General features: G+C 41.9%; 106 protein-coding genes, 6 pseudogenes and 2 riboswitches (2 of these 114 running past the window's edge). Of the genes and pseudogenes, 17 read left to right on the top strand and 95 right to left on the bottom strand.

Annotated elements, in window-relative coordinates; all coding sequences use genetic code 11:
- The 6 genes from EIZ39_RS13400 to EIZ39_RS13380 all read right to left on the bottom strand — a co-directional run.
- Window positions 1-357, bottom strand: partial view of an RNA polymerase sigma factor gene (locus tag EIZ39_RS13400; RefSeq protein WP_164985085.1) — the 5' portion only. It extends 222 nt beyond the left edge of the window; 357 of the gene's 579 nt are visible here — the first part of the coding sequence; its start codon is at window positions 355-357; the stop codon falls past the left edge of the window.
- Window positions 358-475: 118 nt separating this feature from the next.
- Entirely contained in the window at window positions 476-982 is a 507-nt protein-coding gene (locus EIZ39_RS13395) for a hypothetical protein (RefSeq protein ID WP_129200487.1), read from the bottom strand.
- 59 nt (window positions 983-1,041) lie between these two features.
- Complete coding sequence (locus EIZ39_RS13390; RefSeq protein ID WP_129200486.1) at window positions 1,042-1,812, bottom strand: HpcH/HpaI aldolase family protein; 771 nt, start codon at window positions 1,810-1,812, stop codon at window positions 1,042-1,044.
- A 175-nt stretch (window positions 1,813-1,987) separates the two neighbouring features.
- Entirely contained in the window at window positions 1,988-2,164 is a 177-nt protein-coding gene (locus EIZ39_RS26635) for a hypothetical protein (RefSeq protein ID WP_164985084.1), read from the bottom strand.
- Window positions 2,165-2,294: 130 nt separating this feature from the next.
- Window positions 2,295-3,563, bottom strand: a complete 1,269-nt coding sequence (locus EIZ39_RS13385; RefSeq protein ID WP_129200485.1) for an ATP-binding protein — start codon at window positions 3,561-3,563, stop codon at window positions 2,295-2,297.
- Window positions 3,564-3,677: 114 nt separating this feature from the next.
- Complete coding sequence (locus EIZ39_RS13380; RefSeq protein ID WP_129200484.1) at window positions 3,678-3,941, bottom strand: zinc ribbon domain-containing protein; 264 nt, start codon at window positions 3,939-3,941, stop codon at window positions 3,678-3,680.
- A gap of 159 nt (window positions 3,942-4,100) precedes the next feature.
- Here EIZ39_RS13380 and EIZ39_RS13375 point away from each other — a divergent pair, with 159 nt between their 5' ends.
- On the top strand, window positions 4,101-5,276 hold the full coding sequence (locus EIZ39_RS13375; RefSeq protein WP_129200483.1) for a glycosyltransferase: 1,176 nt from the start codon (window positions 4,101-4,103) through the stop codon (window positions 5,274-5,276).
- On the opposite strand, the gene EIZ39_RS13370 is transcribed toward EIZ39_RS13375, so the two are convergent.
- The 5 genes from EIZ39_RS13370 to EIZ39_RS13350 all read right to left on the bottom strand — a co-directional run bounded on the left by EIZ39_RS13370 (window position 5,269) and on the right by EIZ39_RS13350 (window position 12,178).
- Window positions 5,269-6,273: a glycosyltransferase family 2 protein gene (locus EIZ39_RS13370; RefSeq protein ID WP_129200482.1), complete on the bottom strand. Its 1,005-nt coding sequence runs from the start codon at window positions 6,271-6,273 to the stop codon at window positions 5,269-5,271. The two genes, EIZ39_RS13375 and EIZ39_RS13370, sit on opposite strands and share 8 nt — an antisense overlap.
- Before the next feature lie 9 nt (window positions 6,274-6,282).
- Complete coding sequence (locus EIZ39_RS13365) at window positions 6,283-7,464, bottom strand: glycosyltransferase family 4 protein (protein WP_129200481.1); 1,182 nt, start codon at window positions 7,462-7,464, stop codon at window positions 6,283-6,285.
- Between the two features lie 247 nt (window positions 7,465-7,711).
- Window positions 7,712-8,050, bottom strand: a complete 339-nt coding sequence (locus EIZ39_RS13360; RefSeq protein ID WP_129200480.1) for a 5-oxoprolinase subunit C family protein — start codon at window positions 8,048-8,050, stop codon at window positions 7,712-7,714.
- 86 nt (window positions 8,051-8,136) lie between these two features.
- On the bottom strand, window positions 8,137-10,128 hold the full coding sequence (locus EIZ39_RS13355; RefSeq protein WP_129200479.1) for a hydantoinase B/oxoprolinase family protein: 1,992 nt from the start codon (window positions 10,126-10,128) through the stop codon (window positions 8,137-8,139).
- A gap of 1 nt (window position 10,129) precedes the next feature.
- On the bottom strand, window positions 10,130-12,178 hold the full coding sequence (locus tag EIZ39_RS13350; protein ID WP_129200478.1) for a hydantoinase/oxoprolinase family protein: 2,049 nt from the start codon (window positions 12,176-12,178) through the stop codon (window positions 10,130-10,132).
- A 599-nt stretch (window positions 12,179-12,777) separates the two neighbouring features.
- Between EIZ39_RS13350 and EIZ39_RS13345 the strand changes: the two genes are divergently transcribed.
- Window positions 12,778-14,187, top strand: coding sequence for a purine-cytosine permease family protein (locus tag EIZ39_RS13345; protein WP_483296036.1), 1,410 nt, complete (start codon window positions 12,778-12,780; stop codon window positions 14,185-14,187).
- A 110-nt stretch (window positions 14,188-14,297) separates the two neighbouring features.
- On the opposite strand, the gene EIZ39_RS13340 is transcribed toward EIZ39_RS13345, so the two are convergent.
- The 3 genes from EIZ39_RS13340 to EIZ39_RS13330 form a co-directional block, all read right to left on the bottom strand.
- Window positions 14,298-15,014: a permease prefix domain 1-containing protein gene (locus EIZ39_RS13340; protein ID WP_129200477.1), complete on the bottom strand. Its 717-nt coding sequence runs from the start codon at window positions 15,012-15,014 to the stop codon at window positions 14,298-14,300.
- The gene (locus EIZ39_RS13335) at window positions 15,014-15,349 is read right to left on the bottom strand and encodes a PadR family transcriptional regulator (protein WP_129200476.1); all 336 of its coding nucleotides are present in this window, start codon (window positions 15,347-15,349) and stop codon (window positions 15,014-15,016) included. The genes EIZ39_RS13340 and EIZ39_RS13335 overlap by 1 nt, the downstream gene beginning before the upstream one ends.
- A 162-nt stretch (window positions 15,350-15,511) precedes the next feature.
- A complete protein-coding gene (locus tag EIZ39_RS13330) occupies window positions 15,512-16,069 on the bottom strand; it encodes a GNAT family N-acetyltransferase (protein ID WP_240675801.1) in 558 nt (185 codons plus the stop codon).
- A 159-nt stretch (window positions 16,070-16,228) separates the two neighbouring features.
- Between EIZ39_RS13330 and EIZ39_RS13325 the strand changes: the two genes are divergently transcribed.
- Complete coding sequence (locus EIZ39_RS13325) at window positions 16,229-18,160, top strand: leucine-rich repeat domain-containing protein (RefSeq protein ID WP_164985083.1); 1,932 nt, start codon at window positions 16,229-16,231, stop codon at window positions 18,158-18,160.
- A gap of 72 nt (window positions 18,161-18,232) precedes the next feature.
- Here the strand turns inward: EIZ39_RS13325 and EIZ39_RS13320 are convergent, their stop codons facing one another.
- The 4 genes from EIZ39_RS13320 to EIZ39_RS13305 form a co-directional block, all read right to left on the bottom strand.
- Window positions 18,233-19,948: a sensor domain-containing protein gene (locus EIZ39_RS13320; RefSeq protein WP_129200473.1), complete on the bottom strand. Its 1,716-nt coding sequence runs from the start codon at window positions 19,946-19,948 to the stop codon at window positions 18,233-18,235.
- Window positions 19,945-21,684, bottom strand: a complete 1,740-nt coding sequence (locus EIZ39_RS13315; RefSeq protein WP_129200472.1) for a sensor domain-containing protein — start codon at window positions 21,682-21,684, stop codon at window positions 19,945-19,947. Before EIZ39_RS13315 ends, EIZ39_RS13320 begins: the two co-directional genes overlap by 4 nt.
- A gap of 158 nt (window positions 21,685-21,842) precedes the next feature.
- A riboswitch (cyclic di-GMP riboswitch) is annotated at window positions 21,843-21,925 on the bottom strand.
- Window positions 21,926-22,036: 111 nt separating this feature from the next.
- A complete protein-coding gene (locus EIZ39_RS13310) occupies window positions 22,037-23,032 on the bottom strand; it encodes an alpha/beta fold hydrolase (RefSeq protein WP_129200471.1) in 996 nt (331 codons plus the stop codon).
- Between the two features lie 146 nt (window positions 23,033-23,178).
- Window positions 23,179-24,840 (bottom strand): methyl-accepting chemotaxis protein, encoded by a 1,662-nt coding sequence (locus tag EIZ39_RS13305; RefSeq protein ID WP_129200470.1) that lies wholly within the window; start codon window positions 24,838-24,840, stop codon window positions 23,179-23,181.
- Between the two features lie 270 nt (window positions 24,841-25,110).
- Here EIZ39_RS13305 and EIZ39_RS13300 point away from each other — a divergent pair, with 270 nt between their 5' ends.
- The 3 genes from EIZ39_RS13300 to EIZ39_RS27540 all read left to right on the top strand — a co-directional run bounded on the left by EIZ39_RS13300 (window position 25,111) and on the right by EIZ39_RS27540 (window position 26,476).
- The gene (locus EIZ39_RS13300) at window positions 25,111-25,932 is read left to right on the top strand and encodes an MBL fold metallo-hydrolase (protein WP_129200469.1); all 822 of its coding nucleotides are present in this window, start codon (window positions 25,111-25,113) and stop codon (window positions 25,930-25,932) included.
- A 98-nt stretch (window positions 25,933-26,030) separates the two neighbouring features.
- Entirely contained in the window at window positions 26,031-26,312 is a 282-nt protein-coding gene (locus tag EIZ39_RS13295) for a hypothetical protein (protein ID WP_129200468.1), read from the top strand.
- A 29-nt stretch (window positions 26,313-26,341) separates the two neighbouring features.
- Window positions 26,342-26,476, top strand: coding sequence for a hypothetical protein (locus tag EIZ39_RS27540; RefSeq protein WP_255433949.1), 135 nt, complete (start codon window positions 26,342-26,344; stop codon window positions 26,474-26,476).
- Between the two features lie 74 nt (window positions 26,477-26,550).
- Here the strand turns inward: EIZ39_RS27540 and EIZ39_RS13290 are convergent, their stop codons facing one another.
- Complete coding sequence (locus tag EIZ39_RS13290; protein WP_129200467.1) at window positions 26,551-27,096, bottom strand: DUF421 domain-containing protein; 546 nt, start codon at window positions 27,094-27,096, stop codon at window positions 26,551-26,553.
- Window positions 27,097-27,269: 173 nt separating this feature from the next.
- Here EIZ39_RS13290 and EIZ39_RS13285 point away from each other — a divergent pair, with 173 nt between their 5' ends.
- Window positions 27,270-28,037: an NRDE family protein gene (locus tag EIZ39_RS13285; RefSeq protein WP_129200466.1), complete on the top strand. Its 768-nt coding sequence runs from the start codon at window positions 27,270-27,272 to the stop codon at window positions 28,035-28,037.
- Window positions 28,038-28,135: 98 nt separating this feature from the next.
- Here the strand turns inward: EIZ39_RS13285 and EIZ39_RS13280 are convergent, their stop codons facing one another.
- The 10 genes and pseudogenes from EIZ39_RS13280 to EIZ39_RS13235 all read right to left on the bottom strand — a co-directional run.
- Window positions 28,136-28,666 (bottom strand): voltage-gated chloride channel family protein, encoded by a 531-nt coding sequence (locus tag EIZ39_RS13280; protein WP_129200465.1) that lies wholly within the window; start codon window positions 28,664-28,666, stop codon window positions 28,136-28,138.
- A gap of 93 nt (window positions 28,667-28,759) precedes the next feature.
- Window positions 28,760-28,975, bottom strand: a complete 216-nt coding sequence (locus EIZ39_RS13275; protein WP_129200464.1) for a helix-turn-helix domain-containing protein — start codon at window positions 28,973-28,975, stop codon at window positions 28,760-28,762.
- 10 nt (window positions 28,976-28,985) lie between these two features.
- Window positions 28,986-29,468 (bottom strand): DUF2975 domain-containing protein, encoded by a 483-nt coding sequence (locus EIZ39_RS13270; RefSeq protein ID WP_129200463.1) that lies wholly within the window; start codon window positions 29,466-29,468, stop codon window positions 28,986-28,988.
- Window positions 29,469-29,732: 264 nt separating this feature from the next.
- Entirely contained in the window at window positions 29,733-30,737 is a 1,005-nt protein-coding gene (locus EIZ39_RS13265) for a DUF3231 family protein (RefSeq protein WP_129200462.1), read from the bottom strand.
- Between the two features lie 48 nt (window positions 30,738-30,785).
- Window positions 30,786-32,126, bottom strand: a complete 1,341-nt coding sequence (locus EIZ39_RS13260; protein WP_129200461.1) for a TrkH family potassium uptake protein — start codon at window positions 32,124-32,126, stop codon at window positions 30,786-30,788.
- A gap of 32 nt (window positions 32,127-32,158) precedes the next feature.
- Complete coding sequence (locus EIZ39_RS13255; protein ID WP_129200460.1) at window positions 32,159-32,818, bottom strand: potassium channel family protein; 660 nt, start codon at window positions 32,816-32,818, stop codon at window positions 32,159-32,161.
- Window positions 32,819-32,945: 127 nt separating this feature from the next.
- Window positions 32,946-33,127: riboswitch (cyclic di-AMP (ydaO/yuaA leader) on the bottom strand.
- Window positions 33,128-33,419: 292 nt separating this feature from the next.
- A pseudogene (locus EIZ39_RS13250) lies at window positions 33,420-35,478 on the bottom strand (catalase).
- A gap of 237 nt (window positions 35,479-35,715) precedes the next feature.
- The gene (locus tag EIZ39_RS27535) at window positions 35,716-35,850 is read right to left on the bottom strand and encodes a VOC family protein (protein ID WP_255433947.1); all 135 of its coding nucleotides are present in this window, start codon (window positions 35,848-35,850) and stop codon (window positions 35,716-35,718) included.
- Between the two features lie 87 nt (window positions 35,851-35,937).
- Window positions 35,938-36,183: a hypothetical protein gene (locus tag EIZ39_RS13240; protein WP_205668551.1), complete on the bottom strand. Its 246-nt coding sequence runs from the start codon at window positions 36,181-36,183 to the stop codon at window positions 35,938-35,940.
- A 29-nt stretch (window positions 36,184-36,212) separates the two neighbouring features.
- Window positions 36,213-36,665: pseudogene (locus EIZ39_RS13235) on the bottom strand (peroxidase family protein); the annotation flags it as partial.
- 231 nt (window positions 36,666-36,896) lie between these two features.
- On the opposite strand from EIZ39_RS13235, the gene EIZ39_RS13230 reads away from it, so the two are divergent.
- Window positions 36,897-37,532, top strand: coding sequence for a C39 family peptidase (locus EIZ39_RS13230; RefSeq protein ID WP_129200459.1), 636 nt, complete (start codon window positions 36,897-36,899; stop codon window positions 37,530-37,532).
- A 95-nt stretch (window positions 37,533-37,627) separates the two neighbouring features.
- Here the strand turns inward: EIZ39_RS13230 and EIZ39_RS13225 are convergent, their stop codons facing one another.
- The 9 genes from EIZ39_RS13225 to EIZ39_RS13185 form a co-directional block, all read right to left on the bottom strand.
- Window positions 37,628-38,290: an AroM family protein gene (locus EIZ39_RS13225; protein WP_129200458.1), complete on the bottom strand. Its 663-nt coding sequence runs from the start codon at window positions 38,288-38,290 to the stop codon at window positions 37,628-37,630.
- Between the two features lie 16 nt (window positions 38,291-38,306).
- Window positions 38,307-39,029 (bottom strand): amino acid ABC transporter ATP-binding protein, encoded by a 723-nt coding sequence (locus EIZ39_RS13220; protein WP_129200457.1) that lies wholly within the window; start codon window positions 39,027-39,029, stop codon window positions 38,307-38,309.
- Window positions 39,026-39,694, bottom strand: coding sequence for an amino acid ABC transporter permease (locus EIZ39_RS13215; protein ID WP_129200456.1), 669 nt, complete (start codon window positions 39,692-39,694; stop codon window positions 39,026-39,028). The genes EIZ39_RS13220 and EIZ39_RS13215 overlap by 4 nt, the downstream gene beginning before the upstream one ends.
- A gap of 63 nt (window positions 39,695-39,757) precedes the next feature.
- Window positions 39,758-40,564 carry an ABC transporter substrate-binding protein gene (locus tag EIZ39_RS13210; protein ID WP_129200455.1) on the bottom strand — a complete coding sequence of 269 codons (807 nt, stop codon included), beginning with the start codon at window positions 40,562-40,564 and terminating at the stop codon, window positions 39,758-39,760.
- A 45-nt stretch (window positions 40,565-40,609) separates the two neighbouring features.
- A complete protein-coding gene (locus tag EIZ39_RS13205; protein WP_129200454.1) occupies window positions 40,610-41,509 on the bottom strand; it encodes a dihydrodipicolinate synthase family protein in 900 nt (299 codons plus the stop codon).
- A gap of 15 nt (window positions 41,510-41,524) precedes the next feature.
- Window positions 41,525-42,919, bottom strand: a complete 1,395-nt coding sequence (gene allB / locus EIZ39_RS13200) for an allantoinase AllB (RefSeq protein ID WP_164985082.1) — start codon at window positions 42,917-42,919, stop codon at window positions 41,525-41,527.
- Between the two features lie 26 nt (window positions 42,920-42,945).
- A complete protein-coding gene (locus tag EIZ39_RS13195; protein WP_129200452.1) occupies window positions 42,946-44,118 on the bottom strand; it encodes a pyridoxal phosphate-dependent aminotransferase in 1,173 nt (390 codons plus the stop codon).
- Entirely contained in the window at window positions 44,115-45,269 is a 1,155-nt protein-coding gene (locus EIZ39_RS13190) for an aminotransferase class V-fold PLP-dependent enzyme (protein ID WP_129200451.1), read from the bottom strand. The genes EIZ39_RS13195 and EIZ39_RS13190 overlap by 4 nt, the downstream gene beginning before the upstream one ends.
- Window positions 45,269-45,952 carry a FadR/GntR family transcriptional regulator gene (locus EIZ39_RS13185; RefSeq protein ID WP_129200450.1) on the bottom strand — a complete coding sequence of 228 codons (684 nt, stop codon included), beginning with the start codon at window positions 45,950-45,952 and terminating at the stop codon, window positions 45,269-45,271. The genes EIZ39_RS13190 and EIZ39_RS13185 overlap by 1 nt, the downstream gene beginning before the upstream one ends.
- Window positions 45,953-46,414: 462 nt before the next feature.
- On the opposite strand from EIZ39_RS13185, the gene EIZ39_RS13180 reads away from it, so the two are divergent.
- Together EIZ39_RS13180 and EIZ39_RS13175 are read left to right on the top strand one after the other, a co-directional pair.
- Window positions 46,415-46,729: an alpha/beta-type small acid-soluble spore protein gene (locus tag EIZ39_RS13180; protein WP_129200449.1), complete on the top strand. Its 315-nt coding sequence runs from the start codon at window positions 46,415-46,417 to the stop codon at window positions 46,727-46,729.
- A 145-nt stretch (window positions 46,730-46,874) separates the two neighbouring features.
- On the top strand, window positions 46,875-47,669 hold the full coding sequence (locus tag EIZ39_RS13175; RefSeq protein ID WP_129200448.1) for an ABC transporter ATP-binding protein: 795 nt from the start codon (window positions 46,875-46,877) through the stop codon (window positions 47,667-47,669).
- A gap of 85 nt (window positions 47,670-47,754) precedes the next feature.
- Here EIZ39_RS13175 and EIZ39_RS13170 read toward each other — a convergent pair whose 3' ends face one another.
- The 16 genes from EIZ39_RS13170 to EIZ39_RS13095 all read right to left on the bottom strand — a co-directional run bounded on the left by EIZ39_RS13170 (window position 47,755) and on the right by EIZ39_RS13095 (window position 68,718).
- Complete coding sequence (locus EIZ39_RS13170; RefSeq protein WP_129200447.1) at window positions 47,755-49,869, bottom strand: bifunctional diguanylate cyclase/phosphodiesterase; 2,115 nt, start codon at window positions 49,867-49,869, stop codon at window positions 47,755-47,757.
- A gap of 48 nt (window positions 49,870-49,917) precedes the next feature.
- Window positions 49,918-51,654 (bottom strand): methyl-accepting chemotaxis protein, encoded by a 1,737-nt coding sequence (locus EIZ39_RS13165; RefSeq protein WP_240675800.1) that lies wholly within the window; start codon window positions 51,652-51,654, stop codon window positions 49,918-49,920.
- Between the two features lie 172 nt (window positions 51,655-51,826).
- Window positions 51,827-53,494 carry a cache domain-containing protein gene (locus tag EIZ39_RS13160; RefSeq protein ID WP_129200445.1) on the bottom strand — a complete coding sequence of 556 codons (1,668 nt, stop codon included), beginning with the start codon at window positions 53,492-53,494 and terminating at the stop codon, window positions 51,827-51,829.
- Window positions 53,495-53,620: 126 nt separating this feature from the next.
- A complete protein-coding gene (locus EIZ39_RS13155; RefSeq protein ID WP_129200444.1) occupies window positions 53,621-55,057 on the bottom strand; it encodes a histidine kinase in 1,437 nt (478 codons plus the stop codon).
- 3 nt (window positions 55,058-55,060) lie between these two features.
- Window positions 55,061-55,723, bottom strand: coding sequence for a response regulator (locus tag EIZ39_RS13150; protein WP_129200443.1), 663 nt, complete (start codon window positions 55,721-55,723; stop codon window positions 55,061-55,063).
- Window positions 55,724-56,108: 385 nt separating this feature from the next.
- Window positions 56,109-57,761: a M20/M25/M40 family metallo-hydrolase gene (locus EIZ39_RS13145; RefSeq protein WP_129200442.1), complete on the bottom strand. Its 1,653-nt coding sequence runs from the start codon at window positions 57,759-57,761 to the stop codon at window positions 56,109-56,111.
- A gap of 5 nt (window positions 57,762-57,766) precedes the next feature.
- The gene (locus EIZ39_RS13140) at window positions 57,767-58,930 is read right to left on the bottom strand and encodes an aminotransferase A (RefSeq protein WP_129200441.1); all 1,164 of its coding nucleotides are present in this window, start codon (window positions 58,928-58,930) and stop codon (window positions 57,767-57,769) included.
- A 24-nt stretch (window positions 58,931-58,954) separates the two neighbouring features.
- Window positions 58,955-60,238 carry a TRAP transporter large permease gene (locus EIZ39_RS13135; protein ID WP_129200440.1) on the bottom strand — a complete coding sequence of 428 codons (1,284 nt, stop codon included), beginning with the start codon at window positions 60,236-60,238 and terminating at the stop codon, window positions 58,955-58,957.
- Between the two features lie 23 nt (window positions 60,239-60,261).
- Entirely contained in the window at window positions 60,262-60,768 is a 507-nt protein-coding gene (locus EIZ39_RS13130) for a TRAP transporter small permease (protein ID WP_129200439.1), read from the bottom strand.
- Between the two features lie 62 nt (window positions 60,769-60,830).
- On the bottom strand, window positions 60,831-61,883 hold the full coding sequence (locus tag EIZ39_RS13125; RefSeq protein ID WP_129200438.1) for a TRAP transporter substrate-binding protein: 1,053 nt from the start codon (window positions 61,881-61,883) through the stop codon (window positions 60,831-60,833).
- 1 nt (window position 61,884) lies between these two features.
- The gene (locus EIZ39_RS13120; protein ID WP_129200437.1) at window positions 61,885-62,547 is read right to left on the bottom strand and encodes a GntR family transcriptional regulator; all 663 of its coding nucleotides are present in this window, start codon (window positions 62,545-62,547) and stop codon (window positions 61,885-61,887) included.
- 305 nt (window positions 62,548-62,852) lie between these two features.
- Window positions 62,853-63,728, bottom strand: coding sequence for a metal ABC transporter permease (locus EIZ39_RS13115; protein WP_129200436.1), 876 nt, complete (start codon window positions 63,726-63,728; stop codon window positions 62,853-62,855).
- Window positions 63,725-64,672 carry a metal ABC transporter permease gene (locus EIZ39_RS13110; RefSeq protein ID WP_129200435.1) on the bottom strand — a complete coding sequence of 316 codons (948 nt, stop codon included), beginning with the start codon at window positions 64,670-64,672 and terminating at the stop codon, window positions 63,725-63,727. Before EIZ39_RS13110 ends, EIZ39_RS13115 begins: the two co-directional genes overlap by 4 nt.
- A 12-nt stretch (window positions 64,673-64,684) precedes the next feature.
- Window positions 64,685-65,443, bottom strand: coding sequence for a metal ABC transporter ATP-binding protein (locus EIZ39_RS13105; protein WP_129200434.1), 759 nt, complete (start codon window positions 65,441-65,443; stop codon window positions 64,685-64,687).
- Between the two features lie 25 nt (window positions 65,444-65,468).
- Window positions 65,469-66,407 carry a metal ABC transporter solute-binding protein, Zn/Mn family gene (locus EIZ39_RS13100; protein ID WP_164985081.1) on the bottom strand — a complete coding sequence of 313 codons (939 nt, stop codon included), beginning with the start codon at window positions 66,405-66,407 and terminating at the stop codon, window positions 65,469-65,471.
- Between the two features lie 259 nt (window positions 66,408-66,666).
- On the bottom strand, window positions 66,667-68,718 hold the full coding sequence (locus tag EIZ39_RS13095) for a bifunctional diguanylate cyclase/phosphodiesterase (RefSeq protein ID WP_129200432.1): 2,052 nt from the start codon (window positions 68,716-68,718) through the stop codon (window positions 66,667-66,669).
- Between the two features lie 217 nt (window positions 68,719-68,935).
- Here EIZ39_RS13095 and EIZ39_RS13090 point away from each other — a divergent pair, with 217 nt between their 5' ends.
- Together EIZ39_RS13090 and EIZ39_RS13085 are read left to right on the top strand one after the other, a co-directional pair.
- Window positions 68,936-69,271, top strand: coding sequence for a PadR family transcriptional regulator (locus tag EIZ39_RS13090; RefSeq protein WP_129200431.1), 336 nt, complete (start codon window positions 68,936-68,938; stop codon window positions 69,269-69,271).
- Window positions 69,268-70,608 (top strand): FtsW/RodA/SpoVE family cell cycle protein, encoded by a 1,341-nt coding sequence (locus tag EIZ39_RS13085; protein WP_164985080.1) that lies wholly within the window; start codon window positions 69,268-69,270, stop codon window positions 70,606-70,608. The genes EIZ39_RS13090 and EIZ39_RS13085 overlap by 4 nt, the downstream gene beginning before the upstream one ends.
- Window positions 70,609-70,627: 19 nt before the next feature.
- Here EIZ39_RS13085 and EIZ39_RS13080 read toward each other — a convergent pair whose 3' ends face one another.
- From EIZ39_RS13080 to EIZ39_RS13050, 7 genes are all read right to left on the bottom strand, one after another.
- Window positions 70,628-71,566 carry a YndJ family transporter gene (locus EIZ39_RS13080; protein WP_129200429.1) on the bottom strand — a complete coding sequence of 313 codons (939 nt, stop codon included), beginning with the start codon at window positions 71,564-71,566 and terminating at the stop codon, window positions 70,628-70,630.
- 159 nt (window positions 71,567-71,725) lie between these two features.
- A complete protein-coding gene (locus tag EIZ39_RS13075; protein WP_129200428.1) occupies window positions 71,726-73,393 on the bottom strand; it encodes a peptide ABC transporter substrate-binding protein in 1,668 nt (555 codons plus the stop codon).
- On the bottom strand, window positions 73,390-75,084 hold the full coding sequence (locus EIZ39_RS13070) for a DUF885 domain-containing protein (RefSeq protein ID WP_129200427.1): 1,695 nt from the start codon (window positions 75,082-75,084) through the stop codon (window positions 73,390-73,392). Before EIZ39_RS13070 ends, EIZ39_RS13075 begins: the two co-directional genes overlap by 4 nt.
- Window positions 75,085-75,174: 90 nt before the next feature.
- The gene (locus tag EIZ39_RS13065; protein WP_255433944.1) at window positions 75,175-76,698 is read right to left on the bottom strand and encodes a carboxypeptidase M32; all 1,524 of its coding nucleotides are present in this window, start codon (window positions 76,696-76,698) and stop codon (window positions 75,175-75,177) included.
- Window positions 76,699-76,703: 5 nt separating this feature from the next.
- Window positions 76,704-77,873 (bottom strand): N-methyl-L-tryptophan oxidase, encoded by a 1,170-nt coding sequence (gene solA / locus EIZ39_RS13060; RefSeq protein ID WP_129200425.1) that lies wholly within the window; start codon window positions 77,871-77,873, stop codon window positions 76,704-76,706.
- 126 nt (window positions 77,874-77,999) lie between these two features.
- Window positions 78,000-78,623: a response regulator gene (locus EIZ39_RS13055; RefSeq protein WP_129200424.1), complete on the bottom strand. Its 624-nt coding sequence runs from the start codon at window positions 78,621-78,623 to the stop codon at window positions 78,000-78,002.
- Complete coding sequence (locus EIZ39_RS13050; protein ID WP_129200423.1) at window positions 78,616-79,806, bottom strand: GAF domain-containing sensor histidine kinase; 1,191 nt, start codon at window positions 79,804-79,806, stop codon at window positions 78,616-78,618. Before EIZ39_RS13050 ends, EIZ39_RS13055 begins: the two co-directional genes overlap by 8 nt.
- Before the next feature lie 382 nt (window positions 79,807-80,188).
- Between EIZ39_RS13050 and EIZ39_RS13045 the strand changes: the two genes are divergently transcribed.
- Window positions 80,189-81,466: an MFS transporter gene (locus EIZ39_RS13045; RefSeq protein WP_129200422.1), complete on the top strand. Its 1,278-nt coding sequence runs from the start codon at window positions 80,189-80,191 to the stop codon at window positions 81,464-81,466.
- 150 nt (window positions 81,467-81,616) lie between these two features.
- Here the strand turns inward: EIZ39_RS13045 and EIZ39_RS13040 are convergent, their stop codons facing one another.
- From EIZ39_RS13040 to mntA, 14 genes and pseudogenes are all read right to left on the bottom strand, one after another.
- On the bottom strand, window positions 81,617-82,306 hold the full coding sequence (locus EIZ39_RS13040; RefSeq protein WP_129200421.1) for a YjjG family noncanonical pyrimidine nucleotidase: 690 nt from the start codon (window positions 82,304-82,306) through the stop codon (window positions 81,617-81,619).
- Window positions 82,307-82,467: 161 nt separating this feature from the next.
- A complete protein-coding gene (locus EIZ39_RS13035) occupies window positions 82,468-82,935 on the bottom strand; it encodes a hypothetical protein (RefSeq protein ID WP_129200420.1) in 468 nt (155 codons plus the stop codon).
- Window positions 82,936-83,151: 216 nt separating this feature from the next.
- The gene (locus tag EIZ39_RS13030; RefSeq protein WP_129200419.1) at window positions 83,152-83,439 is read right to left on the bottom strand and encodes a hypothetical protein; all 288 of its coding nucleotides are present in this window, start codon (window positions 83,437-83,439) and stop codon (window positions 83,152-83,154) included.
- 284 nt (window positions 83,440-83,723) lie between these two features.
- Window positions 83,724-84,014 (bottom strand): hypothetical protein, encoded by a 291-nt coding sequence (locus tag EIZ39_RS13025; protein WP_129200418.1) that lies wholly within the window; start codon window positions 84,012-84,014, stop codon window positions 83,724-83,726.
- Between the two features lie 579 nt (window positions 84,015-84,593).
- Window positions 84,594-84,785 (bottom strand): hypothetical protein, encoded by a 192-nt coding sequence (locus EIZ39_RS13020; protein WP_129200417.1) that lies wholly within the window; start codon window positions 84,783-84,785, stop codon window positions 84,594-84,596.
- A gap of 775 nt (window positions 84,786-85,560) precedes the next feature.
- Window positions 85,561-86,868, bottom strand: a complete 1,308-nt coding sequence (locus EIZ39_RS13015) for an MFS transporter (protein WP_129200416.1) — start codon at window positions 86,866-86,868, stop codon at window positions 85,561-85,563.
- A gap of 124 nt (window positions 86,869-86,992) precedes the next feature.
- Window positions 86,993-87,709 carry a 3-ketoacyl-ACP reductase gene (locus EIZ39_RS13010; RefSeq protein WP_129200415.1) on the bottom strand — a complete coding sequence of 239 codons (717 nt, stop codon included), beginning with the start codon at window positions 87,707-87,709 and terminating at the stop codon, window positions 86,993-86,995.
- Window positions 87,710-87,952: 243 nt separating this feature from the next.
- A pseudogene (locus EIZ39_RS13005) lies at window positions 87,953-89,112 on the bottom strand (iron-containing alcohol dehydrogenase).
- Window positions 89,113-89,354: 242 nt separating this feature from the next.
- Window positions 89,355-90,725: pseudogene (locus EIZ39_RS13000) on the bottom strand (peroxidase family protein); the annotation flags it as partial.
- Window positions 90,726-90,914: 189 nt separating this feature from the next.
- Complete coding sequence (locus EIZ39_RS27870) at window positions 90,915-91,073, bottom strand: hypothetical protein (protein WP_483296035.1); 159 nt, start codon at window positions 91,071-91,073, stop codon at window positions 90,915-90,917.
- Between the two features lie 31 nt (window positions 91,074-91,104).
- Window positions 91,105-92,048 (bottom strand): annotated as a pseudogene (locus tag EIZ39_RS12995) (peroxidase family protein); the annotation flags it as partial.
- Window positions 92,049-92,334: 286 nt separating this feature from the next.
- Entirely contained in the window at window positions 92,335-92,946 is a 612-nt protein-coding gene (locus tag EIZ39_RS12990; RefSeq protein ID WP_129200414.1) for a Crp/Fnr family transcriptional regulator, read from the bottom strand.
- A gap of 147 nt (window positions 92,947-93,093) precedes the next feature.
- Window positions 93,094-93,513 carry a type VII toxin-antitoxin system HepT family RNase toxin gene (hepT, locus tag EIZ39_RS12985; protein ID WP_129200413.1) on the bottom strand — a complete coding sequence of 140 codons (420 nt, stop codon included), beginning with the start codon at window positions 93,511-93,513 and terminating at the stop codon, window positions 93,094-93,096.
- Window positions 93,503-93,898 carry a type VII toxin-antitoxin system MntA family adenylyltransferase antitoxin gene (gene mntA / locus EIZ39_RS12980; RefSeq protein WP_205668558.1) on the bottom strand — a complete coding sequence of 132 codons (396 nt, stop codon included), beginning with the start codon at window positions 93,896-93,898 and terminating at the stop codon, window positions 93,503-93,505. Before mntA ends, hepT begins: the two co-directional genes overlap by 11 nt.
- A gap of 761 nt (window positions 93,899-94,659) precedes the next feature.
- On the opposite strand from mntA, the gene EIZ39_RS12975 reads away from it, so the two are divergent.
- Window positions 94,660-95,112, top strand: a complete 453-nt coding sequence (locus EIZ39_RS12975; RefSeq protein WP_240675799.1) for a DUF2269 family protein — start codon at window positions 94,660-94,662, stop codon at window positions 95,110-95,112.
- A gap of 200 nt (window positions 95,113-95,312) precedes the next feature.
- Here EIZ39_RS12975 and EIZ39_RS12970 read toward each other — a convergent pair whose 3' ends face one another.
- From EIZ39_RS12970 to EIZ39_RS12955, 4 genes are all read right to left on the bottom strand, one after another.
- Entirely contained in the window at window positions 95,313-95,912 is a 600-nt protein-coding gene (locus EIZ39_RS12970) for a short chain dehydrogenase (protein ID WP_129200410.1), read from the bottom strand.
- 183 nt (window positions 95,913-96,095) lie between these two features.
- The gene (locus EIZ39_RS12965) at window positions 96,096-96,482 is read right to left on the bottom strand and encodes a DoxX family protein (protein ID WP_129200409.1); all 387 of its coding nucleotides are present in this window, start codon (window positions 96,480-96,482) and stop codon (window positions 96,096-96,098) included.
- A 66-nt stretch (window positions 96,483-96,548) separates the two neighbouring features.
- On the bottom strand, window positions 96,549-96,749 hold the full coding sequence (locus EIZ39_RS12960; RefSeq protein WP_129200408.1) for a copper ion binding protein: 201 nt from the start codon (window positions 96,747-96,749) through the stop codon (window positions 96,549-96,551).
- Window positions 96,750-96,837: 88 nt separating this feature from the next.
- Window positions 96,838-98,175 carry an MFS transporter gene (locus EIZ39_RS12955; protein ID WP_129200407.1) on the bottom strand — a complete coding sequence of 446 codons (1,338 nt, stop codon included), beginning with the start codon at window positions 98,173-98,175 and terminating at the stop codon, window positions 96,838-96,840.
- A gap of 242 nt (window positions 98,176-98,417) precedes the next feature.
- On the opposite strand from EIZ39_RS12955, the gene EIZ39_RS12950 reads away from it, so the two are divergent.
- On the top strand, window positions 98,418-100,121 hold the full coding sequence (locus EIZ39_RS12950; protein ID WP_129200406.1) for a methyl-accepting chemotaxis protein: 1,704 nt from the start codon (window positions 98,418-98,420) through the stop codon (window positions 100,119-100,121).
- A gap of 138 nt (window positions 100,122-100,259) precedes the next feature.
- Here the strand turns inward: EIZ39_RS12950 and EIZ39_RS12945 are convergent, their stop codons facing one another.
- From EIZ39_RS12945 to EIZ39_RS12915, 7 genes and pseudogenes are all read right to left on the bottom strand, one after another.
- Window positions 100,260-100,613: a GerD family protein gene (locus tag EIZ39_RS12945; RefSeq protein ID WP_129200405.1), complete on the bottom strand. Its 354-nt coding sequence runs from the start codon at window positions 100,611-100,613 to the stop codon at window positions 100,260-100,262.
- A 279-nt stretch (window positions 100,614-100,892) separates the two neighbouring features.
- Window positions 100,893-102,551: pseudogene (locus EIZ39_RS12940) on the bottom strand (L-lactate permease).
- A gap of 12 nt (window positions 102,552-102,563) precedes the next feature.
- Entirely contained in the window at window positions 102,564-103,529 is a 966-nt protein-coding gene (locus EIZ39_RS12935; RefSeq protein ID WP_129200404.1) for an L-lactate dehydrogenase, read from the bottom strand.
- Window positions 103,530-103,728: 199 nt separating this feature from the next.
- On the bottom strand, window positions 103,729-104,217 hold the full coding sequence (locus EIZ39_RS12930) for a GNAT family N-acetyltransferase (RefSeq protein WP_129200403.1): 489 nt from the start codon (window positions 104,215-104,217) through the stop codon (window positions 103,729-103,731).
- A 49-nt stretch (window positions 104,218-104,266) separates the two neighbouring features.
- Window positions 104,267-104,671, bottom strand: coding sequence for a VOC family protein (locus EIZ39_RS12925; RefSeq protein ID WP_129200402.1), 405 nt, complete (start codon window positions 104,669-104,671; stop codon window positions 104,267-104,269).
- A gap of 137 nt (window positions 104,672-104,808) precedes the next feature.
- Window positions 104,809-105,096: a DUF6199 family natural product biosynthesis protein gene (locus tag EIZ39_RS27080; RefSeq protein ID WP_205668550.1), complete on the bottom strand. Its 288-nt coding sequence runs from the start codon at window positions 105,094-105,096 to the stop codon at window positions 104,809-104,811.
- Window positions 105,097-105,186: 90 nt separating this feature from the next.
- Entirely contained in the window at window positions 105,187-105,387 is a 201-nt protein-coding gene (locus EIZ39_RS12915; protein ID WP_129200401.1) for a hypothetical protein, read from the bottom strand.
- A gap of 69 nt (window positions 105,388-105,456) precedes the next feature.
- Here EIZ39_RS12915 and EIZ39_RS12910 point away from each other — a divergent pair, with 69 nt between their 5' ends.
- Complete coding sequence (locus EIZ39_RS12910) at window positions 105,457-106,152, top strand: VCBS repeat-containing protein (protein WP_129200400.1); 696 nt, start codon at window positions 105,457-105,459, stop codon at window positions 106,150-106,152.
- Here EIZ39_RS12910 and EIZ39_RS12905 read toward each other — a convergent pair.
- The 4 genes from EIZ39_RS12905 to EIZ39_RS12890 all read right to left on the bottom strand — a co-directional run bounded on the left by EIZ39_RS12905 (window position 106,147) and on the right by EIZ39_RS12890 (window position 109,609).
- A complete protein-coding gene (locus EIZ39_RS12905) occupies window positions 106,147-107,565 on the bottom strand; it encodes a sensor histidine kinase (protein ID WP_240675797.1) in 1,419 nt (472 codons plus the stop codon). The genes EIZ39_RS12910 and EIZ39_RS12905 overlap by 6 nt on opposite strands.
- Complete coding sequence (locus EIZ39_RS12900; RefSeq protein ID WP_129200399.1) at window positions 107,543-108,235, bottom strand: response regulator transcription factor; 693 nt, start codon at window positions 108,233-108,235, stop codon at window positions 107,543-107,545. The genes EIZ39_RS12905 and EIZ39_RS12900 overlap by 23 nt, the downstream gene beginning before the upstream one ends.
- 511 nt (window positions 108,236-108,746) lie before the next feature.
- The gene (locus EIZ39_RS12895; protein ID WP_129200398.1) at window positions 108,747-108,947 is read right to left on the bottom strand and encodes a cold-shock protein; all 201 of its coding nucleotides are present in this window, start codon (window positions 108,945-108,947) and stop codon (window positions 108,747-108,749) included.
- Window positions 108,948-109,246: 299 nt separating this feature from the next.
- Window positions 109,247-109,609 (bottom strand): group I truncated hemoglobin, encoded by a 363-nt coding sequence (locus EIZ39_RS12890; RefSeq protein WP_129200397.1) that lies wholly within the window; start codon window positions 109,607-109,609, stop codon window positions 109,247-109,249.
- A 168-nt stretch (window positions 109,610-109,777) separates the two neighbouring features.
- Between EIZ39_RS12890 and EIZ39_RS12885 the strand changes: the two genes are divergently transcribed.
- Entirely contained in the window at window positions 109,778-110,215 is a 438-nt protein-coding gene (locus EIZ39_RS12885) for an RrF2 family transcriptional regulator (RefSeq protein WP_129200396.1), read from the top strand.
- Between the two features lie 63 nt (window positions 110,216-110,278).
- Here EIZ39_RS12885 and EIZ39_RS12880 read toward each other — a convergent pair whose 3' ends face one another.
- The 5 genes from EIZ39_RS12880 to EIZ39_RS12860 all read right to left on the bottom strand — a co-directional run.
- Complete coding sequence (locus EIZ39_RS12880; protein ID WP_129200395.1) at window positions 110,279-110,794, bottom strand: DUF6306 domain-containing protein; 516 nt, start codon at window positions 110,792-110,794, stop codon at window positions 110,279-110,281.
- Between the two features lie 30 nt (window positions 110,795-110,824).
- A complete protein-coding gene (locus EIZ39_RS12875; protein WP_129200394.1) occupies window positions 110,825-111,379 on the bottom strand; it encodes an HPP family protein in 555 nt (184 codons plus the stop codon).
- A 95-nt stretch (window positions 111,380-111,474) separates the two neighbouring features.
- Window positions 111,475-113,304, bottom strand: a complete 1,830-nt coding sequence (locus EIZ39_RS12870; RefSeq protein ID WP_129200643.1) for an ABC transporter ATP-binding protein — start codon at window positions 113,302-113,304, stop codon at window positions 111,475-111,477.
- 44 nt (window positions 113,305-113,348) lie between these two features.
- The gene (locus tag EIZ39_RS12865; RefSeq protein ID WP_129200393.1) at window positions 113,349-115,079 is read right to left on the bottom strand and encodes an ABC transporter ATP-binding protein; all 1,731 of its coding nucleotides are present in this window, start codon (window positions 115,077-115,079) and stop codon (window positions 113,349-113,351) included.
- A 229-nt stretch (window positions 115,080-115,308) separates the two neighbouring features.
- A protein-coding gene (locus tag EIZ39_RS12860) for a sulfite exporter TauE/SafE family protein (protein ID WP_164985079.1) crosses the window boundary here: on the bottom strand, window positions 115,309-115,343 show its 3' end. 712 nt of this gene lie beyond the right edge of the window; 35 of the gene's 747 nt are visible here — the last part of the coding sequence; the start codon falls outside the window, past its right edge; the stop codon is at window positions 115,309-115,311.

Genomic DNA, 115,343 nt, shown 5'->3' with positions numbered 1-115,343 from the left:
TTCGCTAAACAGCTGATTCTCCACATATTGCTCTACACTATCTGTCGTGGTGGTCCAGTTCATAATGGAACGAATGCGATCAAAGATCTTCTTCCGCTTTAGCTTATTCGAACATTGATTATAAGCAATCCTATATAGCCAGGCAGAGAATGAAACAGCCGGTCTATATTGCTCCAAATTTTGAAAAGCCCTGATAAAGACATCTTGTGTAAGATCTTCTGCATCTTGTTGATTCCCAAGCAGGCGGAAACAATAACGGTAAATAGGAGACTGAAACTTCACAATAATTTGCGTAAACTTTTCGCTGTCCCCCGTCTGCCTGATCTCTTCAATCAGACTCTCGACTTGTTCATCCAATCCCTTCACCTCCTGTTTGTTTTTTCACTATGTATAACAATTGTACAGCGAAGTAAGGGACACTTAATTAAAAAAACCTTTCTAGCCAGGAGAAAGGTTCATCACTTATAGTTATTCTTTATTTTTCTTGGACATCAATAACGATGCGCCCAAACCATTCTCCTTCAATATACGCATCTAGTTTCCAGATTCCTTTTGAAGGCAGCTTTAAATAGCCTACAGATTCAGCGTAAGAATAGGGCGTCTTGTATATAGCATCATTCGGGACACCCACCACACTTTCAAAAGCCGTGACCGTTTTTCTGCTTTCTTTGCTGGAACCTACAACCTTCACTTTCTTATGAAATAGTTGCTCTGTTTTTTCGGGTGTCCCTCCCCAGAAGTGGAATAATTGTTTATTATTTTCTCCCGCTATAACGATGCCATCAACAATGGCCATTCGCCCATCGTCACCTCTCAGGCCGTAGGGTACTTCTTTTCCCTCAGCTCCTGGCTTCAAGATCGTAAAAGAGGGACTGACTTCCCAGTTCTCACGATCCTCTTGGACTGTTTTTGAGGAACAACCCGCAGCAACCATGATCATGACTAGAAGTAAACAGAGCATGAATCGACTGATCTTCTTCATCCTATCCCTCCGAATGTGCGTCGAATATATGTACATAGACGGGATAGGGATGCTTTCTATTACAACTTGTATCGTATACTATCCATCAGACTTAAACCCGCACTCCTAAGAAAAGCAACATCCATTCCAATTGTAAAGTATTGTATTCCCTGTGTTGACCAATAGGCTGTCTGCTCTTGATTACTAACATGAATCCCAACAGCTACACCACAATTCCTTGCTTTCTTGGCAATGGATCGAATCACCTCTTGTACAGCCGGTGCCTCTACCTGCCCTGGATACCCCAGCGCTTGAGAAAGGTCTAGAGGCCCTATATAGATGATATCAATACCCGGTACTTGTAAAATTTCGTCCAAGTTTTCCAGTCCCTCTTTTGATTCGATTTGTACGAGTACGAGCGTGTTGGACTCTGCTTTTTTCATATGCTCATCAAGACCAATAGCTCCCCAATCATTCGCACGAACCGGTCCGCCAATCCCACGATCTCCACGAGGATTATAACGGATCCCCTTAAGAAGCGCTTGACATTGGACGGCTGTATCTATCCGGGGCAGGATCAGCATGGATACGCCCATATCCATCAGTCGGTAGAGATCTGCGGGATTTTGTGTAGCGGTTCTTACGGCAAGAGGAATCTGCTGCTTATACCCTGCAAGGACCATATGATCCAGAGTGGCCCATTCGATCGAGCTGTGTTCCAAGTCAAGATGAAGCACATCAAATCCCGTATTTCCGAGCACCTCTACGACAATGGGGGAAGGAATTCTAACCCAAGTTCCATAAACGACTTGACCATCCTGTAACTTCTTCTTTAAACTCTCCTCTTTCATTGTCTCTTCCCCATTCTTTACCTTTATAAAATTCAAAATTATCAACTATCACCATCATTATACCATGTTATCGGAACGGCTATAGCAGCCGTCAAAAAAAGTCCTTACTGCATGTTATACGCAACAAGGACTTTTTCATTGGGATCGAACTATGGTGAATACCATTCTCGTTCTTTTATAGACTAGGAGCTTTTAAAGCGGTATTCGATTCTTGCAGTTGAGCTGCAATTTGTTTTTTAAGCATTTCGTACTCCATTGCATTCAGTTTTCCTCGTTGAATCAACATGGTTCGTAAGGTTTCGATTTCAACTTTCTGCTCTAGCATCATTTGTCTAATCATCGCTTCATTCATATGATTCACCTCCCCTTTACAACTTTAAGTATATATGATTTCATTTCACTTTGTGTTACCATTCACAAAGTTGAAACAGGGTTGTCATGAATTAGATGAAAAAGGTTCAATAATTGTCTATTGATCCCTTTTACGAAACAGCTCGGGAAGGAATCCGAATGGAGAATTGCGTTCCTTTCCCTTTTTTACTCGTCACTTTGATCGTTCCATTCATCATCTGCACAATTCGAAAACTCGTCAGCAAGCCTAATCCTGTCCCCTCCCTTTTTGAAGAATAAAACGGGGTACCTAGTTGGTTTACCTCCTGTTGCGTCATTCCTACCCCCTGATCAATGATACTAATAATTACAGTGCCTGCCTCTCGTCTTCCTAACACCTTAAGCGTACCGCCATCCGGCATGGCTTCGATTCCATTTTTAATAATATTTAAGAGGACTTGGCTAAACGTAGCAGGATTTCCTTCGATCATTAAGGACGAGGCAATCTCCAAGGTTATCTTTACATTACGCAAAGAAGCATAGGCGGAGGCAACACTCACCACGTGGCCAACTTCGGCCCCCGCGTCAAAGCACTTTACCTCATCGTTTTGAGGCTTTGCCAAGGTAAGGAAATTATGAATAATGTGCTCCGCTCGATCTAACTCCTCAATCATTAAATGGAAATATTTCTGCTCAGATTCATCTACCTTCTTTTCATTTAATAGCTGCATAAACCCCCTGACAACGGTTAGAGGGTTTCTCACCTCATGCGCTATAGATGCAGCTAAATGACTTAATGCATGCAACTTTTCTGTTCTCTGAATTTCTACTCTCATCTGCTCGTTCTCGCTCAAGCTTTCTATTAAATACATAGCGATCCACATGGCCAAAGCATGAAGGGTGCAAAAACCAACATAAAATAAAATATTTTCCTTTGTAACAGGAATACCCTTCGATCCAAAGAATGAAATCAAGGTACAAATCAGGGCCCATAATAACGCTAGTCCACTTCCGACAAGGTATTTTGTTTTTCTCTTAAGTTGCCTAAATGAAGCTACTAAAATCAAGGCAAAAACAATTACAGGAGGGAAGGAATAGAGTGTTAGAATGTAACCAGGTCCTCCTAAGTAATACCGATAGCTCACCATAATGAAGCTAAGCAATAAGCCGCTTGCATACCCTCCATATAAGATGCCGATTAATAACGGGATCACACGCAAGTCATACTTAAACCCACCTAAAACATTAATAGGGAAGGCCATGCATAGGAGCATCGCTGCAGCGGGTAATGCAACAGCAAGCACTTTTCTGTATTTATACTGTGAACCTATTGAAAAATAAACTAATATAGCTAATACGATAATCAATATATTTAATAAAAGCTGCTCAGTACCGGTCAAGCTTCCCCACTCCATCTCCATACACAAATCTCTTTAATCTAACTATAAATTATAATACTGCTAAAATAAATGCTACATTCTGCTTATGTTGCAATGAAGATAAAGTAATCCAGGAGAGTTCAACTATCTTCTCGGTTACACCCTTTTTACACCTTTGTTGAACCAATGGACGTAACCACATTGATGGCAAGTTAAGATGTTGGCTGACCGGTTTGCAAAATCAAGGTTAAAGAAGCTCAATAAAGCTGTATTCAACTGCGCCTGCCCATGTTCAAACTTATCATATTGGCAATGAACACAAGTGATAGAAATTCCATTGGCTTGATAGGAACCCGCTCCCCCTGCTTCTTTCAGATTCTTGGCAAATAGCCTTAAAAACCTTTTCGCACTACCAGACATACCTAATTCCTCCCTTATCTTTCTTTTCTATGTAATACGATTCCATCTTTAGGAAGTTTCATGTTTGCTTGTCCCGGGGGCACGCAGTTCCCAATCCGTGGTATCCACCCCTGCCAGTTCGGAATATTCTATAGCATCAAGCTCTTTGAGGGAGGACAAATGTCAAAATATCAAGTCGTATGGAGAGGACCTGTTTTCGACGCCACTGGATACGGTAAAGCGAGCAGAGAGTATGTATTAGCATTACATGAGCATGGGGTGGATGTTAAAATTGAAACATGGTCTTGGGGCTATCCAATGTCTGAAAAGAACAAGCTCAAGGGAACAAAATGGCATGAAATGTTGGAAAAGCCTTATGCGAGTCATAAACAAAAGATGCTCATTTACCATTCTCCTCCTTGGAAAATTGATATCGCAGAGGAAAGAAAAAAGTTTGCTCATATCATTCTTAATACGGTATGGGAGACAACGAAGTTACCTGATGCATGGGTTCCCATGATCAATCATTTTGATGCCGTGTTTGTCCCCTCCCGGCATAATGTTGAAGCCATGACTCATAGCGGTGTCACAATCCCTATCGCCCTTGTCCCCCATGGAGCCGATACCCTAAGCTTTCAGCCGCAAAATAAGAAATTCAAATTAGAACAAATCCCAGAAGGAACGTTCAACTTTGTATCTGTATTCGAATTTCACCATCGGAAAAATCCTGAAGCCTTGCTAAAGGCCTATTGGGAGGAATTTACTCTCAAGGACAATGTTGCATTGGTTATCAAGACCTCTTGGGGAAAGAAGAACCGGAAAGCTCTGATTCAGAGAATAGATAAGTATAAGAGAAAACTAGAGTTTGGAAGAGAGACAGCCCCCATGTTCTTAATCTCAAGAGTTCTTCGGGATGAAGAGATAAGCGGTCTCTATAGGCTCGGAAATGTTTTTGTCCTCCCGACAAGAGGAGAAGGCGTAGGGCTTCCCTTTATGGAGGCTCTATCTAATGGTACACCCGTGATCGCTACTCGATGGGGCGGACAAATGGACTTTCTGACGGATCGAAACTCTTTTTTGGTGGATTATGACTTGTGCAGCCCAAAAGCCAGCTTGCATAAAAAAGACATCATATCTCCATACTGGCACGAGCTTTTTGACGGAGAGGGACAATTATGGGCAGAGGCCGATATCAAGGATCTTAGAAAGCAGATGAGAAAGGCATATAATAATCCGTCTCTCTGTAAACGCAAAGGCAAACAAGGAAGGAAGGATATGCTTGAATGGAGCTGGCATAAAGCGGGGATCACATTAAAACAGGCAGTGGAAAGGGTTATAAATGACCATCTTATCTAGCCCTTTTCAGATAAAAGAGGTTATCGTTGAGTGTCATTCCCATTTTGATTAATTTCTGAACCATAAGCTTGCTTTTTTTGCTGCTTCTTAAAACGATGATGCCGTTTACGATTTGGTGTTGAAATAAGCGGTACGACTTATGAGTTTCACTTTCATCAATTGGTTCAGAGCCTCTCTGCAAATCGATTCCGCCATCTAAAGAAATCTGATGCATGAATATAGCTCTGTCTCTTCGTGAACCCAAAACTAAAAATTTTGGTCTCAACCCTTTCCTTTGATACATCCTTTTGATGTGCATAACAGCTATTCTTAATATTCTTCTATGGCTCTCTTTTAAATTTCGATGGTAGGTGGAGTAAGGGTCTTTTCGATATTGGTATAGAATCTTAGGGACAATACCCATGGGTCCTAGCTCACTCATTCGCAAGAGAAGATCATAGTCTTCCCCAATCTGATACTTGGTATCATATCCTCCTGCTCGCAACACGACGCTTTTTTTCATAATGGCCGTTCCGCAGCAAAATGACCATCTAAAAAACCTTCTGTCATAAATTTGTGTTTGGTTTAGGACCAATGATTTCTTTCTTTTCTTTTTTAAGATTTTATTACCTACCTTATCGGGAGCAGCTCGAATATTTTCAATCAGGGTCCCCGCTGCAACTATCTCAGGTTGAGCTTGAATATAATTCATTTGTTCTTTAATTCTATTTGGATAACTTATATCATCATCGTCCTGGAGAACGATCCATTCTCCTTGTGCTCTAGCAATGGCAAAATTTCGCGCGTAAGAGACACCGTGGTTTTTTTCAAGATGATACACTTTTACCCTCGGATCTGTTAATTTATCTAATATCTCCTTTGTCCGATCCTTTGAGCCATCATTGACGATAATGAATTCAAAGTGATTGTAGGTTTGTCTTAATATACTATGAATGGATTCCTCTAGATAGGTTTCTCCGTTAAAGGTAGCCATCACCACAGAAACTTTTACTTTCATCTGTATTTTTTACCCCCTCTCGAATAGCCTATTCATTTCTTTTCTAATATTTTGAACAATAGAATCCCAAGAATAGTTTTGATTAATGTATTTTTGTCCACTTGCTGCCACTTTCTTTAACTGCTTGAAATCTCGAGTAAAATCATTGATTATGTCTGCGAAATCATCCTTTTCAGCTCTAATATAATGCTTCCGATTAACAAGATCCAATCCTCTCGCACCATACTGTGTAGAGAACAAAGGAAGTCCCGCTGATAAAAATTCAAGAGTTTTCAGGTTTACCCCTGCACCAGAAACAATAGGATTAATGGCGATATCTGCATTCCAAAAGTGCTTTATTTTTTCCATGTTATCGATGCGACCCAGTAATTTTAGATTCGATTTCCTAATACTTCGAAATGGTTCGCAACAGCCCCCCGCAATGATGAATTCAATATCAGGACACCGATCTAAAAGATGGCTGATGATGAAATCCACCGCTTCGATATTAGGTAGATAATTGGCTCCAATGAAAATGGCCTTTATCTTTTCAGAACCTTGCTTTTTATCCCTTTTCTTGATCCATTCTTCTGGATTGATGCCATTTGGTGCTAACTTTACTTTCTGAGGGTCCAAGTGATATAGATCTATTAAACTCTTCCTTTCCTTTTGACAGGTAGCAAATACTAAATGAGACTTTTCTGCCAGTTCTTTCTCTAATTTAAATAGATGCGGAAGATATCTTCGTGTCTTTTTACCCTTCCAAATCTGTTTAGCCAACAAATAGTCATGATTATGACTATTGTATATTCTTGGCTTTTCATCAGATCCCAAATAGGCATCAAATGCAAAAACGTAAGGGGATTCATAGATGATCAGATCGCTTTCTTTATACAATGTATCATAGTAGCTTTTAAAGGTAGTGTTGTATTGCCAAAGGCTGAGCTGTCTAATCAATGCGAATTCATAACCGTATTTTTCAAGGCCTATTCTTTTTACAATATGTCTTGGAATAGGATCTTTTCGAACCCTATATTCCCTGAATGTGGAGGAAAAATGGATTTTCTCTTCTCGTCTGCCTGATGATTGGGATAAAAGAGTGATGTCAAAATACTGACTAAGCTTGTTGTAGATATGGAAATATCTAAGTTGCCCGCCGGTTACAGGTGGATAAGATGTCGGAAATTGATTAAGCACCAAGATCTTACGCAAAACATCACGCCTCCTTAACCATTCGTTTTATGATCTGGACTTGGCCGTAAGCTTTGAAAGACTTCTAATGTTTTCCGCCTTCTATTGAATGATTTTTCCTACGCCGCCAAACTTATCCCTTGATAGATCCAATAAATTAATTCCATAATTATTTATATGTGAAGATTGCATTAAAGGAAGCTAGGAGTAACACTATTTTGCTGTTTTTAATAAACTTATAGAGTTAGAAGATACTTGTTTCCTGTCCTTATGCTTTAATCACTTCAGCTACTCTCTGAATCTGAGTCTTTTTATCTAGTCTTGCTTGAATAGCTTGATTGACGGTCACTGCCATAAAACGGATCGACCCGTTGGGTCTAAGGCGGGTAATCAGATCATGGTCAGGGCTGATGACCGTCCCGATGGTCATAAAGCCCCCTCCCGTGGTTGCGTAGTTTAAGAAGACAATCACTTCCTCATCGTTAGGCAATACAATCCCCCCTAGAGGATAGGCTGTATCTACCACATTGGAAAACCCGCTCCCTGTACCAAAAGGGGTTTTGTCATTACGAAACTTAATAGAAGGACCCTTGCATCTGTAGGACACTCGCGCTTATCCATCCAAACCATAGTGAAACCAAAGGTAAAAACTCTTGGCCCCCTAAGCAAGAGGTTCAAGAGTTTTTGTTAAATTTAATGAGCGGCATTCCAATATTTCAATGTTCTTTTGTATAAGGTTTCCCGATATTGCTTGGTGGAATTAGGCAATATTTCCCCCGTCTGATCATCCAAGATGACCCCATAGCGACGGATCAAATCCAATCGGTCAATCATTCCCTGATTATAGAGATCCTGGACTTCCTCAATGCTTGCCGTTAGCCAATCTTTTCTATTCAGTTTGATGTATTCTCTTTCAACTTGCGTGGCCTCGTGATCAATTTCATACAGGTCTATTTCCTTATCAATTTCACGAATCACGACACCATAATCTTTTTTGGCTCTATCGATGGACACGTATCCATCGATCACATCTTCGAGTACTTCATTTACCTCTCTCTTCAACGGATCTCCTAAACCGCCTCCGCCTGCAGAGGGACGAACAAAAGAATCACCCTGCTGGACTTGTACATTAGAGAAAATGGATCCTAAAAACCGCTCGTTCTCTTTACCGCGATTCAGCCAAGCCCCGTGTGGATAAGACGGAAGCCCCCCAAATATTCCCCAAGTAACAGATCGGGATCGATCACAACAATAAGACATGACCGTCCGATCAATTTTAGTGAGCAATCCTCCTTTTTCAACACCGCATCCTCCCCGATACTGACCGGGCCCACCGGAATCCGTAATTATCGAATGATGGGTCGTTATAACTGGTGATAGTCTTTCTTGTCCTTCGCAAGGCTGAATGCTTAATCCCACACCAAATACGGGGGATAAGGCATTGGCCCCATCTCTCTCATTGCGGCCTCCATGGCCGCCGGCCATCCAGTCATACCACATAAAGTAATTGTCATAACTGTCGCGCTTATCCCACCCTCCAATTAATAAGTATTCCAGGTTAAAAGAGCAGGCAAGGGCTCGTTCCGGCATGATTTGGGACCATAATTCGAAAATCGCGTTCATGATCTTCTCATAAGCCCCAGAGCAGAATCCGGTAACCGCTACCGGCCATGGGGCATTGACGACCGAGTTCTCTGGCAAATGGACATCAAGAACACGATAAAACCCTGAGTTTAAAGGGATTTCTGGGAAAAAGGTTTTGGTTCCTGCTACAACCGCTGAGAATGACGCTCCAAATCCCGCATTCAAAAAACAACCAATATACTGATGTGAGCCGCTTAAGTCATAGCGAATCTTATCATCGGTAATTTCCATTTTCACCCTAATTGGAATTAGAGCATCTCCCAATTGCGGGTCCATATCAATATAGTCTACAGTCTCCCATGTTCCATTAGGTAGCCCAGTTATTTTCGATGTCGCTAACCTCTCCACATAATCCTGCACCTCATCAAAAGCGGTAAGGACGGTTTCCTTGCCGTATTTTCGGATTAATTCCAAAAGCTGCTTTTCTCCGACTCTTGTTGCCTCCGCCTGAGCACGCAAATCTCCTAGTCTCTCTTCCGGAAGACGCATATTGGCGACCAATAGATTGGCTACGTCGGCCAAATAGACCCCTTTACTGATCAATCGGACTGGCGGGATTCGAGTTCCTTCCCCGTAATGCTCAAGGGCTTTTACATCAAAGGAACCCGGAACCGATCCGCCTACATCCGCCCAATGTCCGGTGGACTGCATGAAGGAGATCAGTTCACCTTCAAAAAATACAGGACGAATGATTCCTATATCACAGAAATGAGTGCCTCCACGGTAAGGGTCATTAATCAGGAACACATCACCAGGATGAATATCATCACCAAAATCCTCAATGATGGCCTTGGCTTTCAAATGCAACGTTCCGACATGTACGGATATATCTTGCGTACCTTGCATGACCGTATTCCCTTTGGCATCACAAAGGGCGGAGCTAAAATCACGGTTATAAATAACAAAAGAATAACAAGTCCTTAGAATCTGTTCAGAAATTTGATCTACTAAGTTTACAAATGCATTCTTCAACACTTCAAACGTAACCGGGTCAAGCTTACTTTGAAATCCTTTTGTCTTTCCATCTAGTAACCTGCTCATTCTACAACTCCTCCTTCTTTTCATATGTCATAATCATGTTCTTATATTCATCAACCTTTACGTGAAAACCAGGAGGGATGACTGTGGTAGAATCCATCTGCTCTGCAATAGCAGGACCGGTAAATTCCGACAGAGTTGGAATGCTATCTCTAGCATATATAGGAGTCTTCACCATTCCTCCGGCTTCCTCAAAATAAACATCGCGATATTCCACTAATGCCTCTTCTAATGTCCCTACAGGTTCGTATTTAGGTAAGGCCGGCTTGGGAACCGTACCAACAGCAGCGACCCGAAGACCATGAATTTCCACAACTTGACTACGGTCAGAATAAGCAAATTCTCTCTGATGTTCTTGGTGGAATCGATCTAGTGCTTCTTCCAAGGAATGAACAGGGCGACTTAAAGGCACTTCGAGGGAACGCCATTGTCCCATATAGCGCATGTCCAAGTAGCGAATCAGATTCATATCCTGATCCTCTATTCCTTCTGCTTGTAATAGTTTAATAGCTTCCTTTTCCAGAGCCATAAACTCCTTTTCAAGCTCATCACTCGTCACATCCGCCGCTCTGACATGATACGTCTTGGATAGATCATGCCGCACATCGACCAATAAACATCCCATAGCGGAAGTGATTCCCGGGAACGGAGGAACAATGACGGTCGGAATCTCCATTTCTTTGGCTAAGTGGGCTCCATGAAGGGCTCCTGCGCCTCCGAATACGACCAAGGCAAAATCCCTAGGATCATATCCTCGACGAACCGATATCAGGCGAAGAGCGTCACACATATTGGCATTCGCCACCTTCACAATCGAATTGGCAGCCTCATAGTCGGAAAGATTAAAGTAATTTCCTATCTTTTCTTGAATGACTTGAGCGGAAGCTTCCTTGTTCAAGGTCATTTTTCCGCTTAACAGCTTCGTATTGAGTCTACCTAGCAATACGTTGGCATCCGTATTCGTCGGTTCGACCCCACCTTTCATATAGCAAGCCGGGCCCGGATCCGCTCCCGCACTTTGCGGACCATTTCTTAATGAACCCCCATTGTCTATCCAGGCTAAGCTTCCTCCACCTGCGCCAATGGTCAAGATTTCGATGCTCGGAAAACCAATAGGATAGCCATATTCGATATACCATTCCTTAGTGATTCGTAAATCCCCATTGTACATCAGGGAAATATCTGTACTCGTTCCCCCCATGTCAAGCCCAATAGCATTGTTGAATCCACACAACTTGGCAATGTAAGATCCTGCAATAGCACCCGCGGCGATTCCGGAGCTCGCTATTCTCGCCCCGTATTTCGAAACCGTCTCAGATGTCATCACTCCCCCGCCGGAATGCAGAAGGAGAACATCTCCCTTATACCCTTTTTCTCTCATTTCCAGCGTGAGGTTTTGAATGTAATGGGTTAAAAGGGGACCAAGCACCGCGTTCACAATTGTTGTACTCATTCGTTCATGCTCAAAAATTTCCGGAAGCGTTTCACTTGAAGTACAAATATACACATCTGGAAGTTCTTCCTGCAGAATTTGCTTCATCCTCAGTTCGTTGATGCCATTGTTATAGGCATTGATAAAACATATAGCTACGGATTCAACTCCTCTTTTTTTCAATATACGTGCTAGGTCCCTTGCTTCTAATTCATTTAAAGGAGTGATCAATTCCCCTTGGTAATCAACCCTTTCTTCCACTTCAAATCGATTCCGTCTTTTTATGTAAGGTGGAGCTACATCCTCATATGCATCCCAGAGTTCCAATTTAGTTCCACGGCGAATTTCTGGCACATCTCGGAAACCTTTCGTTGTGATAAGAACGGTGTTGGGTAAATTACGAGTAATCAAGGCATTTAACCCAACCGTCGTCCCGTGTGAAAATAAATGAATATCTTCCGCCGACACATTAGATTGTGTAATCCCAGTCATGATTCCTTCCGCTGGATTGTGAGGGGTGGAAGATACCTTCGTTACCGATATTTCTTTCGTTTCTTCATTAAAGATAAAAACGTCCGTAAATGTTCCACCTACGTCTACCGCCAATTGATATTTACTCATGTTATTCCTCCTTAGAATGATGGGGTCCTAAATGCCTCCACAAAGCTAATTTTCTCTCTAATTTAAATAAAGCAAATTGTATGCCAATTCATGGGTAGGACAACACCGCGATGAATTTCTAAAAACCACCCCAAACTGTATCAAATCTGAAATCACAGGTTTCAAAATTGAAACCTGTGTGGTCAGCTGCAGGAAGCTAGACAACAACAGGCTTCAGGCAAGCTTCATCTCATTAAATATTCAGTATAGATCCAAATTTCAGATTATATTAGTTTCATTATTGAAATCATTCTAATGATCCTCTTTGCGTAGATGATCTACTCCATCATCTCCTTATCATTGCCTTAGTGCATCTTGAAATCTTTCAAAAATGAAAACCATTATTGCAGAATTGAAGGATGATCTGCAGAATACTGATTTATTCTCCCACCAACTGAAAGATAAACCCTTGTTCCTAGTGTTGAAGTCTGACTTTTTAGAATTGGCACTATACTTGCATTAGATATTTGTGATTGGCTATTTTTAAACAAAGGAGGGAAGTTCTTTTTTAGAAAAACCGAGGGTTAGGTTTACTAAAAAATGAAAAGGAGTTGATCCAATTGGCAGAAATTATGGTTCCCAAAGAATCACCTCATGATTCTCGAAATGAAGTAAAAGAAGATTATGCATTAGAAAAGGTCCCCTCCCATTACCGTACGATGGGCTGGTGGAGCATTACAAACGTAGCACTAGGTGTAGCTACAGCCATGGTGTTTATGCAAATGGGAAGTCTTATGGCGATCTCTTTTGGTGCCGTGAATGCTTTATTAGCTGAAATTTATGCTACCGTCATGGCTGGACTGCTAGGGTTGGTCATCGCCTTTTACTCAGCTAAAACTGGACTCAACACGAACCTGATGGCTCGCGGTGGAGGCTTCGGCTATATTGGTGCTTCGATCACTTCCTTTATCTACGCCATCAATTTTATTATGTATTGCGCAATAGAAGGCGCGATTATGGCTAGTGCCGTTCACGAATACTTGCAGGTCGTCCCGATGTGGGCTTTAATGGTGTTTTTTGGATTAGTCGTTATTCCTTTCAACTGGTTCGGCATGAAGCAATTGGATAAATTACAGAAATGGTCTCTTCCTATATTTATCATCCTGTTAGGAGCAGGGATTGTCGCTGCTGCCAATATGGAATCTGTTCACCAAGGCTCCATCTGGAGTTTCCTTCCGGAAGGGATGCAAGTGGGTGGAACCGCTTTATTAACCTGCTTTGGAATCATGAATGGGCTTATTGGAATCATGGCGCTGCTGATTTCTGATTATGCGCGGTTCATTCGCAAAGATGAATTTAAAATTGGTGTGTTCATGGTAGGATTTATCCCCCAATTGGTTTGTTTCTTTATCATGGGGTTGATTGGAATCTGGTTTGGCGTGAGAATGGGAGAGGAAAATCCAGGCGTGTACTTTGTTCACATCATTGGTATTGGCGGAGCCTTATTTACGATTTTGACCCAACTGCGCATTAACATTACAAATCTTTACAGTGGTTCTCTTTCCTTATCTAATTTTTTCGAGAATGTATTTAAGTTCAAGCCTGGAAGAACCTTCTGGGTGGCGTTTACAGCTATCGCGGCCATCGCTGCCATGTTAGCCGGAGCATTGGATCATCTAGGTCCACTATTAAGCTTCCAAGGCGTCTTCTTATTCGCTTGGGCTGCCATCCTTGTTGCAGATGCCCTTGTCGTTAAACGGACGATGAAGATCGGTCCTTTGTATTTCGAACATAGGGTAGAAAATCTGTACGCATGGAACCCTGTCGGCGTCATCTCCCTGCTCCTATCGAGTGTTATTGGGTCGCTCGCCGTGTTCGGTTACATGGGTGCAACCCTTCAGAATATTGCAGCTCTGTTTGCGGCGGTGATCGCCTTTATTCTCACAATCGTCCTAGCCGTTGCAACAAAAGGCAAGTATTATGTAAAGAAAATAGATGACACTATCCCTCCTGATGAACGAGTAGCCTAATACGGCTAAGGGCTTCCTGGTCAGGATAAACCAGGAAGCCCTATCTTTCTATAAACCACCCTACTTGCAAATAAATATACCTAACTTGCAAAAAAACAAGGATATCGTATTTAAGGAAATGCCCTTAACCGAATGCGATAATAGGTCTGAACGATGATCGACAAGGCAAACAATACGGCGGAAATAGCAAAAAACACATAATAAAAAGCCTGATATTTTAAGTAATCGTATACCTTGTATTCCCATTCCACGTACCATGTATCTTTTCCCACTATACCTTGTCGAATCAAACCACTTTCCCCGATGCCTTCTTGCCCATGAACAAATACTTTTTCGCTTAGTTTGCTGCCGTTTTGTTCACTATTTTTAATAACCGCAAAATAACTAATGTTATCGAACCACCGAGCGTTACGCTCCATCATTTCCTGCATGGCTAACGCGTCTTCCTTTGTAAATTTCCCTTTACTATCATAAGATTCTACAAGGTTCGTCATGAGAGCTAAGGTTTCCGAGTATTTGCTATCCTTCATATGAAGACTAATGAAAACCACTAGACCTAAGACTAAAAAAGCAATCGCGGATAACCATAACCCTTTAATAAATTTCTTTTGGGATTGGAACATGGCTAAAACCCCTCTTGTCATTTGTTTTTCATCTCCAAAACGCTCTATGGCAATTGAAATCGCCTCTTCTTCGGTTCTACCTTCTGCCTTCAGCTCAGCCACAGCTTCTAACAAGTGGCTTCTCATTTCTTCTTTTAACTCTTTCGCTTCCTCCCCGCTAATGGGGGCATAAATCGAATTTACGAATTTATCGATTTGCTTCATTAGATTTTTCCTCCTAAAAACGAATCCATGATTTTTTTTATAAACTCCCATTCTCTTCGCTTTTGTTCGAAGCTTTCCTCACCAATTGAAGTTAATTTGTAATATTTCCTTCTTCCTCCTGGTCCTTGATCGTCACCCCAATAAGATTCAATCCAGTTGTTTTTCTCTAATCGCTTAAGGGATAGATAAAGCGTTCCTTCTTTTAGCTCGAATTGATCTTCGCTTTTTTCTCGTACATACTTAGCTAATTCATACCCATACATGTCCCTGCGACGTAATAGAGAAAGGATTAACGTATCGATATGACCCTTTAAAACTTCTTTATTGATATCCAATATCTGATCACCACCTTATCAAGTACCTTATAATACAAGGTATTGTTGAGCTAACATCAGTTTAAAACAAAGTACCCTATAATGCAAGGTATTGTTTTTGTTCAAAAAAAGAGGCTAACCCTACCAGGCGGTTTTACCAACCTATAAGGATTGCCTCTCCGTTTAGCGTATCGGCTCATGCAGTGATCGGAACTCGTCCTCGAGAATAGCCATCGTAATCATATCATGATATTTCCCATCTAAGTACAAGGCATCTCGCTGTAACCCTTCTTTTGTAAAACCTATTTTCTCGTAAACATGGATTGCTCGTGGATTGAAAGTATACACGCCTAAATGGATACGATGCAACTTCAATGTGTTAAAACCGTAACGGAGCATTTCAATCATCGCTACCGTACCGTAGCCTTTACCGCGATGCTCAGCACCTTGAATTCCAATGCGAATATTTGCGCTCCGGTTGATTGAATCGATTTCGTTTAGCACGACCTCGCCCAATAGTTCGTTCGTTTCTTTCAATATAATCATAAAATCAGTTCGACCACAATGCACGATACTAATCTTACTTATCCAAGCGGCAATTTCATCGCGGGTGAATACTCTTTGCGAACCCGTTAAAATATTCATCTCAGGATCTTGTATAAAAGTAAAGTATTCATCCAGATCCGATTCCCTCGCATATCTCAAATATATATCACTACCCTCGATTTGAATCTCTGTCATGTGACCCTCCATACAATTAATAGTCCCTATTATATCATAATGAACCAAAGGAACTGTTAATTAAAAGACTAGGTTCTACCATGGATGGTCAAATAAGAATGAGAATTTATGTTAGAATAAAAATATATGAACAGAAAATTAGTTAAACAGGAGGATATTGTGAAAAAAATTTTATTTCTCATTCTTTGTTTTCTTCTAGTTCCTACTCTATCCTTTGCAGAAGGTGGTGAAGGCATTCAATTTGCAGATTCCAATCTCGAGCAAGCAGTTCGGGAAGCCATTCAGAAACCAAGTGGAATCATCACCCCTAATGATGTCGCAGGGTTGCAATCTCTTGACGCTAGTAATAAGAAAATTAAAAGTTTAGATGGAATACAATCACTAAGGCAATTGTTGAGCCTTAATTTAAATGGCAACGAAATTTCAGATGTCTCACCATTACTCGAACTTGACCGCTTGCAGGCATTATTTCTGGCTGACAATAAGGTGCGAGATTTATCTTTTATCAATACCATGTCTTTAAAGCGCGTTGATCTAACTGGAAATGGGATTGTCACGATTCCCGAGCTCAATAGCCCAACCCTTACAAGTCTTATTATACAGAACAACAAAATAACTAGTTTAGACTTTGTATCAGGTCTTCCAGAACTAACAGAATTAAATGTTTCAGATAATCAAATAAGGGACTTAACTCCCTTAAAAAAACTTACTAATCTGCGCCTATTTTTGGCAGGGTTTAATCAAATACAAGATTTGACACCCATTCAGGATTTACCAATCCGTTCTTTTTCACTACATCATAATCAAATTACCAGCATTGAACCCATACGTCATATGAAGCACCTGCATGAGTTTGAAGAAATTAAATTACATGATTTAAGTTTTAACCCGATTCGAGATATTAGCCCTTTAGAAACGCAGACGCAAATAGAAAAGATAAACTTATCCGGTCTACCGATTACAGATTTATCTCCTTTAAGTAAGTTAGTCAATCTGCGCAAACTCGAATTAGATCGTACAGGTACAATCACAGACATTTCTCCTTTAGTTCACTTGCAAAAATTGGAATACTTAAACCTAGGAAATAATCTCATTAAAAATATGAATCTATTAAACGAACTTCCTCAACTAAAGGAGTTAATCATTTGGGATGAACATTACGGTCGACCTTTTAATATCCATATGTTTGAGCAATTTAGAAATAAATTAGAAGAGATTCAGCGTGGAATTATTCGTGATGACATGTCAGAATTGGAAAAAGAATTTGCTATCTTTCAATACATAGTAAAAAACACTTCCTATTCCCTACACCATAGAACGGCGTATGATGCTTTAATGAACGGTGTTGCCAATTGTGATGGGTATGCTACGTCCGTTCAAATCCTTTTAGATCTACAGGGCATCGAAAACGAAATAGCTGCGGGGATAGCGGCAAACGGAATTGCTCATGGCTGGAATTTAGTGAAAATTGATGGCCAATATTACCACTTAGACGCAACTTATAGTGATCGAAATATTAACTTCGAGACCAGCTTTTCTTACTTCAATGTAACGGACAAACAAATTCAACAAGACCGAGAGTATTTTAAAACTCGTTATCATGAGGATGCGACAAGCGAGCGTTTCAAGGATCTGCACTCGATTACAGTCGGTGTCATGAAAGGAGAATGGATTTACATTGACCTGGGTGATGAGAAGATAAAATATGATGGGACACAGAAACAAAGTGTTCAAGGAGAGATGCCTATTGATATTCTTCTAAACGGCTATCCTCAACATTACGATCAAACACCGGTCATGATGAACAACCGAACCTTGGTACCTCTTCGAGGCTTATTCGAAGCTTTGGGTGCAGTAGTAGAATGGGATCCAACGACAAATACGGCGAAAGCAACTAAAGACTCAGATGTCATTTCCATAACCATTGGTAGTCGACAAGCTAGCCACAATGGCAAAGACGTCATATTGGATCAAGAAGCGAAAATGATAAATGGCCGAACTATGGTCCCATTAAGATTTGTAAGTGAGAGCTTACGTGCAACTGTAAACTGGAATGGTGAAAGTAAGACCATTAGCATAGACACGAAATAAAATATATAAAAAATGATAAGAAGGGTTTCTTCCAAAACAATGGGAAGAGACCCTTCTTGAGTTGCAAACATCTCATAAACCCATCAATACATCTTCCATCTCTTCTACCGTTAAAGGCTTATTAAAATAATAGCCTTGCGCTTCTGGGCATCTCTGCTTCACAAGGAATAATAGCTGTTCTTGCGTTTCAACCCCTTCGGCAATTACATTCAAATCCAGACTAAAGGCCATCGCCATAATGGCTTTTACGATGGCGGCGTCATCGCGGTCAGTGTGGATGTCTCTGACAAAGGATTGATCGATTTTCAGCGTATCAATGGGAAATTTCTTAAGATAATTCAAGGAGGAATAGCCTGTCCCGAAGTCATCTATTGAAATTTTTAGTCCGAGTGCTTTTAACTCTTGAAGCGTTTGGATGGTTAAATGCACATTGTTCATACTAATATTTTCTGTTATTTCTAGCTCTAAATATTGTGGCTCTAATCCCGTAACTTTCAAAATACCGCAAATCGTATCGACTAAGTCTGGTTCTTTGAATTGTCTTCCGGATAGATTCACGGATACTTTCAGAGGAGGGTAGCCCTTGTCTTGCCAAGCCTTGGTCTGAGCACAAGCGGTCTGTATGATCCATTTTCCAATTGAAACAATCAACCCGGTTTCCTCAGCTAGCGGAATGAATTTGGTGGGAGAAATTACGCCCAGCTGTGGATGCTGCCAACGGATCAAGGCCTCCACACCGATGATTTTTTGGGAATTGATATGAATCAACGGTTGATAGTGAAGCACAAATTCTTTTTTCTCCAATGCTTTTCTAAGCTCATTTTCTAATGTAAGTCGTTCTAAAACCTGTTGATCGAGTTTCGATGAATAAAATTGGTAGTTGTTTTTACCGAGATCTTTAGCATGATACATTGCTGTGTCCGCATTCTTCAAGAGATTTTCTACATTATCGCCATCTTCAGGGAACATGCCAATTCCAATGCTTGGGGTCACAAGAATCTCATGACCATTAAGAACCATGGGCTGAGAGATCATGTCAATGATTCTTCCAGCTACAGTCGCTGCACCAGTCGAACTTGTATTCGCGAGAAGAATGGTAAATTCATCTCCTCCTTGACGAGATACGGTATCCCCTTCTCGAATACAGGTGAGCAATCGTTTAGAGACCTCCTGTAGCAATTGATCTCCAGCGGTGTGTCCAAGGGAATCATTGATGATCTTGAAGCGATCTAGGTCAAGGAACAGAACGGCGATCGGTTTTTTCGTTCTTTTGGCTTGGTTTATGGCTTGCGTCAACCGATCATAGAACAGAGTCCGATTCGGCAAATCGGTTAAGGAATCAAAGTAGGCCATCTTCTTAATCATTAGTTCCGCTTGCTTACGCTTGGTAATATCGGCAAAAAGAGCAACTCCACCACGTATATCCCCTTGTTTATCATATAAGAGCGTAATGGACAGGCTTAAATCAATAGTCGATCCATCTTTCCTCGCTCTCCTGATTTCTACATCGGTCAAAGCATTTCCTTGCAGCAAAAGCCCCAATAGATTGCTAAATTCATCCGCATTCGTATCTTCAGAAAACAGCGGGTTCGGTTTATTTAGCACTTCTTCTTCCCGCCAACCCAGCAACTTCTCGGCAGCCGGATTCCACATGTTCACATGACCATCATGATCAAAAGACACAATTGCTAAAGGAGACGATTTAATAAGAGCTTGGAGAGTTTCGGTCGTTTCCCACAGTTCCTTCTCGCCGACTTCCAATATATAACTACCATTATCTTTTATCATCCTACAATCCCTTTTGGAGCCTCAATCTTCCTTTTTACCTTTAGAACTTCTTCAATCTCCCTCAAAGGTAAAGGCTTGGAAAAATAGTATCCTTGCATCACATCACAGTCATGTTTACGAAGAAAGGCAAACTGTTCCTCGGTTTCAATCCCCTCCGCAATCACTTGCAAATCTAGTATTTGAGCAAGTTGAAGAATTGCGATGACGATTTCTCTTTCACTAGGACTAGATTCGATTTCCCGAATAAAAGACTGATCAATTTTCAAGATATCAACAGGAAACTTCTTCAAATAGCCAAGGGATGAATACCCTTTTCCAAAATCATCAATCATAATTTTAATCCCCATGTTCTTCAATTGTTGAAGGGTCGCCAGGATTTCATCCGTATTTTCCATCATATCCGTTTCTGTTAACTCTAGTTTTAGGTATTGGGGCTCTAAACCCGTTTCGTTAAGAACATCAGATACAAGTTGAACTAAATTGCTCTGTTTGAATTGCTTAGTAGATAGAATGACCGATACGGATATTGGAGGATATCCTGCATCTTGCCATGCCTTGTTCTGCACGCAAGCGGTATAGAGCACCCAAATCCCCAATGGTATAATATGTCCGATTTCTTCAGATAAAGGGATAAAATCCGCAGGAGGAACTAGTCCTAAGTCCGGGTGGTTCCATCGCACTAGCGCTTCTACACCCGTAATCTCCAAAGTCTTGCTGTCATATTGAGGCTGGTAATAAAGAACGAATTCATTGCGATCCAATGCTTTATGTAATCCGTTCTCTAATACGAGTCGTTCAAACATCCTTGCATTCATTTCAGATGCATAGAACTGGTAGCAATTTCCTCCCCGCTCTTTCGCTTTATACATCGCAGAGTGGGCATTTTTCAGTAATTCTTCTCTCGTATTTCCGTCAAACGGATACAAACTGATCCCTATGCTAGCCGTCAAACGAAATTCAAATTCCTCAAAGTTCAAAGTCTCCGATAATTTATCCAGAACTCTTCCAGCTACTCTACCGGCATCTTCTACTCGGCCGACGTCCGAGAGTATAATGGCAAACTCATCTCCCCCAAACCGCGAGATGGTATCATTCTCGCGTAAGCAGAACTTGAGCTTATGAGCCACTTGCCGCAAGATTGCATCCCCTTTATCATGACCGAGAGGATCATTGAGATGTTTAAAGCGGTCTAGATCAAGAAAGAGAACCGTCACAATGGACTGGTTTCGTTTAGCATTGGAGAGGCTTACACTTAAACGGTCATTAAACAGCATTCGATTAGGTAAACAAGTGATATGATCCTGGTAAGATAAATAATGAATCATCTCCTCTGCTTGTTTTCGCTCAATAATATCATTCACGATCGCGAGTACTAAGCTTTGATTTTCCTTTTCAATTAAATACAACTGAATTTCCACAGGATAAACCGTAGAATCCTTCCGAAGCAGGGATGTTTCTAGTGAAACAACGGTTTGCTTGCCAGAAGTCAACGGATCAATAATTCTTTGAAACTCTTTTTCTGTCAGTCTCGTCATGACTTCCACAGGGCTCATATCAAGAAGTTCATCTAGGGTATAACCCAAATTCTTTGATGCAACCGTATTCACTTCAACAAATTTTAGTGTACTAGTATCAAAAAAATAGATTTCACGAGTATCGTACATGATATTTAAAAAGTGATCATATAGAACTTTCGTGGTTTTCCGTTTGTCTATCACTCTATCTCTAGGATCCATTTGTTGTTATTCTCCATTTTCAAAAATTATAGATACCCTAACGCGATAGGAAACTATTACTCCATACCTACCGTTACTTGGATAACTAAAAAACCACTTCAAAAATGAAAGTGGTTTCCCCATATCATGGTTTTATATCCCATATATGAATCGCCAATTTCGGTAACCCAGCCACCATAGGGGGTCCCTTAGGTCTGAGGCTTTGCGTCCCCATCTTTCGATGGGTTTGCCATTATCGCTCTGGTTAAATTCGTTACTTTAGTCCTTTATATAGTCTTTTAGAACTAAATTATGATATTCTTATTATGACAATTTTAGTCAATAATTTCAATAATTTATCAAAAACTTTGCCTTAGAAGGCTACAGATGTTTCTTTGATTGTTTTTAGCAATTCACAAAACTTGCCTGGCTCTTCAAAACAAGCCAGATGACCCGATTCTTCGAATATGACGAGTTCCTTTTTAGGGGCTTTTAGTATTTCAAAATATTGTGAAGTGCTTTCCAGAGGAACCAGCCTATCATGCTTACCCGCTATAAAGTAAATCGGGACATGTACTTCTATAATTTTTTCCCTTAGATTCATACTTGACCACTCTTCCCACAAAGTATCAATGGAGAAGGTGAATCCTTTCATAAAATTTATTTTTTCTTTAAAAGTTAACTCAGAACAAAAGATGCTCGCAAACTGAATGAGGTGTGTACTTTTTTTATAACTAACCCCTTTATACTTCGTAATTAGTCCTCTTTGCCTAACTAAATCTTTCGTATTTTGGTAAGAACCGTTAATGGGCCTTCCCATTGTTGTTAAATCTTCTATCGCTTTTTTGTCTCCCCGTTCTTTTGCTATTTGTAATGTTGTTTCATAGCATGCTAATTCCTCTTCTGCACGGTAGACTACTTGATTAATTCCAATATAAGCCTGAACAAACTCAGGATATCTATGTAAAAGCAACATCCCCAATACACTACCAAAGGACTGTCCTGTTAAGAACACTTGTTTCTGTTGGAAACGATGTAACGCATAAGAGATGACTTCCTTTGCGTCTTCTACAAGTTGGTTCATATTCATCGTCTCTTGAGGAATATTGGGATGATAGGACTTCCCTGCCCCTCGTTGATCCCAATTGATAACGACAAAGTCCTTCTCTAAATCGCTAAGATACTTTCTGAAATTACCTGTTTGAGATCCCCCTGGACCCCCATGTAGATGAAACAGTATAGGACTAGTTCGATCTTGACCTCTCATCACCACCCACTGTTCCGTACCGTTAATATTTAACTTCTTCATCTCAGCTATCCCTTTTTCAGTCTTAATCTCGGTTGTGAATCCTCCGATTAATGATCTCATCGAATCCTCCTCTAATCCTCTTATTGGAAAAACTACAATAATCAAATCCTATCCATATATATCGTTTTATTCCAGTAAAGATTGAAAAAGCCAGTCTATACACGAATATCAAGTAATAGACTGGCCTCGGGAGAGAAATGCTCCCTCTAATGCTTAAATTTAATAATAAATCCTTTAATTTCTTCGGACAACCTAGCTAATTGATCACTAGAGTCGGCTACACTTTCTATGGCACTCACTTGTCCCTCTATGGTAGTAGAAGCAACCTCCGTACATGCTGCATTTTCCTCTGAAATGGCAGACAAGTCTTGGAAGATTTCAATAATATCTTCCTTCTTATCCTTCATTTGACTAGAAGAAGCATTCAAATTTTGAATAACACCCTGCATCTTATCAATCGCTTCTGCAATACCGATAAACTTATTACTTACTGTCTCCACACTATGGGTTTGTAAAGAAATGATTTGATTCACTTCTTGCATGGTGTTTACAGCATGTTCAGTCTTTGATGTTAATTCAGAAATAATATTTGCGATCTCGTTGGTAAACCCATTGGATTGTTCAGCTAACTTCCGTATCTCATCGGCAACAACGGCAAACCCTTTTCCAGCTTCACCAGCTCTAGCTGCCTCAATAGCGGCATTGAGTGCTAGTAGGTTCGTTTGGTTAGCAATATTTCCTATCATCTTGCTGGCTAATTCAATTTTCTCGGCACTTTCATTCGTAGTTAAGATAATCTGATTTACTTCATGGGTTGCACTTATGGACTGACTGGAGCTTTGCATTAATTCCTTAAGAGACACAGAGCCTTCTTCTTTTAATTGATAGACATGATCGGTCGCCAGATTTAGTTCTCTTACACATTGTTGATCTTTCTCGATATATTCCCCTAATTCACTAAGTTGCAATGTACCGACTTCAGTATCCTCTGCTTGCTTTTTAGCTCCAACCGCTATATCTTGCATAATTTTTTCGATCTCTCCCGCTCCGGCAGCCGTTTGGTGACTGCTGCTTGCTAAGAGTAGGGAAGATTTCTGTACTTCCTCTGAACTCCTTGCAATGTCTTCAATTAAATCAATGAAGTTACATCTCATTTTTTCGAGTGAATTCCATGCCTCACCCAACTCGTCTTTTCTCTTCGTAAAGGCTACTTGATTGTTCGACACATCTGCGGATAAATCATAATCGGCCAATTTATTAATCTTGCTCGTTAAACTTTTAATCGGGCTGATGAGCAAAGACCGGATAAAGAACACTAAAAACACAATAGACAGGATCATAACAACAATGAAAGACATGGTAATTTTACTTAAGCTTTCCTTTAGTATACTGTCCACGGTTTCTGTATCTACAGGCAGACCAATGTTTAAGGCACCAATGAGTTTATCTTCTTTATATAAAGGAATCAGGATGTCGAGCACAAGAGAGTCAGTCACACTATAGTGGAAAAAATCTGCATATTTTTGACCTCCCTGTGCCGCTGCTTTACTTCCTTCATCATCTAAAGTAATTCCAATCCTGTCTGGATTCGAATGGGCTACAGCCGTTAAGTTTGAATCAATGAATAATGCATAGGCTAAGTTGTTCTCTTCTGCAATTTGGTCAATCAATTTTTGTGGATCGTTTATATCAAACATCTGACTATACAAATTAACTAGCTTTAGATTATGATCTTTCCATTGCTCGATCACTTCATCTTTAAGCAATTCCTTTATAACAAAAGACGTTGATATAAAAGATAGAAAAAGTATGATGGCTAATAAGCCAATAATTTTGGCAGATAGACTTTGTCCGAATACCTTCTTCATTCCATTTCCTCATTTCATTTTTATCTACTTTATGGTAATTGTATTTTTCTCACATGTACTATTCTGAAACTATCCCCCCTTTATGTCATTCTACATAATATCATATGGTTTTTTAGGAAAAAAGATCTAAAATGACTAGTATTTTCCTGCTTAAATTTCTTTAAACCTAGATGAAAAAAGCCGATCAAAACATAAAATCTAGTTCTAAACCATTCCACTTTTTGTTATTATTCTATTGTAATTACAATATCTAGTAAGGGTGGGTAAAATTTGAATCATTATATATGTGAAACATGTGGGGTTCAATATGAAGGCTCAATAGAAGAACCAGAACAATGCATGATTTGCAACGAAGAAAGACAGTATGTAAATCCGAACGGGCAATCTTGGACAACATTAGGAGAGATGGTGCAAGCTGGGTATAAAAACATTTTTCATTTAGAAGAAGAAGGTTTGTACAGTCTGAAAACAACTCCAGAATTTGCAATTGGTCAAACAGCTTATATGGTTCAAAGTAATGGCTTCCATTTATTATGGGATTGTATCTCCTATCTTGACGAAACGACGATTAAACAGATAAACGAATTAGGAGGCATTCAAGCCATTGCTCTGTCTCATCCTCACTATTACTCTACACAAGTGGAATGGGCAGAAGCGTTTAATGTACCGATCTATATTCATATTGATGATCAGGAATGGGTCATGAGACCAAGTGAAAAAATTCGCTTTTGGTCAGGTGAGTTCTTGGAATTACATAATGGTATCGTAATCCATCGTCTAGGAGGACATTTTAAAGGTGGATCTGTACTAGAATGGAAAGATGGAAATGGGAAAAAGGGCATCTTGTTATCGGGTGATGTCATTCAAGTTGTTGCAGATCGTCGATGGGTTAGTTTTATGTATAGCTATCCGAATCTCATACCACTGCCTGCTTCCAAAGTACAGGAGATTGCAAACATCGTAAATGATTTGAAATTTGATCGAATGTATAATGCATTTCACCGGGTAGTCAAAGAAAATGCAAAAAATGCTGTACAAAAGTCAGCAGAAAGATATATTGCAGCATTAAATGGTACATGGTTTAATACCTAAGTGGTGGTTTTTTATTCAAAACATGATTTGACATTGACGCATTTACTGTCCAAACCGTATAATGAATCCACCATTAAAGAAAGGAGGCTAAAGACTAGATGGAATGGGATTTAATTTGGCAGTTGGATGTGGAGCATCTATCTTTCACTTTGTCTCTCATCTTAGGAACGGTCACCCTTTCGGTAATAATAGAGTTAAGATTATGCAGCAATGTATTACGTTTCTTTCAAGTGAAGGTAAAATTCATATGCAATAAGATTAACCCAACTTGGCTAACTCAACCTATCACCTATCCTTCTAAGCTCTTTATCCTTCTCCATCGACTTTTGGTAGCAAACGAGGAGCAGCATATCTTACTAGGTTTCCCTCCAAGAAATTAATTACTATTATTAATGGGAGATGATTTAGTATGGTACTTAGTAAAGTGATTGGTGAGGCCATTCTTTTTTTAGTAGGACTTCCTCTATTTGGTTTTCAATCCGTTGAGCTGCTTTCGTCCATCATGGAATTTATAAATGAGGTTTCTCAACAGCCGCATAAATAGTTTTCATATTAAAGAAAAAACCGCTTATTGGCGGTTTTTTTCTTTCTAAGCGAAGGTGTACTCACGAACCTTATCTATTTTTCTCTGATTTCATCAAATATATTTCCACTTTTCATGGTTAAATTTTTATCTTCTTTACCTAGCATTTTATTCAATTGCTCATTAGTAACAGGTCGTGCGTGAGGCATCAGTTCAAAACCAAATTCGCCGTTAGCTTCAATCGTGCCAATACGAATATCCGACACGTAAGAGATGCCTTTTTGACGTATTCTCATCTTCAATTGCTCTTTTGTCATCCGTAACTTTTTAAGACTATGCTCCACAATTGCCCCATTTTCTATAACAATAGTTGCCTGTCCAACAAGGTAATGCTCAAATTTATTAAATGTTAATTGGACACGTTGAATGATGATTAGAGTAAAAACGAAAACGGCTAATACCATTATGACTTGCCATAATTTATTTTCTTTAATCGCATGACCCATTGTTGTACCGATTGCTAGTATGACTATGGTCTCTACAGGAGTCATCTGGGCAACTGACTTTTTCCCAGCTATTCTTAATAAAATAATACTCACAAAAAGCAGGATTATAGATTCCCATAGGTAGTGTATACTCATTTGATCACCATTTATTTAATCTTATTACACAGTATTGGTACTTTCCTAATGGTGTAAACGGTCATCCCCACGGATTACTATTATTTCGTTAAACATCCGTAGGCAGGCATTCTGAAATTCACACCAAATTATGTTAGACTAAATATTAAAATCACCCAATAGGGGGAAAGTTCATGTGTATTATTCTTTTTTCCTATCAAAATCACCCGCAGTATCGTTTCGTGGTTGCCGCGAATCGCGATGAATATTATCAGCGGCCGACTGCACCGGCATCCTTCTGGGAAGATTATCCTTTTTTTTTAGCTGGAAGAGACCTGGAGAAAATGGGAACTTGGATGGGAATCACCAAGACAGGTAGATTTGCCGCAATTACTAATTATCGTGATCCTTCAGTTCTTCTAGCGGATGCACGCTCCAGGGGGGAGTTAGTCAGCGACTATCTCATCGGCCATGATTCTCCTGATGCTTATCTTAAGAAAGTGAAAAATAACAGTCGTTCTTACCAAGGCTTTAATCTGCTCGTTGGTGATCTTGAACATTTGTGGTACTATTCCTGGCTTAGTAATTCCATAGATGAAGTCACTCCTGGTATTCATGGCCTGAGTAATGCCGAGCTTAACACCACCTGGCCCAAAGTGGAAAAAGGAAAGCAACTTCTCCATTCATGCCTCCAAAAGCCAACCCTGAATAAGGATTGCCTGTTTGAAGTGCTTGCGGATGAGAAGCAGGTGAAGGATGAAAGTCTACCGGACACGGGTGTAGGTATAGAATGGGAACGCATCTTATCCCCCGTGTTTATTGCAAGTGCGAACTATGGCACGCGTTCGTCTACGCTCATGACCATAGACTATGAGAATCGGGTAACCTATACAGAAAGAACGTTCCTGTCCAGCAAAGAAAAAGCGGAAGAGGTTTCCTTTACTTTTGCAACTCAAACTTGAGAAAATCGAGATACACTAAAAAAACGGATGCCATGCATCCGTCTTCTCACCATGGAGCTCCGTTAGCGTGAGGAACTACACGCATCCTCACTTTACGATTACTGACTCTTATTTTGGTAAGACAATCCAGTAAAGATCATACAAGTAATAAAGGCAACGATGGCAACGATGAGTCCAAACAGAAGACCAATAAATGCCATAAAGGTATCATCACCAGGAAATGACGGCTCCAATGTAATTAACTTATAAACGATATATAAGGCTAATACCATATAGAAACTGCTCCCCAAAAACCCCATCTTTAATCGATTCTTTTTACTCCCTTGCCACCCACGATTCATCGACACCCACAAAACGATGCTGGTGATCACCGCACCTATCATAATTAGGAGGTGAATAAAAGGGATACTTAACTGAGTAATGAGATGCAGAACCAACCCCACTCCAGTAAACAATACAACATTAACAATAAATAGAAATCCTCCTCCAAACCAATGCTGTTGATACCACTTGGTGTGTTGAAGCATTCGTACTAGTTTGTTGTTGTTTCCTTGCATCAGGACTATAGCTTTTCTTAGCATGATAATCACAAAAACTCCAACAAGGCCCAATAATAAAAACAGTGTCATATCAAACTTCCCCTTTATCAATTTGATAATTTCAAATGCCATCCCGAGAGTGCTCTCATGATTTGTGCCTCCAAAGGTTTATAGGGGGAAATCCTAGGTGTCTTCGTCCCTTTTGTACTCTAAAATATCTCCAGGCTGACATTCTAAAGCCTTGCAAATGGCCTCTAAAGTTGAAAATCGGATGGCTTTGGCCTTTCCATTTTTCAGTATAGAAAGATTAGCCATCGTTATTCCGACCCTCTCCGAAAGTTCTGTTACGCTCATTTTCCTTTTAGCCAGCATCACATCAATGTTGATGATTATTGCCATGTTATTCACCTCAGACCGTTAAATCATTTTCTGATTTTATATTTATAGCTTCTTGCAAAAGTCTTTGGAGAACAGCAGCAAAGACTGCGATAACCATGGAAGCAAAAATAAGCACCAACCCAATGAGTATGATACCTGGAGCATCATCTCTTTCCGCGATGAGATAGAAGAGCGGCATTCCTGCCACATACAAACCACTAATGGTAATGGCACAATTTTTTATTCTCTTTAGAGACTTTACAGATCGTACCGAGAACGCTTTGTTCTGATCAATAAACGTTAAAAGTTTAAAAGCCTGAAACAGAGCAAAGTAAAAAGGTATAGCGGCTCCATACATCACGGCGAAAACGAAATACTTTAGATAAGCAGCATCTGGATACAGTACTGCTGTAAAATTCCCTATCTCAGGTACCAAGAAAAGGCACAAAGCAAGAACTGGGATTCCCATAAGAAAAACAGCTATCTTTAAGAAAAGTGTCGTACTTCGTTCCATAAAGAGCACCTCACTTATATTTTTAATATGATTTTAACTCATAATTTATTGTTTTTCAATAAATACTTATTGATATTTATAACATTATTATTGTTAGGTTTGTCTCTTCAGCTGGTTTGAAATGTGATCGGAGGTTGGGTTGGGGCGTGCTGCATTTCCTTCAGGGATGCTGGGAGATAATTATGGGGTGACATAGGTAGAGCTTGAAGGGAATCATATGATACTTCCACATCAAGCTCATTCTCTACTTCTTTAATTATTAAATTATGTTTGAGCTATTTCTTTTCTGTCTGGTGCTTTCGGCGGTTCCTCGAAGTATCCATGTTTAATTAATAAGTTAACTCCATCCTCCGCAAATTGGCCTACCTCAGCCATAATTCGAGTATACTGGGCAAATAAATCTCTCCTTGTACTTTCACTTAAGGAGAGACCATATAACGACATGCCATACGCATTTAAGTTTGCTACTAATGTTAACATTAGCTTATCTGAAAACGGAGGAACGGTTGAAGTAGTAATACCTATTCCTCCAAACGTTGGAGGGATTAGGTCATCTTCTTTTAACAATGAACTGAAGATTTCCATGAACTTCATCGATAAATGTTTACCTCGCAACATGTATTTTTTTACATCTTTATCTCGAGCGCATTGACTGAATGCACTCATTAATTGCTGACCAATGGCATTGCGCTGAATATTCAAATATAGATGTGTAATCTGTACAGTATGCAGGGGTCTTCGCTCTCCCAGCCACCCTGTTATGAATCCTTGTTCTTTTACAAAATCAACCTTGTCAGGATATGGAACATAGGGAGAACGAACATAAATTCCTTTCTCAAGCAATAGATCCATGATTTTATTCTGGATATGCGAAAAGGAATGAAGTCCTTTTATGAAAAAGTCTCTTAAATCATACCGTGGACAACAAGAGACTGCTAATCCATACGTTTCAATTCCTATCCTAGCCATATAATGTAGGTACTGTATAATAAAAGTGTCTGTAAACAGTTTAGGTGCAGATTTATTAATATCATCTTTGGTCATTCCCATTGGAATAGGGAATTTCTCTTTTTGAAAAATCTCCTGCAACTGTTTTATTCTATCTTCTTTTAAAGACAGTTTTTCCTCCGTTAGTGAAATGATCTCGGGATCTTCCAGCGTTGATAAAAAGTGTTGGATCATACATACATTCAACGTTTCCATTTCATATACTTTCCACAAATTCGCGACTTCTGACGAAGTCATTTGTATAGATGAGTTTCCTTCCATAAAATACCCCTTCCTATATTTATATGGAATATTTTGTCCAACAATCTTCTATCCGATTAGAATCCTCTCTTCCACGTACTTCACCCTACTTTTATCACTGAATTTCATCAGTGCAAATGCCATCGTTAATGGACCAATTCTCCCAATAAACATGAGAATGGTGATCAGTACTCTGCCCATTGGAGATAGGTCTGCTGTCAACCCTGCTGATAATCCGACGGTACCGAAAGCTGAAATCGTCTCAAATAAAATGAGTACAAGGTCCGCTTGTTCCGTATACGTAAGGATAAAGAAAATAACACTGATAAACATAATCGCGGTAACGGCAATCGAGAAGGCTTTATTCACCAGCTCCCAAGGAATCCTTCGCTTAAAGATGCTGACGTTATCTTTCGCTGTTAGAACTGACCATAGGGCTAAGAGCATGAGAGCGAATGTTGTTACTTTTATCCCCCCACCTGTGGAAGCAGACGAGGCCCCGATAAACATCATAAACATCATAAAGACCAAGGATGGGACCATCATCTGCCCTATATCAATCGTGTTGAATCCTGCCGTACGGGTAACCACCCCTTGAAAATACGAAGCCCACCACTTATCCGCGAGAGGAAAATTACCAATCGTGTCTGGATTACTGAACTCTGTTGCAAATATAATTAGAGTTGCAATGATATTGAGAATTAAGGAAACAAGTAAAGCAATTTTTGAGTGCAAGGATAGTTTCCGTAAGGATTTCTTGTTCCACAAGTCCAAAATAACAGTAAATCCAATCCCACCAGCCATAAATAAGAAAGTGATAACAAGATTAATGGTAGGGTCTCCAACCCACTTGCTTAAACTGTCAGGCTCCAGACCGAATCCAGCGTTATTGAATGCAGAAATAGAATGAAAGATCCCATAGTACAAGGCGGTACTCCAAGGCATCTCATACGACCAACGAAGGGCTAGCAGAAGAGCACCAACGGATTCCATGAAGACGGTTAAGGAAATAATTAATATCACCAGCTTGACTACTCCTTGAATAGAAAACTGATTTAAAGTACTTTGCAGTACCAACCTTTCTTTTAAACCAATCTTCTTTCCCAGGATGATAAACATAAAGACCCCAGCCGTCATAAAGCCCCAACCGCCAATTTGAATTAACGCCAACAGTACAATTTGTCCGAACAGCGTGAAGGTCGTTCCTGTATCAACAACGACTAATCCGGTCACACAAACAGCAGAGGTTGCTTCAAATAACGCATCAATAAATCCCAATTGATGTCCTGGTCGTGTAGAAATCGGAAGCATTAGAAGTAAGGTTCCTACAACAATCAGAAAGCCAAATCCAAGTATAAGCAATCGAGCAGGATGAAGCTCAATAAGATTGAATTTTTTTAATGAAATCATAGCGCAATACCTCTATATTGTTTTGGTAGAATTTATATAATATGTTGCTCAAAGCGCCTTAGATCTCGGTTCTCTCCTATAACAACAAGGATATCATCTTTCTGAATCGTATCATCAGCTTGGGGTGCAATATTAATATGGGCTCCGCTCTTAATGGCCATCACGTTCACCCCAAACCTAGCACGAATATTCAATTCGATAAGAGATTTCCCGACGAGCCTTTCTCCTGCAACGACTTCAACTACACTATAATCTTCAGCTAACTCAATAAAATCCAATACATTAGGTGAAACCAAATTATTCGCTATTCGGCTGCCCATATCTCTTTCAGGAAATACGACCCGATCGGCGCCAAGCTTATATAGAACCTTTCCATGACGCTCATTTTGTGCCTTTACTGTAATTTGCTTTACTCCTAATTCTTTCAGAATAAGTGTGGTGAGAATACTCGCTTGAATATCATCTCCGATCGCTACGACGACGACATCAAAGTTCCGAATCCCAAGCTCCTTAAGGGCTTGCTCATCTGTTGCATCTGCTTGGACTGCATATGTGACATATTGAATATATTCTTGTATTCGTTCTTCACATGAATCAATTGCCATCACTTCATAACCCATTTCATAGAGAGTTTTAGCTACACTCGAACCAAAACGTCCCATACCGATCACTGCAAATGTTTTTGCTGGCATGCTATGGCTTCCTTTCAAGTTTACATTATTTAATTATCATTTCCAGTAAAGACAAAAAACCACAAAGAGAGTATCTCTTCGTGGCTTCTTCACGCATCGTCAAAAACACCATGCATCGGCACGATTATCCACCTCTCTTTATACGCTTACGAGGTTAGCTGTCGGATTCGGGCGTGAGAGTCGCCCTACCTGTGAAGAATATAGTCCACACAAGATTCACCCCCTAATTTGTGTTCTCTTCAACAGAACAAGAACACAAACCAAACTTGGGTCCCCCGCTTCCAATTCGGAACTCAGCGATTTGATTTTACTTATGCAAGATATCTTACTTCTTGCCTACATTTTTTGCAAACATTTTATTAAGCTCAACTAAGTTATTGAATTAAAATCTTACATTAAAGAATTTTAAACTTTGCCAAAGAGCCACCCCTAAAAAGAAAACCACCATGACCAAAGTTAGCCAAGAGTGGAAGCTCTTTTTGTTTCGTAATATTTTGTAGGTAGAGAATATGAGAATGCAGATGAATATAGCCATTCCTGTAATGGCTATTAGACTATAAAGAACGAACATTATCAACTTCCTTACAGATTTTAGAATTATTTATTTACGATTCCAAAAACGCCGCTGAGTGATAGCAGTTTAGAAGTTCACTACAGAAGTTGGGATTTTTGGCGGCAAAAACGACACCCGCTAAATTATTCTTTTTTGATGCCTGGATATAACTCAGTGCCGTTGTTGCTATTCTGATCGGTTTATAGTGTTTATAGGCTCCCTGAATAAATTCCACGATATTTCTATCCAATTCCTTTTGATTGTCTGAACGTCCACCTACGACATATAGCGAGTCATGAAGTACGTGATGGGTGGAAAGAAAGATCTTATTGACCTTAAATTTCGTACCATCCTCTCCAATGACCGTTCCAAGCTTGTCACTAACCATATCTACAAAAACTCCATTTTGAACAAGCATGTCAATAACACTCTTGACCTCTTTACCATGAAATCCATGTCCAATTAAAACCCCAACCCTTAATGAATGAGGATAATGAACTGTATTCGCTTGACTTAATGCAGGGGATGAAGCTGTATCCGATACATGCTGGCCGGTTGGAGGCTTAACTCCAACATGATTAGCAATCCTTGTCGCCATTTCCTTATCAACATGAACAAACATATCAACAACCTGCTGACGAACGGATTCGCTCTCAACTTTTGCCAGTTCGAAACTAAAGGCTTCTATAATGTGCTGCTTTTCAACGAGAGACATACTATTCCAAAATAACCTTGCATGAGTGAAGAAATCTTTGAAAGATTCACTGCTGGCCTTAATCTTAGGACCTTCTACATGCTCTGGATAATGGACAAACCCACCTTCCTCTGGAGGGGTCGGTCCTGGTGTATTATTCGCTATGGAGTTTCTATAATAATTAACTTGATCGACATCAATCCGGTGTCGGCTAAATCCGTCTCGCTGGTTATTATGGAAAGGACAAAGGGATCGGTTAATTGGCAAATCCGGGTAATTCGATCCTCCTAACCTGTGCATTTGGGTGATTTTATAGGTGAATGTCCTCCCCTGTAAAATGGGATCATTACTAAAGTTAATCCCCGGAACCAGATTGGTAACGTCAAAAGCGACCTGCTCTGTTTCAGCAAAGAAATTATCTACATTTCGATTCAGTGTCATCTTCCCGATGATCTCAACGGGGACGAGCTCCTCTGGCCAGAGTTTGGTTGGATCAATCACGTCAAAGTCAAATTTTTGTTCATCTTCTTCCGCAATCATTTGTACACCAAGTTCAAAGACAGGATAAGCACCACGCTCAATGGCTTCCCTTAGATCTCGTCGATGATAATCAGGGTCGAGTCCCCCTATCATCAACGCTTCCTCATTAAGCAACGAATGGACACCGAGGATGGGTTTCCAATGAAATCTCACGAAGGTACTTTTCCCCTGTTCATTGACAAAACGAAAGATATTGACACCAAACCCTTCCATCATCCGCCAGCTTCGTGGAACACCTCGGTCCGACATCGCCCACATGACAAAATGAGCGGATTCTTGATTATTAGCGACAAAATCCCAAAAGTTATCATGTGCGGCCGAGGCTGTCGGCATATCGTTATGCGGCTCCGGTTTTAAAGCATGCTGCGAATCTACAAACTTAAAAGCATCATGAATAACAAATACAGGAAACTGAAGTCCTAATAAGTCGTAGTTTCCTTCTTGTGTATAAAATTTGACAGCAAAACCGCGTATATCCCGTGCCGTATCCATGGACCCTTTGCCGCCTTGTACGGTAGAAAAGCGCACAAATACTGGTGTTTTTAATCCAGGTTCCTGCAGGAATCCAGCTTTTGTATATTCTTTCATCGACTTATATAGCTCAAATTCACCATGCACTCCAAATCCTCTTGCATGAACGACTCTTTCCGGAATTCGTTCCGTGTCAAAGTGCATCTGTTTTTGAAAGAAATGAAAATCCTGCATTAATACAGGGCCTCGATCTCCTGCTTTTAAGGTTGACTCGTTATTTGAAACCTTCAGTCCTTCATTCGTCGTCAATCTTTTACCGGTATTTTTTATACGAACCTGCTCTAACTGCTCATTTTTCTTATTTCCATCCCCTTTTTTGTTGGATCCTGATGATTTGTCCATAGAATCACCTCACAAAGCGCTTTAAGTTTAACCCACTTTATATGTATGTGTGCTCTTCCCTTCATTTAGTACAGCGGGTTACACATAAAGACAATGAATGCGCAAGGAGGTTTACATGGAAGAATAGTCAGGATTTCTTAAAGAAAGTGACAATCCACTTCCTTGTAAGAAGCTAATCTGATCGAATATCCTTCCCCTGCTATCCTTGGTCTAGGAGGTTTCATATCAAGGTTTAACTCATCTATTTTTTAGATACCCATCGACATCTTCATCTCTAATTTTAAAGGCAACATGATGATACGTTCGATTCACTATATCAGGACTTTCCATGACCGCAATCCACTGTCCCCCAGCATTCATTGATTTTTGCATGTTCGTTAATGTCTCTCGTTTGTCATGCAAAAATGAAAAAGGGAAGAGACATTTTTTTCTGTCTTCTCCCCCAAAAAACGCCGAAGTTTACTTCAGGTCGAAACGATCTGCATTCATGACCTTGACCCAAGCTGCGATAAAGTCACGCACAAACTTCTCTTGGTTATCGTCTTGCGCATACACTTCGGCAATGGCACGTAGAACGGAGTTGGAACCGAACACGAGGTCCACTCTCGTTGCTGTACGTACGACTTCCCCTGTTTTGCGAACACGACCTTCAAAAACGGCTCCGTCAACAGGCTTCCATTCTACTCCCATGTCTAGCAAGTTCACAAAGAAGTCATTTGTGAGCGTGCCTACGNGTTTCCATACTTTTGCTTAATCGGCCATAGCAAGCGACGGGCTTTATCCAGGTTGCCGTTGTCAGGCCAACTGTTCAGTGGAGCAAAACGCTGTGCCCCGGTTCCAGCACCCCCGCGGCCGTCACCAGTCCGATACGTACCCGCCGCGTGCCAAGACATCCGGATAAACAAAGGACCATAATGTCCATAGTCTGCGGGCCACCAATCTTGACTGTCTGTCATGAGATCGTGAAGATCTTTCTTTAGAGCATCGTAATCTAACTTCTTAAATTCCTCTGCATAATCGAAGTCTTCTCCCATAGGGTTCGATTTTCTGTCATGTTGATGGAGAATACTTAAGTTCAACTGGTTGGGCCACCAATCTCTATTTGACGTTCTGCTAGATTTGTTACTAGTAACCCCTCCGTGACTAAACGGACACCCATCCGTGTTTGCCTTGTTTTTAGCGTCCATCCATTTTCCCCTTTCTATGTAAATCAATGAAAGAAACTTACAGACTTATTACAATAATAATTCTATTATCGTTCTACTAAACAATTACCGACAATTGAAAAAAACACATTTTGAAGATTGTGCACACCTCATGTCTTCAAGGAATCAAAATTACTCCGTATAAATTTCCTCTCCTTTATTCATCTTAATTATTGTATGTAATTCCAAATCGAAGGAGTTTGTATCTGGATTATGAAGTACTGGATGTTGTTATTTCTTACTCTATTCTTCTTATGGCCTGCCGAAATAGATGCGAAACGCCCTCATATCCTTCTGGACGTACCGATTGTAAAACAAAAACCAGAACTTCCACGTGGCTGTGAAGTGACTTCGCTTGCCATGATTCTCCTCGATGAGAATATTAAGGCAAACAAGATGACACTGGCGAAACAAGTAGACAAAGTACCCTATAAGGGCCATCCAAACGTTGGGTTTGTAGGCAATATGTATGACAAGAGAAAGCCGGGGTATGGTGTTTATCATAAACCTATAGAGAAACTCGCCCGCAGATATGCAGGCCAGCGTGTAAAGAATTTGACGGGCAGCTCTTTTGATCAGGTTCTTTCCTATGTCAGCAACGGTCATCCGGTTTGGATTATCACGAACGCCACATTCCGCCCCCTGCCCTACTCTGCTTTTGAAACGTGGAAAACAAAACACGGAGATGTTAAGATTACGTGGCATGAGCACTCCGTCGTCATCGTAGGCTATGACCAGACTTTTGTTTACATTAACAATCCTCTCTCAGGAAAAAACAAAAGATATTACCTAAAAGACTTTCGCCAAGCATGGGAGCAAATGGGGAAACAAGCGATCACAATTTTATGATGGAAACCCGAGGACTTCCCGGTGTTAAAGGCAATGACCCTAGGGATATCCGCAAAACAAAAACCCTTATTCTCTAAATAAGGGTACCTGTTGGTCTACGTTATAGCTCTTAAGTAGGCTTGAATAGCATCGACTAGAAGTTCATCCGTACTAAACACTGTGGAGCTGGTTACTTCTCGAACCTCCTGAACCAAGGAAAGCGGATATCCTGTACAGTCAAAAAGGAGGGTGGCAAACTTCTCCTTATGTTGATCTAACCAATCGAGGAGTTCTTCATCCATACGGTTGGTGTTCATGGGTACACTGCGGGTAAAGACATCGTAGCCATGTGCCTTCCATTTTTCTCTTGCTGCTTGTTCTTGATTAGCAATGGGGATCATCAGCCCCAGGTTTCTTCCCGGTTCATACCACCGGATCATCTGAGGCACCACTTGATTGGGCTGGATGACAGGCACACGAGCGGAAGCTTGGTTAAAATCCCCTGCACATAACAACACGATAAGACTTACGTCATCCTTTTCTAGCTCCTCGATTACCCCTTGTATTCGAGTTTCCAGAAAGTCTTTTTCTACTTGGATAAACTCGCCATTCCTCAGTTTCGTAATGAGAGGATAATGCCCCTCACAGGGGGGGATGTCCTTTACATCAATCCCATCTAGAGCCCCTACCATCTTCAACTCATGTCCTGCTAATAGTTTCTCGTAAGGTTCTATTAAATCTTCACGCGGGGTTTGCCCTATGGTAATAAATCCTATCATGGTTACACCTGCCTACCTATAATACCTTCTCAAGGAAGGCCTTTGTTCGATTATGCGAAGGATTCTTAAAGATGTGAGAAGGTAGACCTTCTTCAACTATATTACCTCCATCCATGAACACGACACGATCGGCTACATCTCTAGCGAATCCCATTTCATGGGTTACGATCACCATGGTCATCCCCTCATTGGCTAAGCTTTTCATAACATCGAGTACTTCCTGCACCATCTCTGGATCGAGAGCTGAGGTAGGTTCATCAAACAGCATGATCTTCGGTTTCATCGCAAGAGCTCTAGCGATCGCGACTCTTTGCATCTGTCCACCTGATAGCGAGCTGGGATAGACATCGATCTTTTCAGATAGACCTACCTTCGCTAGAAGATTTTCGGCTGTCTCGTCTGCTTCTTTCTTCCCCAGACTTCTAACCTGCAGTGGACCTAGTGTAATATTGTCTCTGACGGAAAGATTAGGGAATAAATTAAAGGATTGAAACACCATCCCTAACTCCGCCCTTACCGTATTGATATTCGTCTTTTTGTCCATAATATCTACTTCTTCAATATAGATATGTCCAGACGTTGGCTCTTCCAGTCGATTCAGACATCGAAGCATAGTACTTTTCCCTGAACCGCTGGGACCAATAATAACGACAACCTCTCCTTTGGCAACCGAGAAGTGAACTCCCTTTAGAACTTCTACTGCTCCATAGTTCTTATGAAGATCTACGACCTTTATCATGATTTACTCATCCTCCGCTCCAACCGATTGGCCCACTTGACAAGGGGAATCAACAATATTAAATACAATATGGTTGCACCGATTAATGGGGTCGGATTCGCCTTCCAGGCCTGTACCTGCTGCGCTTGCTTAAGCAGCTCCGGCAAGGCAATAACAGACGCTAGAGAAGTATCCTTCAGCACGTTAATGGAATTGTTGGTTAGTGGTGGAATCACAATTTTAAAAGCTTGGGGAAGCACAACAAAACGCATGGCTTGAAAGTAGGTAAGTCCAATGGAACGTGCGGCTTCCATCTGACCCTTCGGAATGGCTTCGATCCCACTGCGAAAAATCTCCGCTACATACGCCGAACTAATGAGGGTAAAGGACAAAATTCCTGCAGGGTAAGGAGATAGACTTATGCCTAAATAAGGTAAAGCATAGTATACAAAAACGAGCAATACGAGTAGTGGCAACGCTCTTAGAACATCAATATAGAACACGATCATGGCGTTTACGACAGGGTTTCCTAACGTTCGAATAAAAGCGAGAACTAAACCTAGGATAATACCGAACAAAATACTAAAAAAAGAAAGTTTGATCGTGACCCATACCCCTTTCAATAGAAAAGGAAACGATTCTTTCAGGATGGGCCAGTTAAAAAACGCATGTATGAGTTCATCCATGTTGCTACCTCCTTTAATTGAGGAGGAGGACAAAGCACATCATCCTCCTCTTCCTCTTGATCCTTAGTTGCTTGGAACAGGTACAATCGTTACAGTACTACTGTCAGAAGGGGCATCTTCTCCAAACCACTTCTTATAAATGGCTGCCATCGTTCCATCTTTCTTCATCTCATCCATTACTCTATTAAATTCATCACGAAGGGGATCGTCTTTCTTGAAGGCTAGACCGTATTTTTCATTCGTGACAATTCTTTCCACTACTTTGATGTCGTTTTTGTCTTTGGTGTAATAAAGGGATGCAGGAATATCGGAAATCTCCCCATGAATACGTCCAGCAGACAAGTCCATCATGGCGTCTTGAAGGCTATTGTATAGCTTGATTTCTTGGAATCCATACTTATCTTTGTTATCTTGAGCCCACTGATCCCCTGTGGTGCCGCTTTCAACTCCTAGAATTTTCCCTTTCATGTCTTCAAGGGATTTGATACCGGAGTCCACCTTCGTGGTCAGGGATTGGTCTGAATCATAGTAAGGTGCGGTAAAATCCATCTCTTTCATTCGGTCGGGCTTAATCGTAATTCCTGCAGCCGCAATTTGGAACTTCTCTGCCAATAGTCCAGCGAAAAGGCCACTCCAAGGTGTCGTGATCCATTCGACTTCTTTGTTCAGACGTTTTGCCGCTTCACTGATGATATCGACTTCTACACCCACCAGCTTATCTCCCTCCATAAATTCCCAAGGGACGTATCCTACATTGAGTCCAACCTTTACTAGATTTTGATTCGAAGAAGTGGTGGATGATCCGCAGGCTACTAGCGATAGTGACAACACAACAGACATAACTAAGCCTAACCATTTACTCTTTTTCATTCCAATCCCTCCTGCAAATTAGATAAATAATACCCTCAATTGCTACTACTCAGCTGTAGATAATCCCACGAATTCAATCAAATCTCTTAATTCTTCCATCGTTTCTTCATCTACTTTGGCCCCTGGGAACCTGACATGAGAAGATTCAATGATGCCTCGCAGCTTGAAAATTTCTTTTCGGATAGTGACGCCCCCGATGCCTAGCTGAGCTTCAAAACGGATGAGAGGGAGATATTTAAAGAAGTATTCCCGCGCTTCGTGCTTTTTCCCTTGAACAAAGCGTTGGTAGGTCCCGACAAGCACCTCAGGATAGGCAAAGCCCGTCATTATCCCGATCGCCCCTCGATTTAATTCCTCATAGAAGTACATACCACCCAATCCGCCAAAGATCTGGAGTTTTCCTTTGGACTGCTCAAGAATCTTGGTCGTTTTCACTGTCGTTGGAGCTTCTTCCAGCTTGACATAACGAACCAAGTCGATTTCATCGGCTAACCGAGCTAAGAAGGCTGGAGATAAAATCACTCCCGTTGTCACCGGTTCATCTTGGACTACAATCGGAATCGATAGGTTATCAGCGACTGTCTTGTAGTGATAAAACAGCATTTCTTCGTTTTTCAGATTCGCTGGTGGAGCGATCATGACAGCCGCCGCCCCCGCCTCTTCTGCTTTTTTCGCTAGTTCTGCCACAACATTCGTTCCTTGTGCTGAGCAACCTACGACGACAGGCACTCTTCCGTCGGTTTGCTCTAATACAATATTCATCACACGGAGTCGATCCGACTCGGACAATTTATGAGACTCTCCCATAATGCCAAGAATGGTCATGCCATCCACACCCGCTCGGATGTAAAAATCCGTCAACTCTCTTAAGCTTTTTTCATCCACATTTCCCTGATCGTCAAACGGTGTAAGGGTAATCGTGCAAACTCCTTTTAACTCTTTCATTTCGTTTCCTTCCTCCTAAGCATGATTTTTAGGTGTTGGGCGGATAAATCGACCCTCTCCTGGCTTCCCAATGACTTCCCCATTTTCCATAATGACTTTCCCACGCAGAATGGTTTTCACTGGTTTTCCTTTTATGTTCCAACCATCAAAAAGCTTGAACGTGCCTTTTGAACGGGTGTACATCTGACTTACATCCACTTTCCACTCTTGCTTCATATCTATTAGAACAAAATCCGCGTCCTTGCCGATATCAATCCGACCCTTTTGGTCCATGCGATAGATTCGCGCTACATTCTCGGCCAATAGTGAAGAGAGCTGTTGCCACGTTAGACGGCCGTTCGCCACTTCGTTAAGCATGAGTGGCAGCAAGGTTTCTAGACCCGGATGACCCGGCGGCGCTTTAAAGATATCTTCGTAGCCAATCTCCTTCTCTGAAACGAGGAAAGGAGAGTGATCGGTTACAATCATATCGATGGTGCCATCGTGAACATAGTTCCATAGTTTGCGTTGCGTTTCTTTACTACGTAGAGGCGGATTCATCTTGGCAAACGGACCGGCTGCTTCCATGTCCTCCTTGCTCAACAGGAGATACTGTGGGCAGGATTCAATGCTGATCGATACGCCTTGCTTGCGGTAAAATTTAGCCAATTCCAATCCTCGATCTGTACTCATATGGACAAGCTGAACCTTTGCCCCTGTATCCTGCGCCATGGCCAACAACTTCGCCGTTGCCACAATTTCCGCGATCTCCGGTCTTGAGTCGATATGCGCCATTGGATCTTTTCGCCCTTGTGCTCTCACTCTGCCTTCAAACAGCTGAAGAAGGGTATTGTCTTCTAGGTGAAACAAGGCGGGTAAATCCGTTTTAGCGGCGATCTCCAATATCTGATACAAGAAACCGTCATCCTTGGCATTCAGTCCGATGAATTCTTGTTCGCGTCCTGGAGGAGATGCGGGTAAAAAGGTTTTAAATCCCATAATACCTGCCTCAGCCATCTCAAGCATCAGATCGAGATTATCGTACCCGGCACCGCCATAAAACCCAAAATCAATCAGCGACTTATGCTGTACCGCTTCAATCCGGTTTCTTAACGTTGTCGCACTATGAACGGACGGCGTAGATACGGGATGCTCTACAATCGTGGTAATTCCACCGGCGGCGCATGCCATGGTCCCTGATGTGAAATCCTCACGCTCATTCTTCGAGGGATCGCGCAGATGAAGATGAGGCTCAATCACCCCCGTCATGACATATTGACCTGTCGCATCAATACACTCCTCCGATGCGGGCACAAACGCCTCATCGGTGATCGCCACAATCACGCCATCCTTCACCGCAATGTTTCCCTTAAAGACGGCATCACTACGAACAATGGTCCCGCCCTTAATTACCAAATCTACACGACTCAAACCAAACTCCTCCTCTATTCAAGTAACTAGCAAAATTTTAATGAAAGACGTTCAATCGCCTGTTGAATCTCTTCCTCCGAATTGGCAAAAGAAAATCTTAGATACCCTTCCAAACCGAAGGCCGAACCGGGCACGACTGCAATACCGCACTCATAGAGCAGCGATTCGGCAAGTTGTAAGTCATGTTGAAGCTCTAGCTTCTCAATCCAACCCTTGACCTCTATAAAGAGATAGAATGCTCCATTCGGCTTCATGACGCGAGTTCCGGGAATGGCGGCGAGTCCCTTCGTCATCAACTCTCGCCTGTTATAAAATTGTTGTCTCATCTCCTCTACGGGACCTTGATCCCCCGTTAAAGCCGCAAGGGCGGCCATCTGAGAAACCGATGACGCATTCGAAGTGGTATGACTTTGAAAGGATGTCACCTTTTTCATTAAGGCAGCATCTCCTGCCATATACCCTACCCGCCAGCCTGTCATGGCGTAAGCCTTAGACATGCCGTTCACCGTAATCGTACGCTCATACAATTGAGGATCCAGCGAGGCAATGCTGACATGCCGTTCTTCATAGATCAGCTTTTCGTAGATTTCATCAGAAACGATCCAAAGATCGTGTTCGATGGCCAATTTCCCTAGCTCTTCTAATTCTTCTTGGGTGTAGATCATGCCGGTTGGATTAGATGGTGAGTTTAAATGGAGCACCTTGGTTCGTGGGGTCAGATAGTTCTTGATGAGTTGAGGTGTCATTTTGAATTGTGTGTCGATGGTTGTAGGTACGAGAATAGGGGTTCCCCCTGCAAGCTCAATCATTGTCGGATAACTCACCCAATAAGGGGTCTGAAGGATCACTTCATCCCCTGGATTCAGGAGAGCTTGGTATAGATTAAACAAGGAATGTTTGGCTCCATTGCTTACCACAATTTGATCCGTTTCATAATCCAGTTGGTTATCCGCTTTAAACTTAGTTGCAATGGCCTTGCGCAAAGACATCATTCCCTCATTTGCGGTATATCGCGTATGTCCTTCGCGGATCGCCATGATCGCAGCTTCTTGGATATGTAGGGGTGTCTTAAAATCCGGCTCCCCAATCGTAAAGTTGAGGATATTCTTTCCTTGTTTGATCAATTCCTGTGTTCTCGCATTCAACGTTCCGGTTGGTGAAGGAGGGATACTTAAGATCCGTTGTGAAATTTCTTTCATGATCGAACTCCTTTTAATGTCACGTGATTCAGAACCTCAATGGTTCGATCGACATCCGTAAAATCGTTATAAGCATGAAACGCAAATCGAAGGCCCTTTCCTCGGGCAGCTGTTAGGACCTGCTGTTCTTTTAGCTTTTGTTGCATGGAAGCAGGTTCATCGAATTGAAGGGATGTCATCGTACACCTTTTATCCGGATTTAATGGTGTTAAGATGGTGTAGCCATTCTTTTGAGCTTCTTCTATAAAATATTGATGGATGGCTTTGGCTCTCTTCGATATCGCTTCAACTCCCATCTCTTGAATCAACTCCACCCCTGCTCGCGAAGCGTAGAGACAAGGTACAGCTCGTGTACCGGATTGGAACCTTTCTGCTCCATTAGCAAACTCTAGTGAAACGTCTGGATGAAAAAACGTACAGTCCCGCTGTGAATGCCAGCCGAACGTGGACGGGAACAGCTGATTGGCTAACTCTTGTCTCGTATAAAGAAACACGGAGCCCGGTACACCCAGCAAATACTTAGAATGCCCCCCCAACCAAAAATCCACGTTCCATTGATGCAAATCGATCGGTTCAACGCCTACAGCCTGATAGGAATCGACGAGCACTAAGGCTCCTCTTGCATGGGCTAATCGAATGATAGGCTCAATATCCATTTTGAAACCGTTCTCAAAATTCACATGGGTAATTGAAACGAGTAGCGTCGATTCATCAATGGCCGCCTCAAACTGTTCTAAATGGATGGTGCGATCTTCCAAACATCGGACAAACTCTACATTTCGTCCTTCCAAATCTTTTTGCGCTTGCCATTGCTGACCAATACCAGCAAACTCCAGATCTGTCGTTACAATCTTATTACGATCTTTCGTAAAGGGCAGGGCACTGATGACTCCTGCAAGCAGCACGGAAGCTGAGAAGGAATGAGCCAGCTCCTCTGTATGACAGTTTAATAATCCCGCCATCGCTGCTTTTAGTTGATTCAGCTCTTGAATCCACTCCTCTTCCCAACAAGGTCCCTTCTCTCCCCAGTCTGAAACATAACGTAGGAGAGCGTCTCTTACCCTTGTCGATTGAGCGCCATGAGCACAGGTTGCTAGATAGACCTTATTCTCAAGGATCGGAAACTGTTGACGAAAATCACTCCATGACACTACGATTCCTCCTTCCGCATCTTTCCATAGTCCTCTGCTACATCTAGCAAGTGAGCTCTCATGGTAGCCCGTGCCGCTTCCACATCTCGAGTTCGAATAGCCTCAAAAATCTTCTCATGGTAGCTGTAACTCTTATACTTATCCTCTTTTGACAACAATTCCTCACGAATCGTCTTCAAAAGATCGGCAATCGACTCGTAAACCTTAGAGAGAACATAGTTTTTCGCGGCAGCCACAATGGCTCCATGAAACGTAAGATCCGCCTCTAACGTAGGACGATTGAATCGAATGGCCTCGCGATGCATCTGCAACCCTAACTCCATTCTGTGTAAATCTTCCTCCGTCGCTACTTCCGCCGCCTTCCCACAAACCTCGACCTCAAGCATCAGACGAAACTCAAGTAATTCTTTCGAAACCTTGCTATCGAGTAACGCAGATACCACATAAGAATCCACTAGATGATTCACCTCAGTTTGCTTCACAAACACGCCGATGCCCATCCGTTTTTCCAAGACATTCATATCCGAGAGACTTCTCATCGCTTCCCTAACGGACGATCTTCCGACAGACAGAGTTTCCATGATCTCTCGTTCCGAGGGGAGTTTATCACCAACCGTGTAGTTTCCTTTTTTAATCTCATCTAAGATGTAATCGGTTACCAACTGGGTCACTGTCTTCGACATCTCCCTATCCCCCTCACTGAGTCACCCACCTAACATACCTGTCTGACAGGTCCGATGTGTTAGTGTAAATATAACAATAAATAAAAATCATGTCAATATTAAAAATATTTTTAGTTTGAGTACTCGAGAGTTGCTGACCTGCATGTAGATTTTAGGAGCGCGGACATAGAAGACGTTATTCCATACAAAAGGGTGGAAAAGGATTGTAAACCGGACATGGGGTCCGCTATTCGCTTAAAAATGCGAAAACAAGCTGTAATGGATCAATGTAACGGAACGTATGTCCGCTAGCCTTCATTTCGAGGCTATTTTCACGCGAATAACGTATCTGTTGTCCGCATGGACCCCATCTTAGCCTGAGCCCTCCTCTTTATTTAATAACCCATTAAGTTATAAAACCACTCCAAACTGGTCACTATGAGTAAGGCGTCAGCTCCTAAGTCTAACTCATGGAGGTGCCTAATGAAGGGTCAAATGTGGGATCAGTTTAAAAACGAAACCGCTGCCGAATTAGGAGTACCGAATTATGATGGGATAGACAAAGGTCTTTTACCTTCTCGCGTCAACGGAATGGTTGGTGGAATGATGGTAAGGAAAATGATTAATCTTGCAGAAGAAGTGATGGCTAATCAAGGACTCAACGAAACTATGATGAATGATCATTCGGTTTCTTACGAAGATCAAAATCGTGTGACACAAACACTGCAACAGGCACAGGTCATACCCGCCTACCAAATGCCGCCGCAAGAATCCTTTGACCAGCAACAACTGCATTAATCTGCTGACGCAAAAAGGAGCCCAACGGCTCCTTTTTTACGGTCTTCCTCATATCTCAGACAAATCCCCCAAAATATGATATTCTATTTCCTATAACGTTGTGTTAATATTCACACAAAGACAAAGATAGGAGTCCAACTAAGAGATGAGTATCATTCACGTGCAAAATGTCAATTATCGCAGAGATGGTCGTGATATTTTAACAGATATTTCCTGGAAAATGGAAGAGGGTCAACATTGGGCCTTCATCGGCCTGAATGGTGCAGGAAAAACGACCCTGCTGAAGATGATCAACGGATATATATGGCCCGTGGCTGGAACGGAAGCGTCTATTGAGGTGTTAGGAAAAACGTTTGGATCGGTTGATCTGAGGGAACTTCGAAAATCGATCGGTTGGGTAAGTAGTTCCCTTGCCGACAGCCTATCTCCTTCCCATACGGTTTCACAGCTTGTCATCAGCGGGAAATTCGCGACACTTGGCATTTATGACGAGGTTACAGAACAAGACGAAGCGAAAGCCGCATCCATCATGGAGGATATGGGAATTCAACATCTGACCGATCGACCTTTTGGGGTATGTTCTCAGGGCGAAAGGCAAAAAGTGCTGATCTCGAGAGCCTTGATGGCCTCTCCCCGATTGCTTATCCTTGACGAGCCTTGTACGGGGCTCGATATTTATTCACGAGAGAAGCTGCTGGCTGCTATAGAAAAACTAGGCGTAAACGGACCTTCCATGATCTATGTCACGCACCATATTGAGGAGGTTTGCTCCGTCTTTACCCATGCCTTGGTCATTCATGACGGAAGAATCATTGCGGCTGGGCCGAAGGAAGAAGTGATATCAGATGAAATCCTTTCAAGAGGATTGGGCCTCCCCCTTGAGGTGCAGTGGAAGCTGGGTCGCGCTTGGGTGCAATTAAAGGAAGGTATCCCTTTATAATGTCAGATCATCCCCCCACGTAATGGGGGGATGCCACAGAATCTCGTTGTTTGAGCGAATCTCGACTTATGCTCTTATTTTTTCGTTATTGGATTTGGACATGAACTTTCGTATAGTTCTCCGCTTTATTTTGAATTTCATCAAAGCATTGAGAGAAGGTCGCTGCGTCTAGTGGACGACTAAAAAGATATCCTTGCAAATGAAGGCACTCCTTTTGCTTTAGGGCTAGAAGGTGATCCAGATTTTCTACACCTTCAGCTACTGCTTCTATCTTCATATGCTTCGTCATAGAAATAATCGTTGATACAATCATTTCATCATTTTCATTCGTGGAGACACCGCGGACAAACGATTGATCAATTTTTAACCGATCTATCGCTAACTCTTTTAGGTAGCTTAGAGAGGAATATCCCGTTCCAAAATCATCAATACTTATCCTTACTCCCAACTCTTTAAGTTTCCTTAAGATATCCTTAGCATGATTAATATCCATCGTCATACTTTCCGTAATTTCTAACTCCAAAATGGAAGGATCTAGGTTGGTTTCTTTCAATATATTTTCGATCGTTTTTAGTAAATCAACGTGATAAAACTGTCTGACAGACAAGTTCACAGATATACCAAGAGAATGTCCATCGTTGTGCCAAGCTTTTAACTGCTTACATGCGGTTCGAAGCACCCATTCTCCAACCGGAATAATCAAACCGGTTTCCTCTAAAATCGAGATGAATTTGTTGGGTGTCACCATTCCCATGGTTGGATGTTGCCAACGGATGAGCGCTTCTACCGCAATAATTTTCCCAGTGTGAGAGTGAATCTGTGGTTGATACACTAAAGAAAACTGGCCCTCATCTAATGCTTTATGGAGATCACTTTCTAATATTAATCTTTCATATGATTTTTCATTCATGAGTGAATGATAATAGATAAATTCTTTATTTTGTCTTTTCGCTTCATTCATTGCAGTATGGGAGCTTTGTATTAAAAGTTCCATATTGTTGACTTCCTTAGAATAGTGGGCAATCCCCATTCTAACTTGGATGGTGATATCAAGGTGTTCTATTTGCAATGGCTGAGAGAAACTTTCTATAATTCTACTAGAAATCTCCTGAAGATCATGCTTATGGGTAACATAAAGGATGAATTGATTAGTAGACATTCTAGAAATAAATACATCCTTTGGCAACGACACGACAAGACGGTCCGCTACCTTCTGGAGGAGCTTGTCTCCCATACTGTAACCCAATGAATCATTAATAAACCCAAACCGTGCAATATTTAACATGACAACGGCATGTAGAGCATTCACATCTCCTTTCATAATAACCTCCGCCAACTTTTCCTTAAAATATCGCAGGTTAGGCAATCCCGTTAATTCATCATGATAGGCCATATGCTTCATGATCGCTTCTGTCTCTTTTTGGGCCTTATAAGGTTCTTCTACCGAAGAGATATAGATTGAATGCAATAAATAATAGTATCCTGCCACCTTAAAAAGATGACCAATGAAATTCTTGATATCATAGACATGTATGTACTGTGTAAACATGAACTCAGCAAAAATAAGATAAAACAAAGCTATCGTAAATATTGGTATATTTTCATTTTTTTCTCTAGAGAATCGCACGACAAACCATAAGGTAATGAGATGTAGACTAATGATCACATACTCTATCATATTCTTTAGCAGTGTAGTCCCAATCCCATCCATGACTAGAATAGGTAACTTTTCAGAACCAATGATAATGACACAGGCCCAGACAATCGCGTAGGCGATAAAGAGCAAATACACGTAATACCTTATCCTTGGACGCACCACCTTTTCCGGCAATAAAACAATTATAAAGAATAAGGCGCTCGTTGATCTCGCAACAATCCAGAACCAAGTTGCTTTTTGAACGGAACCCTCCGAGAAAAAGAAGGGCATTCCTTTGTAACTAATCGTATGCAATAAGTCTAGAATACCTATCGCTAAAAAAAGGCCCCCCATAACTAACCGATGGTTCGATAACGTATGAGGGAAGATCATCCAGGCTTGGATCGCGATCGTAAAAGATACTACTATACTCATTAATTCTAAAATCATGTGGATAGAAGTATAATTCTTCATGCCAAACATAGCATAAAGAGAGTCGCTAAATAGATAGGCCATGCCAATGATAGTTAAAGGAACGATGATATGTATTTTTAATTTCCCCATAAACTTCCCCCAAACGATCCCACGGAAAAGGGAATCTTGTATTAACCTTTACACCTTAAACCGTCCAACTGTCGCTTGAAGCTCTTCGGCCATTTTTGATAGGAAAGTAGACGAAGATGAGATTTCTTCCATCGATGCCAATTGCTCTTCCGTTGAAGCAGATACTGTCTGGGTACCTAAAGCCGTTTCTTCTGCAATGTTCGAGATCGCTTGAATCGATTCCACAACCCGACTGCTTCCTTCGTTCAATTGCTTGGCAGCAACAATAACCTCCGACACATGCTTCACTACGTTTTCCACTGCTGATTGAATTTGGTTAAACGATTCTCCCGTTTCACTAACGATTTGGATCCCTTGTTCCACTTCTTTTGTTGCTTGATTCATAGAATCCACGGCAGACTTCGTATCAGTTTGAATGACATAAATCAGTTCCGTAATCTGTTGTGCTGATTGGGCGGATTGCTCTGCTAGTTTTCTCACCTCATCCGCTACCACGGCAAACCCTCTTCCGTGTTCCCCTGCCCGTGCAGCTTCTATGGCTGCATTCAACGCCAACAGGTTGGTTTGACTGGCGATGTCCGTAATCACTTTTACAATCTCACTAATTTCTACAGATCGATCCCCAAGCCCCTTCACTTCTCGTGCTAACCCTGATACGGTATCACTGATCGAATGAATTTGATGGATGGCCACTACCACAGAACTACTTCCTTCTTCCGCCTTACCCGATGCATAAGTGGTTGCATCCTGTACAATCTGGGTACTAGTAGAAATCTGCTCCGCTTGATCCGCCATCTGCCGAATAACAGAAACACTTTGCTGAACGCTATGCACTTGACTCTCCGCCCCTGTGGCTACTTCCTGCATCGTGTAAGCAATATGTTCAGTTGCCTGATTGGTTTGATCTGCACTAGCCGATAATTCTTCGGAAGCCGCGGCAACCTGAACCGCATTCCCATGAACAAGCTGGATGAGATTCTTTAAATTTAAGGTCATTTGATTAAAATCTTGAACTAAGGAACCCAATTCATCCCGGGTCTGTGATACTAACGGCTCTACAGTAAGGTCTCCGTTCGAGACGCGTCGAACCTGTTCAACAACCGAACGAATAGGATTAGATAGATGTTGGGAAAACCAGTAAATAATAATGAGTCCAACAACCAATGAAATGGAGATCGTCGTTAATAGGATTTTTAAAATGCTATCTGCTCCTGAATTAAAGTCCATCATATAGGACCCAGCAGCAATAATCCAATTCCAGTGTGGATCTTGTTCCGTATACGTTATTTTGGGTGCCAACTCATCCGGTTGATCGGGAAGTGGCCAATCGTAGTAGGTAAATCCTCCTCCACCTTGAGCTTTACTTACCAATTCTTGTACAAAGAATCTTCCGTCTTCCGTTTGTATACCCCAAGAATTCTGACCTTCAATACTTGGATGAGCTATTTGAGTACCTTCTTCGTCGATAATAAACAGATAACCATTTTCCCCAACATCGATCCGCTTATTAATCGGCCTCTTTCCACCCTCCTGTTTTTCTCCTAGAATCGCTATTTTTACTTGCTCTTGTGCCTCCTCTAAAGAAATGACACCTTCATCGACTTGTTTTTGTAATGCGCCTATCATCTCTATCGTTAATCGAACATCATTTTTCAATCCGATAGAACCAAGCTCATTCAAATTATTTTCAGCTGATTGATAACTAATCAGTCCAACAATAAAACTCGGAACACAGAGCAACAGTAATGAAATCAAGAGTAGTTTCAGTCTAATCGTTATCTTCACTTTCATTCCTCCGTTTAGCCATATTATCATTAAAGATCACATAGATTGTAAAACTATGTATAGTCTTACATAGGGTATATTCTAATCACCTCATCATGACATTCATATTAGCCAAATGGTAGCAGGTAATCCCCTACATTTTTAATAGGGATTCCCCTACTTCTCCTATTTCTTATCCTAGCTCTGATACTAAAGGAAGTCGTACTTCTAAATTTAAGGTTTCATCGTAGGTAATAGTTAGATTCCCGTCTAGAATCAGCACTCTTTCCTCTAAACTAGAGAATTCAATCCTTTTATTCTTTAATTCCTCTTGATAGATCGCTTCCAGCTCTTTTCCTGAGAGCATGATCTTCAACAAATAGTCCTGACGATCGAGACTAAGGGTCATCATGACGAAATCTAGCTTTGTCCTCTTCATGTAATAAGTTAGCATCTCATGTCCTATGCGATAGATCACGGTTTTAACTTCATCACCCATCCCCTCTTCAGAAATGGAAGAGGAGATATGGGTTTTTATTGCATACTGCTTTTCTATATGATGAAGAAGAGATCTGAAGGCCGGTAATAATCCAAGATCATCTAATAAAGCTGGTCGCAACTGAAAAGATAGTTCATTCACTTGAATAATAGATTCTGAAATCATCTTATTTAAGCCCTCTAAATGTTCCTTCATCTCTATATTTGCACTTTTTGAATCCATTAATTTTATAGCTAGTGCCATACTGTAGAGAATCTGTCCTGTACCATTCTGCAATTCGTAGGCAATCTTTTTTCGTTCCTGTTCTTGAACGATGAATAAGTTATGGTGGATTTGCTTTTGCAGACGTCGTTCACTTTCTAGCACTTTTACTCGGGTTTGTATGAGCTCCTCCAATACTCCTGTAATGTTCTCATTGTCTTGAGTTGTTCTCTGTTTCCCTTCATTCATTGCTTCATACAACATCAAATCATCATCATCTTGTACCTTCCTATTTAAACTTACCCTTTCCTCTATTGACGATAAGGGCAACATGCTCTTACTCACATTTGAAAGCATGGAGTTTACATTTTCCGCTAACTTTCCAATCTCATCCTTTAATCGCACTTCGACAGTCCGGGTATAATCCCCCTTTAAGGCTTGATTCATCACCAAATTGATTTCATGGAATCTTCTATACAGATACTCAGCAAAAAAATGAGCAGCACAAGCCCCAGTAATCAAGGAGATACAACCAGACAGGATGAAATGAATCTTTAAATCTTGAAGCCGCTCCTTATAAATGATCTCTTCGCGCCCTCCCGCACCGACAATCCAGTCCCAAGGTTCGTAGTAGGCTTGAAAGGCTATGAACGTATATACAGGTTCTCCAGGATTCTTCCATAGTTCTCGAAATACATATCCCGTTTTTTCAGGATTGGACCAACTCTCTCGGACGGTAAACTTTCCTTCTACTTGATAATCCCAATAGTTCTTATCTTCCATATCAAAGGGGTGCATTTTCATCGTTCCATCGGGACTAGACGCCCAAACATACATATAATTATTTGTAGACATCTTAGAATTTTGGATATCACGAGAACCATCACTGCCCTTAGGACCAAGAGCATAATCACGAACGATATCCTGAGCTTCTTTCAGCGTGAGATCTCCTGCTATCACTCGTTGATTCATGGCGTCGATAAAACCCACCGTATCTTTTAACACATTCGTAAACATCTCTTCCCCAACATCAAGTACCTTTTGTTTCGCATAAAGATAAGCATTTACATAGGTAAGCGTTAAAGAGAACAATAAAATGATAAATACCACGACTTTCAGTTGAAAACGGATGGAGTAAAAACCTTTAACAAAACGTACCACATTGATCGCCTCTCAAAAGTTGTGATTAGACACCGCTTCCCTTATTTTGCAAAAATCACCTTATCTTTTCTATCCGGAGTTTCCCTATTTTTTTATAGGGAATCTAGAAAAAAAAAAAAGAATCTCTTAAGAGACTCTCTCCTTGGTACTATCCTTTGAATGTAATATGATGTGAATTCTTGTCCCCACACCCACCACAGAATGAACGTGGAAGGATCCATCTAATAATTGTACTCTCTCCTTCATTCCACAAAGCCCTGTACTTGTGCTCTGAATCGCTGATGAATCAAATCCAACACCAAAATCCTGAATGAAAAGTTCAATATCCTTCGTATATTTGAGCTGAATGAGGATCCTATCCGTTTTTGAATATTTTGCCGCATTATTTAACACTTCTTGAAAAATGCGATAAAGGGAAACTTCTGTGATGGAATCCAGTCTCCTGGTCTCTCCTTCCAGCTGAAAATTCACTTGAATACGATGAATCTGTTGGTAACTCTCTATAAACGCCCGAATGGTCGGAACAAGTCCCAACTCATCGAGAATAGCGGGGCGTAGGTTAAAAGCAAGACTCTTAACATCTTCTAATGCCAAACTCGTGATTTCTTCCATTCTATTTAATAGTTCCTGTTCGTCTGACTCGTGTGTTTTCCTACCTATTAACCTGAGTGTAATCAGCAAGCTGTATAAAGCTTGGCCGATTCCATCATGCAAATCCCTTGCTACTCTTTTTCTTTCCTCTTCTTGCGTTTCTAAAATTTTTCTTGTCATCTGTTTCTGATGTCTTTTTTCACTTTCCGATAATCTATTCCTCGACTGTACGACTTCCTGATATATTTCCCTAAATTCGGGTAAAAAAGCAGATTGCTTTTCCTCTTGATCCAAGTCCATATTCTTTACCCGATCTCTGAAGGTTTGAATACTCTTATCATATTGAGTGGTAATGTATTTGGTAGCAAACAACGATAATATTAAAAGAATAATAACGGCAATACTTCTTGTCTTTAAGGCCTCAAAAAACTTTTGGTAGACATCATCGATCGCCATATTCCCCCAAACGTGACCAATAACTTCACCGTCACGAATAACCGGATGTATAACGGCTACTACCAACGAGTTTCTGGTTTGGGAGTAATTATAAAAACGGTAGGGTTGTTTGGAGTCATATACTGTTCTTGCCAGCGAGGTGGGACTAATATCTATTAACCCCTCCTTTGTAAAATCAGGACCAAAGGCCACAATAGACTGTAAATCATGCACATAATAGCCAGCCCCATATTGAGGAAATGATTGGGTAATTCTATCCACAATAGGCTGTAGAATCTCATTATAATAATTGATCTTCTCTTCCTTCGTTTTTAGTTCCTCCCGATCTCTTAGTAAATCTTCATAAGACCCTACTAACTGTACATCTAGTAAACGTGCAATTGAACCCGTTGTCTTGTACTCTTGTTCTAAGAGATCTGACCATAACTCATAGGCTTTAATACTTGTCATACACAAGGTTATCGTAAAAACAAGCCATACCGTAAAGATCCTTATTTTTCTCTTAACCGAGATCATGAGTTAGGTTTCCTTTTCAGCTTCAAGCAGGCCTTTTTTTAATGCATAATTAATTAACTCCGGTCTAGTTTTCAGTTGGAGTTTCTCCATAATCTTCATCTTATAGGATTCGACTGTTTTCACTGAGACATAAAGCTTCTCTGAAATCTCTTTATAGGAGTACCCCAGCGTAATTAACGGAAGAATCTCTTTCTCTCTTTCCGTTAACAGATCGTATTGATCGGTTTCAGCTCCCCGCTCCACCTTTGTTACAAATTCTTCTATTAATATTTTAGCTGCACTTGGGTACAAATAGGCCGCACCACTATGAACCGTACGAATAGCATTCATCAAGTCGGAATCATGAGCATTTTTTAATAAATAACCAGATGCTCCAGCCTTTAACATGTGGAACAAATATTCTTTATTATCATGCATCGTTAAAATGAGTATCTCAATCTCAGGTGCCATCGCTTTAATTTTTGTCGTTGCAGACAATCCGTTTTCACCAGGCATATTAACATCCATAATTATCACATCAGGCTTTAATTCCAAAGCTTTATGATAGGCATCGATCCCATCAGAGGCTGTACCTATGACTTCCATGTCATCCTGTGAACCGATTAACATCGACAAACCCGATCGGACCACATGATGGTCATCAGCAATTAACACTCGTATTTTCATTCGAACCCATCCTACTTTAGTCTTAGTTTTATTTACCTACATTATAGCAAATCCAGACAAAGAATGGCATTTTTCTTATTTTTTCACAAAAAAACGAGCCCTCGTGAGCCCGTTTAGATCTAATACTACTAGTTATCTCTCGTTCTATTTAACTGCAGTAGTATCGTAAGTCTTTACAGTGGGTGGAACATAAGAATCAAACTGCTCTATTAACGCATGAGGACTCAATGGCTGACGAATTACAGGATTTGATAAAAAGGTTTAAAGTATAATCGTCTTTCGTAAAACGGAGGATAAATCTAAAAGCCGGTTCCCACGAAGGGAGCCGGCTTTTGTTTCCGATAGACAAAGAAGCGGAAATCCTTACTATATTCTCTATTGTCCCCTATTCCCCTAACAAATACTGGATAACCGAATTAGTCAGGTTGGGAACGATGTGAAAGGAATATTCCATTTCGACTCTTTCATACTTCTTATGCGCATCCCATCCATAAGGTCCGATATTAATAACTGGAACCTGCAAGGCGCGGATATCATCAAATTCAACCTTGAGCTTTTTGCCCCAGCATGGTGTGTTTTGGATCATCGCGTCAATGGCTTGTTCGTCGTCACTTAAGGCCACAAAGCTCATATCCGAAATATAAGGGAAGAAGTTTCGAATGACCATCGGATGAGGATAATACGGCTGGACTTCCTCTAACGCTTTATCCAATCCCTCTATTAACGTGCGCTCTTTCTCGTCCTTCCCGGATAATTCAATCCTTGGCGAGTAGAGAGAGGAATAAAACAAAATGATCGCTGGGCTTCGATCCTTCATCCACTTCCAAGCTTCCTCCACTACCCGTGCGGAAAACATACGGGTATCGAGGCTTTGATCTTCTAATAGCTGTTCCTTGAATTCACGCATATGTAAAGAATACGTCTCGCCATAAAATTCCTGAAGCTGCTGATCCATCTCCTCATAGGTGAGAACCCTTGGTTTCCATTCCGGTTCCCGGTAGGGCTCCCCGCTTGATTTACAATAGGCTTGATAGTTATTCTTAAACTCTTCTAAAGCTTGACTAAAAGCGAGTTCCGCTTGCTGCTTCAATTTGTCCAAAACATCTTTAGGGGTCCAGGAATGGACAAAGAAGTTATAGTAGACATAGGCTGACAAGGCGGTTTGTACCGTATAGCTAGGCTTCAAATCGGTCTGTTTCAATGATACCGGTGGGACGGTGATTTCCCCAAGCCCCTCATCACATAATTCGGGATTATAATTGATTTGCTTGGTTAAATAGGCGGCAATAAAATTGGGATCTAACCCTTCAAAGCAGGATCCAACATGGGTTTCTGCTCCGGTAATGAAGAAGGACGGAAGCAATTTACCGACGGTCCCCCTGTAGATGTAACGGTTATTGTCCCCTTCATATCGAGGGGAAACAAAATCGGAGTTGATGGCTCCTACATAATCCAGTCCGTATTCCTTTTTCCAGGAAAGTAAGGTTTTTAGGGCGGAAAGAATACCGTGCGAGCTGTCTTCTTCATCGCATTCCGAGATCAATATTAAGTTGCCGGATAACAGATCAGGGTTCTCCGAATAATACTTTAACAAATACATGTGACTGGCAACGCCGCTTTTCATATCGAGGGACCCTCGTCCGAACATCCACTCCCCTGATTCTAAGTGTTCACGGATCAGTGGAGAGACTTCTTCCTTCCTCATCTCTTCCCTTAGCGGATCCGGACTGCAAGCTAGCGGTTTGAGCTGGTTAAAATCCTCAATGCCTACAGTGTCCAAATGCCCCATCAGGATCATCGTTCGAGGACTCGGTGCTTTGGTCCCTTCGACTCGAGCAAGTACATTATATCGGACCTGTTCATCATTCAGGGTTTTTTCTAGCACAAGTGAACTCGGATTGTTCTTGAAGTATGGCCACTGTGATATGGTTTCGTAAATATGGTGAGCCATGGCGGCTTCCCCTTGTGTGTTCACTACGCTCTCGACTTCCACTAACTGCTTCGTTATAGACAGTACTTCTTCTTTACACGATAACATGGGACCTAACTCTCCTTTATCTTTTGAATATAACGTTCCATGCGGTTCATCCCTTCTTGTAACACCTCTAGCGAACTGGCATACGAGATCCGGATATAACCTTCACCATATTCGGAGAAAGTACTTCCTGGAACGACCGCGACTCTTTCTTCCTCAAGCAACCCGATGGCGAAATCATAAGATTTCATGTCAAGCTTTTTAATAGAGGCGAACAGATAAAAGGCTCCGTTCGGCAGAATCGCATCTAATCCCATGCCGATGAGTCGATCATAAACATAGTTCCGTCTCTTTTGGTACTCTTTTTTCATTTCTGCTGGGTCATGAAGTCCATGAGTCAATGCCTCGAGTGCAGCGTACTGACTGATGGTGCAAGAAGCTATCGTGCTGTACAAGTGAACTTTCAGCATTTCTTCACTTAAGTAGGCAGGAGCGCAAGTAAATCCAATTCTCCAACCCGTCATGGAGTGAGATTTCGAAACCCCGTTAATGACAATGGTCTTCTCTCGCATACCAGGGAGAGAGGCAATGGAGATATGTTCCCCCTCATAAACGAGCTCACTATAAATTTCATCCGAAACGACGAAGATCTTTTTATCCTTTAACAGATCGGCCAGTTGAAGCAGGTTATCCGAGTCCGTCACGCTTCCTAATGGATTGGAGGGATAAGGCAGAACAATACAACGTGTACGTTCCGTTATCTTTTCGGCAATGGCATCTGCCGTTACCTGAAACTCCGTGATACTTGTATCCACATAAACGGGAACCGCACCACATAGTTCGATTAAAGGTGCATATCCGGGATAGACCGGGGCCGGAAGAATGACTTCACAGCCCTCTTCTAAGATCGTTCTGAAGGCGATATCTAGTGCTTCACTTGCGCCATTGGTCGTAATGATTTCCTTCTCAGGATCATAGGAAAGCTGATATTTTTCATGAACAAATTCACTAACGGCTTTTCTTAATTCATACAACCCGGCATTATGTGTATAGCCCGTTTTATTTTCTTCAACCGCCTGTATGCCAGCCTGCTTGATATGCTCCGGTGTCGGAAAATCCGGTTGTCCAATCGTTAAATTGATCGCATCCGGGAATTGAGAGACCAAATTGGAGAAATGTCGAATTCCGGGCACAGAAAGTTTTTTTACTCTTTTGTTGAGAAGATCCTTCATTCCTTATCCTCCATTTTTGTTCTTTTACTTGAATAGCGATGGCAGCCATGTGGACAGCGTTGGAACATACGTGATTACAAAAAGAGTAATCAGCATCATGATCAAGAAGGGAACGACCGCTACCGTTATTCGTTCAAGAGGAATTTTACTTACGCTTGATGCCACAAATAAATTCACACCGAGCGGTGGTGTAATAAAGCCAATCGCCAGATTCGCCACGAGAATCACGCCGAAGTGAACGGGATCTACTCCCACTTGTGTCACAACGGGCAACAAGATCGGCGTTAAGACGACCAAAGCAGAGATGGTGTCAATAAACATCCCTACGATTAAAAGAAAGACATTGATAGCTAGAAGAATGACAAACTTGCTATCCGATAGAGATGTAATATATTGTCCGATGGCATTGGGAATTTGCTCGAGTGTCATGATGTAAGCAAAGGAGATCGAGAGACCAATAATAATCATGGTCGAAACATTGATAAGAACAGCTTCTACTAAACTATCATAGACTTCCTTCCATCCCAGCTCTCGATGCACAAACACCCCAATGATGGCTGCGTACACTACGGCAACAACAGCCGCTTCGGTAGGAGAAAAGATCCCTCCGTAGATCCCCCCCAGAATAATGACGGGAATCAGCAGGGCCCACTTGGCTTCATAGACGGCACTTAGCACCCTGGCAAAGGTTACTCTCTCTGTCGTAACCGGAGCATAGTTATTCTTTTTAGAAATCATATAGGAAACGATCATCAAGCCTAAGCTGATGACCAAACCAGGAAGGACACCAGCCAAGAACATGCTTCCGACCGACACACTTCCGATGACTCCATATAAAACAAAAGGAATACTTGGAGGAATGATAACTCCAATGGAACCCGCCGTGGCCGTTAGGGCCGCAGCAAAACCGGAACCATATTGCTTCTCTTTCATGGCTGGAATCATGAAGGATCCTATGGCCGCTACCGTCGCTGGGCCAGACCCTGAAATAGCTGCAAAAAACATACAAGCCACAACGGTTACCATGGCAAGGCCTCCGACCATCCATCCGACGAGAACGGTGGCTAGATCCAGCAATCTTTTCGAAACGCCGCCTTTCCCCATTAAGATTCCAGCCAGCATAAAAAACGGAATCGCCATAAGCGGGAATGAATCTAAGGCCGTAAACGCTTTTTGCGTAATAATGCTGACAGTCAAGTCTGTGGTGAACGCGATCGTCAGTAGGGCGGATAGGCCTAAAGCTATGGCTATAGGGACATTAAGTAATATGAACAGGAACAGACTTCCAAACAGTGTTGCAATAGTCACGGACACTCCTCCTTTCTGCTCGCTTAAGCGCTTTTAGAATCCGACATATCTGGAGAGGGACTAGAGCATTGAAATAACCAGATGACTTGCTGAATGAGTCTGATGGACATTAATAGTCCACCGAGAGGAATCGCAGTGAAGAGAATCCACATGGGGATTTCCATCGCTGGTGAGGTTTGTCCCGCCTTGAACATCTTCATCACCATCTGTGTTCCCTGAATGGCGAGGAATAAAGATAGACCAAACCAAGCCAATAACGCAAAAAGATCGATAATTTTTTGGATTTTTTCATTAAATATTTTCTTGAATGCCTCGACTTTAATATGGGCGCTTTTACGGACAGCATAACTTGCGCCAATCCACACTTGCCATATATGGATATAACGGGCAAGCTCCTCGGACCAGCTTAAGGAGGATCCTATAATGTAACGGCTGATCACTTGGGAAAATATCAGGACGACCATGATTACCATCGTTAAGACAAGGAAGCCCTCTTCCAATTTCTCATCTAGTAATTTTCGAATAGACACAAGTGTCCCCCTCTTCCACAATTTAGATAAAGGGATTCCCCTAGCAGGAATCCCTCTGATTATTATTCGTTAGACTTTAAAGCAAGATCAATAAGATCTTGTCCGATCTCTGCAGCGAACTCATCATATACCGGCTTAGAGGCAGCAACAAAAGCGTCTTTTTGCTCTGAAGTCAATTCATTCACTTCCATACCGCTCGCCTTCAAGTCTGCCAAGAACTTATCGTTTTGCTCTTCACACAGCTGGCGCTGATAATCACGGAACTCTACGCTTGCTTCTTCGATCACCTTTTGAACATCAGCAGGCAAGCTGTTATAGAAGTCTAAGTTGGACAATAGAATGGTAGACATGTAGACGTGACCACTTAGAGTCAAATACTTCTGAACTTCATAGAATTTGTTTGTATAGTAAAGAGAAATCGGGCATTCCATCGCATCATATACCTTTTGCTGCAAGGCTGTATACAACTCTCCAAAGGCGAAAGGAGAGGCATTCGCTCCAAAGGCATTGAATGTCGCTGTATGTACAGGACTTTCCAGTGTACGGAATTTAATCCCTTTCAGATCCTCTGGAGTTTGGATTGGCTTTACATTATTAGACATGTGACGGAAACCATTTTCAGCAAACACGAGTCCTTTGAAACCATTTCCTTCTAAGTCTTTAAGTAAGGTTGTTCCTAGTTCTCCATCTAAAGCATTTCGAGCGGCCTCCTCACTTTTAAATAAGAAAGGCAAGTCAAAAACCATAAATTTTTTGTTAAATCCGGAAATAGGGGCTAAAGCAGGCAAGGTCATTTCTACGTTCCCTAGCTGTACAGCTTCAATAGCCTCGCGGTCAGATCCAAATAAAGATCCGTTAGGATATAAAGTTACCTTTACCCTTCCTTCCGTTTTCGTTTCTACTGTTTCTTTAAACTTTTCCAGAGCGAGATGACTTGAATGATTCTCCGGAACCAAGTGGGCAATTCGAAGGTTGAATTCCCCTGACTTCGCCGCTGGCGCTGTTGCAGAACTTGAATTTGATTCTGATGCTGCGGGTTGAGTTTGGTTTCCGCCTCCGCAAGCGGTTAGAACTAGAAGAACGGATGCCATCAAAAATGATGTTAACTTTTTCATACTAGACCTCCTTGGCAACTTGTTTTAGTCTTGCTTCGATATTCTGTATATGGATTTTCATCGCTTCACCGGCAGCCCCGGGTTGGCGATGACGAAGCGCCTCAATAATTGGCAAATGTTCAGAGAAAGCAATCGCTGCGTACTCTTCCAAGGTGCCGGAAAGAATTAAATAGTTTCGATAGAAATGAGTGTTAAGTTGCTCAATGAATTCTTTCAGTTTATGGTTGCTGTTCATCTCCGCAAGCATAATATGGAACCGACTGTCACTCTCTATAAATTGATACATATCATTCTGATCGATGGCCTCTTTCTGCTCTTGGATCAATTCATCCAGCTTGTCCAACCAATCGTCTGTCATATAAGAAGCAATCTGTTGGGCATTGAAGGGTTCAAGTAATTGACGAAGCTGCAGAGTATGATCCAGATCCATCTGACTATACTCAGCCACCTTTGCCTTTTTCCCTGTTTCTAGTTCTACTAACCCTTCATACGCTAATCTAGTTATAGCTTTACGCAGAGGGGTGCGGCTAATTCCAAGCATTCCCGCTATCGATTCCTCGGGCAACGGATCTCCTGGAAGAAAGTCTCCTTGAATAATCGCTCTCTTCAACTCACGGTATGCTCGATCAGACAACGTTTCTGATTGTGGTAGTTTCGCGAGCACGAAAATAGGTCTCCTTCCTCCAATTTACTGTATACAGGATACCGAATCCAGAATACGGTGTACAATTAGTATAAATTGATATAATGTAAAAGTAAATTATTTTCTCTATATTTTTCGTAGTCTTTGAATTGAATTTATTCACCTTACTTCATAAATGACGAAGTCCTTCCCGCCAGGGAATACTATTTTATTTGGAATAGGAACCCCAAACGGAATCATTGTAATACTTATCCATGAATAAAGATGCATCTGTGAATATGAATAGGGGAAGCTTAGCCCTTGGCCCAGCTTCCCCTTTTTTCCTTTTATAAGTCCTGCAATGCTTTTCTCCTCATCCACTTCTTGGCGAGCACGCCATGGCTCGGAGAAAAGAGAACTGCTAGAACAAACAATCCACCTGCAACAGAGATCATACACCCTGCAATGGAAGCATCCAGCAGATAAGCCAAGTAGTAGCCCATCACGGAACTAAGGATTCCGATTATTATGCTGAGAACGATCATGACTCCCAGCCTTTCAGTTAACAAGTAGGCTGTAGCAGGAGGCACGACCAGCATCCCAACAACTAAGATTGCACCTACGCTTTCAAAGGAAGCAACAGTTGTCATGGATACAAGACCCATCAGCAAATAGTGAAAAAAGGCTACCGGAATGCCTATGGCTGCGGCCATGGCCGGATCAAAGCTGCAGACTTTAAATTGCTTGTAGAACAAGCCAATCAGGAACAAGCCCACCAGCAATGCCCCCCCGACCGACCAGACGGATTTAGGCAGCGTTACTCCAAGAATCTCTACTGTATTCCATGGGACATAAGCAATTTCACCATAGAGAACGCAATCTAAATCCAAGTCAATGTCCCGCGTATATAAGCTTACCAGCACAATGCCAACCGAAAAAAGAGCGGTAAATACGACTCCTATCGAGGCATCGGATTGGACCCCGCTGTTTTGAAACATTTGAATGAGGAAGACGGTAACTAAGCCTAAAATGGAAGCCCCCAGCATCAAGGCAACGGAATCTCGGGAACCGCTGATTAAAAAAGCGATGACGATGCCCGGCAGCACCGAGTGACTAATGGCATCTCCCACCATGGCCATGCGCCTCAAGACCAGGAAGCATCCTACCAGACTGCAGCTAGCAGCAACGAGAGCACCGGTAAAAATAATCCAAAAATCATTCATCCTACTTTCCCTTCTTTCACGTGGTTCATCCCATTGCCTTTACATTGCGCTTTATTCATCAGTACTTCCTTCCTTACAGCCTTCCTGAGCAATACCTTGGCTATAACCCCTCGTTTAGGCGCAAACAGCACCGATAAAATAAAGATTATAGTAGCTGCCAGAACGGTTAAGGGCCCCGTGGGCAAATGATGAGCCATCGTGCTCACCCAGGTACCTAAGAAGCCACTGATCAATCCGAATAACCCGGACAACACAACCATGACACCTAGCCGTTCTGTCCAATAGCGTGCAGCAACCGCAGGGGTAATCAGCAACGAGGCCATTAGAACAACACCTACCGCTTGAATACCAACCACGACTGCCACCACAATGAGGAACATGAGCAATTGATCTAGGAAAGCCACAGGAAAACCTAGCCCTCTTGCAAATCCAGGATCAAAGCTTAACAGCTTGAATTCCTTAAAAAAAAGAATGCACATGGTAATTAAAAATAGGGAAATGACCATCATCGTATTCACATCGGATTGAACCATGGAAGCCGCTTGCCCAAACAAAAATTTATCCAGCCCGCTCTGATTTCCGCTCTCACTATGCTGAATTTGCGTGAGAAGCACAATGCCAAATCCAAAGAACACAGAGAGAATAATCCCAAGTGCTGAATCTTGCTTGATTCGGGTGTTTCTGGTAATAAAACCGATCGCAAATGTAGCCAATATACCAGCAACTGCTGCCCCGATGAGAAAGAAGAGAATCGATTTCGTTCCTGTGATCATAAAGGCAATACACACGCCGGGGAGCGCGGCGTGAGCCAGCGCATCCCCCATCAAAGATTGTTTGCGAAGATAAGCAAAGCTGCCCAACACCCCACTGCTCAGGCCCAGCAAAATGGAACCCATGAGGATCCATTGCGTATTCGGATCTAAGAATACTTCAAAACCGCTCATAACCTCCACTCCTTATGACAACAACAAGGAGGGTTCATGGCCATGATCTAGGATGGTAAGCTTCCCCCCATACGTCCGTTGCAAATTTTCTTTCGTGAACACCTCGGCGGTAGGGCCGATATGCTTTAAATCAACGTTTAACAACATCACCCAATCAAAGTATTCCTTAACAGTTGCCAAATCATGATGAACGACGAGCACTGTTTTTCCTTGTTTCTTCAGCTCATTTAGCAACGTAATAATCGCTTTTTCCGTTGCAGCATCCACGCCGACAAACGGTTCATCCATGAAATACAATTGCGCATCCTGAGCTAAGGCGCGAGCCAAGAATATTCGTTGCTGCTGCCCGCCTGACAATTGACTGATCTGACGATCAGCAAAATCAGCCATTCCCACTTTTTCCAATGATTCCATCGCTATTTTCCGTTCTTTGGAACCCGGCCACTTAAACCAACCAAGATGGCCGTATCTACCCATCATTACGACATCAAGGGCACTCGTAGGAAAATCCCAATCTACGGACTCCCTTTGGGGAACATAGCCTATGAGCCTTCGTTGCTTTTCGTAAGTCTTCCCATATATTTCCACCCCGCCTGTTACACGAGGAATCAAGCCCAGCGTCGCTTTGATCAACGTCGATTTTCCTGCTCCATTGGGACCGATAATGCCAATCAATGTTCCTTCCGGAATCTGAAACGAGACATCGGTCAATACCGGTTTTTTCTGATAGGCTACCGTCATCTCCCATACTTTCAAAGGCGTGTTTGACATGCTCGTTACCTCCTAGGGTTACGCATTATTTGAGCGCGTTGACAATGGTATCAACATTATGCCGAACCATTCCGATATAGGTTCCTTCTTCCGTCCCTTCTTTCCCCATCGCATCCGAGAATAATTCTCCACCAATCTTGAGCTCGTGCCCCATTTCCTTTGCCCCTTCCACCACGGATTCAATCGCTTTTTGAGGGACGCTGGATTCAACAAACACGGCCTTGATTTTCTTGGAAACGAGATAGTCTCGCAGCTCCGTTACGTCCTTTGATCCATATTCCGATGCCGTACTGAGTCCCTGCAATCCGCGTACTTCCATATCATAAGCTTCACCGAAGTATCCGAAGGCATCATGGGCCGTTACCAAAACACGGGATTCCTTCGGAATACTCGCTAATTGCTCTTTAGCGTAAGCATCTAGCTCTTCTAGCTTCTTTAAGTACTCCTCCGCATTTTTCTGATAATCTGCTTGATGTTTCGAATCGAAGGCACTGAGTTCATCCCTTACCTTTTCAACCGCCTTCATCCAAAGCTGAACATTAAACCACACGTGCGGATCAAATTCCTCTCCTAGAGAAGCATCCCCAGCGAGCAATTGGGATCGATCAATGCCATCGGTCACAGCAACCGTGGGCTTCGTAGAAGACATCTTCTCTAGGATATCTCCCATTTTCCCTTCCAAATGAAGTCCGTTATAGAAAATCAGGTCAGCTTCATCAAGCTTCTTGATATCCCCTTGGGAAGCCTTATAGAGATGAGGATCTACTCCAGCCTTCATAAGGCCTACAGCTTCGACATGCTCTCCCCCAACCTCTTTTACAATGTCCGTAATCATTCCAATCGTCGCCGTTACCTGAATCGGCCCTTCCTGATCCCCTGCACTGTTCCCTTGAGTGGTGGTTTGGGCACATCCTACCAAGATGACACTCAAAGATAATCCTACTGAAATCAACCATTTTCTCATCACAATTTCCTCCTGCATTTCAGAATTTTACGATGGACAAAGTTTTTCACGAAGGCAACTTTTTAGTTAAAAAAAGGGATATGTATTTTTGCCAACGGAAATAATATTTTAATAGACTAAATTTGTTTCCTTAAGGAAACTTTATAAGAGAATTATAATCAATTAAGGCTAATTTGTGAACCCTTCTATTCAAATTATTTAACCAACTATTTGCTGCCTTATTTAAGATAGCGAATAAAGAAAAAGCCCCATCCGGTTATTACACGGATTGGGACTCTTTCATCTGTAATGGGCCAAAGCGCTCCAGCCAATCCACTAACTCTTTCTCGTGAAGAGGTTTGGAGAAATAATAACCTTGTATTATTGGAAGGTGCTCCATCCTTTGAAGAAATTCCATTTGCTCTCGCGTCTCTACTCCTTCTATCACAATTTCTAGGTCAAGCGAGCGAGCAAGCGTGATCATGGCCTTCATGATGTTAGAATCTTTATCTGATTCCGGTACACCATCGATAAAGGATTTATCTATTTTTAATGTTGAAATCGGAAGGCGTTTTAAGTAGGAAAGGGATGAAACACCCGTTCCAAAATCGTCTAAAGCTACGGAGAATCCACTACCTCTAAGCTCATCAATGACCCGGATGGCACTCTCGATATTGGTCATCACGCTGGATTCTGTGACCTCCAACTCGAGATCGCGACTACTCACATTGTAAGACGTTATACTCTTTTCTAATTCTTCCATGAGTCTCGGTGACGTTAGATAGGGTCCCGGGATATTAACGGAAACTTTGATAGAGAGCTGATTTTCCATGAACCAACGATGGATCTGCTTGCAAACCTGTCGAATCACCCAATCTGTTACGTCTTCGATTCTTCCATTTTCTTCAAGAATCGGAATGAAGACACCGGGTGATATCTGTCCATGTACAGGGTGATTCCATCGCAACAAAGCTTCAACTCCCACCACTTGGGTTGTGCGCAAACCTACCTTAGGTTGATAAACGAGAAATAACTCATCCTTTTCCATAGCTTGGTCAATGTCCTTAGCCAGTTGTCTCTCAAAGACATACGTGTGAATGGAGGGATCGAACTCCACAATTTCCCCGTTATATGGGATAGACTGATGATGAAGAACGGCCATGGCATGAGATAGAAGCTGATCTTTCTCTTCCCGCTTATCTGAGGAGGCAATCACACACACAAGATCTATGACGACTTCTTGGTGGTCTATGACCATCGGCTTCTGTAGAGCAGCCATCATATGGGTTAAGGTGTGTTTCAATTTGGAGTTGTCAACATGATTCGGAGTTAAAATCGCAAAACGATTCTCATCTATACGATACAGATATCGAGACACTTCCTTGAATCCTTTTATCACTTCACTCACCGATTTTATGATTTCATCACTAGAGGAGTAGCTCCATTTATCTAGATCATGCAATTGGATGATGACTAGGCTGCCACTCGAAAAGGGCATGTTGTACTTCTTATCAAAATGTCTTCGATTCGGAAGCAAGGTCAAGGAATCATAATAATGAAAGCGATATTCAACATACCGATCGAGTATGCTCGTTAGACCAGACAAGCCTAAAATGATGATCATGCATACCGTTACTCCTATAAGGAGTGGGCTGAAATTCATCTGATGCAAGTCATGCACTTCAAGTAAAATAGGCTTAAAGGTGTAGAACACAACAGCAGCCATCCCTGTGTAATGCATGCTTGCAATCGCACAACCCATGATCAGGGCAGTAATCCATTTCACTAACTGATTACCCATGAATTTTTGCATGGTAGAAAAAATGCACAATGCCGCATAGGAAACCACAATGGCAATCCCAATCGATAAGAAGAACAGGAAAGGCTTGTAGCTATATTCAGCCTCCATCTTCATCGCAGCCATACCTACATAATGCATCGTAGAAATCCCGAGTCCCATGAACATGCCCGCCGGCAGCAATTGCCAACTTATTCGATTTTTTCGATTGGAAATATAGAATGCTAAAAAAGAAGCCATAATCGCGGGTACGACGGATAGGACCGTTAAAAGTAAGTCATATTCCATTGGAATCGAGAGCATGAATGCGCCCATCCCAATAAAATGCATCGACCAAATCCCTAACCCCATCACAATAGAGGCTAAGAACACCCAGAAGTATTCATGAAAAAAATGGTTCTGGTGGATCCTTTCATTGATCGAAAGAGCGGTGTAGGAGGCGAAACAAGCAATCACAATGGAAAGCAACACAATAGGAATGGAGTAATGTCCATCAAGAATCACAATCTGATCTGTATGGGGCAATGAAAACATCGTGGCGTAACCTCTTCTATGTATGGTTTTATCATTATAAATCAGTTTTCACTATCCGAATAGTGTAAAAAAAGATAAATCCATACATTTAATCCGAAACCATTCATGACACTCTCATCTCCTTGTTGTAAGGAATTGACTCTAAACGCCTAATCTTTTACAATGTAATACATAGAAAACCGATGCATCGTGAATCTAGGTCACAAGGAGGTAGCCGATGAAAATAAGCAAGGAACTAGTAAAAGGAAGTACCGTCATGATGATTCTGACGTTACTCGAACGCAAGCCCATGTATGGCTATGAGATGATTAAAGAAATCGAATCGAATTCGAATGGCGTGTTTACATTCAAGGAAGGAACCCTCTATCCCATACTACATACTCTTGAAGCCGAGGGCTGGGTGGAGGCGTATTGGTGCGAGCAAGAAGGAGCGCGCAAGCGAAAATATTATCGGATTACCGATCAGGGGAAGGGGCATTTGGAGGCGAAAAAGAAAGAATGGACCACCTTCCGATCTGCACTGGACTTCGTTCTTGGGGAGGGAAGGATATGATTTCTGATCGTAACCGAGCTGCCATTGAGGATTATCTTGACACCGTCTGTTCCCAAATCAAGAACAAAGAGATCCATGACGATATTCGATGTGAACTGAATAATCATATTGATGAAATCCTTGAAGACTACCTTGCGGAAGGGATTGAGGAAAGTGAAGCCATAAAACAATCTCTCCTTCATATGGGTGATCCCGTTCATCTGGGGAAACAGTTCTGGATTGCTCACAAGCCGAAAACGGAATGGACTTTGCTCGGTTTAGTCACAGCTTTTATCGGAATGGGGCTTCTTATTATGTATTCGATTGGAATGAACCAGGCGAACCATGACGCGATGTCCTTATTCCTGAGCAAGGTCCTAACGACTTGGATAGGCATTATTGCTTTGGCTGCCGTCTTCTTCTTTGACTATCGGAAATTGAAGACCTGGTCACCTACCCTATTCCTTGGAACACTTGTGATCATGTTGCTCGTCCTCCTGATGGGACCTAGGGTAAATGGCATTCCCCATCTTGACTTAGGATTTATCCGAATTGATTTCATTCACCTCAGCCCATTCTGCTTGATTGTTTTTCTGGCTGGAATTCTTCTGGTGGATGTGGAGAAGAAAAGTGAGGCTTCTGGGCAGAACAAATTATTGGCTAAGGCCTTACTGCTGTTACTCGTTCCGAGTCTGTTCTACCTGATCACGCCATCCCTCTATTCTTTCTTATTATATGCTGTCGGATTCTTTGTCCTTTTTTTCACTTCAAAAGCCAGTCGCAGACAAATCGTCATCCTGCTATCTACGATCTTCGTCCTTATCGTCGGTTTGTTCCTGACCATGAAGCCTTACCAAATTTCCAGACTTGCCGCGTTTTTGGATCCGTACCAGGATCCGCAGGGAAGCGGTTATCAGCTGGTTCAGTCTATCGAATCCATCCGTTCCGCAGGTTGGCTTGGCCATGGATTCGGCGCAGAACTTAAAGTATTGCCAGGGATCCAGAGTGATTTCGTTTTTACTTACTTGGTATATTCCCAAGGATGGCTAATAGGAGGTGCATTGGCTTCCGCCGTTCTGTTCTTCATGATCCGGATGATCCGTGTGAGCCAATGGGTGCGTGATCCTTACGGCAGGATGATGATCAACGGGATTGCCTCCCTTTTCATCCTCTGCTTTCTCTACAGCATCTTGATGACAGTCGGACTTCTGCCTCCGGCCAATGTAGCTATGCCCTTTGTGAGCCATGGAGGTTCCCTGTTCTTGATTCATATGATCTCAGTTGGATTGATCCTCAGCATTTACCGAAGAAAGGATCTTCACCCTACTCGCCTTAACAACGAAAGCACCACTTCTTAAGAAGTGGCGCTTTCGCGTGTTACGCTTTAACTCCCGGCTTCACGGCCAACCAACCAAGCAAGCCGCAGAGAACAAAGCCTCCCGCATGCAAGGTTCCGTACACAAGTACCATATCCGCAACGGAGATCGGAAATAAGCCAAGCTTTTTGTTGATCCCATACGCCAACCCGACCAGCATAATGGCATAAACCGCCAAGGAAGAGATCGATAAAAAGATTCTAGCGTTTCTTTGATCCACATTATTTCTTACCTTCATGAGCACATAGGTACTGTAAATCGTAATGTTAACGGCAAAAATCGTGACCCCAATGACCTCAACCGTTCTAGAGAACAGGATACCAAAGGCAATCAGGATTGGCCCAACGATATCAATGACGACGAGCCATTGATACCATTTCTTTTTTTCCATTACCCGCCCCAGCATCCCAATAAAAATCGGAACCATCGACGACGAATAATGAAAGTGAACCGCACTCAAGGCACTCATCTTGGGAGCTAAATGAAAGAGGTGCACTTCAAATTGGTAGAGACTATACCAGATGCCGCCAAAAAAGAAATAGATTAGTCCAGCCGCAATGGCAACCTCCTCAATAGAAGAAAACCCTTTCTCCCGAAGGATTAACAGCCCATAGACTGCAATCAAAAGCGTAAAGAACAGCCACCCCATAGACAAGGCCCCTGGAATCATCGTATGTTCCTCCTGCCAAGTCGTACTGGCCATCATGGAAGCGAAAGCTAGAAAGGCAGCCGGAAAGTACAAGCGATTCAACCAGAAATGGACCTGTAGTTGGGCCTTCGTTTGATTCTTATCATCGAATAAAGAAAGCACGAGCGGCACCATGACCCAAAACGCAAACACTAAAAACTGCTCAATCAACTCAAATTGAAAGTACTCCATAGTGAACGCAGCCATGGTGATGATTCCGCCGATGACCACAGGCAAATAAGGGAATTTCATAGAAGGGTTCCTTTCGTTAACAACGAGTTCATCCCTGCTATTTTAGCATGAGGCACGGTTAGTCTGCCAATACTCTAGCTTCTTCTCAAGCAGAGCTAGCACCTGCTAAAAAACCTAAAGAGGGTATTCTCCCTTGAGAACACCCTCCTTTGTACTACCCTATTTCTCAATATAAGCCCATTTGAATTCTACTTTTGCCGAACTATCTACCAGAACATCTTTCACTTCAGCTTTTTGGACGGAAGGAAACGAATAATAGTAAACGGGGATCACAGGCATTTCATCCATGAAGATGGCTTCTGCCTCAGCAAGTATGGCTTTGCGTTTCTCTTTATCGGGTTCTAGATCGGAGCTTGTCAACAATTCTTTATACCTATCATTTTCCCAACGCCCTTCATTATTTCCGCTGTTTTTGTCTTTAAACAGTCTCAGGAAATCAATCGGATCATGAACACTAGCAGACCAGCCCGAACGCCCGATGGTGAAATTCCCTTGTGCCAAATTGTCTAGAACAACTCCCCATTCTTGGTTTACCATACTCACTTCAACCCCTAAGGTTGTTCTCCATTGATCTTGAACAGCTTCAGCAATCTTTTTATGTGTTTCCGCTGTGTTATACAAGATCTCAAGCGGCGGAAGCTCATTAATGGCTAGTTCTTGCATTCCTTCTTGCAATAAACGTTTGGCCGTTTCAGTATCGTTGTCTTTGAGGTATCCTCCTGGTTTTAATTCCAAAGACGGTGGAACGAGGCCCAAAGCAGGAATTTCACCGGTTTGGGTGATATTATCTACGAGCAGTTGACGATTGATCGCGTAGGAAAAGGCTTGACGAACCTTTTTATTATTAAAGGGGACCTTTTCGGTGTTGAAGATGTAAAAGTAAGTGGCTGCAACCGGCTTCATGCTCAATTCACCGGTATCCTTTAGAGTTGGAATAGCTTCTGTTGGCAAAAACGTAAGAGGCGCACCTAACCAATTCAACTCGCCCATCTCAAATAACGAAAGAGCGGTGTTCTCATCGGTTAAGATGGACATGCGGATCTCATCCAGATTGACACTTTGCTGATCCCAGTATTGATCGTTTTTAACTAGAACAACCTCCGAGCTGTGATCCCATTTCTCCATTTTAAAAGGTCCATTTCCTACATACGTACTCGGGTCCTTTGCCCAGTCAGGATTGGCTGTCACGATCTTTTTGTTGACTGGAAAATAGATAAAGTCAGCCGTTAATTCCAAGAAAAACGGAGTCGGTTGTTCTAGTTTGACCTCGAGGGTTCGATCATCGAGCGCTTTTACCCCCACTTGATCCAGCGGGACTTCGCCTTTATTGGCCTTTTCTGCATGTTGGATATAATACAGTTTATCCGCTGAACCAGCTGCCGTGGCCGGATCTAGAGCACGCTTCCATGCAAATTCAAAATCATGCGCGGTAACAGCATCTCCATTGTTCCACTTGGAATTTCGAATGGTAAAGGTGTATGTTTTCTGGTCAGAAGAAATTTCAACGTGTTCAGCCGTTGAGTTAACAAGCTGGCCGTTGAGATCTCTCCGAGTCAAACCATCAAAATTCGCTCGAACAACGGACATGGTCGCTGCATCTGGAACTAATGCCGGGTCAACCGACGTTAAATCAGAGTGCAAGTTAGTTTTCAGAATCTGCGGTTCTTTAGATGATTCCGAAGGCGCTGGATTCGTGGCACTCTCCTTCGTTCCAGTTGTCGATTGTTGAACGGGTTGGGTTTCATCCTGACTTCCACAGCCTGCCGTCAATCCAGCAAGAAGGCTTGCTATACTAAAGCCTAATAGTAATCGCTTATTTTTTTTCAATTTAATTCCCCCTTGTGTTGAATAAACCGCTTCACATGATCTTCTAATATAGAAAGCGGCAAGGGCCCTGTCGATAAGACCGCATCGTGAAATTGCTTGATATCAAAACGCGCCCCCAAGCCTTGCTGCGCCCTGTTCCTCAGTTCCATGAATTTTAAATATCCCAATCTATAGCTTAGAGCCTGTGCAGGAAGATCCGTCGAATAGCGGAGGGTTTCCGATGCAATTTGGACATCGGATTCTATCGTCGTCTTTTTCATATAATCTCTGGCCTGCTGCAAGGACCAGCCTAAAGCATTCATGCCCGTATCAATGACTAATCGTTGCGAAATAAATCGTTCATGTACGAGTCGACCATACCAATCATACGGATTATCGTACAGCCCCATCTCACGAGGAAGTCCTGCCCCATATTCCGCCCACCCCTCTAAGTAACCGATTAACTCCAAGGTCTCTCTTCTAATCGGATGTAATTGTTGATTTTCATGCTGAAGAGCTACTTGTAGATGGTGCCCTGGAATTAATTCATGGTAGATTAAGGTGGCCGCTGTCAATTGGGGTCTCGTCTCTAGACCTGATCCATTATAATGATAGGTTCCTACCGAGCGTAAAAGAGAGGGAGCCTCAAAATATCCATAGGTCATTCCCGCTTCAAGTGCCGGGTCTAATCGTTTTACCGAGTATTCGGACACTGGTAGTTTCAAAAAGTAGTCTTTCATCAAGGGTTCAATTCGTCTCATATGGTATTGATAACGCTCTTCTACCTCTACAGGGCTTTGCGCATAGAGGATGCCTGCCTCTCGTATATGCTCAAGGAAATCACTTTCTGAACCATGAAATTTCATTTGAGCTCGCACTTCTCTCATCTGTTCCGTCAACAGATGGACTTGCTCTAAGCCGATGTCATGGATCTTCTCCGGCGCGATATCATAGCTCACATTCATGCGAATATAGAGTTGATACGTATCCAATCCACCTTTATACTGACCCATCCCTACCCGATCTGGACATTTTAGCCGATAATCATCGGATGCTAAATACGTGATTAATCGCTGCAATTCTTGCTGGACCTGCGTCTTCACCACATGCTGGACGTTATGAATCCATCGTTTGGCCCATGCCGGCTCCAAAGCCTGCGTACGTCTTTCTGAAACTTCCAAGTACAGGGGAAGCGTCTCTTTTAAATTTTTTAACATTGCAAGAATAGGATGAAGGGCGGGAAGCGGTAGATACCAGCCTTTATTAGCTTGCATCTCCAATTTGCATGTCATAGCTTTGATCGCATCCCCAAAGTCTATCAATAACTTATAATAAAGCTCAGCATCGTATTTGTTCTTCATCACAAAAGGGGCAAACAAGTCCACAGCATAGGTTTTGAGCCAATACACCGTATAGGGGGTGACAGGAAAGTCCGCCCACCATATCTCCGTTTTTCGAGCCATCCATTGAAGCTGATCCTCCATAAAATCTAACGTTAGCTGATCCTCATAAGGCAGGGCCTCTTTCTGAATCTGTCTTACTAGATTTAACTTTTCCTTGGCAAAGGACTGGTCTGCTTCGGCTTCTTCTAGATTGCCTTTTGGAATATGTTGCACAGGGAGCCCCTGTTTACGTGTCAAATTGGGATCACGGTCTAGTCTTAATTGCCATATGGCATCAGCTATCTGATCTAGCTGCTCTTTGGCTTGCATCTCGTTTTTGCCCCCTTTAAGCGACTTTTCAATCTTTATAGAAAATTCCGTATTTTAATTTTATGGGTTATTTTAGTATAATTAAACCCCCTAAAAGGGGGATATTTCATAGATCTCACTATATTTTTCTTGAAAGTAACGAATGAGATGATCTGGATTGAGCTCTTCCCCTGTCACGTCTAGTAAAAGTTCATTCGGTGTTTTCATCTTCCCATGGACGTGCACATTCTTACTTAGCCACTCTCGAATAGAGGTTAAATCACCGTTACTTACGAGTTGATGAAAGTTCGGTAGCTCTCTCATCATCGTATTTCGGAACTGTGCTGCGTATAAGATTCCTAGTAGATACGAAGGAAACTGCCCGAATAGTCCCATGGACCAATGCATATCCTGCAGGACACCTTGACGATCGGTCAGAGGCACGATGCCAAAGTTTGCTTTCATTTTTTCATTCCATAGCTGAAGCAGGTCTTTGACTTCGAGATGATCCTCGAACAAGGCCTTTTCAATTTCATAACGGATCATGACATGGAACGGATAGGTCAACTCATCCGCCTCTACCCGAATGAAGGAGGGTTTTACGACATGAAGAGCACGGTAAAAGTCTTGGAATTCCACCCTCTCAAAGGGATTCGGCTGAAGCTCTTGCAACAACGGATAATAACGACGACAGAAGCCGGGATGCAGCCCAATCATTTTCTCCCAGAAAAGAGACTGAGATTCGTGCATTCCCCAGGACGCCCCTTCACATAGGGGGGTGCCAATGAGGTCGGGGGATATATTTTGCTCATACAGGGCATGCCCTCCTTCATGAATGGCCCCAGATAAACCATAGGTAAAATCCTGTTCAAGATAGTGGGTCGTCACCCGAACATCGTGTGGATTGATGGTAAGGGCAAAGGGATGAACGGATTCATCTAGACGGCCGCGTTCAAAATCATACCCTATCTCTTGTAATACATGATGGATCAAGATTTTTTGTTTTTCCTTAGGAAAGGACTGATATAAGAAACTCGTGTTCGGTTCGGCTCTTGACCCAATCGTTCTAAGAAGAGGAAGAAGGTTTTCTTTCAGCTTGTGTGTCACTGCATCGAGGATATCTACCGTCACCCCAGGATCATAAATCTGCAACAAGGCATCGTACTTCTTACCTTCTATCCGCCAATACGATATAAAGCGTTTATTCCATTCCACTAGTTGTTCTAGGTACGGTTGAAAAATGGTAAAGTCTGATTTCATCTTTGCTTCTTCCCACACCGTGGTGGCAATCGACTTGACGTTCATATACGCTTGATACTCTTCCCTTGGAATTCTCGTATTTCGGTCATACTCTTTCTTGACCTCTTCTATGATTCTTCTCGTCCTGGGGGACAAGGATGGATAGGAGGAGCGATCGGTTAGAGCCTCTAAATAATATTTCATTTCGCTTGAGGTTGACATCTCAAAGATCATGGAGGAAATGGTTCCTAACGCTTCCGAGCGAAGGGATGCCCCCTTACTCGGCGCCCCCGTGCGCAGATCCCAAAACATGAGATCGGTTGCCTCTTTCATCTGCATCATTTTTTTAATGTAGCGTAAAAATTGTTCTTCTATCGAATCTATTGTTTCGTTCAATCCTCTCATCCTTTCCTTGATTCCATATCTTCCAACGAGGGAAAGCGACGGGTGGAGAACAACGATAAATCAATCGCAGGCTTTCCTTCAACCAGGAATTGGCTCAACGCTTCCCCAAGGGCACTCACAAACTTAAACCCATGGCCAGAAAAACCGGCAGCAAGCAGTACATGTGAATGATTCGGGTGGCGGTCGACGATAAAATGTTCATCAGGAGTTACCGTGTACAAGCAGGTAGATCCACGCAGAAGCTGACCGGATGCTTGCGGCATGTAGGTGTCTAAGCATTGACGCAAATCTTGTTCATCCTCCGTGAAGCTGCCGAAAGGAGGGATCTCATGACCGAACTGGACTTCCTGCCCCCCATCATGGCGTCCGACTTTCAGTCCCCCACCTTCTCGGTCAGGGAATCCGTAATAATCTGTCGTTCCTTTGGTGATCACGAATCCTGGAAAGGCAGGTGAATGGAAAAACGTTCCTTGCGTCTCAAACCATCCCACCGCTTTTCGCATGACTCTCATGGGGAGCTTCAGATCTCCTACTAATGACGGATTTCCAGCACCCGCACAAATAAGTAGTTTATCCGCGGTAAAGATGTGATCCTTCGTTTGGACGGTTACGCCATGAGCATGATACGTGACTTTTTCTACACGGGTATGAGGAAACAGCTTGGCTCCCTCTTGTAAGGCAAGTTGACGATAAGACTGGATGGCTTTCTCCGGATATAAGATGCCAGCCTGGGTTTCTAGCAATCCTTCCGCCGATTCGGGCAGGACGAATCCAGGCCATCTCTTTAGAATCTCCTCTCTTGAATACCGTTCCACTGGCAGAGAAAATTCTCTAGCCGCCGCCAGCTTATCCTCCATGGAAGATGGACCATCAATGCCGATGCTGAGCACCCCCGTTGGATCGAGAATCTGTTCTGACGTTTGGGCCTCCAACTCCTTCCATAATTCCAACGCCCTCAAAGCAAGGGGGATAAAGGGTCTTTGGTCTGGGTAGGTATAACGGTATAATCGGGTATCCCCGTGATGGCTCCCCTGTAAATGTGGAGGATCATAGGCATCTAACAAAACTGTTTGGATCCCTTTCTTTGCTAGATAATAGCCCGCGGCCATTCCCATCGATCCTGCCCCAATAATTAACACATCGCTATGGTATTTATTCATGGTCATTATAGCTCCAGCCCCTTCAACAGTTCCATTATTCTGATAAATGCTATTAGTAATAATGTAAAAAACTTACTACTGAAGGGCAACCACCTAAACATGGGTTTGCTCCCCCCTATTTAGGGGGGCAGGTTAGATCCATTGATTCCTAATGGCCTTGGCGACGGCTTCGGTTCTATTTTTGCAGGATAATTTCTTGATTACATTCGTAACGTATTCTTTTACCGTATCCGTTCCTAGAAAAAGTTCGCTCGATATTTCTTTATTGGTCTTTCCCTTTGCCATTAATTGCAGCACGTCTTTTTCGCGTTTCGACAACAGGTTCGCCTCAGGAGAAGTCGAGTGAATCACATGTAGGAGCGCCTGCTTCGTAAGCGATGGATCAATGAATCGTTCCCCGAGCAGCACCTTTTCGATAGCCTCAAACAATTCGAGTCTACCAATCGTCTTCAACACATATCCATCTGCTCCCGCTCTCATGGCTTCTACTAAAAACTTTTCATCCGTATAAATGGTTAGTAGAATCACCTTCATATGAGGATGTTGCTGTTTGATCTCACGTGCCGCTTCGATCCCATCCTTCTTAGGCATACTTACGTCGAGCAGAGCCACATCCGGCATTAACTCTCTAATCTCTCGGCAAGCGGTTTCCCCATCTCCAGATTCTCCAATGACCTGGAATTGAGGCTGATTAAAGAGAAGATGCAAGCCTTCCCGAACAATATTATGGTCATCAGCTATATAAAGTTTAATCATCTTGTGGATCTCGATCCTTTCTTAGGTGGTGTTCTCCATCTAATAACACTTCAATCCACGTTCCCTTAGCAGGTTGACTCGTGATCGTTAATCTTCCATTTAAATCATCTATTCTTCTTTTCATTCCTAGTAATCCATACGCTTCACGATTCTTTAACTTATGCGTAAGATCAAATCCAATTCCTTGATCTTCAATAAGAATGCGAACTTCTGTGGATTCAAAATACATAGACACGGAGGCTTGCTTGGTGTGGGCGTGTTTATATATATTATTAATGGCCTCTTGAATCACACGGTAAAGATAGATTTCGGCTTTGGCATGATAGCGGCTGGGATTTCCCTGAATGTACAGGTCAATCTCCATTAACCCTTGTTGCGAGTACCTCGAAATCAACTCTTCCACCGCTCCTAAAAACCCATATTTCTCTAGAGCAACCGGGTGCAAGTCATAGATAATCTGGCGTATCTCCTGAATATTTTCCTTGGTCATGGACAGCAGCTTGTCCAATACGGCTAGAACGTGATCCGGTGAACGGTCGATTTCGTCCCTACAATATTGAAGATGGAAATAAAGCCCCACCATGGATTGGTTCAAAGAATCATGGATTTCCTGTGCAATTCGCTGCCGCTCTCTTTCCTGCATATCGACTTGCATCGCTAATAAGTCCGCGTTTAATTGTCTGCTTTCTTCTAACTCTAAGAATGTTTTGGCATTTTCACTCGCGACTCCAATCTGCAGACCAATCGACTCAATTAATGAGATATCTTCGGGCTCAAACACGCGATACTCCTTCGTGAATACATCTAATACTCCAATCGTTTTCTTCTTTACTTGAATCGGAACACTCATCAGAGATTTGAATCCTTCAAGCTGTGGTCTTTGATGGTAATATTGACCCAAGTCTTCCGTTACCACCGTTTTCCCACTCGCCGCAACTACCCCTCCAATGCTATCGGTGGGAAGTTTTTTCATGTGCTTCACCGTTTCTGTTGGAATCCCATAGAAGTGTTGGGCGATAAAATATTCTTTATTCTCATCAAGCAAATAAATAACCGCCGCATCAAAATTCAATGTTTCAATGCACTCCACTATCGCCTTATAGAGCACCTCATCGAGCCTTAAGGTCGTGCTTAAAGCGATAGACACCTTACTCAACGCTTGTATCCTCGTAAATTCGGTCATCTTTTCCTCCTAAGTAAACGATTACCAATTTTAGTATACTTCATGAAATACAAAAAACCCATGCCCTTCAAAGCATAGGTTTGATCCTTAATTAAATCTTCTTGATTTCTCGACTAAATATTGGACTCCAATAGGCTATATAGTGGATGTAGAAAAAGAACTAATCACGAGTTAACTTATTAAGTTAGAAGCCACCCATAAGCAATAAACGTAAAGCGGAAATCATCCCTCTCCTTGGCCAATAGGATCGCTCTTTCATTGTAAGTGATGTCATAGAACTTCAATTGCACTAAATATGATCAGGGACTTTGCTGATTATGCTCATAAAAAAATACATAGAAGCCATATACATAAGAGTAAAAACTACAGGAGTAGAAATACATTGGAGAAACAAAATAGCAGATTTAGATGGGTTGTATTTGCTTCTGTACTGTTTACTTATTTATTAATGGCAAGCCAACGTACCGCTCCGGGACTGATTACAGATCAAGTCATGAGGGATTTTAATGTAACCGCATCAACGATTGGGCTGCTGACAAGTATACAATTTTTCGTATACACTGGTTTGCAAATTCCAATGGGTATTTTAGTAGATCATTTTGGGCCCAATTATTTTCTCATTTTAGGAGCCATACTCACGGGTTTAGGTACCATCCTTTACAGTCTTGGCACGCATGAATTGGTCCTATTTTCCGCTAGGATCCTAACGGGAACAGGAGATGCGACGATCTGGGTCAGTCTGGTGTTAATTCTAAGCCATTGGTTTAATGTAAAGGAATTTGTTCGATTAATTGGTCTGGCAGGCATGACAGGAAGCCTCGGTTTTCTTTTGGCGACAGTTCCTTTCTCTGCCTGGATTAACTTACTTGGATGGAGGACAGCATTTTTTTCAGCGGGACTACTCTTATGTTTTTGTGGAATTCTCCTTACTTTTGTACTCATAAAAAAACCAAAACAAATCTTTCCTAACGAATCGCTATCCGTAAAAAAGGAGTTTAAGCTTGCAGGAACATTGGCTTTATTACAAAGAACATTTTCGGATCGGCAGGCATGGGCTTTATTCTTTTGTCACTTTGGCGTTGTCGGCGGGTATATTGGGTTTATTAGTTCGTGGGCAGTACCTTATGGGATGAGTGTATATGGAATGACACGTTCAGACGCAAGTCAGCTCATTATGATGGGTCTTATTGGGGCGTTAATCGGGGCTCCTCTAACGAGTTGGATTTCCAGCAAGTTAGAAACCATTAAACGACCTTATGTGATCGTTCATTTCACGATTTTATTAAGTTGGTCTTCCTTTCTTTTCTTTCGTGGGAATCCGCCCTTTCCCGTTGTCGTTATGCTTTTCTTTCTCATTGGCTTTGGTTTTGGGGCAAGTGCCTTAACTTTTGCTCTCGTTCGTCAAACTTTTCCTATAAAAGAATCTGGCATTGTCTCCGGATTTGCAAATACTGGTGGATTTCTAAGTGCTGTCTTGTTGCCAAGCATTTTTGGAACGATATTGGATTTTTTTCAGACTACTTCAGGCAGTATGACTGATGGATACTTCTACGGTTTCATCTGTCCCGTTATCTTCTCTCTGATTGGCTTGATTGGGGTCAGTTCTTTCAAGGAAAAGCGTCAAGATTCAGGACGTAAAGCGACTGTTCATTCATCTTAAAGCATGGAGCATGCCTAGAATAACTAGTGTAAAATGGAAAAACCCTATCCAGTGGTGATACTGGGTAGGGTTTTCACCTTACCTGCCTAAGGGACTTTCTCAGACCGCATCCTGGCTTGGCTGCACCTCTTCCAGTCATCTCGCACGTTTCTATCTATTTAATACGCGGTAGAGTTCATCTAATGTTTGAATCTGATAGGTCGGTTTGATCTCCGTATCGTTGAGCGTTCTCTCCGGGTTAAACCAACAAGTGTCTAAACCAGCCAGCTGCCTCCCTTTGATATCAGCACTTAAAGAATCTCCTATAATTAAGGCTTGTTCCACAGAGAAATTAGAAATTCTGGCAAATACGTAATCAAAGTATTCCTTCATGGGCTTTTGATAACCTGTATCTTCTGAAACAAAAACATCCTTAAAAAGAGGTAATAACCCTGATGCCTTCAATCGCTTAAACTGAGTCCTTGAAACCCCATTGGTCACAATGAATAAGTCATACTGGTCTTTCAGGTTAGTGATTAATTCAAGCGCCCCTTGTACAAGATGATGACCTTCTTCCAAATAGGTACGGTAATTTTTTTCTAGTAACACCCCGTCCATCTCTCTTCCATACTCCTTAAATAATAAGGAAAAGCGGGTATTCACGACTTCATCACGTGATCGTTTTCCTTCTTCGAAGGATCTCCATAGAGACTGGTTGATTCGTTTATATTGTTCTTCCATTTCCAGAGTTAAGGAAAACTTCTGCTCTTCAAATAACCGCCTTAAGGCTTGCCTTTCCGTTGCACCAAAATCTAACAGTGTATGGTCGACATCAAAAAATAAAGTTCTGTATGGCTTCATCGTCAGCTCTCTCCCTATTCCACTATCTATCTAATCAGTCTGGCACTTGAATTCCCCTAAATTCGTTCATCTTGCAAATATCTTCACAATTGTAGTTTTAACATTTAGTATACTTCATCAAAAGAAAAAAACCCATGCCGTAAAGCGTAGGGGTTGTTCCTTTAACTAAATCTTCTTGATTTCTCGACCAAATATTGAACTCCATATAATAAATAGGCTTTATAGTGTAAGTAGATAAAAAACTGATGATGCGTCAATTTATTGAGACTTATGATTTTCCATTTTTTAAAAAGATCGATGAACAGATAAGCAAAGAGACCATCCGCCATCGCATTGAGTAACACAAACTTTTTAAAGTTACCATACGAAATTTTTAGCAACCACATGGAAAGAGGTAAATAAGGACCAATACTAAAAGGAAGCTCATCCTTAAAGAAGGATTTTTTCCCATCGTAAAACTTCCACCAATTCCGATTGTGACCGTATATGTGATTGAAGATCTCAAAAATGACAATAAATATACCCGCTAAAGAATAGCGCTTGAAATCACGCTTTCCTATAAATAACAACGATAACCATGGAAAGATGATGATGGACAAATTAAATACCAAGTGTCTCTTTGTAATCACCGTTTTCACCTCACCTAATTTTCGACGACACCTTTAGTTTATCCAATCCCCCGAAAAACTTGCTAATATAGGTAAGCATGAATAGGAATAAAAAATGAAATCAAGGTCTATATCCATAACCAAAAGAAAAAAAGAAACTAAAGACGACTACCAGGATCGTTAACGGAATCAAACTAAATAGGAGGAAGAGCTTCTCCTTTTTGGTTCGGGCATGAGTTACCACTTAAAGTAAATAAAGATGAGGATCCCAATAAATGGGAAAAAGATATAATTCGTAATCGTATCCACCCATCCTGAATTCTTATCCCAATAGATCTCCGGAACAGGACGAATGTTCTCAAATTCGTTATCAATTCTATTCTTCACCGTTATAAATATATAAGAAACCATCGAATAGTAAGCTACAATAATCCCTTTAACCCACCAAAACAAGTATCTGTTGAACACCACTACAATAAAAATGAAGGATAAAGTGATAAATAATCCTGTGTACTGCTGCAACAAAATTACCCCTCCCCACAATAGTGATCCGAGATCTTACAGTTTAGTCTAGTGGAGATCACATAAGAGTGGGAGTACCAAATATTTTTGGTACCTATGTCTACGTCGATCTGGGCGGCAGGTTGGACATAGGATCCTTATTGCTTTGTAGAGGCCTCTCTTTTTGGTCTTCTCGGATATTGAGTCCGTTATTAAAATCACGCACCACGCATTCCGGATACAAATACTATTAGTGCATTATGGTATGTGCAGCTCCCATTTCCCTTTCATCCTCATTCAACTAAACTTTATTCACTTTCATCATATCCATACTTTAGTCTTAACTGTTCCTTACGTTCTTGAAATGATAGATGGAAATAAACGGGAGGGTTTCCAAAGTGGGTGGTAAAGACTTTGTCCTTATAGCTTACTAAATAGCTCTCTTCTTGATTAGCACTTTCATCTAAAAACTCAACTCTAAATCCTTCAAAAATATCCGTATTTATTTCACAATTTAAGAGAATCGTTTTTGTCTGACCATCCTTTTTGGCTAAGTGAAAAATACCGTGACCACTCCATATTTCCTCCTTGTATTCCACTCTTTCTCCGGAAGTACTGAAAGATTTAATATAATTGTATCCACATCGGAGACAATAAAGATAGAATTCATTCGTCTTGTAGTAAGAATCTTCTATAGCAACCCGGCCACAATGTGGGCATTCTACGGCAGATATTACAGATGCCAGCATCATCATCTCCTTAATATTAGATTTGCTAATAAGATAAATCTTTGGGATAGTCCTAGGGATCTTGGAAAATGAAGTGTTTAATAGATAGTGGATAAAACGAATTAGACTTAGATGAGGAAAATAAAAGAAGAGGTAAAATGGGAGCTTGTCTATAGTTTAGATGTATTTTTGACGTAATTCAAGCAATAAATTTCCATTTCCTTAGGAAACTTGTTCACTAGTACAACCTTTCAAATCTCGTCCCGGCCATCGTAACCGTTCGGGAGATTCGTTAAGCTTTTTCAACAGCTTCAACCCATATCAGCCAAGCAGCTGATTTTCGCTGGTTCGGATCTCCTGTTCGACAAGCCCTTCGCATTAGTTTGCGAAGGGCTAACCTTTCAATTCACCAAAAAGGTGAATTGACATCCTTACAATTGCTTCTGCCCACTAACTATTGCTATAAATAGAGATTTTTACTTTCCCCTTCAGTATTTCTAGATATGCAAACTTCCAGACTTTTTGAGTAATTTCTTGATGGATCACCACTTCCTCCGTATTCCATTGTTTAACTTTCCCTAGAAACACAATCCCTTTTTCCCAGATGTTGACCTTTACTCGCTTACCGGAAGGAATAAACAATTTGTTCCGCTCCCTTTTTCTATTCTGGAAAGTTTGCGCTTACATAGTATGCATTCACTCCCTTTTCGGTTAGCAAAAAAGCCCTAGTTTATCAAAAACTACCATGAAAACAATTCTCATAAACCAAAAAGGATATTAAATTGTTCCATTAAAGTAAAAAGGGACATTATAATAGCCCTAAATGACTTATATAGATGAAAAGAATATGCCCTTCCAGTACACTCAACGATATCTGATAACATCAATAATAGTAAAAACCCCCATTCCATTAAGAATAGGGGCTCACTTGTTCATATATATCCAGTGATGATTCCTTGTTGGTCTTGGTTAAACCCTGTTGTATCTAAAAAAACATGCCTATATGAGGCTTAGGGCTTCACACTACTGGGGTTTGACCCCCTCAAATCGGGACCACCCCATTTTCAGGCTTTATTCGACACCTTTGACACCCTCAAATCGGGACCACCCCGTTTTCAGGGCTTCATTCAGCCACTTTGACACCCTCAAATCGGGGCCAAGCCGTTTTCAGGGCTTCATTCGACACCTTTGACACCCTCAAATCGCGACCACCCCATTTTCAGGGCTTCATTCGACACCTTTGACACCCTCAAATCGCGACCACCCCATTTTCAGGGCTTCATTCGACACCTTTGACACCCTCAAATCGCGACCACCCCATTTTCAGGGCTTCATTCGACACCTTTGACACCCTCAAAAAAGATTAGTCCCTCATCACGAGGTAAAGTTCTAAGGACTTTTCCGTTCACTTCACCAATTAGCTAACAGAAGAACTATTGCTGTTTTTACTATCCCTTGTCGTTTCTGCCTCTACGCGAGATCCTATTACTATAGGTACGAGTAATAAAGACAGTAATCCACCTGCAATTGATAATGCTGTGTAACTCCAATTAGCTAAAATCATTCCAGACAAAGCTCCTCCAGTAGCTCCTCCTAACGCAATAAAAACATCCACTGTCCCTTGTATCCTCGCACGCGTTGAAGGTTCTGTTGAATCCACTATTTGGGCGGTCCCACTTATCAAACCAAAGTTCCATCCTATACCCAATAAAGCAAGAGCAATGACCAACATAATTAACGAATCACTTGGGGCAAACGCTGCTAATATACCCGCAAGGAGCAACGTAACGCCTGAGGCAACCGCCATGGCTGTTCTACCAATCTTGTCCACTAGAATGCCGGTAATAAGGGAAGGAAGATACATCGAACCGATATGAACACCGATAACCAGACCGATTTCACTTAATCCATGACCATGGTGCCTCATGTGGATCGGTGTCATAGTCATAATGGATATCATCACCATTTGGGTCAGTACCATGACGGTGGTACCAACCATAATCCCTCTTTTATTGATTGTTTGATTCGTGTCTAGCGGTCCTTCTACATCCGCTTTTTCTTGCGCTTTCATTGCCTTTACTAATAGGAATGGATCAGGACGAAGCAAGAAGAAAATGACAAGACCTGCTATTAGAAATGCAGAACTAGATAAAATGAATGGCCCAGCAAGTTCGGGTATGCCGATGGCTCCTGCAAATTTCCCCATTACATCGACTAAGTTAGGCCCTACAAACGCACCAACCGTTACAGAAACCATCGCAATACTAACAGCAGTAGCTCGCTGGTTTTTATTTGCTAAATCCGTCCCAGCATAACGCGCTTGTAAATTTGTTGCGGTGCCGGCCCCATATATAAAAAGGAAAATAAATAATAGGAAGATATTATTCATCATCGCTGCAAGGACTACACCAATTCCTCCAAGTCCCCCTGTGATAAACCCCATTGTAAGACCTGTGCGCCGTCCATACTGTTGAGAGAGTCTACCTACCAAAAAAGCCGCCCCTGCGGAACCCAATGTAAATAAAGCAGCAGGAATTCCAGTAAAGGCATCCGACCCCATCATTTGCTGCGCAAGTAGTGCACCCACCGTAATCCCAGCGCCTAATCCAGCTCCCCCAAAAATTTGTGAAATACTAACGATGAATAAGGTGCGTTTGTATAACATTTTTTGTTTTTCTGAAGAAGCTATATAAGTGTGAATGAGATCATCTTCTTTTTTAGACATTTTACACCTCGATTCTCTACCTTGATGATACCATTATATAGTAAGTTTAAAATTTATTTTTCAGGTTTTCATGGATTATTAAAAAAAGCAACTACTTAAGCAGTTGCCATAAAGGAAGATTAGCTTACGGATTCGTTGACCATAAACCGGCCGTTTTTAATACCACGCGCGGATGAAGCTTCAACCCTGATACAATTAACTCAGCGAGATCTTCTGGATGCATGACTCTTTCCGCATCTCCCGAGATTAAATTCAATTCATTGGCTAAATCGGTTGCTACTGTACTTGGAGCAAGGGCTGTCACACGAATGTTGTGCTTTCTTACCTCCAACATAAGAGATTCAGTTAAGCCAAACACGGCAAATTTAGAGGCGCTGTACGCACTGGTAACCGGCGCGCCTTTTTGACCAGCTGTTGAAGAAATGTTGACGATATCCCCTGATTTTCTCTCTATCATTTCAGGTAAAACCACTCTCGTCACGTTGTACACACCCATGAGATTTACACGGATGATGTTTTCCCATTCAACTGGGGACAAATCTAGGAAACCGCCAAATTTAGCAATCCCCGCATTGTTGATTAAGATATCGATAGCGCCTAAGTCAGACTTCAGGCTTTCTACGGCCTTTTCTACTGACTCAAGATCGGCTACATCTGCTGTTGCCGTTGACACTTTCATTCCATAAGAGGCCAATTCTCCTTCAACCTGATCCAAATGAGACGCATTCCGTCCAATGAGCGCTAGATTGACCCCTTCTTTTGCTAAGGCATGCGCAGTGGCTCGTCCAATCCCTCTACCTCCGCCTGTAATTAACGCGGTCTTTCCGTTTAAAGAAATCATATACACTCTCCTTCATAAAAAACTTGTAATCTTTGACAATACATAACAAATTTAGCATTCGCTAACCGCCTGGTTCTCATTCTTCAAGTCTACTTGTAGGCCAATCAAATGAGGATCGTTGGAACAGGTACTCCAGCTTTAAAATGTTTGTTTTCTATTAAAAAAACACTCTCCTCTAGGAAATGACCTGTTCGGAGAGTGTTCCTCATTTTAAATAGATACCTTCATTTAGGCATAGCCAACCTATGCGCGATAAGCTCGTTCAAGAATTTGCAAATAGTCATCCGCTGTTACGGTCCGAACGTTACTTGGTGTTGAGCCGTTCTGTACGGCTAAGTTAACAATGGTCGAAAAATCTTTTTCCTGTACACCCGTTAAGTCTTTCAACTTGGGGATTTCGAGTTCCTGTGTAAAGGCTTCGATTCCTTCTATGGTTTTTCGACAGCCAATTCATCCGTGTCTGATTCCTTCGCAAATCTCATATACCGGGCTATGGTAGCATGCATGGGTTTGTTTTCTGCCGCGTTGAACCGTAATACATGTGGCAAGAAGACGGCATTCGCGACACCATGAGGAGTATCATAAAGTCCGCCAAGTGCTTCCGCTAAACAATGCACAGCGGCTACGTCAGCAGAACCAAAACATAGACCAGCCAGCAGGCTGCCTTCTAGCATATCATGACGAGCTGCCTCATTCTGGCCATCACGGAAGGCGATAGGCAAGGCTGGAACAATGGTTTGCATCGCTCTAGCACCAAGCGCTTGTGAAATGGGATTGGTTACTTTACAAGTATAGCCTTCAATCGCGTGAACCAATGCATCAACACCGGTAGCGGCGGTGACGAAGGATGGAACGCTGAATGTTAATTCAGGATCAAGAACAGCCAAGATCGGTCGCAATGAGGCATGCTTCAGAGTCATCTTGCGATGGGTGGATGCCTCAGTAATGACAGAGGAGCGAGTAACCTCCGATCCCGTTCCGGCTGTGGTTGGGATGCAAATAATCGGGGCAATATTGGTGTACGGACGTCGACCGTCAGCATAATCAGATGGCGTCCCCCCATTCGGACCACATAAAGCGATCGCTTTACCCGTATCCATAGCACTTCCACCGCCGATGGCAACGACAGCACCTGCATGAAAGTCGCGAAACAGTTCAGCACCGGCTACACAATCCGTATCCCGAGGATTGGGCGCAACCGAGTCGAACAATGAAACTCGAAATCCCGATTCCTCTAGTGAAGCTTTGATTGGATCGACTAGTCCGGCACGAAACACACCTGGGTCACTTACAAGTAAGATCGATTTGTCGATCTGGAGGGATTGCAGCATTTCTGGCAGTTTCTTCGCCTTTCCCATCCCCATCTCAATTTGAGTAGCACAAAAATAATGATAGGATTTCATAGGTGGTCCTCCTGTGTCATAAAATAACGGCATGATTTACCAAATTTATGACCTAATCATACATCAAACTTGATCTTCATAGTATCGTTTTCAAATTCTCTTCCTGGTTTTGTATGGAATGCTTTCTTGGATTTTGCAAGTTTGAGTGGGAAATTTGCAAGTTCTCTAATATATTTGCAAGTTCCAGGTTCCTCACAAAAAAAACCGCCATCCATTAACGGACAGCGGTTCCTATCTGCTTCTTAAGCTTTAAGATCTAAACGATCGGCATTCATAACCTTAACCCACGCCGTGATAAAGTCACGCACAAACTTCTCTTGGTTATCGTCTTGCGCATACACTTCGGCAATGGCACGTAGAACGGAGTTGGAACCGAACACGAGGTCCACTCTCGTTGCCGTACGCACGACTTCCCCTGTCTTGCGATCACGACCTTCAAAAACGACTCCGTCAACAGGCTTCCATTGTACTCCCATATCCAGCAAGTTCACAAAGAAATCATTCGTGAGCGTGCCTACACGATCCGTGAATACGCCGTGTTGGGTGCCGCCATAGTTGGTCCCTAGAACGCGCATGCCGCCAATCAGAGCTGTCATTTCAGGTGCCGTGAGGCCTAGTAGTTGTGCCTNTGCTGTCATTTCTGGTGCCGTGAGGCCTAGTAGTTGCGCCCTATCTACTAAAAGCTCTTCTGCACTCACTCGATACTGCTTCTCCTGATAGTTGCGGAAACCATCCGCAATCGGCTCAAGCACGGCGAAGCCTGCGATATCCGTTTGCTCTTCTGTTGCATCACCGCGTCCAGGAGCAAAAGGAACGGTAACATCAAAACCTGCATCTCTAGCTGCTTTTTCAATTGCGGCACTACCACCTAGGACAATCAAGTCGGCTAGGCTGACTTTCTTCTCTAGTTGATTTTGAATGCCTTCAAGTACCGCAAGCACTTTAGCAAGCTGTTCCGGTTGATTCACTTCCCAATACCTCTGTGGCGCAAGACGGATGCGACCACCATTAGCGCCTCCGCGCATATCCGATCCACGGAAGGTGCTAGCGGAAGCCCAAGCGGTGGTGACGAGCTCGCTGACCGTAAGGCCTGAATCTAGAAGCTTTGCTTTGAGTTCAGCTACTTCTGCATCGGTTAAGTCATAATCCACTGTTGGCACAGGATCTTGCCAGATCAGATCTTCTTCTGGCACTTCTGGACCTAGATATCTGGCTTTAGGACCCATGTCTCGGTGCAACAGTTTGAACCAGGCACGAGCAAATACATCCGCAAACTCCTCTGGATTCTCATAGAAGCGACGAGAGATCTTTTCGTATTCGGGATCATAACGCAAGGCCATATCCGCTGTGGTCATCATCGTCGGAACACGAACAGAGGAATCTTCTGCATCAGGGGCAAGATCGCTCTCATCCGGATCTACAGCCAGCCACTGATAAGCACCCGCGGGACTCTTGGTCAGCCACCATTGATATTTAAACAAGAGTTCAAAGTAGCCATTATCCCACTGAGTTGGATTCGCCGTCCAAGCCCCTTCAATCCCGCTCGTGATCGTATCACGACCTTTTCCGCTCCCATGTGAGCTTAGCCAGCCCAAGCCCTGTGCTTCAACCGGCNCGGTGCAACAGTTTGAACCAGGCACGAGCAAAGACATCGGCAAACTCCTCTGGATTCTCATAGAAACGACGAGAAATTTTTTCGTATTCGGGATCATAACGCAAGGCCATATCGGCAGTGGTCATCATCGTTGGAACACGTATTGAGGGATCTTCTGCATCAGGGGCAAGATCGCTCTCATCCGGATCTACAGCGAGCCACTGATAGGCACCTGCAGGACTCTTGGACAGCCACCATTGATATTTAAACAAGAGTTCAAAGTAGCCATTATCCCACTGAGTTGGATTCGCCGTCCAAGCCCCTTCAATCCCGCTCGTGATCGTGTCACGACCTCTTCCACTGCCATGTTTGCTTAACCAACCTAAGCCTAGCGCTTCAATCGGANAATCCCGCTCGTGATCGTATCACGACCTTTTCCGCTCCCATGTGAGCTTAGCCAGCCCAAGCCCTGTGCTTCAACCGGCGCCGCCTCTGGCTCTGGACCAACATGAGCCGCATCTCCAGCCCCGTGTGCCTTACCAAACGTATGACCACCGGCAATAAGGGCAACGGTTTCTTCATCGTTCATCCCCATACGAGCAAACGTTTCGCGAATGTCGCGACCACTGGCAACAGGATCTGGCTTCCCATTTGGACCCTCTGGGTTCACGTAGATCAGACCCATCTGAACCGCCGCCAGCGGATTCTCTAGGTCACGTTCGCCAGAGTAACGATTATCCCCTAACCATTCCTTTTCAGCCCCCCAGTAAATGTCTTCTTCCGGATGCCAAATATCGGGGCGTCCTGCTCCAAACCCGAAGGTCTTCCCGCCCATGGATTCAATGGCCACATTCCCTGCTAGTACGAGCAAATCCGCCCAAGAGATCTTGTTTCCATACTTTTGCTTAATCGGCCATAGCAGTCGACGGGCTTTATCCAGGTTGCCATTGTCAGGCCAACTGTTGAGTGGTGCAAAACGCTGCGCGCCGGTTCCAGCACCGCCTCTGCCGTCACCAGTCCGATACGTACCAGCTGCGTGCCATGACATACGAATAAACAAGGGACCATAATGTCCATAGTCCGCCGGCCACCAATCTTGACTGTCTGTCATGAGATCATGGAGATCCTTCTTCAGCGCATCGTAATCTAACTTTTTAAATTCCTCTGCGTAATCGAAGTCTTCTCCCAAAGGATTCGATTTTCTATCATGTTGACGGAGAATATTCAGATTCAACTGGTTGGGCCACCAGTCTTTATTCGATGTAGCACTTGATCTATTACTAGTAACTGCACCGTGCGAGAACGGACATTTTCCTGCATTCGTCGTATCTTTCGCGTTCATACTTTTTTCCCCTCTCTATGAAAACAAAGTAGTAAAACCCAAATACGCGTTGTTTCGATAACAAAAATCATTCCTTAATTAAAATTATAACAAATTATTTCTTGAAAGAAAAGCATAGAATTTGCGATAATCCAAAAGATATTTTTGGCCATGCATAAAGCCATACTCTGACGAGTGATACGATAAATAACCTATATCCGGCAGAATTCAATAGGGCACTCTTGGCATTGACACATTTCTTTTAAATAGGTGAAATCTCGAATGACGATATAGTCACGTTTTAAATCTATATTCCTTGCTCTCGCAGATCCCTGATCATTCGGTTCACATTCTCTCTAGAAGAGCCCGTAAGGTGCGCGAGCTCAACGTTAGTCAGACGGACCGTAATCATCATCCCCTCTTTGACAGGCTTGCCGAAGTTCTTCGCCAATCTAATCAGCATCGAACACAATGCCCCACGCTTTCCAAAAAACAAAAGATCTCTAAGTTTGGAGTCAGCAGCGCGCCTAGAAGACTCTAGAAACTGCGTAAACTCTACAGCAAATCGCCCTTCCTCAAGCAGTAGATCATCTAGGTCCACACGGTCCAGGACTCCGATTTCGCATTCCGTGATGGCCCGGGCACTTAAATCACCCATCTCGCTAATCGTACTAAAGATATCGCCTTCGCGCAGAAGGTGGAGAATAAATTCTTTCTGATCAAATGCTTTCCTCTTAATCAATGCCTGCCCGTTACGAATGTAATACAATCGCTCGAGTCCTTCCCCAAACTTAAATATCGTTGACCTTGCTTTGATTTGTTTCGTTGTCATTTTCCTCATCATCTTAGTTAAGGAATCTTCTGAAAAAAAAGCGGGAAGTCGAGGATGTTGAATTGAGGCAAGGGACATCGAGTTCATGGTCTTCCTCCTCCGTTCGGTTTTGCCCTCATTATACCGAAAGGAAAAGAGGAAAAGGCGTGATTTCGGTCACTCTTTTTAGGGTCGTTTCTGAATTAAGTGTGAACGGGGTACCTTAGACGTGATCGGATGTCCGGAGAAAAATCTTTATTTGGAGCTTGAAAAATAAGCAAGGATAATCTGAGTATATTCAGTAAAGTCTTTTAAATGGTCATCGAGGATTTTTTTTAAAATCAGTAGGTTGATTTCTTGATAATCATGCACAGCAATATTACGGAACCCTATCATGGCTTTCATTTTTCCACTAAGCGAAGAGGGGATGATACTTTCCTTTTCCAAAAAGGAAAATGCATCCCGACTATTCTGCGGCAAACCCAGCTTTTTCTCTGCCACAATATGCATGGCCAAATCGATGCATGCTTCGCAAGCCCGCTGTAGATTAAGGATGATGGAATCCTGCTTTGTATAGTTCTCTAAGTGCTTAGGGTTGTTGTCATATTCTTCTCTAATTCGCTTCATACATCGTTCAATGATACTTACTTTGTTTAAAACCACATCATTTCTCATATACTGACCCGCTTTCCTCAATTCTCCTCAAAATCTCTGTGCGTTCTTCATTTAATTTTGTATACATCTTTAATGCTTTTACTTCAAATTTAGCCTTTTTTAATTCATCTGTACAATAAATAGCTTTGCCAGTATGTACAATTCTTGCTTGAAACACCGTACTGGCTTGCTTTAAGTCAATGAGATCCACATCTCGACTTAGTTTTGCAGCCAGTTCCTGAGCAATCAGAAATACTTCATACTGATCTAGTTGCTTTTCATCACTTAAGAAAGCAATATCAATGTCACTATCTCTATGGGCACATCCATTAGCCATAGACCCGAATAAGATAATTAAATAGGGAGAAACTTTTTCGACTAGCCCATCTATCATCACTTTTTCCATATTAACGTCCAATGGTCAATCCTCCCTTTGTTGTTTTCGACTCCGGATTGAGGAACATACCGTTCGCTTTTTCCTAGAAAAACCGAACAAACTTTGTAGTAAGTGACTTGCTCCAATACTTTTCATTATATCAAAAAAAGGATAGAATACGAAATGGTGCGGAATCTCGTAAAGTCCCTCTATGCTTGCTCTATATATAGGAATTGACCCTACTCATGAGGCAAGCTCTACTCTTGAATACCCCCTACTACCTTCATCATGGTAGACTTACGAACCTGGCTTCATTCCGGGAATTTCAGTCTCCACTGACCACTTCGATTTCCAGCATTTCAAACCCTTTGTTTTTTCAGAAAATATAAATAAATAAACCGGTAGGCAGACGAACCTGTGGTTCTCGTGTGCGCGGACATACGTTCCGCTATCCCGTTGACTTGGGTGCGTTTCCAAGTTCATCCGGACATGGGATTCCTTATTTTAAAGTATTCTGTCGCTTTTTCTTGTTTTTCTGTTGAATAACGGATCCTATGTCCTCTTCCATCTCCAAATGGGCGATTTCTGCGGATTTAGCGGATTGTACGTCCGCGTAGAAGGTATTGAAACAATTTTCGATGCTTTCAGCCCTTATCCTTCGGTTCGACAATTATAGCGCTTCTTAATGGAATATTTCAGTAATATAATCTCCTAGGAGTTAGGAACCAACTTTTTCCACTCTAGTTCCATATTCACGCGTCCATATTAGTTATTTAGAAAGGGGTTTGATCATGTCGTTCTATGGATTTGTTGTGTTTATTCACATTATAGCTGCCGTCTGTGGTCTAGGTGCCGTATTTGCTAACCCATCGATCATGAAGAGGGGAACAACGGTCAACAAGGCTAAACAGGCATTGGAAACCGCAAAAGACGTAGAGAAATTCGCGAAGATCGGAAGCATTGCACTCTTGCTCACAGGCCTGCTCTTGGGTCTATTAAATCCAAGCTTATTTACCGAAGGATGGTATATTGCTGCCTTAATTTTGTACCTCGCCGTCCAACCCATTGTGGCCTATATGATTCCTAAAAAAGCGGAAAATCTATATGTCCTATTAGAAAAACAAGATAGTGATACGTTACCAGCCGAATTTATGCCGATTGCCATGCAAATTGCTAAATTAGATAACATCGCTCGGGCTTCTGTCTTTATCTTAATTCTTTTAATGTCACTAAAACCATTTTAAGGTCTCGTTCGAGTCTATCTTTAGCGGAAGCCTTGTCCCTAGCTCTACATCGTCCTATGATCAATTCTGAAGTTTTAATCAAAACCCCCTGATGTAAAGCTAGGGAAATCATTTATTATATAGATTTCTGTCTGTCAAAATAAAAAACCGACATCATCATCTAAGAAGATATCGGCATAATTGGTTAAAGTCACTAACTATTAATACACTCTATACGTTTGACCGGTCTGAGCCCCTTCAACACTTTTTCTGTAGGCTGTTGTCACTCTGCTGGCTGAGACAGGCTCGAACCCTGGAAAATATGGACCATACTTTTCTATCGACTCTACCAAAACATTGGGGCTTACATTATTGATCCGTATACCGCGAGGCATCTCAATCGCTGCAGATTCAACAAAAGCTCGGATTGCTCCGCTGGCCATGGCAGCGGACGCTCCTCCCCGTATAGGATCATCCATGATGATTCCTGTTGTCAAAGTAAAACTTCCATGATCCTTGACATGCTGAAGACCAAGTAAGACCAAATTAATTTGTCCTTTTAATTTGCTTTGTATGGAAATCTCATTGTCCTCAGGTGTCATGTCAAGCAGAGACCCAAAGTGGGTCACCCCAGTCGTACTAATGACGGCATCAATGTTCCCCACGGTTTCGTACATCCTTTTGATGCTTTCTATAGATGTAATGTCAACCGTAATTTCGGAACCCTTCCTAGAAGCCGAAAGGATTTCATGTCTTGAAGAAAATTCGTTTCGAACCGCCTTTCCTATGGTTCCCGTTCCACCCACAACTAAGATTCTCATGTTACTTCCCTCCGGAACAACAACCACTTTTCTCTGTTGAACTAATCTGGATAGAATCGCTTTTCACATCTTCAGATTCACTGGAGCAACAAGACGACTCCATGGGTTGTTTAGGCTTTAACTCCTCGACTTTTGGTGTTGAACAACAATTTGACTTCATTTTTCATCTCTCCTTTTAGAATTTTAATGTACAGCTGAACTTTTATTTTCATTTTGTGCTTGCGTGGAAATGGCTAACAGGCCGCCCATGATGATTACATTCTGCAAAAAGCTGAGTTGCTCGGTCGCTGCCATCTCTGGAGGAAGAGCCCAGAAGTTGTGCATGACAATATTGGTTGGAATCATAAAGGCCGTCATTCCCCATGCCACCCAACGCAGTTGATATCCAAAGATAAGGGCCAACCCTCCACCTAATTCAATTGCGATGGCACCGATCAGGAGAACCGGGATCAGGGAAGGTGGGAAACCTTTCATGGCCATCCATCCAGCGGTAGCCCCCCAATTTAAGATTTTGAACAAACCCATATAGGCGAATATTCCACCCATCAAAACACGACCTACAGTATACATTTTATATCCCTCTTTTCTTTTGTATTACCATACCTATGTATAGTATATTTTTGTGAAAAAAATGATTTAGACTACATCGTATCCCTGGTCCTCAATGACCTCTTTAATCGATTCAATCGTTACTTTGGCTTCATCATAAGATACAGAGACGCTCTTATTCGCTAAATTGACCTGACCTGCTGCTCCGATTTCTTTCAAAGCTCCCTCAATCGCCTTCACACAGTGACCGCAAGACATTCCCTCTACTTGTAATAATACGTTTTTCATGTTTACTTCTCCTTTTCTTTTATTGATTTCTTATTTTTAATTTACTATACCCCTGTTAGGTATGTCAACCTGTTTTTGGAAAAAACTTTTACGCGAGTTTTTTCTTCTGCACAAACATGAATAGAATAACAATACTAAGAACGGAAGCCACTGCACTGACCAGATAAATATAGCTAAAACCATCTTGGAAAGAGCTCAAGAAAAATCCGGCAATTGCGGGTCCTAGCGTAGATCCAATAGAGCGGAACAAACTGAGATAGCCCACAGCCGATCCGATTTCCTTCGGATCTACAGCTTGCAAAATGAGAATATTCAATGGCGCACCAATAATAATTCCAATTCCAAAGCCCATGATCATCACTGTTGGGAGAAAGAGAACCATGGAAGAAACGAAAATTCCTAAAGATAAGGCTCCAGCCAATGTAATGACAAATCCAAGCAGGATAACTTTCTTTGCCCCCCACTTATCGACCAGCATTCCACCTGCCAACGAAGCTACCATAGAGGCTATCGCCAATGGGGTCACACTAAAACCAGCATTTCCTTTCTCTAAACCAAGAATAGTCTCACTGAACAATGGAATAAAGTTCGTTGCCGTAGCCATAACAAAGCCTGATAACAAGGAAGCCGCTAAGATCGTCAATGTATTTCCTTGAGTGAAGTATTGGACATTGAGAACAGGATCCACCTGCTTTTTCTCAATCATCACAAGTACCGGAACAAGCAATAAACCAATCAAACTATAGAGTGCCTGGTGACTGCTGATCCCTACCATGATGAGTAAGATGATCGCGCTTAAAAGAATAATGCCTGCTACATCGATTGGACGGTTAACCACCTGTTGGTTCGGTTTGTACCCCGCGATCATTATCAAAATCACGGCTGAAATGGGCAGATTAATTAAGAAGATCCATTGCCAGTCGAAATGGGCGATAATGACGCTGCCAGCTACCGGACCTAGAATGGTTCCTAGACCAAAAGCGACACCAATCCAACCCATCGCCTTGCCTCGTTTCTCCGGAGGGTAAGTTGCTGCGATCTGAGCAGCTGTGATGGGAAAGATCCCTCCAGAACCAATGGCTTGAACCGCTCTTCCGAGCAAGAAGATCCAAAAGTTGGACGCCATCGCGGCAATCAACGACCCGACAGCAAAGGCCACAATCCCGAACAAAAAGGTTTGTTTTCTTCCAAATCGATCAGACAGCTTCCCCAAAACAGGAATGCTTACAGCAAAAACCAACGTATAAATGGTGAAGCTCCATACTCCCCACGATGAATCCACTCCAAAGGCTATAAAGATAGAGCTTAAAGCTGGACCAACAATACCGTGATCTAAAGCTCCCATAAAGATACCTAACAAAAAGGTGAATATCGTTAAACCTTGAGACAGCCCTTGAACTCTTACTGCACTCACATTCGGATTCATAATGAATCATCTTCCTTTCTCTCTACGTCATTTGGGTTTGTTTTCCTCTTATGCTTAAAATATACTATACCCCCCTACCCCATGTAAAGAGTCTCTTTTTATTTTGTAAAAAAAATGAATCATGACTTGTCTCAAGCTAATCCAATAGATTAAGATAAATACAAATATAGGTATTTAGTACCATTTAATAAAGTTTAATTCTATCTTACGAATACATCTACTTACTAACCTAGGAGGCACTAATGAAAAGTGTAAAAGGAAAAATATTGATGGGCTTTGCTTTTGTATTGGCTATTTTAATTGGGATGGCCACGAACAGTTACTTAACCATTAATACCCTTTCTAAAGACGTCGATCGTATAACGTCAAATGATATGGCATTTCTGGAGTTAGCTAACTCCATGTCCTTTAGTGTAGCAAATCGAGCTAAGGTTGCACGTGACTATATCCTCTTCAATCGTGAAGAGTTAAAACAAAAATTTATAATCGAAACCGAAGCTGCTATAGCAACTGAAAAAATCATTATAGAGAAGATAAATAGTGGAAGGATATCAGAAGAAATCCAATCGGCTGTTAAGGAAGCTGACGAAAAGACAAATAAATGGCGAACACTAGTTACAGATGAAATAATTCCACTGTACGATAGTGGAGATACACAGGGTGCGATACGCTTAATGGAAGAAAAATGTCTTCCCTACAGTGAAGAAGCAATTCAGGCCTGGGTAAAAGTTGTAGAAATTCAAAATGAACTAACGAAGGCTCAAACGGAACAAGTCAAATCCTCTGCGTTGCGATCAGAAGGTGTCATTATCATTACATCTGCATTGGCTATAGTTATTGCTGTCGGAGTAGCATTCTTTATAGCTACTCATATTTCCAAGGCCATTTCATTAGTTGTTAATCGTTTAGAAGCAATTGCTAAGGGAGACCTCCGTGGAGAATTATTAGAGACAAAATCGCAAGACGAAATTGGACGTTTAATTCACGCTTCAAATACAATGGTTACAAATCTGAAAGCATTAATGGTGAGAGTTGCTGAAACGGCTAGTCTTGTAGCTGCGTCTTCACAACAATTAACCGCTTCTGCCGAAGAATCAGCTTCTTCATCTGAACAAGTCACAACATCGATTCAAGATATCGCTCAAGGGGCAGAAACTGCCTCACATAGTGCAAAGGATAGTGTTCGCGCAATGGCAGAAATGTCCTTGGGTGTACAAAGAATTGCTAAGTCTTCTTCTGATGTAGCCCAAGAGTCCCAGAACACGACAAATCAGGCGAATGAGGGGAACTATTTCATTCAAAAAGCGGTGTCTCAGATGCAATCCATTCAAACATCTGTAGGTACAACTTCTAGTCTAGTAACGAGCCTTGGAGAACGTTCAGATGAGATTGGGCAAATAGTAGAAGTAATTACTGGAATTGCAAATCAAACCAATCTATTAGCATTAAATGCTGCTATAGAAGCAGCAAGAGCTGGTGAACAGGGGCGTGGTTTTGCAGTAGTTGCCGATGAAGTTCGCAAGTTAGCTGAACAATCTAAGGGTTCTACCGACCGAATTGCGATGTTAATTAGTCAAATTCAACTTGATACCAACATCTCGATTGATTCGATGGCGCAAGGTATGAAGGAAGTAGAAGTCGGAACAAATGTCATTAACGAGGCTGGACTAGCATTTGGCAGAATTCTCGAGTCTATTACATTAGTATCAGAAAAGGTCGAAGAAGTATCAGCTTCAGCTGAACAAATGGCAGCATCAGCACAACAGTTGAACGCAACGGTAGATTCTTTGGCAGAAATTGCAGAGAACACCTCTTTAAACACACAAAGTGTTGCTGCTGCTTCTGAAGAACAGCTTGCCACCATGCAAGAAGTTACAGCATCCGTTACTTCATTAAGTTGTCTAGCTACAGATCTACAAGAAGAGCTGAATAAATTTAGATTCTAGTAAAAGGAGTGGCTGTAATACTCTCAAGAGTGTACAAAGTATTTTTAGTCGATATTCATAGAAGAGAGAATATCGACTTTCTTTATGGAATTCCCTCGTGGGCCAAGTTGAACATCGGATCGAGAGTAGGTCCATATTTCACCCTCTTAGATCTCTAATGATCTCACGAATACCAATAGAGCGGATCGCTTCGATAACCACTTGTTTCATTTCTGTACTTTTCATGATTTGGACCATCGATTGTTGCATTTCTTGTGTTTTCATTAGATCTATCATCACTTGTTGCATTTCGGGGCTTGATAACACCTGGACCATTTGCTCCCTCATTTCAGGAGTAGACAGGATCTGGATGAGGGCTTGTTGAACCTCTGGTGCTTTCATAAGTTCAGCCATTTGCTGTGAGGAAAGCTTCGCTGGTACTGGGGTACTCCAACCCGTGCAGCCAGTTAATGAAATGGACAAGAACAAGAAAATAGGTAGAATGATTCGCATAGATTAAACTCCTTCTCATTTGATGGTCAAGGACAATTTGCGGACAAGTCCCGCAATTAGCTCCCGCTCCGGCATTTGTTCACTCAACTCCCGGCATGCAGCCCGTATTATAAATCAATAATCTGACTAAAGATCACTAACGTTTATCTGTTGTTGACCTTTGGTCAGTTTCAAGGGAGTTCCGGAATTCGGTCCATTTTGCCATGTAATGTCTTTCCATGTAGGATCATCGATTACAGTAAGACCACAGAAATCCCTAGGATCTGTGGTCTTTTTAACTTATAACCATTGAATATAGAGATACCCTAGTAACGCCGAGAGGGCGGCATAGAGGAACATCGGGACTAGAGTGAAGCGAATGATGTGACCTTCTTTTCCTAATAAATTCACGACAGAGGAGGCTGCCACAACATTCAAGACGCAGATCATATTTCCAGCATTCGCTCCTAATACTTGCAAAGATAAAATGACTTCTGGAGGCAATTGCATCTGATTCGCTACAGTAAATTGAAAAAGGGAAAACATCATATTACTGAACGTGGCACTGCCTGATATAAAGGAGCCGAGCGACCCAATGAAGGGAGCCACCCACACCCATTGCTCTCCCACACCCTGAGCAAACAACGATGCGAGCTCCATCGGCATACTCATTAAACCGGAGGCATTCACGCTCGAATTAATAAAAATACGAACCATGGATACGGCGGCCCCGAGAGCAATGGCACTTCCGATGAGCGTTTTGGCGGATTGAGTGAGGGCGTCTCGTACTTGCTTCATAGACATATGATGGTAAAATATCGCAAAAACAACAACCGCAACAAAGATGGTACCCGGAAGATAGAGGGGCTCCAAGCCGGTTCCAATGTCGGTTCCCAAGATGTTTGCCCAGCCCACTTTCACCGACTTCAACCAGGCTTTGAATGGCAGGAGGTCCAATCGAGTGAGCACAAGTAAAATGGCTAATAACAAGTAAGGTGCCCATGCCCGTTTTAGAGATAGAGGAAGTGGTTCTTCCAGCGGAGCGGTTGCACCCTCCTCGCCCTTTTTTTCTTCAGTTTTAAAACCCCATGGTTGAGTAGGTAATAAAAATCCTTTTTGAGCAGCCGGAATCACCAAAGCCAATCCAACCAACCCTCCAATTATAGAGGGAAACTCAGGACCTAGGAACGTGGCTACCAAATAGGCAGGGAGGGTGAAGCTGAGTCCGGCAAAAAGAGCAAATTTCCAAACCTTTAACCCCTCTTTCCACGAACGATTTTCCCCGAAAAACCGAGTTAAGATCATCACTAACATTAAAGGAATCCACGTCCCCATGAATATATCGAACAGTACGGCTTGTTATGCTACCTTTTGCAAGAGAAATTCAAGCTCTCGCCCATTTAAGTAGTGTAAAACCTCTGGAGCAACGGAAGAGCCTTGGCGTAAGCCCTGATCTACCCCCACGATGATAGGGGTTCCTACGGCACCAAACGAAACAGGACTACTATCGGCAATTAATGCTAAAACGACGGCTGCTAGCGGAGGAAAGCCCAGCGAAACCATCAACGGGGCTCCAATGGCTGCTGGGGTCCCAAATCCAGCGGCCCCTTCGATGAAAGCTCCAAACAGCCAAGCGATAATAATCGCTTGAACTCTTCGGTCCGGATTGATTTTCATAAACCCACTCCGAATCACCGTCATAGCACCGCTATGTCTTAACGTATTCAACAGTAAAATAGCCCCAAAAATAATCCACAGTATAGAGGCCGTAATTAAAAGTCCTTCTAGCGAGGCCGCACTGATTTGAATCCAAGGGATCTTCCATATCCAGGCAGCCATTAAGGCGGTCACCAAATAACTTAAAGGCATGGCTTTTGTTGCCGGTAATTTAAGCAAGACAAGAAGTAAGAATACGGAAAGGATCGGCATGGATGCCGTCAGGATTTGCCATACATTCATGACTTCACTCTATCAAGAAAAGTGCTTTTGAATGATACGAATATTCTCTTTTAAAACCTTCGCAGATTTATTAAACTTCTCCAATTCATCTGGTGGGAGATTGAACTCTAAAATACTTTGAACACCATGTTTATCAATAATCGCCGGCACCCCAATATAAACATCCTCCGTTTCATACTCGCCTCGAAGCAAGGTCGAAATCGTTAGGATGGAAGATTCATTGTTTAATATGGCTTTTGTTAGACGAGCCAGCCCCATCGCGATGCCATAATACGTAGCACCCTTTCTTTCGATAATGTGGTAAGCTGCATCTCGTACATTTTCAAAAATACCTTGTAAGTCTTTCTCCGCTTGAACCGGGTCAATATTTCTAGTTTTAGAAAAGTCGGCAAGGGATTGGCTGCCGATATAAGCATGACTCCAAGCAGGAAATTCCGAATCTCCATGCTCCCCTAAGATATAAGCATGAACATTACGGGTATCTACACCGTAATAATTGCCTAGCATATAGCGAAAGCGAGCTGTATCTAAAATCGTTCCGGAGCCGATGACGCGTTTCGCTGGCAACCCAGAAAACTTCCATGTGGCATAAGATAAAACATCCACCGGATTGGTCGCAATCAAGAAAATCCCATTAAATCCACTGGCCATCACCTTATTGACAATTTCTTTAAATATCTTCGCGTTTTTCTCCACCAAGTCCAAACGTGTTTCTCCTGGTTTTTGATTCGCTCCCGCTGCAATCACTACAACATCTGCATTGTGACACTCTGAATAATTCCCACTATAAATTTTAGCAGGAGAGGCAAAAGGCATACCATGATTCAGATCCATGGCATCCCCTTCCGCTTTGCTCGTATTTACATCAATAATAACGATTTCCTCGGCTATTCCTTGGTTCACCAAAGAAAAAGCATAACTAGAACCGACAAAACCGGCTCCCACAACAACCACTTTTCGAGTTTTTGTTATGATCATATGGTCCTCCCTATTAAACATATCAACACATATAGTCTATACTGCTTTGAGGAAAATATATACTGTCGCCGTCCTTTACTTGGAGGGATTCCTCCCCTGAATTTAAGAATCAAAAAAAAAACACCTGCTTAGGTGCTTTTTCGGCATAGCGAATCCAACTCTCGATCTCCATTTCAGCAATAACGTCTAGCGTTAGCAACTAGTAACCTAAATTCCGTTTTAATAAATCCAATTCCAAATACATAGCTCCTTCTATCGGATTGTATATATAAGGTTCAATGGTGTAAAATTCCAAAGACTCATATAGAGAAATGGCTGGCTTCATAGTTGACAAGGTATCTAATCGCATGAAGCCATAACCACAAATCATGGCTTCTTCAATAATAGACAAGGCTAGCCTTTTTCCAATTCCTTGTCCCTTCCAATCGGGTTTAACATACAACCTTTTCATTTCACATATCTTTTCATCCATTCTCCTGATCGCCACACACCCTACTGTCTCTTGATGATCTACTGCTAACAGCAAACAACCACCTGCTGAGGTCCCATACTTTGCGGGTATATTTTCCAACTCATCATCAAAATTTTGAAAACCTAAGTCAATGTCTAAAGACTTGGCATACTCCGTAAAAAGTTCTCGTGCTTGTTCAAAATGAAAACTGGTCGAAGCCTGAATAATACTTACCATATCCTATCTCCCCCTACTTGGTATGATTGGATGGAAACGATATCATTGGTCATATTCCTCTATTATCTCTTAGTTCAATTATTGTACCTTCAGGTGCAATTAATTTACATAAGCAGCCATTTTCTACTTGATAAATGGCTTCACCATTTTTTAGTATAAAATCATAACCCCATTGTTTAATAGTTTGGACTTCTTTAACTAAGTCATCAACCCATAGACAAAAATGATGGATCCCCTGTGTGTTTGGGTAAACACGATCAAGATTCTCACCTACTTTTCCAGTTTGAAGCTCTATATAGAATTCACCCAATTTTAACCAAGAGTTATAATAACGATTATGAAAATGGGGGGATTCTTCAATTAGTTCAAAACCAAGAATATCCCTGTAAAATTTTAAGGATTCTTCGTAGTGATTTGTTTGGATACAAATATGGTGAACAAATTTTGTAGTCATTTCTCTCTCCTTATGTTTTCTACTTCTATCAAAAGTAACACATTATTTCCAGTTTTTCTTCTGAAACTATTCCTGGCCAATAATACACCAAAAAGAGGAGTCGATTTCATCGTGACTCCTCAGCCTTTTCCGTTTTATTATTTTTTAAGTAATTTATATCCAATATAAGAAACGAGTCCGAGGATTAATAAAAGTCTGACAAAGGCATTGTCAGAGAAGGAACTTACCACAAGGATCGTAACGATAAAGATAGCAATAATCGATACAAATTTAGTATATCGAATGGAGTCTTCAGATAACTCAGGTTCCTCTTTATACATCCACCTTTTCCCAAATAACATACTTTCCTCTGGGTAAAAGTAACTCCAAATTAACACTCCATATACAGGAAGTAATAAAATAATTATGATAATCGCACTAGCCACGGATGTACCTCCTTTCTCATATATACGGTTTGATCCCTAAAGGGTTTCGAAAATTCAAGATTTTATTCACCAAACCTGCCAAAAAATGCTCTAGAGTTTACTCGTCTGCTCTAGCAGGGTGTCCTCTTCCAATTCTACTAGAATGCGAACCCTATCTTCTCTTTCATAGCCGGCTTCTCTCAATTTGGTCCATAAAGAGTCAGAGCTCTTTTCTTGTTCTGGTTGTGCCCCTGCTCCTGCCGTATTAGGCAACCTAAGGGGAATAGGTACCATACTTACTCTTGAATCCAAATGAACCCTCATACCGCATGATGCATAGGCTAATACATAAAATTGTGTTTATAGATAAGGAGTTTTTATATGTACCATGGTGTAGTCGCTTCTGCAACAGGAGATGTCAATGGTGACAATAGACCTGATCATGTCTACCTCACAGGAATCCTAACAACAGATGTTTCCATTATTCAACATATTACACTTGTGATACAGGATGGTGCGACAGGAAGGTCTGTTCAGATCCCTTTTAAAAATAATATGGGGTATAATCCTACGTTGTTTTTAGGAGATTTTACAGGAGATGGAGTTAAGGATATTCTCATTACTATTCAGACTGGTGGCAGCGGGGCTACCACCTATGACTATCTCTATTCCTATGTCCGTAACACGCCTCGTTTGCTGTTCGATTCCGATATGTATAATCAACAATATCAATATGAGGTAACGTATCTAGAAAATTATAAGGTGCAAGTATGGAGTAAAAATAACAACTCCCAATACCTGATCGACCTATCCCTTCGAGACCCTGATTATTTAAACGAAATATATGAATCCAATGGGAAATTAAAGAACCCGATCAGTGGATGGGTAGACCCCCTAAGCGGCTTATATCCTATCGATTTTGATTCCAATCATGTATATGAGCTCTTAGCCTACCAACAGATTGCTGGTAGGTACCATGCCGATTCGTTAGGTTATGTTCAAAACCGATTAAAATGGCAAAACAATAGGTTTATTCTTGACTTACAAAATGTCGCTATTTTTGGTTCACCTTCATGACTCGTATTTTTGTAGAATTAGAGTAAAAGTAGTTCCTTCCATTGAGCTTTCTTTAAGGACTAAGTCTCCACCCAGTGCTTTTGCCATCATTTTACTGATTGTCAGTCCTAGTCCCAAACCTCTAATTTTGTATTTCTTGCCCTCTCCGCGATAGAATCGCTCAAAAATGAGAGATTGTTCTTTAGAGGGGATTCCCATCCCATTATCCTTTATGTCTATTTTAACTTCTCCATTATTTTCATACAGGATCATCTCCATCTTCCCGATTGATTGTATGGCTTGATTGGCGTTATTTAACAGGTTGTATAAAATCTGCTGAATTCTTAAAGAATCAGTTAATACCCATATCGTATGCTCAGGTAAAGTTACGTTCAAAGAAATGCGATGATCTTGAAATAGATCCCACTGATGGGCAATTTCTTGAATGAATTGATTAGCATTATGCCTTTCCTTATTGACGTTGATTTCACCGATGGCAATCGAATTAAAATTTAGCAAGTCTTCTACCATCTTTTCTAATCGATAGGTCTCTTTATGACAAATGTCTATAAATTCTTTCGCCTCCTCACCGGTTACAATCTCTCCCTTAACCGCTTGGAGTAGACCACTAATTGAAGTGACTGGAGTCTTTAATTCATGGGTGACCCCTGCTAAAAGTTCTGTCCGCATGGATTCAAGCTTTTGCAAACGAGTGGTCATATCCTGAAAGGTTTCTACCAATTCGTATACTTCTTTTTCCTTGATATTTTTATCTAATTTGACTTCATAATTACCAGCTACAATTTGTTTGGCAGCCATGGCAACATCTTGAATGGGTTTGGATAATTTCTTAGTTAATAAATAAATGACCCCCCACCCAAGTAAAGCTAAGCTCGTTAGTAATGTAACTAACAATTGCATATCTTCAGGACTACTCGTGATATCCTTTTCAGGATTCAACAAGACAACCCAACCAATCGCTTGGTTGTTGAATTCGATTTTACGTTTAACAACAAGGAAACGTTCGTCATTGAATGTGGTTATTCTCACACCTTGATCATTCTCTTCCAGTGAATAGCGAATGTTCTGTAACCACTCTACGGGTATGGTTTTGAATTTTTGATAGATGACTCGTCCCTTCTCATCGAGAATAAACCATAGAAATTTGCGATCGAGGTCTAAGAAGTTCTGACGTCTCTCAATGATCCGAGGGAGAGCTTGACCAATTTGCAGCTTTCCATGGGTATCCACTACCCGATCCACCATTTCCTCTGCCAGCAAATTCATAATATCGAGTCGCTTTTCCGTGGCATTATGCTTCAACCACATAGTAGAGAGAATCCCAATCACCACCAAGCCCATGATTAAGGTCACGACATAACGCGTAGTCCAATATTGCAACATCGAAACTTTATGATCCTTTTTCAATAACACAGAATTGATACCCCAATCCTCTTAAAGTTCGAATTTCACCTTCCGCTTCCGACCAATTACCCAACATTTTACGTATCCTCTTGATCGCTAAATCCACGGCTCGGTCACTTCCCTCATAATCCATCCCCCAAACATGCTCGAGTAATTGATCTCTTGTAAACGTTTGATTCGGGTGTTGAACAAGGAAAAAGAGTAAGGATAGGTCACGCGGTGTAAAGTTTAGTTCAATCCCATGCAACGTGACTACGTGTGCTTTGAAATCCACTTTTAAGCCCCCGAAGTGCCTCGTATCTTGAGAGTTTAATACGTTTGTTGTCCTTCGCATGACGGCGTGAACCCTTGCCACTACTTCTTCTGCGTTAAATGGTTTGGTGATATAGTCGTCTGCTCCTTGATTTAATCCGGATAACTTTTGATTCATTTCACCAAGAGCGGTTAGCATGATCACGGGGCAAGCACTCTTTTCACGGATGGCTCTTAATACACTCCAACCATCTGCACCTGGAAGCATCACATCCAGCAATACCAGTGAAGGATTTACTTGCTCAAATTTATGAATGGCTTCTTCCCCATCAAATGCTTGTTCCACTTGAAACCGCTCTCTTTCCAAGTAGACTTTTAATACCCGGGATATTGTAACTTCATCTTCAACAATGAGGATGCATTTCAAGTCAATGTCTCCTTTCCTATCTTAACAGTGGAAAGATCCTCGACAAAATCGAGGATGTGATTAGATTTATGAATTGTTACCTTACATATTACTCTAAAAGCAATTTCTATTCATTCGTTTGTTGCATTTGCATCCATATTTGTTTAAGGGTATTTTTAACGGCTTCCTCCAATTGTTGATTCCAGTTGACTCTTGCGTCTAGGTGTAGTGTTTTCCTCTGCTTTTGGGCTCACACAAGCTAACTTAACAGGTGAATGTGTCATGTAGATGTCAAAACAAAAAACACTTACCTGTAATGGTAAGTGGACAAAGTGATTGCTAATCAATTAGGCTATATAATTTCACTAACTCGGAATTTCTTCTCCGATGACCGTGCCCGTGTGAATCGAAATCTCAAATAGTAATGAGGTTATTGAGGAAAGTTGGAAGTGATATCTATGGGATATAAAATAGAGGTTTATGGAGAAATCCCCTATGATCATGCACATCATAGGGGAGGACTAATTAATAATTAAAGCTTAGAAACGTTAGAAGCTTGATCGCCTCTTTGTCCTTGAACTACTTCGAATTGTACACGTTGACCCTCTTCTAAGGATTTAAACCCATCCCCAGTGATTGCACTGAAGTGTACAAAAACGTCATCTCCATTTTCTCTTTCAATAAATCCAAAACCTTTTTCTGCATTAAACCATTTAACTGTTCCCTTTAACATTTCAAAACCTCCAAAGTTTTATTTAAATATGCTATTTTAGAAAAATAAAAAATTCACATATTATAAAGAGTTACCATCATGAAGTGATAACCCTTTGTAACATGTGAATTTCACATTGGAATTATACTTTTTTCTAATATAGAGTAGTATAACTTATATTTCCACATAAATCAATAGTTGATCAATTTAATGGATGATAATGGGATTAACAGAATTGAAATGACAATCAGTGTAATTCTTGCTGAGATTCGAAGATACGAAAAAAAAGTCTCTAGAACAGAGACTTTTTTAATAGAAGCCTACTTATATAGGACATCTTCTTTTAAAGAAGCTACTTTTGTTATCGCTGTATCAATATCCTCTTGACTTACGCCAAAATGGACAAGAGCGTTGGTCAAATGTGTTGCGATTGCGTTAAAATGCTCCGGTTGGATGTTCATTCCTTCGTGAGCTTTGGCCATTGACATTCCCGTGTATTGGTTTGGACCACCTAGTGCAAAGCTAATAAACTTGGTTTGGTGCTTTCTTTGCTTGTCCATATCTGTATTCTTAAAGAAATGGTTGACTGTCTCATCAGCTAAAACGAGTTCATAAAAGTAATCAACGACTTTGGCAATGGTTGCTTCCCCACCTAATTTTTCATAAAGGTTTTGAGTTGTCATATTTGTTGCCTCCCACCACTTAAATATGTATTATAAATACATATTATAATTTACTAAATAAACTTTAAAAAAGCAATAGATAAAATACATATTTACACTCTCCTCCATTGTCCCTTTTCGTTATAATTGATAGAATACGTCTAACATCATTCGTGAGGTGTAGGAGATATGCATCTAACTTCTTATACGGACTATTCTCTTCGTTTACTTATCTACCTCGGTGCTCAAACACCGGGAGTACTTTCTAGTGTAAAAGAAATATCTACCGTCTATGACCTATCGTACAATCATTTAGGTAAAATTACGTTTAAACTTGGCAAGCTGGGTTTAATCGAAACCGTGCGTGGGAGAAATGGGGGGATTCGCTTAGCCAAGGCACCAAAAGAGATCAATTTAGGATGGGTTGTACGCCAAACGGAAGACGATTTGCAAGTGGTAGAGTGTTTTGGCAAGACGAATACGTGTAGAATTTCCTCCGTATGTCGTTTGAAAGGGATACTTGGGGAAGCTCTAGAAGCCTACTTCCGCGTGTTGGATTCCTATACCCTTGAGGATGTCCTATCAAATAAAGATGCAATTCAATTATCTTTAGGACTGTCCAAGTAAAAACCAACTTAAGGGCGATTCAAATGAAAAAGACCTCCCCGGTTTCGAAGGGAGGTCAATAGTCTAGATGTGCTGTTCCATCTTATCAATATTTTGTTCATGTCGTTTCTTCATTTCTAGCAGGAATGTTCTTGTTCTTGTGTCCATGCCATAGGATATGGCTTCATCAATTTTGCGTGCTACCCATGCCTGACCTTTGTTTAATAAAGCTAGTTTTTCCTTCAGGGATGGCAAGGCACGGACTTTTTCGATAAAGTCACCTATCTCCTTGCTTACGGTTCCTCCTTCACGCTGGATCGAATGAATGAGGCCCTGGCAACTCCATGATTCATCTTCTTTAACTTGTACGAAGGAATCTTCCAAACCACTCGATGGATAAGTTTTAAGCAAATCATCCAGTACCGCGACTCCCGATTTTTCGGCTTCGAGAAGACGGTTTAAGATCTCCACGAACGGATCTTGATCTTTACAAACAAGGCATAAGTTGTTTCCACTTTCTAACGTGATTCCATTAAAAAATCCGTCGGTGCAGTAAATATCCTTTTGACAACGTATGCAGGTTCCTATCAGATCTCTCACCAGATATCCTCTCCCTCGCCAACATAGGTATTACCAATGAACCGGATATTTCTTATTTTTGAACAAATTGATATAAAATAAGGAAAACCCAACGACGATTAATGCACTAATCATAATCATCGGAAGAAACCCCCATCCGACTTCTGTATTAATCGCCACAATGGCACTTGCTGCAGCGGGTGGATGTACAACTCTAGCAATAACCATTAAGAAGACGACTACGGCTAGTGTAATGCCAATCATGAAATGACTCTTCCCAAAAAGATCCCAGATGATCAATGATGCTGAAGTAGATATAAAATGTCCGCCTATCACCTCTCGCGGCTGAGAAAAAGGGCCCTCGTGCACGGCAAACACGAGTAAGCAACTTGCCGCAATGGGACCAAGAACCATGGGAAAACCAAGTTGAATCACGATAAAACTTACAATAATGATAGCAATAAGACCACCCGTTGCAGAAATAATATTATCTGTTATTTTGACACTTGATTTAGTTCTAGTACTACCTTTCATCTTAGCTATATAGCCTGAGAAAGATCTTCGTAACTCTGTTTCTTCATTGTTGAATTCATCTTGCGCGTACATTACAGGTTCTCCTTAATCGATTTGCCACAATACCAACAAAAACTTCCAATATTAAGATTATTATAAAGGAAAAAACCTGTATTTCAAATACTTTTTTACAGTTTTGTGAACACCGATTGAACACGGTCCAATGACTTGTATTGATTAAGGATCATCTGATGATAGATTCCCTGTTCAGCCATCAATTCAACATGATTTCCTTTTTCTTTGATTTCACCGTTCTCAATGACCACAATCGTGTCGGCATGGCGAATTGTATTTAGTCTATGAGCGATGATAAAACTCGTTCTGCCTTTAAGAACTTTAGTCAATGCCTCTTGAATATGTAATTCTGTGCGAGTATCAATGCTGCTTGTCGCTTCATCAAGGATAAGCAAAGATGGTTTGGACAGAATTACTCTTGAAATGGCAAGTAATTGCTTTTGCCCATGACTAAGATTCCCTCCATTTTCAGATAACTTGGTCTCATAGCCTTTAGGCAATCGGTTGATGAAATCATCGGCATTCGCCATTCGAGTTGCTGCTTTCACTTCTTCATCTGTTGCATCTGGGTTGCCATATTTAATATTTTCCATAATCGTTCCTGAAAATAAATAAGTGTCCTGAAGAACAATGCCGAAGCATTTTCTTAAGCTTTCTCTTGTATATTTCCTAATATCTCTTCCATCAATGAGGATTTGCCCCTCTGACACTTCATAAAATCGTGTTAATAGATTAAGAATCGTGGTTTTACCCGCTCCCGTCGTTCCTATTAAGGCTGTGTTGCTGCCAGCTTCCGACTTAAAGCTCACATTTTTGATAATAGGAACATCCGGCCGGTAACCAAAGCTCACATTTTTAAATTCAACAACGCCTTTTGGATTGACTAAAGGAATCGCTTCGGGATGATCCTCAAGTTCTTCCTCATGATCAAGAATGTCAAATACTCTCTCTGCCCCGGCAACACCGGATTGTAATAGGTTAAAGGTATTAGCAAGGTCATTTAGTGGTCGTACAAATTGACGGGAGTAAGTGATGAAGCTTGCAATCAAACCAATCGTGATCATATTTTGAACAGCCAAATAACCCCCTACCACCGCGACAATCATAAAGCCAAAGTTATTGATCACATTCATCATGGGCATTAAAAATCCTGACCATATTTGTGCCCTTGTCCCTACTTTTTGAAGTCTGTTGTTCACTTCTTTAAATTCTGCCATCGCCTTTTCTTCATAATTAAAGGCTCTTATCACCTCTAAGCCAGAAATCATTTCTTCAACCTGCCCATTTAACAACCCAAGTTCTTTTTGCTGGTCTCTAAAAAGAACTCTTGTCTTTCTTGCAATCGTTCGGGTAAGGAAAAACATGAACGGTATCGTTATGAGACTAGCACCGGTTAAGATGGGACTTAAGCTAAGCATCATAACGAAGGAACCGGTTAGGACAATCACACCAGACATCAATTGAGTGGTTGACTGGGATATAGAATTGCTTACGTTATCAATGTCATTGGTCAGCCTGCTCATCAACTCTCCGTGAGTACGTGAGTCAAAGAACGATAATGGCAGCTTTTGCAGCTTTTTAAACAAATGACTCCTTAACCTTTTTACAATCCGTCCAGCAACACCAGCCATGATCCAGCCTTGGGAAAAATTCAATAAGGCATTGGCGATATAAGCGATGAAAAGAGTAAGAACGGTAATTTGGAGTACCCTAAATTGAACGGTTTCCTCTAAACCAATGGCATCCACCGCTTTACCGATTAAAAAAGGGATGAACAAAACGATAATAGAATCCACGAGGATCAGGATAAAAATAGTAGAAAGGAGCGCTTTATCTTTTCCAAAGTAGGACCATAGCCTTTTTATCGTTCCCTTAAAATCTTTAGGCTTTACTACCTGTCTTTGGAAACGAGCGGCACCACCTCCACCCGGTCGACCAGGCATAGGAGTAATGCTGTCTTTTTTAGGTTCTTGATTTGTTCTCTCCGTCAACTTAAACGCACCTCCTTACCTACCTGTGACTGGTAGATTTCTTGATAGGTAAGACAAGTTTTTAATAATTCACTATGACTTCCAGTGCCGACGATTTTCCCGTCATCTAGCACAATAATCCGATCCGCATCCACTACGGTTGAAATACGCTGGGAAACCAGAATACAAGTAAGCTCCTTCGTATAGGTCTTCAATGATTCTTTAATTTTAGCTTCCGTTGCAACATCAAGTGCACTTGTACTATCGTCTAGGATTAAAATTTCAGGCTTCTTTATCAGAGCCCGCGCCATCGAAACTCTCTGTTTTTGCCCCCCTGAAAGATTCACACCCCCTTGGCCTATTCGTGTTTCATAGCCTTCTGGTGAATCCATGATAAACCCGTGAGCATCCGCTATTTTTGCCGCGAGTTGAATTTCTTCTAGCGAAGCGTCTTCACGTCCCCAGCGAATATTCTCGATGATAGTTCCCGTAAATAAGGTTGTTTTCTGAGCAACGATGGCGATTCTGTCCCGTATGGATTTCGGGTCGATTTCCCTAATGTCTTTTCCATTTAGTTTAATAGCGCCGCTTGTCACATCATAAAAGCGTGGGATCAGCCCTATAAGACTACTCTTTCCCGATCCCGTCTTACCAATAATACCCACGGTTTCCCCCGGCATACATGTAAACGTAACATCTTTAAGAACAGGCTCTAAAGAGGCATGATCATAGGAAAAGTACACATGCTCAAAATCGATTCTCCCACAAGAATCTGAAAGGAGTGACTTATGATCTCCTGTCCTATCCTCTTCTTCGTGTAAGACTTGACCAATTCGGCTTGCCGACGTTTTTGCCCTTACAAACATATTGAATACCATGGAAATGATCATCAAAGAAAAAAGAATCTGGGTCATGTAGTTTGTAAAAGCAACAACATGTCCGACTTGGATACTCCCATTTTCAACTCCAACGCCCCCAATCCAAAGGACGACAACAATCCCTAAATTCATGACCAACATAATAATGGGAGTAAAAATAGCAATGACTCTTGTTGCAGCGATCGACTTATCCTGAAACCCCTCATTAAATCTACTAAATTTTAACATTTCATAATCAAAACGATTGAACGCCTTTACCACTCTAACTCCTGATAAGTACTCTCTCATGGCCCCATTTACTCGATCAAGGGCATGCTGAACCTTTGTAAACAGGGGCAAGCTAAGCTTCATATTCACCATAATTAAAACAGCCACGATAGGTACAACAACAGCCAACACAATAGACAGATGGATATTTAACTTGGTTGCCATGATCAAACCGCCTATGGCGAGTAAAGGAGCTTTAATATAAATTCGCATTAGTCCATTCACAAACATTTGCACTTGAGTTACATCATTCGTTAATCTCGTAATCAAGGAAGCACGGTCATATCGATTAATACTGTTAAAAGAGAGCGTTTGAATCTTTTGGAATAGGTCAAGACGCAGGTCAGCCCCGAAATTTTGCGAAGTAATGCTGGCCAAAATACTTCTTGTTGAAGCAGCAACTCCTCCCAACAACGTAACTCCAAGCATAACCCCACCCATCTTCAAGATATAGTCCAAATCTCGATTCGCTATGCCAACATCAATAATTTTTGCCATGATCGTAGGCTGAAGCAGGTCACAAACAGCTTCAAGCATCAGAAACAACAAAGCAACACTAAATGGTTTATAATATTTCTTTATGTATTTGGAATATTCCCTCATCACTTACCACCCTGCTTACTTAATAAAAGTATTCTACTATAAATATGAGCTTTTGCTCTAGTAAATGATATCGTTATTCAATGTAAATTTACATGTTATTATGGAATCGTCTTCGTGTGACATACTCCCTGTTAAAATGAAAAAAGCCTCCATAAGTTACTGGAGGCACCCTGCTTAAATATGGAGATTTCGTGTCGTTCATCCCCTATCTATTTGCAGAATAGATCTCTTACAAAGAATTAAAAACACTCCCAATCAAAATCA

It is taken from the genome of Ammoniphilus sp. CFH 90114 (genome assembly GCF_004123195.1).
Taxonomy (GTDB): Bacteria; Bacillota; Bacilli; order Aneurinibacillales; family RAOX-1; genus YIM-78166.
The sequence above is the reverse complement of the archived record's forward strand: the minus strand, read 5'-3'. Positions and strand labels throughout refer to the sequence as shown.

Coding starts and splice junctions, on each gene's coding strand:
- EIZ39_RS13280 (WP_129200465.1), bottom strand. CDS start 28,666: ATGACACTGTTTTTATTATTGGGCCTTGTTGGAGTTTTTGTGATTATC.
- EIZ39_RS13040 (WP_129200421.1), bottom strand. CDS start 82,306: ATGAAGCCATACAGAACTTTATTTTTTGATGTCGACCATACACTGTTA.
- EIZ39_RS12950 (WP_129200406.1), top strand. CDS start 98,418: ATGAAAAGTGTAAAAGGAAAAATATTGATGGGCTTTGCTTTTGTATTG.
- EIZ39_RS13285 (WP_129200466.1), top strand. CDS start 27,270: ATGTGTATTATTCTTTTTTCCTATCAAAATCACCCGCAGTATCGTTTC.
- EIZ39_RS13260 (WP_129200461.1), bottom strand. CDS start 32,126: ATGATTTCATTAAAAAAATTCAATCTTATTGAGCTTCATCCTGCTCGA.
- EIZ39_RS12910 (WP_129200400.1), top strand. CDS start 105,457: ATGTACCATGGTGTAGTCGCTTCTGCAACAGGAGATGTCAATGGTGAC.
- EIZ39_RS13370 (WP_129200482.1), bottom strand. CDS start 6,273: ATGAAAGTAAAAGTTTCTGTGGTGATGGCTACCTTTAACGGAGAAACC.
- EIZ39_RS13320 (WP_129200473.1), bottom strand. CDS start 19,948: ATGATAAAAGATAATGGTAGTTATATATTGGAAGTCGGCGAGAAGGAA.
- EIZ39_RS13180 (WP_129200449.1), top strand. CDS start 46,415: ATGAAGGGTCAAATGTGGGATCAGTTTAAAAACGAAACCGCTGCCGAA.
- hepT (WP_129200413.1), bottom strand. CDS start 93,513: ATGAGAAATGATGTGGTTTTAAACAAAGTAAGTATCATTGAACGATGT.
- EIZ39_RS12960 (WP_129200408.1), bottom strand. CDS start 96,749: ATGAAAAACGTATTATTACAAGTAGAGGGAATGTCTTGCGGTCACTGT.
- EIZ39_RS12925 (WP_129200402.1), bottom strand. CDS start 104,671: ATGACTACAAAATTTGTTCACCATATTTGTATCCAAACAAATCACTAC.
- EIZ39_RS13175 (WP_129200448.1), top strand. CDS start 46,875: ATGAGTATCATTCACGTGCAAAATGTCAATTATCGCAGAGATGGTCGT.
- EIZ39_RS12895 (WP_129200398.1), bottom strand. CDS start 108,947: ATGTTAAAGGGAACAGTTAAATGGTTTAATGCAGAAAAAGGTTTTGGA.
- EIZ39_RS12875 (WP_129200394.1), bottom strand. CDS start 111,379: ATGTACGCGCAAGATGAATTCAACAATGAAGAAACAGAGTTACGAAGA.
- EIZ39_RS12975 (WP_240675799.1), top strand. CDS start 94,660: ATGTCGTTCTATGGATTTGTTGTGTTTATTCACATTATAGCTGCCGTC.
- EIZ39_RS13350 (WP_129200478.1), bottom strand. CDS start 12,178: ATGAGTAAATATCAATTGGCGGTAGACGTAGGTGGAACATTTACGGAC.
- EIZ39_RS13195 (WP_129200452.1), bottom strand. CDS start 44,118: ATGAAAGAAATTTCACAACGGATCTTAAGTATCCCTCCTTCACCAACC.
- EIZ39_RS26635 (WP_164985084.1), bottom strand. CDS start 2,164: ATGAATGAAGCGATGATTAGACAAATGATGCTAGAGCAGAAAGTTGAA.
- EIZ39_RS13275 (WP_129200464.1), bottom strand. CDS start 28,975: ATGGCAATAATCATCAACATTGATGTGATGCTGGCTAAAAGGAAAATG.
- EIZ39_RS13095 (WP_129200432.1), bottom strand. CDS start 68,718: ATGTTTTCATTGCCCCATACAGATCAGATTGTGATTCTTGATGGACAT.
- EIZ39_RS13315 (WP_129200472.1), bottom strand. CDS start 21,684: ATGGATCCTAGAGATAGAGTGATAGACAAACGGAAAACCACGAAAGTT.
- EIZ39_RS12935 (WP_129200404.1), bottom strand. CDS start 103,529: ATGATCATAACAAAAACTCGAAAAGTGGTTGTTGTGGGAGCCGGTTTT.
- EIZ39_RS13210 (WP_129200455.1), bottom strand. CDS start 40,564: ATGAAAAAGAGTAAATGGTTAGGCTTAGTTATGTCTGTTGTGTTGTCA.
- EIZ39_RS13205 (WP_129200454.1), bottom strand. CDS start 41,509: ATGAAAGAGTTAAAAGGAGTTTGCACGATTACCCTTACACCGTTTGAC.
- EIZ39_RS13105 (WP_129200434.1), bottom strand. CDS start 65,443: ATGTCAAACACGCCTTTGAAAGTATGGGAGATGACGGTAGCCTATCAG.
- EIZ39_RS13290 (WP_129200467.1), bottom strand. CDS start 27,096: ATGAGTATACACTACCTATGGGAATCTATAATCCTGCTTTTTGTGAGT.
- solA (WP_129200425.1), bottom strand. CDS start 77,873: ATGACCATGAATAAATACCATAGCGATGTGTTAATTATTGGGGCAGGA.
- EIZ39_RS13310 (WP_129200471.1), bottom strand. CDS start 23,032: ATGAGATCATTAATCGGAGGATTCACAACCGAGATTAAGACTGAAAAA.
- EIZ39_RS12990 (WP_129200414.1), bottom strand. CDS start 92,946: ATGAACTCGATGTCCCTTGCCTCAATTCAACATCCTCGACTTCCCGCT.
- EIZ39_RS13305 (WP_129200470.1), bottom strand. CDS start 24,840: ATGAAGAAGGTATTCGGACAAAGTCTATCTGCCAAAATTATTGGCTTA.
- EIZ39_RS13090 (WP_129200431.1), top strand. CDS start 68,936: ATGAAAATAAGCAAGGAACTAGTAAAAGGAAGTACCGTCATGATGATT.
- EIZ39_RS13085 (WP_164985080.1), top strand. CDS start 69,268: ATGATTTCTGATCGTAACCGAGCTGCCATTGAGGATTATCTTGACACC.
- EIZ39_RS13230 (WP_129200459.1), top strand. CDS start 36,897: ATGAAGTACTGGATGTTGTTATTTCTTACTCTATTCTTCTTATGGCCT.
- EIZ39_RS13185 (WP_129200450.1), bottom strand. CDS start 45,952: ATGTCGAAGACAGTGACCCAGTTGGTAACCGATTACATCTTAGATGAG.
- EIZ39_RS27870 (WP_483296035.1), bottom strand. CDS start 91,073: ATGGCAGTGGAAGAGGTCGTGACACGATCACGAGCGGGATTGAAGGGG.
- EIZ39_RS13375 (WP_129200483.1), top strand. CDS start 4,101: ATGTCAAAATATCAAGTCGTATGGAGAGGACCTGTTTTCGACGCCACT.
- EIZ39_RS13385 (WP_129200485.1), bottom strand. CDS start 3,563: ATGGAGATGGAGTGGGGAAGCTTGACCGGTACTGAGCAGCTTTTATTA.
- EIZ39_RS13395 (WP_129200487.1), bottom strand. CDS start 982: ATGAAGAAGATCAGTCGATTCATGCTCTGTTTACTTCTAGTCATGATC.
- EIZ39_RS13170 (WP_129200447.1), bottom strand. CDS start 49,869: ATGGGGAAATTAAAAATACATATCATCGTTCCTTTAACTATCATTGGC.
- EIZ39_RS13150 (WP_129200443.1), bottom strand. CDS start 55,723: ATGAAAATACGAGTGTTAATTGCTGATGACCATCATGTGGTCCGATCG.
- EIZ39_RS13220 (WP_129200457.1), bottom strand. CDS start 39,029: ATGATAAAGGTCGTAGATCTTCATAAGAACTATGGAGCAGTAGAAGTT.
- EIZ39_RS13340 (WP_129200477.1), bottom strand. CDS start 15,014: ATGAAGCAAATCGATAAATTCGTAAATTCGATTTATGCCCCCATTAGC.
- EIZ39_RS12955 (WP_129200407.1), bottom strand. CDS start 98,175: ATGAATCCGAATGTGAGTGCAGTAAGAGTTCAAGGGCTGTCTCAAGGT.
- EIZ39_RS12930 (WP_129200403.1), bottom strand. CDS start 104,217: ATGGTAAGTATTATTCAGGCTTCGACCAGTTTTCATTTTGAACAAGCA.
- EIZ39_RS13225 (WP_129200458.1), bottom strand. CDS start 38,290: ATGATAGGATTTATTACCATAGGGCAAACCCCGCGTGAAGATTTAATA.
- EIZ39_RS12870 (WP_129200643.1), bottom strand. CDS start 113,304: ATGCCTGGTCGACCGGGTGGAGGTGGTGCCGCTCGTTTCCAAAGACAG.
- EIZ39_RS13265 (WP_129200462.1), bottom strand. CDS start 30,737: ATGGAAGGAAACTCATCTATACAAATGACTTCGTCAGAAGTCGCGAAT.
- EIZ39_RS13380 (WP_129200484.1), bottom strand. CDS start 3,941: ATGTCTGGTAGTGCGAAAAGGTTTTTAAGGCTATTTGCCAAGAATCTG.
- EIZ39_RS12865 (WP_129200393.1), bottom strand. CDS start 115,079: ATGAGGGAATATTCCAAATACATAAAGAAATATTATAAACCATTTAGT.
- EIZ39_RS13070 (WP_129200427.1), bottom strand. CDS start 75,084: ATGCAAGCCAAAGAGCAGCTAGATCAGATAGCTGATGCCATATGGCAA.
- EIZ39_RS12885 (WP_129200396.1), top strand. CDS start 109,778: ATGCATCTAACTTCTTATACGGACTATTCTCTTCGTTTACTTATCTAC.
- EIZ39_RS13140 (WP_129200441.1), bottom strand. CDS start 58,930: ATGAAGGATCTTCTCAACAAAAGAGTAAAAAAACTTTCTGTGCCCGGA.
- EIZ39_RS13215 (WP_129200456.1), bottom strand. CDS start 39,694: ATGGATGAACTCATACATGCGTTTTTTAACTGGCCCATCCTGAAAGAA.
- EIZ39_RS13100 (WP_164985081.1), bottom strand. CDS start 66,407: ATGAGAAAATGGTTGATTTCAGTAGGATTATCTTTGAGTGTCATCTTG.
- EIZ39_RS13080 (WP_129200429.1), bottom strand. CDS start 71,566: ATGAAATTCCCTTATTTGCCTGTGGTCATCGGCGGAATCATCACCATG.
- EIZ39_RS13050 (WP_129200423.1), bottom strand. CDS start 79,806: ATGACCGAATTTACGAGGATACAAGCGTTGAGTAAGGTGTCTATCGCT.
- EIZ39_RS13055 (WP_129200424.1), bottom strand. CDS start 78,623: ATGATTAAACTTTATATAGCTGATGACCATAATATTGTTCGGGAAGGC.
- EIZ39_RS13390 (WP_129200486.1), bottom strand. CDS start 1,812: ATGAAAGAGGAGAGTTTAAAGAAGAAGTTACAGGATGGTCAAGTCGTT.
- EIZ39_RS12945 (WP_129200405.1), bottom strand. CDS start 100,613: ATGCGAATCATTCTACCTATTTTCTTGTTCTTGTCCATTTCATTAACT.
- EIZ39_RS13145 (WP_129200442.1), bottom strand. CDS start 57,761: ATGTTATCGTGTAAAGAAGAAGTACTGTCTATAACGAAGCAGTTAGTG.
- mntA (WP_205668558.1), bottom strand. CDS start 93,898: ATGGAAAAAGTGATGATAGATGGGCTAGTCGAAAAAGTTTCTCCCTAT.
- EIZ39_RS27540 (WP_255433949.1), top strand. CDS start 26,342: ATGGTACTTAGTAAAGTGATTGGTGAGGCCATTCTTTTTTTAGTAGGA.
- EIZ39_RS13255 (WP_129200460.1), bottom strand. CDS start 32,818: ATGCCAGCAAAAACATTTGCAGTGATCGGTATGGGACGTTTTGGTTCG.
- EIZ39_RS13125 (WP_129200438.1), bottom strand. CDS start 61,883: ATGAAAAAGTTAACATCATTTTTGATGGCATCCGTTCTTCTAGTTCTA.
- EIZ39_RS13355 (WP_129200479.1), bottom strand. CDS start 10,128: ATGAGCAGGTTACTAGATGGAAAGACAAAAGGATTTCAAAGTAAGCTT.
- EIZ39_RS13115 (WP_129200436.1), bottom strand. CDS start 63,728: ATGAATGATTTTTGGATTATTTTTACCGGTGCTCTCGTTGCTGCTAGC.
- EIZ39_RS13010 (WP_129200415.1), bottom strand. CDS start 87,709: ATGATTTCTTTAAACGGAAAGACCGCGTTAATTACAGGCGGAGGTAGA.
- EIZ39_RS12965 (WP_129200409.1), bottom strand. CDS start 96,482: ATGTATACTGTAGGTCGTGTTTTGATGGGTGGAATATTCGCCTATATG.
- EIZ39_RS13155 (WP_129200444.1), bottom strand. CDS start 55,057: ATGATCTCGGTTAAGAGAAAAATAAGGATCTTTACGGTATGGCTTGTT.
- EIZ39_RS13110 (WP_129200435.1), bottom strand. CDS start 64,672: ATGAGCGGTTTTGAAGTATTCTTAGATCCGAATACGCAATGGATCCTC.
- EIZ39_RS13295 (WP_129200468.1), top strand. CDS start 26,031: ATGGAATGGGATTTAATTTGGCAGTTGGATGTGGAGCATCTATCTTTC.
- EIZ39_RS13330 (WP_240675801.1), bottom strand. CDS start 16,069: ATGACAGAGATTCAAATCGAGGGTAGTGATATATATTTGAGATATGCG.
- EIZ39_RS13015 (WP_129200416.1), bottom strand. CDS start 86,868: ATGTCTAAAAAAGAAGATGATCTCATTCACACTTATATAGCTTCTTCA.
- EIZ39_RS12890 (WP_129200397.1), bottom strand. CDS start 109,609: ATGACAACTCAAAACCTTTATGAAAAATTAGGTGGGGAAGCAACCATT.
- EIZ39_RS13270 (WP_129200463.1), bottom strand. CDS start 29,468: ATGGAACGAAGTACGACACTTTTCTTAAAGATAGCTGTTTTTCTTATG.
- EIZ39_RS27535 (WP_255433947.1), bottom strand. CDS start 35,850: ATGCAAAAATCAATGAATGCTGGGGGACAGTGGATTGCGGTCATGGAA.
- EIZ39_RS12970 (WP_129200410.1), bottom strand. CDS start 95,912: ATGAGAATCTTAGTTGTGGGTGGAACGGGAACCATAGGAAAGGCGGTT.